General features: G+C 53.6%; 105 protein-coding genes (1 of these 105 running past the window's edge). 58 read left to right on the top strand and 47 right to left on the bottom strand.

Annotated elements, in window-relative coordinates:
• Both ccoN and ccoS read right to left on the bottom strand, forming a co-directional pair.
• A protein-coding gene (ccoN, locus tag F0P93_RS00520) for a cytochrome-c oxidase, cbb3-type subunit I (RefSeq protein ID WP_150874440.1) crosses the window boundary here: on the bottom strand, positions 1 to 1,170 show its 5' portion. The gene continues 1,029 nt to the left of window position 1, outside the view; 1,170 of the gene's 2,199 nt are visible here — the first part of the coding sequence; it begins with the start codon at positions 1,168 to 1,170; its stop codon lies beyond the left edge, outside the window.
• Between the two features lie 15 nt (positions 1,171 to 1,185).
• Positions 1,186 to 1,362 (bottom strand): cbb3-type cytochrome oxidase assembly protein CcoS, encoded by a 177-nt coding sequence (gene ccoS / locus F0P93_RS00515; protein ID WP_150874439.1) that lies wholly within the window; start codon positions 1,360 to 1,362, stop codon positions 1,186 to 1,188.
• A 196-nt stretch (positions 1,363 to 1,558) separates the two neighbouring features.
• Here ccoS and F0P93_RS00510 point away from each other — a divergent pair, with 196 nt between their 5' ends.
• Positions 1,559 to 2,308, top strand: coding sequence for an acyl-CoA desaturase (locus F0P93_RS00510; protein WP_150874438.1), 750 nt, complete (start codon positions 1,559 to 1,561; stop codon positions 2,306 to 2,308).
• Between the two features lie 69 nt (positions 2,309 to 2,377).
• On the opposite strand, the gene F0P93_RS00505 is transcribed toward F0P93_RS00510, so the two are convergent.
• The 3 genes from F0P93_RS00505 to F0P93_RS00495 all read right to left on the bottom strand — a co-directional run bounded on the left by F0P93_RS00505 (position 2,378) and on the right by F0P93_RS00495 (position 5,547).
• Positions 2,378 to 2,701: a type II toxin-antitoxin system PemK/MazF family toxin gene (locus F0P93_RS00505; protein WP_191908691.1), complete on the bottom strand. Its 324-nt coding sequence runs from the start codon at positions 2,699 to 2,701 to the stop codon at positions 2,378 to 2,380.
• On the bottom strand, positions 2,695 to 2,952 hold the full coding sequence (locus F0P93_RS00500) for an AbrB/MazE/SpoVT family DNA-binding domain-containing protein (protein ID WP_150874436.1): 258 nt from the start codon (positions 2,950 to 2,952) through the stop codon (positions 2,695 to 2,697). Before F0P93_RS00500 ends, F0P93_RS00505 begins: the two co-directional genes overlap by 7 nt.
• 129 nt (positions 2,953 to 3,081) lie before the next feature.
• On the bottom strand, positions 3,082 to 5,547 hold the full coding sequence (locus tag F0P93_RS00495; RefSeq protein WP_150874435.1) for a heavy metal translocating P-type ATPase: 2,466 nt from the start codon (positions 5,545 to 5,547) through the stop codon (positions 3,082 to 3,084).
• A 132-nt stretch (positions 5,548 to 5,679) separates the two neighbouring features.
• On the opposite strand from F0P93_RS00495, the gene hemN reads away from it, so the two are divergent.
• Complete coding sequence (gene hemN, locus F0P93_RS00490; protein WP_150874434.1) at positions 5,680 to 7,041, top strand: oxygen-independent coproporphyrinogen III oxidase; 1,362 nt, start codon at positions 5,680 to 5,682, stop codon at positions 7,039 to 7,041.
• A 464-nt stretch (positions 7,042 to 7,505) separates the two neighbouring features.
• On the opposite strand, the gene F0P93_RS00485 is transcribed toward hemN, so the two are convergent.
• From F0P93_RS00485 to F0P93_RS00470, 4 genes are all read right to left on the bottom strand, one after another.
• A complete protein-coding gene (locus tag F0P93_RS00485) occupies positions 7,506 to 8,036 on the bottom strand; it encodes a hypothetical protein (RefSeq protein ID WP_150874433.1) in 531 nt (176 codons plus the stop codon).
• A gap of 18 nt (positions 8,037 to 8,054) precedes the next feature.
• Entirely contained in the window at positions 8,055 to 8,747 is a 693-nt protein-coding gene (locus F0P93_RS00480; protein ID WP_150874432.1) for a hypothetical protein, read from the bottom strand.
• Between the two features lie 96 nt (positions 8,748 to 8,843).
• On the bottom strand, positions 8,844 to 9,293 hold the full coding sequence (locus F0P93_RS00475; RefSeq protein WP_150874431.1) for a pyridoxamine 5'-phosphate oxidase family protein: 450 nt from the start codon (positions 9,291 to 9,293) through the stop codon (positions 8,844 to 8,846).
• 5 nt (positions 9,294 to 9,298) lie between these two features.
• Positions 9,299 to 10,423: a L,D-transpeptidase family protein gene (locus F0P93_RS00470; protein ID WP_150874430.1), complete on the bottom strand. Its 1,125-nt coding sequence runs from the start codon at positions 10,421 to 10,423 to the stop codon at positions 9,299 to 9,301.
• A 211-nt stretch (positions 10,424 to 10,634) separates the two neighbouring features.
• Here F0P93_RS00470 and F0P93_RS00465 point away from each other — a divergent pair, with 211 nt between their 5' ends.
• From F0P93_RS00465 to F0P93_RS00455, 3 genes are all read left to right on the top strand, one after another.
• On the top strand, positions 10,635 to 10,880 hold the full coding sequence (locus F0P93_RS00465; protein WP_150874429.1) for a hypothetical protein: 246 nt from the start codon (positions 10,635 to 10,637) through the stop codon (positions 10,878 to 10,880).
• A gap of 51 nt (positions 10,881 to 10,931) precedes the next feature.
• Positions 10,932 to 11,750, top strand: a complete 819-nt coding sequence (locus F0P93_RS00460; RefSeq protein WP_150874428.1) for a universal stress protein — start codon at positions 10,932 to 10,934, stop codon at positions 11,748 to 11,750.
• A 99-nt stretch (positions 11,751 to 11,849) separates the two neighbouring features.
• The gene (locus tag F0P93_RS00455; RefSeq protein WP_150874427.1) at positions 11,850 to 12,722 is read left to right on the top strand and encodes a universal stress protein; all 873 of its coding nucleotides are present in this window, start codon (positions 11,850 to 11,852) and stop codon (positions 12,720 to 12,722) included.
• A 195-nt stretch (positions 12,723 to 12,917) separates the two neighbouring features.
• Here the strand turns inward: F0P93_RS00455 and ppsA are convergent, their stop codons facing one another.
• Complete coding sequence (gene ppsA / locus F0P93_RS00450) at positions 12,918 to 15,314, bottom strand: phosphoenolpyruvate synthase (RefSeq protein WP_150874426.1); 2,397 nt, start codon at positions 15,312 to 15,314, stop codon at positions 12,918 to 12,920.
• Positions 15,315 to 15,693: 379 nt separating this feature from the next.
• On the opposite strand from ppsA, the gene F0P93_RS00445 reads away from it, so the two are divergent.
• The 4 genes from F0P93_RS00445 to F0P93_RS00430 all read left to right on the top strand — a co-directional run bounded on the left by F0P93_RS00445 (position 15,694) and on the right by F0P93_RS00430 (position 19,541).
• Complete coding sequence (locus tag F0P93_RS00445) at positions 15,694 to 16,800, top strand: hybrid sensor histidine kinase/response regulator (protein WP_150874425.1); 1,107 nt, start codon at positions 15,694 to 15,696, stop codon at positions 16,798 to 16,800.
• Between the two features lie 96 nt (positions 16,801 to 16,896).
• Complete coding sequence (locus F0P93_RS00440; protein WP_150874424.1) at positions 16,897 to 17,724, top strand: universal stress protein; 828 nt, start codon at positions 16,897 to 16,899, stop codon at positions 17,722 to 17,724.
• 24 nt (positions 17,725 to 17,748) lie between these two features.
• Positions 17,749 to 18,504, top strand: a complete 756-nt coding sequence (locus tag F0P93_RS00435) for an SDR family NAD(P)-dependent oxidoreductase (RefSeq protein WP_150874423.1) — start codon at positions 17,749 to 17,751, stop codon at positions 18,502 to 18,504.
• A gap of 92 nt (positions 18,505 to 18,596) precedes the next feature.
• Entirely contained in the window at positions 18,597 to 19,541 is a 945-nt protein-coding gene (locus tag F0P93_RS00430; protein ID WP_150874422.1) for a 1-phosphofructokinase family hexose kinase, read from the top strand.
• On the opposite strand, the gene F0P93_RS00425 is transcribed toward F0P93_RS00430, so the two are convergent.
• A complete protein-coding gene (locus F0P93_RS00425; RefSeq protein ID WP_191908690.1) occupies positions 19,542 to 20,357 on the bottom strand; it encodes a CPBP family intramembrane glutamic endopeptidase in 816 nt (271 codons plus the stop codon).
• Between the two features lie 204 nt (positions 20,358 to 20,561).
• On the opposite strand from F0P93_RS00425, the gene F0P93_RS00420 reads away from it, so the two are divergent.
• From F0P93_RS00420 to F0P93_RS00410, 3 genes are read left to right on the top strand one after another with little or no spacing between them, the layout of a single operon-like run.
• A complete protein-coding gene (locus F0P93_RS00420; RefSeq protein WP_150874420.1) occupies positions 20,562 to 22,274 on the top strand; it encodes an Ig-like domain-containing protein in 1,713 nt (570 codons plus the stop codon).
• 15 nt (positions 22,275 to 22,289) lie between these two features.
• On the top strand, positions 22,290 to 23,426 hold the full coding sequence (locus F0P93_RS00415; protein WP_150874419.1) for a DUF6544 family protein: 1,137 nt from the start codon (positions 22,290 to 22,292) through the stop codon (positions 23,424 to 23,426).
• 39 nt (positions 23,427 to 23,465) lie between these two features.
• Positions 23,466 to 23,723, top strand: a complete 258-nt coding sequence (locus F0P93_RS00410; protein WP_150874418.1) for a hypothetical protein — start codon at positions 23,466 to 23,468, stop codon at positions 23,721 to 23,723.
• Between the two features lie 10 nt (positions 23,724 to 23,733).
• Here F0P93_RS00410 and F0P93_RS00405 read toward each other — a convergent pair whose 3' ends face one another.
• Complete coding sequence (locus F0P93_RS00405; RefSeq protein WP_150874417.1) at positions 23,734 to 24,075, bottom strand: thioredoxin family protein; 342 nt, start codon at positions 24,073 to 24,075, stop codon at positions 23,734 to 23,736.
• A 308-nt stretch (positions 24,076 to 24,383) separates the two neighbouring features.
• Here F0P93_RS00405 and F0P93_RS00400 point away from each other — a divergent pair, with 308 nt between their 5' ends.
• The 3 genes from F0P93_RS00400 (at position 24,384) to F0P93_RS00390 (ending at position 27,679) form a co-directional block, all read left to right on the top strand.
• Positions 24,384 to 26,000, top strand: a complete 1,617-nt coding sequence (locus F0P93_RS00400; protein ID WP_150874416.1) for a sensor histidine kinase — start codon at positions 24,384 to 24,386, stop codon at positions 25,998 to 26,000.
• On the top strand, positions 25,978 to 27,024 hold the full coding sequence (locus F0P93_RS00395; RefSeq protein ID WP_150874415.1) for a response regulator: 1,047 nt from the start codon (positions 25,978 to 25,980) through the stop codon (positions 27,022 to 27,024). Before F0P93_RS00400 ends, F0P93_RS00395 begins: the two co-directional genes overlap by 23 nt.
• Before the next feature lie 79 nt (positions 27,025 to 27,103).
• Positions 27,104 to 27,679, top strand: a complete 576-nt coding sequence (locus tag F0P93_RS00390; protein ID WP_150874414.1) for a Uma2 family endonuclease — start codon at positions 27,104 to 27,106, stop codon at positions 27,677 to 27,679.
• Between the two features lie 266 nt (positions 27,680 to 27,945).
• On the opposite strand, the gene F0P93_RS00385 is transcribed toward F0P93_RS00390, so the two are convergent.
• Positions 27,946 to 28,590 (bottom strand): DUF3267 domain-containing protein, encoded by a 645-nt coding sequence (locus F0P93_RS00385; RefSeq protein WP_150874413.1) that lies wholly within the window; start codon positions 28,588 to 28,590, stop codon positions 27,946 to 27,948.
• Between the two features lie 138 nt (positions 28,591 to 28,728).
• Here F0P93_RS00385 and F0P93_RS00380 point away from each other — a divergent pair, with 138 nt between their 5' ends.
• From F0P93_RS00380 to F0P93_RS00320, 13 genes are all read left to right on the top strand, one after another.
• Entirely contained in the window at positions 28,729 to 28,971 is a 243-nt protein-coding gene (locus tag F0P93_RS00380; RefSeq protein ID WP_150874412.1) for a hypothetical protein, read from the top strand.
• The gene (locus F0P93_RS00375) at positions 28,968 to 29,381 is read left to right on the top strand and encodes a type II toxin-antitoxin system VapC family toxin (RefSeq protein WP_150874411.1); all 414 of its coding nucleotides are present in this window, start codon (positions 28,968 to 28,970) and stop codon (positions 29,379 to 29,381) included. The genes F0P93_RS00380 and F0P93_RS00375 overlap by 4 nt, the downstream gene beginning before the upstream one ends.
• An 85-nt stretch (positions 29,382 to 29,466) precedes the next feature.
• Positions 29,467 to 31,149 (top strand): M1 family metallopeptidase, encoded by a 1,683-nt coding sequence (locus F0P93_RS00370; RefSeq protein ID WP_150874410.1) that lies wholly within the window; start codon positions 29,467 to 29,469, stop codon positions 31,147 to 31,149.
• A 4-nt stretch (positions 31,150 to 31,153) separates the two neighbouring features.
• Positions 31,154 to 31,918 (top strand): 5'-nucleotidase C-terminal domain-containing protein, encoded by a 765-nt coding sequence (locus F0P93_RS00365; RefSeq protein ID WP_150874409.1) that lies wholly within the window; start codon positions 31,154 to 31,156, stop codon positions 31,916 to 31,918.
• Positions 31,896 to 32,819: a bifunctional metallophosphatase/5'-nucleotidase gene (locus tag F0P93_RS00360; RefSeq protein WP_150874408.1), complete on the top strand. Its 924-nt coding sequence runs from the start codon at positions 31,896 to 31,898 to the stop codon at positions 32,817 to 32,819. Before F0P93_RS00365 ends, F0P93_RS00360 begins: the two co-directional genes overlap by 23 nt.
• Before the next feature lie 113 nt (positions 32,820 to 32,932).
• Positions 32,933 to 34,264 carry an NAD(P)/FAD-dependent oxidoreductase gene (locus tag F0P93_RS00355; RefSeq protein WP_150874407.1) on the top strand — a complete coding sequence of 444 codons (1,332 nt, stop codon included), beginning with the start codon at positions 32,933 to 32,935 and terminating at the stop codon, positions 34,262 to 34,264.
• 109 nt (positions 34,265 to 34,373) lie between these two features.
• The gene (locus tag F0P93_RS00350) at positions 34,374 to 34,994 is read left to right on the top strand and encodes a sterol desaturase family protein (RefSeq protein WP_150874406.1); all 621 of its coding nucleotides are present in this window, start codon (positions 34,374 to 34,376) and stop codon (positions 34,992 to 34,994) included.
• A 6-nt stretch (positions 34,995 to 35,000) separates the two neighbouring features.
• A complete protein-coding gene (locus F0P93_RS00345) occupies positions 35,001 to 35,483 on the top strand; it encodes an NADH-quinone oxidoreductase subunit A (protein ID WP_150874405.1) in 483 nt (160 codons plus the stop codon).
• Positions 35,484 to 35,544: 61 nt separating this feature from the next.
• The gene (gene nuoB, locus F0P93_RS00340) at positions 35,545 to 36,093 is read left to right on the top strand and encodes an NADH-quinone oxidoreductase subunit NuoB (RefSeq protein WP_150874404.1); all 549 of its coding nucleotides are present in this window, start codon (positions 35,545 to 35,547) and stop codon (positions 36,091 to 36,093) included.
• Positions 36,094 to 36,172: 79 nt separating this feature from the next.
• The gene (locus F0P93_RS00335; protein ID WP_150874403.1) at positions 36,173 to 36,517 is read left to right on the top strand and encodes a hypothetical protein; all 345 of its coding nucleotides are present in this window, start codon (positions 36,173 to 36,175) and stop codon (positions 36,515 to 36,517) included.
• Positions 36,518 to 36,525: 8 nt separating this feature from the next.
• Positions 36,526 to 37,023 carry an NADH-quinone oxidoreductase subunit C gene (locus tag F0P93_RS00330; RefSeq protein WP_150874402.1) on the top strand — a complete coding sequence of 166 codons (498 nt, stop codon included), beginning with the start codon at positions 36,526 to 36,528 and terminating at the stop codon, positions 37,021 to 37,023.
• Between the two features lie 83 nt (positions 37,024 to 37,106).
• Positions 37,107 to 38,780 carry a TlpA family protein disulfide reductase gene (locus tag F0P93_RS00325; protein ID WP_150874401.1) on the top strand — a complete coding sequence of 558 codons (1,674 nt, stop codon included), beginning with the start codon at positions 37,107 to 37,109 and terminating at the stop codon, positions 38,778 to 38,780.
• 33 nt (positions 38,781 to 38,813) lie between these two features.
• A complete protein-coding gene (locus tag F0P93_RS00320) occupies positions 38,814 to 39,638 on the top strand; it encodes a glycosyltransferase family 2 protein (protein ID WP_150874400.1) in 825 nt (274 codons plus the stop codon).
• Between the two features lie 6 nt (positions 39,639 to 39,644).
• Here the strand turns inward: F0P93_RS00320 and F0P93_RS00315 are convergent, their stop codons facing one another.
• Complete coding sequence (locus F0P93_RS00315) at positions 39,645 to 39,998, bottom strand: hypothetical protein (RefSeq protein WP_150874399.1); 354 nt, start codon at positions 39,996 to 39,998, stop codon at positions 39,645 to 39,647.
• Between the two features lie 235 nt (positions 39,999 to 40,233).
• On the opposite strand from F0P93_RS00315, the gene F0P93_RS00310 reads away from it, so the two are divergent.
• Together F0P93_RS00310 and F0P93_RS00305 are read left to right on the top strand one after the other, a co-directional pair.
• Positions 40,234 to 40,473, top strand: coding sequence for a hypothetical protein (locus tag F0P93_RS00310; RefSeq protein WP_150874398.1), 240 nt, complete (start codon positions 40,234 to 40,236; stop codon positions 40,471 to 40,473).
• Positions 40,473 to 40,676 carry a PIN domain-containing protein gene (locus tag F0P93_RS00305; RefSeq protein WP_150874397.1) on the top strand — a complete coding sequence of 68 codons (204 nt, stop codon included), beginning with the start codon at positions 40,473 to 40,475 and terminating at the stop codon, positions 40,674 to 40,676. Before F0P93_RS00310 ends, F0P93_RS00305 begins: the two co-directional genes overlap by 1 nt.
• A gap of 51 nt (positions 40,677 to 40,727) precedes the next feature.
• On the opposite strand, the gene F0P93_RS00300 is transcribed toward F0P93_RS00305, so the two are convergent.
• The 3 genes from F0P93_RS00300 to F0P93_RS00290 all read right to left on the bottom strand — a co-directional run bounded on the left by F0P93_RS00300 (position 40,728) and on the right by F0P93_RS00290 (position 43,663).
• Complete coding sequence (locus F0P93_RS00300; protein ID WP_150874396.1) at positions 40,728 to 41,255, bottom strand: hypothetical protein; 528 nt, start codon at positions 41,253 to 41,255, stop codon at positions 40,728 to 40,730.
• Between the two features lie 54 nt (positions 41,256 to 41,309).
• Positions 41,310 to 42,680, bottom strand: coding sequence for a DUF3748 domain-containing protein (locus F0P93_RS00295; protein ID WP_225309314.1), 1,371 nt, complete (start codon positions 42,678 to 42,680; stop codon positions 41,310 to 41,312).
• A 116-nt stretch (positions 42,681 to 42,796) separates the two neighbouring features.
• Entirely contained in the window at positions 42,797 to 43,663 is an 867-nt protein-coding gene (locus F0P93_RS00290) for an AraC family transcriptional regulator (protein WP_150874395.1), read from the bottom strand.
• A gap of 272 nt (positions 43,664 to 43,935) precedes the next feature.
• Between F0P93_RS00290 and F0P93_RS00285 the strand changes: the two genes are divergently transcribed.
• The 5 genes from F0P93_RS00285 to F0P93_RS00265 all read left to right on the top strand — a co-directional run bounded on the left by F0P93_RS00285 (position 43,936) and on the right by F0P93_RS00265 (position 51,017).
• Entirely contained in the window at positions 43,936 to 45,534 is a 1,599-nt protein-coding gene (locus F0P93_RS00285; RefSeq protein WP_150874394.1) for a sodium:solute symporter family protein, read from the top strand.
• Positions 45,535 to 45,665: 131 nt separating this feature from the next.
• Entirely contained in the window at positions 45,666 to 46,637 is a 972-nt protein-coding gene (locus tag F0P93_RS00280) for a dihydrodipicolinate synthase family protein (protein ID WP_150874393.1), read from the top strand.
• Between the two features lie 115 nt (positions 46,638 to 46,752).
• A complete protein-coding gene (locus tag F0P93_RS00275) occupies positions 46,753 to 48,774 on the top strand; it encodes an SUMF1/EgtB/PvdO family nonheme iron enzyme (RefSeq protein ID WP_150874392.1) in 2,022 nt (673 codons plus the stop codon).
• 559 nt (positions 48,775 to 49,333) lie between these two features.
• Positions 49,334 to 50,320, top strand: coding sequence for a nitrilase family protein (locus F0P93_RS00270; protein WP_150874391.1), 987 nt, complete (start codon positions 49,334 to 49,336; stop codon positions 50,318 to 50,320).
• Positions 50,321 to 50,399: 79 nt separating this feature from the next.
• On the top strand, positions 50,400 to 51,017 hold the full coding sequence (locus tag F0P93_RS00265; protein ID WP_150874390.1) for a trimeric intracellular cation channel family protein: 618 nt from the start codon (positions 50,400 to 50,402) through the stop codon (positions 51,015 to 51,017).
• Here F0P93_RS00265 and F0P93_RS00260 read toward each other — a convergent pair.
• The gene (locus F0P93_RS00260) at positions 51,011 to 51,475 is read right to left on the bottom strand and encodes an Lrp/AsnC family transcriptional regulator (RefSeq protein ID WP_114408801.1); all 465 of its coding nucleotides are present in this window, start codon (positions 51,473 to 51,475) and stop codon (positions 51,011 to 51,013) included. The two genes, F0P93_RS00265 and F0P93_RS00260, sit on opposite strands and share 7 nt — an antisense overlap.
• Before the next feature lie 195 nt (positions 51,476 to 51,670).
• Positions 51,671 to 52,459 carry an alpha/beta hydrolase gene (locus F0P93_RS00255; protein ID WP_150874389.1) on the bottom strand — a complete coding sequence of 263 codons (789 nt, stop codon included), beginning with the start codon at positions 52,457 to 52,459 and terminating at the stop codon, positions 51,671 to 51,673.
• A 242-nt stretch (positions 52,460 to 52,701) separates the two neighbouring features.
• Between F0P93_RS00255 and F0P93_RS00250 the strand changes: the two genes are divergently transcribed.
• Positions 52,702 to 52,938 (top strand): hypothetical protein, encoded by a 237-nt coding sequence (locus F0P93_RS00250; RefSeq protein WP_150874388.1) that lies wholly within the window; start codon positions 52,702 to 52,704, stop codon positions 52,936 to 52,938.
• 66 nt (positions 52,939 to 53,004) lie between these two features.
• Here F0P93_RS00250 and F0P93_RS00245 read toward each other — a convergent pair whose 3' ends face one another.
• Both F0P93_RS00245 and F0P93_RS00240 read right to left on the bottom strand, forming a co-directional pair.
• On the bottom strand, positions 53,005 to 53,592 hold the full coding sequence (locus F0P93_RS00245; RefSeq protein WP_150874387.1) for a Crp/Fnr family transcriptional regulator: 588 nt from the start codon (positions 53,590 to 53,592) through the stop codon (positions 53,005 to 53,007).
• Positions 53,593 to 53,598: 6 nt separating this feature from the next.
• On the bottom strand, positions 53,599 to 55,263 hold the full coding sequence (locus F0P93_RS00240) for an amidohydrolase (protein ID WP_150874386.1): 1,665 nt from the start codon (positions 55,261 to 55,263) through the stop codon (positions 53,599 to 53,601).
• Positions 55,264 to 55,432: 169 nt separating this feature from the next.
• On the opposite strand from F0P93_RS00240, the gene F0P93_RS00235 reads away from it, so the two are divergent.
• Positions 55,433 to 56,653 (top strand): NADP-dependent isocitrate dehydrogenase, encoded by a 1,221-nt coding sequence (locus F0P93_RS00235; RefSeq protein ID WP_114408808.1) that lies wholly within the window; start codon positions 55,433 to 55,435, stop codon positions 56,651 to 56,653.
• Between the two features lie 181 nt (positions 56,654 to 56,834).
• On the top strand, positions 56,835 to 58,085 hold the full coding sequence (locus tag F0P93_RS00230) for a DUF2264 domain-containing protein (RefSeq protein ID WP_150874385.1): 1,251 nt from the start codon (positions 56,835 to 56,837) through the stop codon (positions 58,083 to 58,085).
• A 308-nt stretch (positions 58,086 to 58,393) separates the two neighbouring features.
• On the opposite strand, the gene F0P93_RS00225 is transcribed toward F0P93_RS00230, so the two are convergent.
• The 3 genes from F0P93_RS00225 to F0P93_RS00215 form a co-directional block, all read right to left on the bottom strand.
• A complete protein-coding gene (locus F0P93_RS00225) occupies positions 58,394 to 60,283 on the bottom strand; it encodes a YgiQ family radical SAM protein (protein ID WP_150874384.1) in 1,890 nt (629 codons plus the stop codon).
• Positions 60,284 to 60,368: 85 nt separating this feature from the next.
• Positions 60,369 to 61,652, bottom strand: a complete 1,284-nt coding sequence (locus F0P93_RS00220; RefSeq protein ID WP_150874383.1) for an alpha/beta hydrolase family protein — start codon at positions 61,650 to 61,652, stop codon at positions 60,369 to 60,371.
• Positions 61,653 to 61,695: 43 nt separating this feature from the next.
• Positions 61,696 to 64,551 carry a family 78 glycoside hydrolase catalytic domain gene (locus F0P93_RS00215; RefSeq protein WP_150874382.1) on the bottom strand — a complete coding sequence of 952 codons (2,856 nt, stop codon included), beginning with the start codon at positions 64,549 to 64,551 and terminating at the stop codon, positions 61,696 to 61,698.
• A 149-nt stretch (positions 64,552 to 64,700) separates the two neighbouring features.
• Between F0P93_RS00215 and F0P93_RS00210 the strand changes: the two genes are divergently transcribed.
• The 3 genes from F0P93_RS00210 (at position 64,701) to F0P93_RS00200 (ending at position 66,286) form a co-directional block, all read left to right on the top strand.
• A complete protein-coding gene (locus F0P93_RS00210; protein ID WP_150874381.1) occupies positions 64,701 to 65,048 on the top strand; it encodes an ArsC family reductase in 348 nt (115 codons plus the stop codon).
• 22 nt (positions 65,049 to 65,070) lie between these two features.
• Entirely contained in the window at positions 65,071 to 65,472 is a 402-nt protein-coding gene (locus F0P93_RS00205; RefSeq protein WP_114408813.1) for a group III truncated hemoglobin, read from the top strand.
• Positions 65,473 to 65,641: 169 nt separating this feature from the next.
• Positions 65,642 to 66,286, top strand: coding sequence for a DUF2306 domain-containing protein (locus tag F0P93_RS00200; protein ID WP_150874380.1), 645 nt, complete (start codon positions 65,642 to 65,644; stop codon positions 66,284 to 66,286).
• A 12-nt stretch (positions 66,287 to 66,298) separates the two neighbouring features.
• Here F0P93_RS00200 and F0P93_RS00195 read toward each other — a convergent pair whose 3' ends face one another.
• Together F0P93_RS00195 and F0P93_RS00190 are read right to left on the bottom strand one after the other, a co-directional pair.
• Positions 66,299 to 66,439 carry a DUF2256 domain-containing protein gene (locus F0P93_RS00195; RefSeq protein WP_150874379.1) on the bottom strand — a complete coding sequence of 47 codons (141 nt, stop codon included), beginning with the start codon at positions 66,437 to 66,439 and terminating at the stop codon, positions 66,299 to 66,301.
• Positions 66,440 to 67,084 carry a flavin reductase family protein gene (locus F0P93_RS00190; protein WP_150874378.1) on the bottom strand — a complete coding sequence of 215 codons (645 nt, stop codon included), beginning with the start codon at positions 67,082 to 67,084 and terminating at the stop codon, positions 66,440 to 66,442.
• Between the two features lie 146 nt (positions 67,085 to 67,230).
• On the opposite strand from F0P93_RS00190, the gene F0P93_RS00185 reads away from it, so the two are divergent.
• Entirely contained in the window at positions 67,231 to 67,815 is a 585-nt protein-coding gene (locus F0P93_RS00185; protein ID WP_225309313.1) for a hypothetical protein, read from the top strand.
• Complete coding sequence (locus tag F0P93_RS00180) at positions 67,812 to 68,807, top strand: alpha/beta fold hydrolase (RefSeq protein WP_150874377.1); 996 nt, start codon at positions 67,812 to 67,814, stop codon at positions 68,805 to 68,807. Before F0P93_RS00185 ends, F0P93_RS00180 begins: the two co-directional genes overlap by 4 nt.
• Before the next feature lie 68 nt (positions 68,808 to 68,875).
• Here F0P93_RS00180 and F0P93_RS00175 read toward each other — a convergent pair whose 3' ends face one another.
• Positions 68,876 to 69,475, bottom strand: coding sequence for a hypothetical protein (locus tag F0P93_RS00175; protein ID WP_150874376.1), 600 nt, complete (start codon positions 69,473 to 69,475; stop codon positions 68,876 to 68,878).
• 240 nt (positions 69,476 to 69,715) lie between these two features.
• Between F0P93_RS00175 and F0P93_RS00170 the strand changes: the two genes are divergently transcribed.
• The 5 genes from F0P93_RS00170 to F0P93_RS00150 all read left to right on the top strand — a co-directional run bounded on the left by F0P93_RS00170 (position 69,716) and on the right by F0P93_RS00150 (position 73,829).
• A complete protein-coding gene (locus F0P93_RS00170; RefSeq protein WP_150874375.1) occupies positions 69,716 to 70,567 on the top strand; it encodes an aldo/keto reductase in 852 nt (283 codons plus the stop codon).
• 139 nt (positions 70,568 to 70,706) lie between these two features.
• On the top strand, positions 70,707 to 71,696 hold the full coding sequence (locus F0P93_RS00165) for a 2-hydroxyacid dehydrogenase (protein ID WP_150874374.1): 990 nt from the start codon (positions 70,707 to 70,709) through the stop codon (positions 71,694 to 71,696).
• Positions 71,697 to 71,797: 101 nt separating this feature from the next.
• Positions 71,798 to 72,505, top strand: a complete 708-nt coding sequence (pssA, locus tag F0P93_RS00160; RefSeq protein ID WP_310587966.1) for a CDP-diacylglycerol--serine O-phosphatidyltransferase — start codon at positions 71,798 to 71,800, stop codon at positions 72,503 to 72,505.
• A 49-nt stretch (positions 72,506 to 72,554) separates the two neighbouring features.
• On the top strand, positions 72,555 to 72,806 hold the full coding sequence (gene purS / locus F0P93_RS00155) for a phosphoribosylformylglycinamidine synthase subunit PurS (RefSeq protein ID WP_114408823.1): 252 nt from the start codon (positions 72,555 to 72,557) through the stop codon (positions 72,804 to 72,806).
• A 21-nt stretch (positions 72,807 to 72,827) separates the two neighbouring features.
• The gene (locus F0P93_RS00150) at positions 72,828 to 73,829 is read left to right on the top strand and encodes a 3-oxoacyl-ACP synthase III family protein (protein ID WP_150874373.1); all 1,002 of its coding nucleotides are present in this window, start codon (positions 72,828 to 72,830) and stop codon (positions 73,827 to 73,829) included.
• A gap of 68 nt (positions 73,830 to 73,897) precedes the next feature.
• Here the strand turns inward: F0P93_RS00150 and F0P93_RS00145 are convergent, their stop codons facing one another.
• Positions 73,898 to 74,260: a CoA-binding protein gene (locus tag F0P93_RS00145; protein WP_150875803.1), complete on the bottom strand. Its 363-nt coding sequence runs from the start codon at positions 74,258 to 74,260 to the stop codon at positions 73,898 to 73,900.
• 361 nt (positions 74,261 to 74,621) lie between these two features.
• Here F0P93_RS00145 and F0P93_RS00140 point away from each other — a divergent pair, with 361 nt between their 5' ends.
• The gene (locus F0P93_RS00140; protein ID WP_150874372.1) at positions 74,622 to 75,209 is read left to right on the top strand and encodes an HNH endonuclease; all 588 of its coding nucleotides are present in this window, start codon (positions 74,622 to 74,624) and stop codon (positions 75,207 to 75,209) included.
• Positions 75,210 to 75,239: 30 nt separating this feature from the next.
• On the opposite strand, the gene F0P93_RS00135 is transcribed toward F0P93_RS00140, so the two are convergent.
• Together F0P93_RS00135 and F0P93_RS00130 are read right to left on the bottom strand one after the other, a co-directional pair.
• Complete coding sequence (locus F0P93_RS00135) at positions 75,240 to 78,995, bottom strand: sensor histidine kinase (protein WP_225309312.1); 3,756 nt, start codon at positions 78,993 to 78,995, stop codon at positions 75,240 to 75,242.
• 82 nt (positions 78,996 to 79,077) lie between these two features.
• On the bottom strand, positions 79,078 to 79,404 hold the full coding sequence (locus tag F0P93_RS00130; protein WP_138991136.1) for a HesB/IscA family protein: 327 nt from the start codon (positions 79,402 to 79,404) through the stop codon (positions 79,078 to 79,080).
• A 174-nt stretch (positions 79,405 to 79,578) separates the two neighbouring features.
• Between F0P93_RS00130 and F0P93_RS00125 the strand changes: the two genes are divergently transcribed.
• Positions 79,579 to 80,103 carry a DUF7935 family protein gene (locus F0P93_RS00125; protein WP_150874370.1) on the top strand — a complete coding sequence of 175 codons (525 nt, stop codon included), beginning with the start codon at positions 79,579 to 79,581 and terminating at the stop codon, positions 80,101 to 80,103.
• Positions 80,104 to 80,115: 12 nt separating this feature from the next.
• On the opposite strand, the gene F0P93_RS00120 is transcribed toward F0P93_RS00125, so the two are convergent.
• Positions 80,116 to 80,997: a hydroxymethylglutaryl-CoA lyase gene (locus F0P93_RS00120; RefSeq protein ID WP_225309311.1), complete on the bottom strand. Its 882-nt coding sequence runs from the start codon at positions 80,995 to 80,997 to the stop codon at positions 80,116 to 80,118.
• A 179-nt stretch (positions 80,998 to 81,176) separates the two neighbouring features.
• Between F0P93_RS00120 and F0P93_RS00115 the strand changes: the two genes are divergently transcribed.
• A complete protein-coding gene (locus F0P93_RS00115; protein WP_150874369.1) occupies positions 81,177 to 83,600 on the top strand; it encodes an endonuclease MutS2 in 2,424 nt (807 codons plus the stop codon).
• 6 nt (positions 83,601 to 83,606) lie between these two features.
• On the opposite strand, the gene F0P93_RS00110 is transcribed toward F0P93_RS00115, so the two are convergent.
• Positions 83,607 to 84,167: a Uma2 family endonuclease gene (locus tag F0P93_RS00110; RefSeq protein ID WP_150874368.1), complete on the bottom strand. Its 561-nt coding sequence runs from the start codon at positions 84,165 to 84,167 to the stop codon at positions 83,607 to 83,609.
• 100 nt (positions 84,168 to 84,267) lie between these two features.
• On the opposite strand from F0P93_RS00110, the gene F0P93_RS00105 reads away from it, so the two are divergent.
• Together F0P93_RS00105 and F0P93_RS00100 are read left to right on the top strand one after the other, a co-directional pair.
• Positions 84,268 to 85,176: an LEA/WHy family protein gene (locus F0P93_RS00105; protein ID WP_150874367.1), complete on the top strand. Its 909-nt coding sequence runs from the start codon at positions 84,268 to 84,270 to the stop codon at positions 85,174 to 85,176.
• Between the two features lie 87 nt (positions 85,177 to 85,263).
• On the top strand, positions 85,264 to 87,798 hold the full coding sequence (locus tag F0P93_RS00100; protein ID WP_150874366.1) for a YfhO family protein: 2,535 nt from the start codon (positions 85,264 to 85,266) through the stop codon (positions 87,796 to 87,798).
• A 64-nt stretch (positions 87,799 to 87,862) separates the two neighbouring features.
• Here F0P93_RS00100 and F0P93_RS00095 read toward each other — a convergent pair whose 3' ends face one another.
• Positions 87,863 to 88,603 (bottom strand): DUF8737 domain-containing protein, encoded by a 741-nt coding sequence (locus F0P93_RS00095; protein ID WP_150874365.1) that lies wholly within the window; start codon positions 88,601 to 88,603, stop codon positions 87,863 to 87,865.
• A gap of 111 nt (positions 88,604 to 88,714) precedes the next feature.
• Positions 88,715 to 89,590 (bottom strand): LytR/AlgR family response regulator transcription factor, encoded by an 876-nt coding sequence (locus F0P93_RS00090; RefSeq protein ID WP_150874364.1) that lies wholly within the window; start codon positions 89,588 to 89,590, stop codon positions 88,715 to 88,717.
• Positions 89,591 to 89,655: 65 nt separating this feature from the next.
• Here F0P93_RS00090 and F0P93_RS00085 point away from each other — a divergent pair, with 65 nt between their 5' ends.
• Positions 89,656 to 90,366: a molybdopterin-dependent oxidoreductase gene (locus F0P93_RS00085; protein WP_150874363.1), complete on the top strand. Its 711-nt coding sequence runs from the start codon at positions 89,656 to 89,658 to the stop codon at positions 90,364 to 90,366.
• 113 nt (positions 90,367 to 90,479) lie between these two features.
• On the opposite strand, the gene F0P93_RS00080 is transcribed toward F0P93_RS00085, so the two are convergent.
• The 4 genes from F0P93_RS00080 to F0P93_RS00065 form a co-directional block, all read right to left on the bottom strand.
• Complete coding sequence (locus F0P93_RS00080) at positions 90,480 to 91,040, bottom strand: D-sedoheptulose-7-phosphate isomerase (protein WP_150874362.1); 561 nt, start codon at positions 91,038 to 91,040, stop codon at positions 90,480 to 90,482.
• Between the two features lie 57 nt (positions 91,041 to 91,097).
• Complete coding sequence (locus F0P93_RS00075) at positions 91,098 to 91,991, bottom strand: ROK family protein (protein ID WP_150874361.1); 894 nt, start codon at positions 91,989 to 91,991, stop codon at positions 91,098 to 91,100.
• Positions 91,992 to 92,086: 95 nt separating this feature from the next.
• Positions 92,087 to 92,836, bottom strand: a complete 750-nt coding sequence (locus F0P93_RS00070; RefSeq protein WP_150874360.1) for an OBAP family protein — start codon at positions 92,834 to 92,836, stop codon at positions 92,087 to 92,089.
• Between the two features lie 173 nt (positions 92,837 to 93,009).
• Complete coding sequence (locus F0P93_RS00065; RefSeq protein WP_150874359.1) at positions 93,010 to 93,693, bottom strand: MCP four helix bundle domain-containing protein; 684 nt, start codon at positions 93,691 to 93,693, stop codon at positions 93,010 to 93,012.
• 656 nt (positions 93,694 to 94,349) lie between these two features.
• On the opposite strand from F0P93_RS00065, the gene F0P93_RS00060 reads away from it, so the two are divergent.
• A complete protein-coding gene (locus F0P93_RS00060) occupies positions 94,350 to 97,217 on the top strand; it encodes a PVC-type heme-binding CxxCH protein (protein WP_150874358.1) in 2,868 nt (955 codons plus the stop codon).
• A gap of 225 nt (positions 97,218 to 97,442) precedes the next feature.
• The gene (locus F0P93_RS00055; RefSeq protein ID WP_150874357.1) at positions 97,443 to 97,847 is read left to right on the top strand and encodes a VanZ family protein; all 405 of its coding nucleotides are present in this window, start codon (positions 97,443 to 97,445) and stop codon (positions 97,845 to 97,847) included.
• 61 nt (positions 97,848 to 97,908) lie between these two features.
• On the opposite strand, the gene F0P93_RS00050 is transcribed toward F0P93_RS00055, so the two are convergent.
• On the bottom strand, positions 97,909 to 99,270 hold the full coding sequence (locus F0P93_RS00050) for a GAF domain-containing sensor histidine kinase (RefSeq protein ID WP_150874356.1): 1,362 nt from the start codon (positions 99,268 to 99,270) through the stop codon (positions 97,909 to 97,911).
• 163 nt (positions 99,271 to 99,433) lie between these two features.
• Here F0P93_RS00050 and F0P93_RS00045 point away from each other — a divergent pair, with 163 nt between their 5' ends.
• A complete protein-coding gene (locus F0P93_RS00045) occupies positions 99,434 to 99,982 on the top strand; it encodes a hypothetical protein (RefSeq protein WP_150874355.1) in 549 nt (182 codons plus the stop codon).
• Between the two features lie 87 nt (positions 99,983 to 100,069).
• Here the strand turns inward: F0P93_RS00045 and F0P93_RS00040 are convergent, their stop codons facing one another.
• The 5 genes from F0P93_RS00040 to F0P93_RS00020 form a co-directional block, all read right to left on the bottom strand.
• Positions 100,070 to 100,474 (bottom strand): T9SS type A sorting domain-containing protein, encoded by a 405-nt coding sequence (locus tag F0P93_RS00040; RefSeq protein WP_150874354.1) that lies wholly within the window; start codon positions 100,472 to 100,474, stop codon positions 100,070 to 100,072.
• 315 nt (positions 100,475 to 100,789) lie between these two features.
• Positions 100,790 to 101,581, bottom strand: a complete 792-nt coding sequence (locus F0P93_RS00035) for a glycoside hydrolase family 16 protein (RefSeq protein ID WP_191908689.1) — start codon at positions 101,579 to 101,581, stop codon at positions 100,790 to 100,792.
• 8 nt (positions 101,582 to 101,589) lie between these two features.
• The gene (locus F0P93_RS00030) at positions 101,590 to 103,377 is read right to left on the bottom strand and encodes a RagB/SusD family nutrient uptake outer membrane protein (protein ID WP_225309310.1); all 1,788 of its coding nucleotides are present in this window, start codon (positions 103,375 to 103,377) and stop codon (positions 101,590 to 101,592) included.
• A gap of 18 nt (positions 103,378 to 103,395) precedes the next feature.
• On the bottom strand, positions 103,396 to 106,758 hold the full coding sequence (locus F0P93_RS00025; RefSeq protein ID WP_150874352.1) for a SusC/RagA family TonB-linked outer membrane protein: 3,363 nt from the start codon (positions 106,756 to 106,758) through the stop codon (positions 103,396 to 103,398).
• Between the two features lie 481 nt (positions 106,759 to 107,239).
• Complete coding sequence (locus tag F0P93_RS00020; protein WP_225309309.1) at positions 107,240 to 107,794, bottom strand: response regulator; 555 nt, start codon at positions 107,792 to 107,794, stop codon at positions 107,240 to 107,242.
• A gap of 100 nt (positions 107,795 to 107,894) precedes the next feature.
• On the opposite strand from F0P93_RS00020, the gene F0P93_RS00015 reads away from it, so the two are divergent.
• Positions 107,895 to 108,317, top strand: a complete 423-nt coding sequence (locus F0P93_RS00015) for a response regulator (protein WP_150874351.1) — start codon at positions 107,895 to 107,897, stop codon at positions 108,315 to 108,317.
• Between the two features lie 15 nt (positions 108,318 to 108,332).
• Here the strand turns inward: F0P93_RS00015 and F0P93_RS00010 are convergent, their stop codons facing one another.
• From F0P93_RS00010 to F0P93_RS31400, 3 genes are all read right to left on the bottom strand, one after another.
• Complete coding sequence (locus F0P93_RS00010; protein ID WP_150874350.1) at positions 108,333 to 111,167, bottom strand: putative Ig domain-containing protein; 2,835 nt, start codon at positions 111,165 to 111,167, stop codon at positions 108,333 to 108,335.
• Between the two features lie 56 nt (positions 111,168 to 111,223).
• Positions 111,224 to 114,082, bottom strand: a complete 2,859-nt coding sequence (locus F0P93_RS00005; RefSeq protein ID WP_150874349.1) for a putative Ig domain-containing protein — start codon at positions 114,080 to 114,082, stop codon at positions 111,224 to 111,226.
• 86 nt (positions 114,083 to 114,168) lie between these two features.
• Positions 114,169 to 114,482, bottom strand: a 314-nt coding sequence (locus tag F0P93_RS31400; protein WP_191908688.1) for a T9SS type A sorting domain-containing protein, incomplete at its 5' end; no start/stop codon positions are given.

Genomic DNA, 114,482 nt, shown 5'->3' with positions numbered 1-114,482 from the left:
GCGCGGAATCAGCCAATACAGGATCGCAAAGGTCAGAAAACCGTTCCAGCCCAGGGCCCCGACGTGTACGTGGGCTACGATCCAGTCGGTAAAGTGGGCAATGGCGTTGACGTTCTTGAGCGACAGCATGGGCCCTTCGAAGGTGGCCATCCCGTAAGCGGTAATTCCGACGACCATGAATTTCAGGATGGTATCTTCCCGAACCTTGTCCCAGGCTCCGCGCAGCGTCAGCAGCCCGTTGATCATCCCACCCCAGGAGGGGGCAATGAGCATGATGGAGAAAACCACCCCCAGCGATTGCGCCCAGTCGGGCAGCGATGAATAGAGCAAGTGGTGAGGACCGGCCCAGATGTAGATGAAAATCAGCGCCCAGAAGTGCAGAATTGACAGTTTGTAAGAGTAAACCGGGCGGTTTGCCATCTTGGGCAGGAAGTAATACATCAGCCCCAGAAACGGCGTGGTCAGGAAAAATGCCACCGCATTGTGACCATACCACCACTGCACGAGCGCATCCTGCACCCCGGCGTAGACGTAATAACTTTTGAACAGACTCACCGGCATCTGGTACGAGTTGACGATGTGCAGCACGGCAACGGTTACGAACGTGGCGATGTAAAACCAGATGGCGACGTATAGGTGGCGCTCCCGGCGTTTGATGATCGTGCCGAACATGTTGATTCCGAAAACCACCCAGATCAGCGTAATGGCGATGTCGATCGGCCATTCGAGTTCGGCGTATTCGTGGGAGGTGGTCAGACCCAGCGGCAGCGTAATGGCTGCGGCTACGATGATGGCCTGCCAGCCCCAGAAGTGGATTTTACTGAGCAAATCGCTGAACATCCGGGCTTTGCAAAGCCGTTGCAGCGAGTAATACACACCCATAAAAATGGCATTGCCGACGAAGGCGAAAATAACCGCATTGGTGTGCAGCGGCCGAATCCGTCCGAAGGTCGTATACTGGTTGCCGAGGTTGGCCGCCGGAGCAAACAACTGGCTGGCAATCAGCACCCCGACCAACATGCCGACGACGCCCCAGATGATGGTAGCAACGGCGAAATCCCGGACAATGCGGTTGTCATACTCGAAGCGTTCCACGGCGGGAGCGGCTCCGTTCCCCGGTCGGGGGTGTTCAGGCGAAATCGTAACAGGCGGTTTTTGCGAGACATTCATAGTGGTAACGAGCTGTTATGCGGGGGTATCTATGGAGGAGGTAGTAGTAGGTTCGTTGTCGTCGAGCAGCATCCGCATCGAGGGGGTGTACAGGTCATCCTGCTGGCCGGTTTTCATCGACCATAGAAAAGCCCCGAAAAATCCCAGTGCCAGCAGCAGACTAATGCCAATCATGAAGAAGATAATGTTCATATTCGTGAGCGTTTGCCGGGTCAAAAGTGCGGCTTATCCGCTGGGCAACGTATGAGGTTCGTCAGGCAGGGGGGTGATAGAATTCAGGTAAACCGGGCGGGCTGACAAAACTCATCCGGTCGGCTGACCGGCGTTAGACTGGCGATAAAACACGGGGACTACTTTTGGGGCTATTACACCAGATTCTTCTTTCTTAATGATCATTCTCGTCTTTTTTCTCGCGCATTGGTACCTGTCGGTCCTGATGCAGACCCTCTTTCTCCACCGCTATGCCGCCCACCAGATGTTTACCATGAGCAAGGGCTGGGAGAAGGTTTTTTACGTTGTGACGTTCATTAGCCAGGGATCGTCGTTTTTGAGTCCACGCGCGTACGGTATTATGCACCGGCTTCACCACGCCTACGCCGATACCGAGGAAGACCCGCATTCACCGAAGTATTCCAAGAGTATGATGGATATGATGTGGAAGACCCGGCAGTTTTACAACGACATTCTCAACAACCGGGACACCATTCCGGCGAAGTTCAAAAAGGGGGTGCCTAACTGGCCGTGGATGGAATGGTTCGGGGATCGCTGGCCTGTTCGGGTGGCCTGGGGAACGTTCTATGTGCTGTTCTACATCCAGTTTGCCACCTCACCCTGGCTGTTTCTGCTGCTGCCGTTCCATTTTTTCATGGGACCGGTGCATGGTGCCATCATCAACTGGTGCGCGCACCGCTACGGCTACATCAACTTCAAAGTGGACGATACGGCCAAAAACCTGTTGCCGTTCGACTTTCTGATGATGGGCGAATCGTACCACAACAACCACCACCGCTACGGCGGTCGGGCCAACTTCGGCGGTTTTCGCTGGCACGAATTCGACCCGGCTTATCCGCTGATTTTATTGATGAATAAACTGGGCATCGTGAAGCTCCGGCGCGGGCGCGACGAAGCGTATATGTAAGGTGATTCAATGCGAGACGGCGTTGTTTTCAGTGGGATATCCTGTTGGAAAACAACGCCGTTTTTCCTTTTAATACGTAAAGAGGGCAACCAGTGTCTGGCACACCTGGTGGCATACCGCGTCGTCTAAGCGCCCGATGTGTTTTACCAATCGAACTTTGTCAACCGTGCGGATCTGATCTAAAGCGACCTGACCAGCCTGACCGGAGAATTGGCAGTTGACTCGGGTGGGATAACGCTTTTGCGTGCTGGTTAAAGGCGCAACCATCACGGTATTGAGCCGTTGGTTAATCGCATCCGGGGATACAATCAAACAAGGACGTGTTTTGGCAATCTCGCTGCCCTGGGTCGGATCTAATGAAACCAGCCAAACGTCAAACCGCTCAATTACCATGTCCACTCAGTTTGGTCAAACTGGTTTGGTGTGCCATCAAACAGATCGCCTTCGGGCTGATCTCCGGCTTTGATTGCTTCATCAAAAACCTGTTCCCAGCCGTCCCTTGGGTGTTTTTTGACAGCGCGCAGGATAAGCGCTCCTTCAGTTATTTCAATGTCAACCGCACCTTCAATGCCTGCCTGTTGCAGAACCGTTCGCGGCAGGAGAATACCTTGTGAGTTGCCAATTTTACGAATGATCTGTAGCATACATTTCGAGCTGATTTGTTATAACAAAGGTATAACAAATCAGCTCGAAACCGTCTTTTTTAAACACGGATTTTTTGCCGGTTAGTTGAAAATCTACTAACCGCTCAGACGTCATTCATCATTGTCATCTTACTTCCCAATCGCTTTCCACCGCATCCCCAGGGTCCCAATCAGCAACATCGTCGCGGAACTGACGGGCATCAGGATGGCGGCCACAACCGGCGAAAGATTCCCCGTTAACGCGTAGGAAAGACCTATGAAGTTATACAGCAGCGAAACCGCAAAACTAAACCGGATCAGCCGCATACCGAAGCGGCTGTACGCCAGCAGTTCGGGCAGTTTTCGTAGTGAGGATGCTTCCAGAATGGCGTCGCTGGCGGGTGTAAACTGAACGGTGTCTTCCGTGACGGCCATGCCGACATCGGCCTGTTTCAGCGCCCCGGCATCGTTCAGGCCGTCACCCACCATCAGCACGCGGTGGCCCCGGTTTTGCAGGTGCCGCACGATGTCGAGCTTTTGCTGCGGCTGGCAGTTGAACGTCATGTGATCCGGGGTAAACCAGCGTGCCAGTTCGGGCCGGGCCGTGTCGGTATCGCCCGAAAGCAGATACAGTTGGTGCGTAGATTTCAGCAAATCGAGCATCGCATCGAGACCGGGGCGGTACTGGTTCGGAAACCGGAAACAACCCCGGTATTGCTGCTCGATGGCCATATGGACACGCGCTCCGGCTGAATCGGTTGCGGTTTCTTTTGAGGATATTGACGACATTGACTGCGGATTTACAAACGAAGCAGAGCCGATTTTGACTTCCCAGCCATCCACGAATCCGTGTAACCCGCGACCCGGTATTTCCATAAAATCCTCCACCACCAGCGGTTGAACGCCGGCCAGATGAGCGGCCAGTTTCCGGCTGAGCGGGTGGGCCGACTGCCGCACCAGTGAGATCACCAGCGCCTGTTCAAAGTTCGTCAAAGCTACCGAAAACTCCTCCACAACGCTCCCGTGTTTGTCTTCACGCATTCGTTCCATCACTCTTTCACTCACGGTCTCCGTCAGCGTACCGGTTTTGTCAAAGACGATGGTGTCACAATCCGCCATGTGCTCGATGACGTCCGCGTTTTTGAGGTACAATTTCTGCTGGCTCAGCTTCCGAATTCCATTCCCCAGCGCGAACGGATACGACAGGGACAGCGCACATGGACAGGCAATGATCAGAACCGCCGTAAAGGCGTTGATGGCCCGCGCGGGGTCGTGCGTGTACCAGTATAAGCCCACGATCGTGGCTAGCGCAATGACGGTCAGGGTAAAATACTTCCCGACAGCATCGGCAAAGGTGCGCATTCGGGAGGTGTCGCCCTTGCGGAACGCGTCGTTGTTCCAGAGTTGGGTCAGGTAACTTTGCGACACCTCCCGCACCACTTCCAGTTCAATGGCTTCGCCAATCTGCTTGCCACCGGCATACAGCAACGCCCCCGGTTTCTGGGCTTCCGGCTCCGATTCACCCGTTACGAAACTGTAATCGATGGTAGCCTGGCCTTTATACAGCAATCCGTCGGCGGGAATCAGTTCGTAGTTACGAACCCGGATGCGGTCACCCTTGCGGAGTTCGGCTACGGGAATGGCGGTTTCGCCCTCCGGTTTTAAAACCGTTACGGCCAGCGGAAAATACGATTTGTAATCCCGTTCGAACGACAGAAATTCGTGGGTACGCTGCTGGAACCATTTGCCGCACAACAGAAAGAAAATCAGGCCCGTCAGCGAATCGAAATAACCGGCACCGTTGAGAAACAGAACCTCGTAGGTTCCCCGGAAAAACGCGACCAGAATCCCGAGCAGAATGGGAAAGTCGATGTTGATGATGCCTTTTTTCAGACTCGTCCAGACCGATTCGAAATAGCCCGATGCCGAGTAAAAGACGACCGGAATGGCCAGCACAATGTTGAGCAGACCGAAGAGGTGTTTGAACGATGGATCGTCGAGGCCGAGGTATTCGGGAAAGCTGAACAGCATGATGTTGCCCGAACAAAAACCCGCCAGGGCCAGCCGGTAGAGCAAGGGGCGGTACGACGGTTTTTGCTGTTCTTTAACGACATCGTTCAGGCTGATCAGCGGCTCGTAGCCAATCGACGCGAGCAGTTCGACCACCTGCCGGAGCGTGAGCTGATCGGGCTGGTAGGTCAGGTGAACCTGCTTTTTGAGAAAATCCACCCGCGACTGCTGAATGCCCGGATGGATGCGGTAGAGGTGTTCGAGCAACCATAGACAGGAACTGCAATGGATGGTCGGAACGTAAAAGGTAACCCGGGCGACCGACGCACTGGAAAAGGACAGCAGTTGGGCAACGATGGCGGGATGATTCAGAAAGTCGAGCCGGTTTTTTGGGGTATTTTCCGTTTTGAGGGGGTTGCCGGGCCGAACGCCGGTGCCTTCCTGTTCAATCGAATAATATTGACATAACTGGTTTTGATTCAGAATGCTGTAGACCGTTTGGCAGCCTTCGCAGCAGAACGGTTTTTCATCGTATTCAAGGTTGTGCTCTGCACAGTCGTTGCCGCAGTGGTAACAGGTAGTCGCTGAAATCGTTGCTGTACGCATACCATATTTTTCTTGGCAAATTGGGTCGGAACAGGTCGTTAAACCCTGACGAGCGTCAGCAAACCGAGTGATACCGGTCAGGGTATGGCGTGCGAATCTCCGCCAATTTTGGTGCGCAAATCTCCAATCCGTATGCAGTCTCTCATTCAGAAATACGACGTTCCCGGCCCGCGCTACACCAGCTACCCGACTGTGCCGTTCTGGGACGAAACCACGTTCAGCGAAACCGCCTGGGTGCAAAATCTCAGACAAGCGGTTTCAATCAGCAACAGCACGACCGGTTTGAGCCTGTATATTCACCTGCCGTATTGTGAAAGCCTGTGTACGTTTTGCGGCTGCAACAAGCGCATCACCCGCAACCACGGCGTCGAAGAACCGTACATCGATGCGGTTTTGGCGGAATGGAATCTCTACTGTGATTTGCTGCTGGAACGGCCGCGTCTGGCCGAACTGCACCTGGGGGGAGGAACGCCCAGTTTTTTTGCGCCTAAACAGCTTGAACGGCTGTTGACGGGTATTTTCGAACGCGCCACGCCCACCGAATTTCCGGATTACGGCTGGGAAGGTCACCCCAACAATACTACCCGCCAGCACCTGCGGGTACTCTATCAGTTTGGTTTCCGGCGGGTCAGCTTTGGCGTTCAGGACTACGACCCGGTGGTGCAAAAAGCCATTCACCGGCTTCAGCCGTTCGAAAACGTGCAGCAGGTGACGACCTGGGCCAGCCAGATGGGCTACCAATCGATTAGCCACGACATCGTGTTTGGACTGCCGTTTCAGACGCCGGATTCTATTACCGATACGTTCTACAAAACCCTGATGCTACGGCCCGACCGCATTGCGTTTTATTCCTACGCGCACGTTCCCTGGATCAAGGGCAACGGGCAACGCGGTTTTCGGGACGAAGACCTGCCGTCGGGTGAGCAGAAACGGATTCTTTACGAAACCGGGCGGGCGTTGCTGGAGCAGGCGGGGTACGTCGAAATCGGCATTGACCATTTTGCCCTGCCGCACGATGCCTTGTTCAAAGCGCTGCAAACCGGGACGCTGCACCGGAATTTCATGGGCTACACGACCACCCGAACCCGCGCCCTGATCGGTCTCGGAACCTCGTCCATCGGCGATGTGTGGTCGGCGTTTGCCCAGAACGAAAAAGACCTCGATGCGTATCTCGGCCGGGTCCGGGCGGGCGAATTGCCGCTGCTGCGCGGCCATGTGCTGAGCCAGCAAGACCAGTTTTTGCGTCGGCAGATTCTGAACATCATGTGTCAGGGCGAAACCCGGTGGACCCGGGATGGCTGGACGGAGGACGAGTGGGCGGTTTTGTGCGACCGGCTGGACTCGTTCCGGTTCGACGGGTTGATCGATTTCAACGCGGAAGGCTTGCGGGTACTGCCCGAAGGACGGCCCTTCCTGCGGAATATCTGCATGGCGTTCGATGCGCGGCTCAACCAGGCCCAGCCTCAGACCCGGTTGTTTTCGCAGACGGTTTAGAGCTATCGTTGCCCCGAAGCGTCGGTCCGGCCCCAGAAGGGGGCTTAGCTCTGTCATTTTTGAGCCCCTAATTGATTTAAGCATACTAAGCGCCGAATTAACTATTTTGGTTTATCAGCCCACTGCTTTAGAAGTTGTTTGAATGAAGGCCGGAGGCCTGTCCTGTCACTAGTCCACAGCCGATAGCAACGAGTGGTAGCTCCGGAGGAGCGGACTGAAGATGTTTTTAGACCGCTCCTCCGGAGCTACCACTCGTTGCTATCGGCTGTGGACTAGTGACAGACCGCCCTTCCAGGGCTCTCCCCGATTAACTCAAACAGCTAAAGCAGTGGGCTGATAAACATTCAGTTCGCTGGTCATTAAATTTAAATTAATTAGGGGGGGGCAGAACAAAGCAGGACAATTTATCATTCTTAGGAGCTTGAAAAGGATTGAGGATCTGACCTCAGTGCTTTACGAAGTTCTCAGGAGGCCGCATGCCGGGTTGAAAGGGATTTTCTGTTCGTCCTTCTCCCCGGTTTTTCGTTTTTGGTCTCCCACAAATACGTATCGTCATGGTTTTTTTGCAGCCGGTAAAAGGCAATCGCCATCAGAACCGTAGACGGAAAAGCCGCATACAATCCCAGTGGAGCAATGGCCAGTCCGAAAACCAGCCCATCCCAGCAACCCAGCTTAAAAAGCTCTCCTTTCAGAAGCATCGACCCGGCAATCAGGGCCTGACCGGCAGCAATCACCAGGATCATGGGTCGGATGATCGTTACAAACGGTCCCATGATAAACCAGCGATACAGCGGAATGGCGGTGTCGGCATAATCCTGATACACCGAAGGGGAAATCAAAGCCATCGACGCATTGAACCAGGCGGCCCAGCCAAACAGGAGCAGAAAAAACAGCCGGGTGGTCCGGGGCCATTTTTTGCTTCCCCAGATGGCGACGAGGAACAAGAGGTTGGCGACCGTGTAGGCCGTCCAGAAAAAAGTCAGGGAGAAAAACATGGCGGTTTTGGAGATCGGTTACAAAGCGTGAGGATAACGGAATCGGCCCCCGCCGATTGACAGGGTTACATACAGGCCGTTGAGGGCATAGGTCGGCTTGAACTGGTGTTGAACACCTTCCGGAATCTGCACCCAGTGGGCGGATTTGGTACTGGCCAGATACCCAACGCGCAACCCCAGCCAGAGGCCCCGGACTTCATCCGGATTGTCGGACGGGTTGCGTGCGATCAAGTGGTTGAAATGAACCGCCAGATCGGTGGAATGGCTGGGTAGCATCCACACCACCGGCTCAGAACCCGTTTGGTTGATGCTGATGACGGATGAGGAAAGCCCCTGACTAAAAGACGAATAGAGCAAACACCGCCGGTTGTCGAACAGCACGTAGCCCAGCTTGAGCTGCCCCAGACCGGCCACACGTTCGACGCGGGTTTGTTGAACGGAAACGCTGCGGGCTGTCAGGGCCGACGCGCTGAAACCGGCCATCCACCGGTTTCGGCGCAACCACCCTTCTCCTCCGCTGTAGATGAAATGGTTGTGGAGCGTGGGAAACCAGTCGGGAGCGAAGGTGTGGGCGACAGCACCGGATTGCGGGGCATTGAGGTAGCCCATCTGAAAAAAACCGATACTACCCCGGACGGTCTGGGCCGACGTCCCCGCGCAGCCGGTCAGCAACAGACCGAGCATGATTCCTGCTGAAATAATCCGTCTCATCGTCTTGGTAGGTGAAGGAGCGTGTAAACCGGTATAAAACTCCTTCGGAATCGGGAAAAAGAGAATGACGGATGAGAGATAACCGGCTGATCGTCGTCAGGTTAGCGCGTGGGTATAACACCGGCCGGTTTTGCTCTGAATCTGAATCCGGTACACCACCGGGTAGACGACCTTGTGGTCGACGGGTTCTTTTTCGCCGGGATAGCCCATTTTTTCACCCGCAAAAACCGGAATTTTTCGGTGTTCGAGCAGATATAGGGCATAATCCCGGTCATCACCCTGCAATTCTTCGAACAATCCTTCGATGACCACGCTGTGCCAAAGGCCGGGACTGATCATTTCGTCGATTTCGAAAGCGACGTGCGGATTCTTGCGTAGCAACTGAGTTTTGGTGCCTTCGCGGGTGAGGCCCAGAATGGCGTGTCCATCGTAGAAATACATAACGGGTTCGATCAGAATCCGGTCGTCGGCAGCACAGGCAATGCGGCCAAAATACTGGTTGACCAGCATGGAGTCCATTACTTCGTTGGTAAGTTCGGTTAACATCGGATTTAGTATTTTACGGTTTGCCAGCCGTACACATCCGGGTAAAAAACCAGCGTGCCGGCCGAGTTTACATCGACGGTTTGGTACTGAATAAGGACCGGAACCGGGCCGGGTAAGGGAACGGTTCGGGAGGGAAGATTGACCTGAGTGCTTTCCAGAAAAGCCGGCTTGAAATACGGTGACCCCAGCAGTAGATTCGCCAGTTCGACCGGTTTGGCCACGCGGATGCAGCCGTGGCTCAAAAACCGCCGACTGTTGCTGAACAACTCCCGGTGGTTGGTGTCGTGCAGGTAAATATCAAACGGACTGTTCACGTCGAACTTCATGACGCCCAGCGCGTTATCGCAGCCGGTGGACTGACGCAGCCGATAGGGGAAATTCTGGGCCGAAAGCGCCGTCCAGTTCACGGATTCGGGCGCAACGATCCGGCCCTTTGCATCGAGTACCTGTAGTTTCATTGCATCCAGAAACCCCGCCGGATTGCGTTTGATTTTGGGCAAAAATTCCTTGACGGCAATTGACCGGGGCACATTCCAGTACGGGTACGTAATGATCCGGGTGAGTTGCGCACCGAAAAGGGGCGTCGGGGTGCGGGGAGTGCCGACAATCACCCGCGACTGCAACACTTCGTTTCCCTGGCGATTCAAAACCCGGAGCGTTGCGGAAGGAATGTTGACCACCACCACGAGGTCGGAAGCCACCCGATTCAGCCAGCGGTAGTTGTTCAGGGCGGTTTTGATCTCGTGCCAGCGCGGAATCGAATCGCCACCGAAAAACATCAAAGAGTCTAACCCCGCCCGCAGCCTTTGGTAGGGCTCGAAAACCGGTTCCAGTGAGTGCCATTGGGCCACCCAGTCCGGGGCTTTCATCCGAATTTGCTCGACCACCTGATTGATGCGGGCCGAATCGATCTGTTCCGGCAGGTTCCAGTAACTCAGCCGGTTGGGGCGGTTTCCGTAGGCCAGTTCATACGCCAGCCGACTCAGGGTGGCGCTGTCCAGCCGAACACCCGTTGTGTCCAGCCCCGACCGATACAGCAGATTTTGCCATTCGGGAAGGGTTTGCCCCACCACGGTCGGAAGCCGGGTGGTCAGGAGAATCAGGATAACCCAAAGCGTTTTTAGATTCATCGGTTGCGGTATGAGTGGATGGGGTCGTCGCGGTAACCGGTACCAAAGTAAGGGGATCGCAGCCTGGAGAGTGCTAATGATTATAGGCAGACGAGGTGATTTATGTCAGCTTTTGGGCGGATGAATATCAGGGCGTTACCGGAATGGGCCCTTTAGTTTTGCGACAGATCGAACGAAAGTCCTAATCCAGCCCTAAACACGCCATACCGCCATGACTTTTGAACCCGCCCAACACCAACTGGCCTTTGTGCTGCCCGTCTCCTTCCGGAAAGCGGAGGTGATTTTTCAGAAACGATTTGATCACAGCGAAGAAGTTCATCTGGTGGTTCAGCCGAATCAACGGCCCCGGCAGGTGGTTTCAACGCAGCAACTGAGCAGCGGACTCTGGCACGTCATTCTGGACTGGTGGGATGGGAAACGGCATTACTGGGCCGAAAAAGATATTCTTATCCACTAAACGGGGCAAAGGCAGTTTCTGCGTGTCCCCACTTCAACCCTACTCTTACCGATGAAAACCATTGTTTTAGCGACTGATTTTTCCAAAAGTGCCAAGCCCGCGTCGGACTTTGCCCTCCAGCTTGCCACGCTTCTCAAGGCCCGGCTCGTTCTGCTGAACGTCTACCACCATCCGCTCCGTATCCCGGCTTTGCAGGCCGTGTTTACGCCCATGGAGGAAAAAAATAAAGTGAGCGCCCGGCGGAAACTCTACCGGTTGCGGGACAAACTGCAAATCGCTGCGGGCGGACGGCTGACGATCTCGGTCACGGCCCGGGAAGGCTCGACGCTGGAAACCATCAACGCGGTGGTAAAAGAGCAAAAAGCGGATTTGCTGGTGATGGGAACCGCCGGAGCCAACTCGCCCGGTGCGCGGTATTTCGGGAGCCAGGCCACGGAAATGATTCTGCACACGCTGGTGCCTTTGCTGCTGGTGCCGCCAGCGGCCCATTTTGTGCCGTTTAAAAACATTGTCGTGGCGATTGATTTCGGAAAACCGGTCGATGCCCTGGCGCTGGATGGCGTGCTGCGGTTTGCCACCCGGTTCGATGCGTTTCTGAACATCCTCGGCGTCAGCGACAAACCCGCCGATCCCGCCATTCAGCAGGCTGCGGAAGCCGTTCGGGATTTGCTCCGGCATCGTCCACACACGGTAACGGTTGTTGGCGGAGACGACCTGACGCGGACCATTCTGGAATTTACGCAGGCGAATCGCGCGGATCTGGTCATGATGTTGCCCAAATCCCACAACCGGTTTCTGTTTTCCATTCTGGAAAGCAACACCCAGCAGATGGCGCGGCAATCCGACGTGCCGGTTTTGGCGATTGTATAAAATTGGTAGTTTTAAGGCCCTGCTGCGCCGAAAACTCACCAAGGCGGTTTTTAGCGGCATTGAAATTGCAGGAGAAAAGAAAACCCTTATTCCCTGGTTATGAAAAAGATACTGTTGCTAACCGACTTCTCGGAAGCATCGAAAAAGGCGATTCACTTCGCTCAGGCCCTGTTTGACGACACAGCCGCCGAATTCTGTCTGCTGCACGCGTATCCGCTCGAATCCGATACCATGTACGGAACTACGTTTCTGATGGAAGAGGCCGAACAAAATGCCTACCGCAGCCTGCAGGAAATGCTGTCGGAACTGATGGCCAACTACCACCCGCCGTTTCATTCCTACCAGATTCGAACCGCCCCCGGAAGTCCCATCGGAGCCGTGGAAGCCGCGCTGGAGCAGGAAGCGTTTGATTATGTGGTGGTGGGGGCCAGTGGTTCCGGTTTTACGGCGGTTTTGGGAAGCGTGGCAACCGGGCTGGTTCGGCATGCCAAAACCAATGTGCTGGTGGTGCCCCATACCACCGCCATCCGACCCGTTCGGGAGGTGGTGCTGGCGACCGACTCCAGCACCCTGCAGCACGTGCCCTGTTTACAACCGCTCAACGAACTGGTAACGCGGAAAAGTGCACGTTTGACGGCTTTGTCCATCGTGAACAGCCATACGCCGAAGCTGGTCGGCGATGACTTTGAACACCACAACCAGCGACTTGCGCAGGTATTCGATTCGGTGGAAACCGGACCGTATTTTATTCTGGACGACGAAGTGGAACACGGGATCAACACCTACCTGACCACGCATTCCGTCGATCTGCTGGTGACCGTTCCGCACCGGAAAACGTTGCTGGACGCCGTCTGGAACCGCAGCCTGACGCGTCGGCTGGCCTTCCGGCCGCCAGTTCCGCTGCTGGCTCTGTATGACCCGGAGCCGGTTGGCCGGGAATCAGCCGAGAAACCCTTCTTTGATGAAGCGTAAAAGAAAGTAAGCTAGGATGGATTGATGGAAAAGCAGGGGTCGATGACTCCTGCTTTTTTGGTGCGTAGTGAAGAGAAGTCAATGTAAAATTTCAACTGGTGAATGCTAAATATAAAAGTAGTCCGCCAGCCCCACTTTTACATTTAGCATTCACCAGTTGAAATTTTACATTGACCTTTTTTTGCCCATTTGCCGTCACAACGCATCGAGTGCCAGCATGATTTCGGCTTCGTGAATGGTGGTGAGTCCGCGCAGAAAAGCGTCGGGCGTGAGCGAAATGCTGTCGATGCCTTCTTCGGTCAGGAAACGGGCAAAGGCCGGGTTGTCGCTGGGGCCTTGTCCGCAGATGCCCACGGGGCGGGCGGCATGGTGGGCCTTCCGGATGAGCATGGCAATCAACGTCTGCACCGTGGGGTTGTTTTCGTCAAAAAGCCCCTGCACCGTCGACGAATCGCGGTCGACACCCAGCGCCAGTTGGGTCAGGTCGTTGGACCCAATCGAAAAACCGTCGAAGAGTTCGGCAAAGGCTTCGGTCTGGATGATGTTGCTGGGAATTTCGGCCATCACATACACTTCCAGCCCGTTTTCGTGCCGCGCCAACCCGTATTCATCCATCACCTGAAGCACCCGCTTGCCTTCTTCCACCGTCCGGCAGAACGGAATCATCAGTTTGACATTGGTGAACCCCATCTGGTTGCGCACCCGGCGCATGGCGTCGCATTCCAGCCGAAACCCGTCGCGATACCGTGGATCGTAGTAGCGACTCGCCCCGCGCCAGCCCAGCATCGGATTTTCTTCTTTGGGCTCGAAATCACGGCCACCCAGCAGGTTGGCATACTCGTTGGTTTTGAAATCGCTCATGCGAACGATCACCGGCCGGGGGTAAAAACTGGCCGCCACCAGTGCCACGGCCTGGGCCAGTTTGTCCACAAAAAATTCTTTTTTGTCGGTATAGTGGTGGGTGAGCTGCGTAATTTCCTGCTTCACGGTTTCGTCCGTCAGTTGGTCGAAGCGTGCCAGCGCCATCGGGTGAATGCCAATCGCGTTGGTGATGATGAATTCCAGCCGCATGAGCCCCACGCCCTGGCTGGGCAGTTGCGACAGCCGCAGCGCCTGCGAAGGGTCGCCCAAAATCAGGTTGCACTGGGTGCGGGGTTTGGGCAGTTCTGTCAGATCGACGGTTTCCTGCGTAAAGGGCAGCGCGCCTTCATACACAAAACCGTCCTGGGCGTCGACGCAGGAAACCGTAATGGTAGCCCCGTCCGCAATGACTTGCGTGCCGTTGTTGGTGCCGACCACCGCCAGCGCGCCCACTTCGCGGGCCACAATGGCCGCGTGGCTCGTCCGGCCACCCCGGTTGGTGATGATAGCCGATACTTTTTTGAGAATCGGGTCCCAGTCGGGCGTGGTGATGTCGGTGACCAGAATGTCCGACGCGCCGATGGTGGCTGGCACGTCTTTGGGCGACGCCACCACCCGGGCGGTTCCCGTAACGATCCGGTGGCCGATGCCTTTGCCCTGCGTCAGGGTTTTGCCCGGTGCCTGCAGACGGTATTCAGTGAGTTGCAGCGTCGATGATCCGAAGGCGGTAATGGGCCGGGCCTGCACAATGTAGAGTTGCTGGTCGATGCCGTCTTTGGCCCACTCGATGTCCATCGGTTTGCGGTAATGTTCTTCGATGATCCGCGACCAGCTGGCGAGCTGGTTGACTTCAGCATCCGTCAGAACAAAGGCTTCCCGGCGTTCCGGGGGCGTATCGGTATTGATCGTCGGCTGGCTGGCTTCGGGCGTATCGGCATATATCATCGTGACCGATTTTTCGCCCACTTTCCGGCTGACGATGGCGTTGGGTCGTTTGGCAATCGACGGTTTAAAGACGTAGAACTCATCGGGATTAACATTGCCCAGCACCACGTTTTCACCCAGTCCCCAACTCCCCGTGATCAGCATCAGATTTTCGTGGCTGGTGTCGGGGTCTACCGTAAAACAGACGCCAGCCGACGCCTGATCGGAGCGCACCATTTTCTGAACGCCCACGGAAAGCGCCACTTTCAAGTGATCAAAACCGTTGTCGTGCCGGTATTTGATGGCCCGGTCCGTAAACAGGGACGTGTAACAGGCCTGGCAGGCGCGCAGCAATTGCTCTTCGGTCTGGATGTTGAGGAACGATTCATGCTGACCGGCAAAGCTGGCCGTAACCAGATCTTCGGCGGTGGCGCTGCTGCGAACCGCCACCTGAACCGGGTTCGGAAAATGGTGCTTCAGGTCGATGAACGCTTTTTTAATGGCTTCGGCAAGAACCGGCGGAAAATCGGCTTTCCGGATCAGGCACCGGATCTGGTGGCCGATGGCGTGAAGGTTGGAAAACGTCCGGGTGTCCAGTTCGTCGACCAACGCCTGAATAGGGATTCGCAGCTCATTGTGATGCAGGAATTCGTAGTAGGCATCGGTGGTGAGGGCAAAACCGTCGGGAATCCGGACGCCGTAAAACCGCAGTCCGTTAAACATTTCGCCGAGCGAGGCATTTTTACCGCCCACTTTGGCAATCATTCCGTTGTTGATCTGGCTGAAAGGAAGTACCCACGTGTTCATGTCCGTTCAAGGGTTTACGATACAGATGCAAACTAGTGGATGCCGCTCCTTTACGCTATGACGTTACTCAGACAGTGCACTGATGCTGCTTACCGGTTTGCTGCGGAAGGTCGGGCCCGATACCCGGGTGAAAACCGGCGAGCTTTCTGCCTGAAAACCGGCTGGATTTGTATGATTTACGAAAGGTATGTTACTGATTTTTGTCATATCGTTACATAGATCAGGTCATGTAAAAGGGCCGGAGCAAGAAGTAGTTTTGTTTGATAAATACATCTTTATACTTCGTTAAATTGCTGATTTATACCTTCTTCTTGCTCTCGAAATCAGACAAGGATTTCCCTTTTTCCGTAAAGAACCTTTCTCTATTTTACCAATTTTTATGTCGACACAAATACTGATTATTGAGGACGAAGAGCAAATTCGTGAAAACGTGGCCGAGTGGCTGCGGCTGAATGGGTTTGAGGTAGAAACCGCTCCGGACGGAAAACAGGGCGTTACGCAGGCCATTCTGGAACGTCCGGATCTGATCCTCTGCGATGTTGTGATGCCGCACATGGATGGGTATCAGGTGCTGGAAACCATCCGCAGCAATCGTTCCCTGACCAGTGTCCCCTTTATGTTTTTGACGGCCAAAACCGATCTGAAAGACGTGCGTCGGGGGATGGCTCTGGGAGCGGATGATTACCTGACCAAACCGTTTACGGGCGAAAGCCTGCTCCTGGCTGTCGAAAACCGCCTGCAGCGGGAAGCCCTGCGAAAAGCCAGCCTGCAGGCGCAACTGGCGGAACAGCACCTCAAGATGGCGCGGGCCGCCGGGCACGAATACAACACTACCCTCAACGGAATTATTGGCATGTCGACCCTGCTGGCAAATCACCTGGACGAGTTCGACGATGTCGATGCGGTGTCGATGCTGGAAACGATCCGGGTGTGCGGACTGCGGCTGAAACGGTCGCTGGATAATGTTCAACGAATCGGCATTCTTCAGCACATCGACCCTTCACACAGCGCCTATGCGTATTTTACGACGGGAAAGACCACCTTGCAGCCCGACCGGGTGAAAGCGCAAATCCGGCTGGTGGAAAACCGGCAGGAGCAACAAGTCACCTGGCGGGTCGATGTGGAGGAAGCGATACTGCAAATTTCGGAGGAAAACCTGACCCTTGTTTTAGACGAACTGATCGATAACGCCATCAAGTTTTCGGATCAGACCGGGATCGTTGTCACAGGATATTTGGAAGGGGACGAATACCGGCTTACGGTGGGAAACAAGGGACGGACGTTTAAACCGGAACACGTTACCCAAATTGCACCCTATACCCAGTTTGACCGAAATGAGTTCGAGCAGCAGGGCTTTGGGCTGGGGCTGGCGATTGTGAAGAAGCTGGTTGAACTGAACCACGGTTCGTTGTCGATTGGCTGTTATCCCGATGGCTGGACGAAAGCAATGGTGTGGTTGCCCGGCCAATCCGTCAATTCAAACTGAACCAGTGACTTTTCTCAACAAACCGGGTGCGTTCCGTCATGGGAAGAGAGTCGGCTTTCGACGTGTTTTGGGGCATCAAACTAACTGATGTTCACGATGAAAACGATATTGGTTCCCACGGATTTAAGCCCCATGACCGCCTATGCACTGGATGTAGCCGCAGGCCTGGCCCGAACCTACCGGGCCGAAATTATTCTCCTGCATACCGTCCTCTACCAACTGATTCCGCAGCCCGCCATGGACTACACCCCGGAACTGTCGATGATGGTCACGGAAAACTACGGCGACGCCCGGAAAGAAGCCGAAGAAGCCCTGGAGAAGCTGGCGGCCAATCCGAAATACGCGGACGTTACCATCAAAACGAAACTGGGCAGCAGCCTCGACGGGTTGATCCGGAACATCAATGAACAACCCGCTGATCTGATCGTTTTAGCTTCCAAAGGGGCCACCGGTTTGACGGAATGGCTGGAAGGCTCAAACGCCGAGTTGATTGTCCGGCACGCCAACTGCCCGGTGTTGGTAGTCAAACACTCCATCGAACACTTTCAGCCTCAGAACATTGTCTGTGCCATCGATGTGGATGACAAGCTGAAAGAACGCCATCCGTATCCGTTTCAGTTAACGGATCAGGGACTTCGTCAGTTCGTCTACGTGCTGACGCCCACCGACGGCCGGCAACCCGAAGGCATCCGGGAATGGATGGACGAATACGCATTGAGCAAAGGCATTGGTCATTTTAAATTTCAGATCTGGCCGTACCGGTCCATTCCGGAGGGCATTCTGGATTATGCCGGGGAAATAAAAGCCGATTTGATCGTGCTCTATACCCACGGCTACACCGGCATTCGCCACTGGATTCAGGGCAGCGTGGCCGAAGATGTGCTGAATCATGCCGACATACCGGTTTTGATCATGCGCGCTTAAGCATACTTTTTAATTGAATTTAGCATGGAAAAAGACTTAGCAGGAAAAGTGGCTCTGGTAACCGGAGCGGCTTCGGGCATTGGCCAGGCCATTGCGGTTTTGTATAGCCAGCACGGTGCTCGTGTGATGGTGTCGGATGTCAACGAAGCACGGGGGCAGCAAGTGGTTGACCAGATTACCGCCGAGGGGGGCGTTGCCCGGTTTTTCAAGGCCGATGTCGGCGATCCGGCGCAGTGTGAAGCACTCGTCTCGGAAACTGTCTCCGCATTTGGCGGGCTGGATATGGCCTGCAACAATGCGGGCATCGGCGGAGAACTGAACCTGACGGCGGATTACTCGCTGGAAGGCTGGCAGAAAATCATCAACGTCAACCTCAGCAGCGTTTTCTATTGCTTGAAATACGAACTGGAAGCGATGCTGAAACAGAACAAAACCGGGTCCATCGTCAACATGGCCTCCATTCTGGGTCAGGTCGGAACGGCGCAGTCGCCGGGCTACGTAGCCGCTAAACATGGGGTCGTGGGGCTGACCCAAACGGCTGCCATCGAGTATGCCGCCCGCGGAATCCGGATCAACGCCGTTGGCCCGGCCTACATCGATACGCCTTTGCTGGGCGTGTTGCCGCCGGAAGTCAAGACGATGCTGGTCGACCTGCACCCCATCGGGCGGCTGGGCCGGTCGGAGGAAGTGGCCGAACTGGTGATCTGGCTGTCTTCAGACAAAGCGTCGTTCGTAACGGGGTCGTATTATCCGGTCGACGGCGGTTATCTGGCGCGGTAATTCACCAATCCATCGTACCTTACGCAACCCGTTTCGGAGCGCACCGGATAGTCCGGTAGTCCCCGAAACGGGTTGCTTTTCCATATAAGAGGATGATTCTCACCCTGACGCTGAATCCCGCCGTGGATGCCAGCACTACCATCGACCGCTTGGTACCCGAACACAAACTGCGCTGTGAAACCGCCCGCTATGATCCCGGTGGCGGAGGCATCAACGTCTCTAAAGCCCTGCTTCGGCTGGGCGCAAAATCCCGGGCGGTTTTTCCGGTGGGTGGCGCCACTGGTCAATGGCTCGAACAACTGGTGGCCGAACAAGGGATCGATTACCGGGCGATTCCGGTGGCGGGCTGGACCCGCCAGAGCTTTGTCGTTCTGGAGACGTCGACCCGGCAACAGTTCCGCTTCGGATTACCGGGACCCACCTGGTCGGCTGCCGAAGGCGAAGAGGTGCTGAATAGTTTGCGCGCTTTTTCCGAACCGATCGACTATCTGGTGGTCAGTGGCAGTTTGCCGCCTGGTTTGCCACCAGACTACTATGCCGCCATTGCTCAACTGGCGAAGGAACGCCACATCCGGCTGGTTCTCGATACGTCCGGCGAACCCTTGAAACGGGCGGTTCAGGAAGGGACTTTTTTGCTGAAACCCAATCTGGGCGAACTGGCCTCCCTCGTCGGCGTTGAGAAACTGGAACTGGAGGAAGTGGAAGAAGCCGCCCGGTCGGTGATAGAACAGGGTGGGTGCGAGCTCATGGCCGTTTCACTGGGACCGGCGGGGGCTTTGCTGGTGACGAAAGAAAACCACCGGGAACACCGGCGCGGGAGCTTTCGGGTTCCGGCCCCAACGGTTAAAAAACAAACCACCGTCGGCGCAGGGGATAGCATGGTCGGCGGAATGGTTTTCGCGTTGTCGCAAGGTCATTCCTACGAAGAAATGCTGCGGCTTGGTGTAGCCTGCGGAACGGCGGCTACGATGAATCCCGGCACCGAACTGTTTCACAAAGACGATGTAGAACGGCTGCTGAAATGGATCAGCCGCTAACTACTGTTCAAGGGTTTTTACGCGGGGCTGACGGGATAAGTTGGTGGGTTTCAATACCAGCAGGATCCCAGCGCCCCAGAGCGTTACGGCCATTCCGACGTACGTCATCACGTCGGGACGCCCTAAATCGGCCATGAAAGCGATGTCCATGGTGGCATGAAATAAGGCACAGGCCAATAGGCTTCCCCGACTGCTGTTGAAGAGCCAGGTGAAAAGTAGGGAGCCTGTCAACAGACTGATCAGCCAGCCGACAATGCCGGCGCCATCCATCGAATGATAGCCGGAGCGGACGTAAAAAAACAGCGGCCAGTGCCACAGCGCCCATCCTGCCGTGATGAGAAGCGATGACGTTAGGGCAGAAAACCGTTGTTGCAGGCGCGGCAGGGCATAGCCGCGCCACCCGGTTTCTTCACCAAAACCCACCACGAAGAGGTTTAAGGCCACAAACGGAATGGGTGACATGGTGGCCAGCTCGTGCGAATGCCAGAGCCCCCGCCAGTCGACGGTTTGAATTGCTCCCTGGGTGCTGATGCCCACGGCAGCGAAAAGAATCAAAAACGGTAGCAGGGCGCTGAGTAAGCCATAAAAAACCGGTTCGCGCGGAACAAGCAGGCTCGTGAAAAGGGCGCGGAGACCCCGGCTGGAATTTTCCGTTTTGGTCCAGATCACGGCGGAAAGCAAGGGACCCAGCAACCCCAGGTAATGAAGGAACGCGGATGTTTTCCAGGCTTTCGGAAAAAATGACAGCCAGTAGGGTGACCAGCACAGCCACGAGATCGCGCAGGTGGTGAGAAAATAAGCCAGTAGTCGTTTCATGGAATCAATCAGATCAGGAGGTATTCCGGGATTCAGAAAGTCCAAAACTAGGGCAAACGGTTTTAACAGGGATTGACTGCTGACAGGATCAGGAGTAACTGTCATCATCCTGCGGTATGAGCTAAGTCATCGGAAGACAGGTAGTTATGGCGTTATTTTGTGAGAACGTACTTCGGTTATACGCAAGCCTGTTTCGCCCTAACCATGAACCTTTCCCTCCGCTTATTCATTCTCATCTGCCTGATCGGGCAGGTGGTTCTTTTTTCCTGCAAAGAACACGTCGATCCGGCCCCGGTTTTCTCGGTGCGGGTGGTGGCTCCGGGTACTACTGTGACCGTGGGACAGCCCCTTTCCCTGACGGGCATCCTCAACGACGCGGCTGGCAACCTGCTGACGGGCCGCGTCATCACCTGGACCATCGACAACCCGGCGCTGGCGACCGTCGATCAAACCGGGCTGGTCAAAACGATTGCCCCCGGAACCGTCCGGATTACGGCCACCAGCGAAGGGAAAAGCAACTTTCTGGTGCTCACCATCAGTAAAATCCCGGTCGCTTCCGTCAGTCTGCCATCGGATTCGCTCGTCTTGAACGTGGGTTCGGAAACGCAACTGAAACCCTCGGTAAAAGACGCCAACGGCGTGGTCGTAACGGATCGGGTTGTGACCTGGACCAGTTCGGATTCGACCAACGTGCGGGTTTCATCAACCGGACTATTGACTGCCCTCGCTGGCGTTTCGGCCTACGTAACCATCACGGCTTCCTGCGAAGGAAAAACCGCCACCGTCGTTGTCATCGTCAACACCCCCGAAGCGATCGTCAGCACCCTGCCCGCCAAACCGCTGGTGTTGCCGCAGGCCACCACCGCGACGATCCTGCTGGAATTGCGATCCGTCTACGGATTCAGTGGCCCCACCACCCTGGTTTTTAAAAATGTGCCAACCGGCATTGTCGTCGAACCGTTTGCCAATCCGGTGGTGGTTCCGAAAGACGGCGTGGCGAAAGTCATGGTGTCGGTTAGCGCGTCTACCGCCAGCCTGGGCGAAACGTCCTTAACCATCACGACCCAAACCGGCAGCCAGGAACACGCTTTTACGCAGAACCTGAACATTGTAACCTACAAACACCGCGTCCGGCTGGTTTACCTGGTTCCTGCCGACCGGGTGGTGAACCCAACGGCGGTGAAAGGCATGGAACGCGCCATCCGGCACCTGCAAATCTGGTATCAGCAGCAACTGAGCGGTTTTCAGACGTTTAGCATCAGCTACCCGGTGGTCGAAGTAATCAAAACCGCCCATCCGGCGAGCTGGTATGCCACCACCCCCATCGGCGACAGCCAGCAGTGGTGGTTCTGGTACAATGCTGCCAACGAGGGCATGGCGTTAACCGGCGGGCGTTACGACGACCCGGAAACGGTTTGGGTCTATTACATCGACGCCGATCCGGCGGAGGGGCAGGGGGGAGGTGCCGCGGCCGGGAGTGTCGTGGTGCTGTCGGGATACGACGTTCGGGGCGTTTCGGGCGGGCGGGGCTATTACGAAAACGAAAGCATTGGCCGGTATGTCGGTGGGCTGGGGCATGAGATTGGTCATGCGTTTGGGCTGCTACACCCCGCAGGCTGTGAAACACCGGGTGTTCCGTGTGATCATACGGCCCTGATGTGGACCGGGTACATCACTTACCCCGATACGCATTTGACTTTCTGGGACGTCCGAAACGTTTCCCGAAGCCCCTATTTCTACCTTTTGACCCGCACCGTATCGCCCGAAAACTTCGACTGTACGGATTTGAACGCATCCAGCCCCAAAGGCCGTCTGGCTGCGAAAGGCGCACCGAATCGTTCCGTTTCTCCGGTTTCTAAGGCAGGCTCTTTCACCCCCTGTCTGCCAGCCCCTGTCAACTACCTGATCAAAAACTAACCGGTTTCCAATCCCATGAGTCCACTATTCAGGTTCGTTTTTGCGGGTATTCTGGGCCTTCATGGTCTCATTCACGGGATTGGATTCGTAAAAGAGTGGCACCTGATAACCGTCAACGCCTTTCGTGCGACAACCGTCCTGCCGTTGTCTGAAAAAGCCGCCAAAGTGGCGGGTGCGCTCTGGCTTTTAACGGGTTTGGTGTTGCTGACGGCAGCCGTCAGTTTGTTAACCAGCCAGAGCCGTTGGTGGCTGGTTGCGTTGCTGGGGATTGGGCTGTCTCAACTTCTCATTGTTCTCTACTGGCCGGATGCCAAAGCCGGAACCGGGCTCAATGTGCTTATTCTGGCCGTTAGTCTGGGGGCCTATGCGGATTGGGATTTCAATGCGAATGGAATGGCGGAGGTCCGGGGTTTGATTGCCGAATCCGGATCTGCGAAGACGCCGGTGATCACTGCCGAATCACTGACTCCGCTACCACCTGTTGTTCAGAAGTGGTTAAAACGGGCTGGTGTCGTTGGAAAAAAAAGGATTCAAACCGTTCACCTGAAGCAGATCGGCCGGATGCGGACCAAGCCGGGCGGGAGCTGGATGCCCGTCGAAGCCGAGCAGGTTTTTACGGTTTCTCAACCCGGTTTTATCTGGCTGGCCCGCATTGAGGCTGCACCTTTGTTCTTTCTGGTGGGCCGGGATCAGTACCGGCACGGGCGGGGAAACATGCGGATCAAGGCACTGGCTTTGGTTCCGGTTGCGGATGCGAAGGGAGTGGAAATCGATCAGGGAACGATGCTGCGGTATCTGGCCGAAACGGTCTGGTTCCCAACGGCTGCCTTGAGCGACTATATCCAGTGGGAGGGACTGAGCGATACATCGGCCCGGGCGACGATGCACCAGGGCGGAGTGACCGCATCCGGAGTGTTCACCTTCAACCTGGCGGGCGATGCCATCCAGTTCGAAGCCCGGCGCTTTGGGGAATTTGATGGAGCTTACCGGCTCGAAACCTGGTCGATTGCCCTGCGGGATCATCAGGAACGGGCGGGCGGGATCCGGATTCCTGTGCAGTCGGACGTAACCTGGAAACTCAAAACCGGTGATTTTACCTGGTATACCCTGACGCTTACGGAAATCGACTACACCCCTCTGTCGGGCGACTGAAACTACGCATTCCCTCTACCAGACCAACGTGTTACGACCATGAAGACAATTAAAATAGTGCTGCGGTATGCCGGGTTTCTGACGCTGGCTGCTTTTCCGTATTCGTGTACGGATGCCATAGATGATCACCGGATTGTGGTCTATTCTGCTCCCGTGTTTGAACGCTACGACGGCGTTGGCGGATGGGATTACGTCTGCGGCTGTTCGGGTGTCGCCTTCCATTGTCCAACTCGGGGAGCCTATTGTGAAGAAGTCGATGGGCAGTGCATTCCACACTGTGGACCCTTGCCAAAATGAGTGGTTACGGTTAGGCCTTGAAGGTCTGGGCACTTGCCGCAAACAGGCGTTCCGACAGCAACGCCAACAAGTCTTCCTGCGGCATTCCCACCTGCCGCCACAGTTCAACGCCCCGTTGCACCAGCACGAACGAGGGCGTCTGGGTAATATCGAAACTTCGGAAAACATCCTGGTGGGCGAGTTCATCCATTCGCAGGACCTGAACCTGGCGGGATAATTGGTGTTGCAGCAAATCGGCCAGGGTTCGTAGTTGTGCCTGTTGCACACGGTCGGTCCGCTCCGAGGGCATGAAGAGGAGTAAAACCGCCAGGCGGGCGGGCGTCTGCACCGGGTATGGATCTTTAAAGTTCATTTGTTTGCCTTGTCACATTCGTTCGTCAACCGGGGTCGTTGCCCTCATGGGTACAAATGTGGCGATTTGGTTGGGCAAAAAGACTGATGTTGGTTAGGACCAGCCATGATTATTGGCGGGGTGACCCGATGAAGTGAAGGTCGCCGTCTTTCCATTAAATTGATGATCATTCTTTGAAATGTGTTACGTATAGAGGGTATTGTAGGCCGAATAGAGTAACTTAGAAAATCTATTTAGTAACTTCGCACGTGCATTCGTTCAGCCCGGCCGGTGCCGATGGAGACTTTACCGCAGTATAGCCGCATCCTATGTTAGTCAACCTATACTCAGAGGCCTTAATCAATCTACTTTTTGAAAAAAGCGACGACTTTTTCGGCATCTATGACCTGAGCGAAGAGCAATTTGTCCATGTTAATCCGGCGGGTGTTCAGATGCTGGGCTTTGCCTCGGAGCAGGCTTTGCTGGCCGATCCGGTTCGTTCGCGTTCCATCCGGACACAGCCTTTGCCGGACGAAGACCGCAATCGCCTGATCGAGCAACTCCTGCGCGATGGACATTACGAAGAACGAACACCGGTGGGGCGGCAAAACGGACAGATGTTCTGGGGGCATCTCCTCATCAGCACCTTTACGGTATATGACCGGCCCTACGCGCTCGTTCAGCTCATCGACCAGGAGCCGTTGCACCAGGCCGAGCGCGAATTGGAAAACAGCGTCCGGCGGTATCAGGGAATCTTTTCCAATGCGACCATTGGCATCATCGTTTGCAACCAGCAGGGCCGGGTGGTGTCGGCCAACCAACTGGCGGAACAGTTGTTCGGGTATGCTCCGGGTGAACTGATGGCTTTGACCATCGAGCAACTGGTGCCCCGGAAAGTGAGCAGCTACCACGAAAAACTCCGGCAATCCTTCAATGAAAACCCGCAGGTGCGGGCGATGGGCCATAACCGCGATCTGCACGCCCAGCGAAAAGACGGCTCGGTGTTTCCGGTTGAAATTAGCCTGAGCTACTTCCGGCTGGAAGACGAATTGCACGCCGTTGCCTATATTATTGACATTACGTTTAAGAAAGAAGCCGAGCGGCAATTGCTGGCCCACCGCGACCACATCGAGCGGCTCAATGCCGATCTGGAACACAAAGTGGCCGACCGCACCCAGGCGCTCATGACCACCCTGGAACAGTTGGAACATTCGAAGGATGAACTGGCGAAGGCCCTGGCGGTGGAGCGGGAACTGGGTGAGTTAAAATCGCGCTTCGTGTCGATGGCTTCCCACGAATTCCGGACTCCGCTGACGGTGGTGCTGACTTCAGCCGCGCTGATCGAACGCTACGCCAGCAGTGAACACCAAAGCAACCGGCAGAAACACCTTGACCGCATCCGGGCGTCGGTCAATCACCTGAACGACATCCTCGAAGAGTTTTTGTCCGTCGATAAACTGGAGGAGGGAAAAGTCGTTGCTCACCCCGTTGAAGTGGCGGTTCCCCAACTGGTTGGCGAAACCGTGGCCGATATGCAGAGCCTGCTGAAACCCGGACAAACGATCCAAACCGAGCTGTCGTGCCCAATTGCGGTTTGGCTCGATCCGTCTCTGTTGCGTAAAATTATGGTGAATCTCCTTTCCAATGCCGTCAAGTATTCCGGGCCGGGATCGACGGTAACCCTACAGGTTGCCTGTGCAAACGGGCAGATGAGGCTGGTCGTGGAGGATCAGGGCGTGGGAATTTCCAAAGAAGACCAGGAACACCTCTTCGAACGGTTTTTTCGGGCCAAAAACGTGACGGATATCTCCGGAACCGGGCTCGGTCTACACATCGTGGGGCGGTATGTGGAGTTGATGGGTGGTCAGGTATCATTAGTAAGCGAGTTGGATCAGGGCACATCCGTAACGTTATTTATTCCGTATGAAAACCATTCTCTTGATTGAAGACAACGACGCCATTCGCGAAAATACCGCCGAGATTCTGGAATTGGCCGGTTATGCCGTTCACACGGCCGAAAACGGGAAGGTGGGGGTAGAAAGAGCCCTGGCCGACAAGCCGGATCTGGTCATCTGCGACATCATGATGCCCGTATTGGACGGATATGGCGTTTTGCATATTTTCAACAAAAACCCCCAGTTGGCCGGTGTTCCGTTCATTTTCCTGACCGCCAAAACCGAGCGGACGGAGTTCCGCAAAGGCATGGAACTGGGTGCCGATGATTACCTGACCAAACCCTTCGAGGAATCGGAACTGCTCAGCGCGATTGAAGGGCGATTGAACCGCTTCCGCAACGTCGGGCCAGCCTACAACCTGCAGCAGGACGGTTTCGACCAGTTTCTGAACGATGCCCGGCACGCGGGAAATCTGGAGAGCCTGTCGGTAGATCGAAAAGCCCATCCGATGCGCAAAAAGCAGTTTGTCTATACGGAAGGCGATACGCCAACGCGCCTGTATTTTCTGAAATCCGGGAAGGTCAAAACCGTTCGAACCAATACCGACGGGAAAGAATTTATCACCGGACTCTACCAGTCGGGCGACTTTTTCGGGTATCTCGCCCTGCTCGAAAACCGGGATTACGGCGACTCTGCCGTAACGCTGGAGGATTCCGAATTGGTTTACATTCCGAAAGAAGATTTTCAGCAATTGCTTTTGGCGAACTCCGCGGTGAGCGGGCAGTTCATTAAAATGCTGGCAGGACACGTTGGCGAGCGCGAGGAGCAGTTGCTGCACATGGCCTACAATTCCATCCGGCGCCGGGTGGCGGATGCGCTCCTGCACCTTTACCGGCAAGATCCGGAAGGCGTTATTCAGCTTTCGCGGGACAACCTGGCGGCCATTGTCGGCACGGCCACCGAAACCCTGATTCGCACCCTGAGCGAGTTCCGGCAGGACGGTTTGCTCGAAATCGCTTCAACGGGCACCATCCGGATCGTGCAGCCCGAAAAACTGCGCCAGGCGAACTGGTGAAACAGGGAATCAAAACCGGTCTTTTTCATGTTTCTTCGTTACTTTTAATCCGGTTGAACGTCTATCTCTAAAACGTCTTATGCGCTTACCTATCAAACTACCCGCCTACGACGGTTGCTTTACCGACGATGAATTCTTTGAATTCTGTCGCCAGAACCCCGAATTGCGGGTCGAGCGGGACGAAGACGGTCAAATCTATTTCCAGATGCCAACCGGAACGAAAACGAGTATACGAAATGCGGATCTTGTCGTTGAGATCGGTATCTGGAACCGGCTGGCAAAACGGGGCAAGGTTACCGACTCGAATGGCGGTTTTACGTTGCCCGACACGTCCGTTCGCGCTCCGGATGTGGCCTGGATCAGCAACGAACGCTGGGATTCTGTGCCGGAAGAAGACAAAGATAAGTTCTCCCGAATTTGCCCGGATTTTGTGATTGAGCTGATGTCGGATCGGGACGAAAAGTACTGGTTGCCGGTCAAAATGGAGAAGTACCTTAAAAACGGTGTTCGGCTGGCGTGGCTAATCGATCCGTTTCAACAGCAAACCACCATCTACCGCCCGGATGAAGAGCCGGAAATCCGATCCTTCACCGAAACCCTTTCGGGCGAGTCGGTTTTGCCGGGTCTGGAAGTGAACCTTTCGACCTTGTTGTAGTGCCTACGGACTTATTGGTTTAAACAAAATAAACGCCGGCTTCATATTTGGCTTATCAGCCCACTGCTTTAGCTGTGGGTATAGCGAAAAGTTCCACCTACTACAGAACCGTTTCAACGGTTTTATCGGCCAGAAAACCGTTGAAACGGTTCTGGAATGATTTGGTTTTGTTTCAATTTCCTACAGCTAAAGCTGTGGGCTGATAAACATTCACTTCGGCGTTTATTTTGTTTAAATCAATTAGTCCGTGTTCACTGTAACACGGACTAAAGTTCGTCGGTTCGTTCGTAAAAATACGATCTTCGCTCGTCCAGGTCATCGTAGGTAAACATCGTACGGTGGCGGTTTTTAAGGGAATACCGCACCAGCACGTAGTCGCCGATGCAGGCCAGCGTGTGCATCAGGAGGACAATTCCCCAGATCACACCCCACGACGGCCAGACGATCCAGGCCAGCACCAAAGCCGTGGTAATGACCACAAACGGCATGACGGCCACCAGCGCATTTTCCCGGAGTGTCATCACAAACCGTTGCGCGTAAGCATACACAATCAGGCTTTTGAGGGAATATCCAAATCCTACCTCGGGGGCGCCCAGCACCTTGAAAACCAGGGCGTGAATGCCTTCGTGAATGGGCAGGAGCACCAGCAATCCGGCGAATGCTGCGGGAATGTGCCACCATGGAACCGTCCCGGCGGTTTTCGCCAGCAGAAAGCCAAAAATTCCGCCAAATCCCGCCATACTCAGAAAGAAAATGGCTGACTTGACAGTTAGCTGAGCCGGTTTCTTTTCCGCGACCGGGTTCAGGCCCAGTTCGCGCAGCAGAAACACTTTCATGTCGTCGACGGAGAACGATTCAACGAGGTGAAACCGACTGGCGTCCTGAAAATCGGCAATGCGGGGTTTGGTCATAACGCTGAAAACATGAAGGGCTTTTTGCTTTCTTAAAGATAAGACGGAACGGGTCGGAATTCATAGCGAATAGTGCACACAGGGAACAGGTTACATCGAAAATTAGTTAAATTAGCAGGGATATTAACCAGAAATACCATGATGCACACCATCACGATTGAAACCCAAAACGACGCTGATTTTGAGTTGTTCAAAGGCCTGGCACAGCGTTTGGGACTTCGTATCAGAGAAACGCACACGGAAGGTGAACGAAGCGAAGCCGAAGAATTGCGTTTACTGAATCGCGTGGCTGGTGGCTGGAAAAGTGATGAATCTGGCGACGAACTAGCGGCCATGCTCCAAAATGCGCGTTCTTTCCATGACCGCAATATACACCTATGAGCCGTTATCTGCTCGATACCAACATTTGTGTACATCTGATTAAAGACGAATTCGGTATCAAACGAAAAATTGCCGACGTCGGGACAAAATCGTGTTTCGTGTCGGAAATTACCATTGCCGAATTATTATTTGGTGTAGAAAACAGCGCACCTGATCGACGGCAGAGGAATCGAGAAAATGTAGATGATCTCCAGGCTTTTTTTCAGGGACGTATTCTCCGCATCGGTGAAGGTCTATACGAGTATGCCCGCCAAAAAGCTTCCCTCAGACGGATGGGCCGAACCGTCGATGACTTCGATTTGCTGATCGGATCAACGGCTATTGTATACGGATTGACGTTGGTTACCCGCAATACGCGACATTTCGCGGATTTGGCCGGGGCGAAGCTTGAGAACTGGATAGATTTGTAAACCGTAGGAGACTAACGCGTGGTGGACAATACGGGTTGTCGCTGGATTATTCCGTATCATTGTATACAATTTGCAGCTTCTTTACATGAAACAATGGGTAGTGGGCCTGCTGGCCTTTTGGTACGTATTTCCTCTTTTTGCTCAACAACCGAAGCAACCTTCTGAACCCGAACGGCTTACACCTGACACCTTTACCCGGCAGGATTCGCTGCGGGGCTCGCTCCGTCCGGAACGTACGTGTTACAATGTCCTTTTTTACGACCTCAATTTATCCGTCGATCCGGCTACGAAAAGCATTGCGGGGAGCAACACCATCCGGTATCGGGTGCGAACGCCCTTCAAACGGATGCAGATTGACTTGTTCGAAAACCTGACCATCGATGCGATCACGCAGGGCGGCCAATCCCTGCGGTACACCCGCGAAGGCAACGCCATTTTTGTGACCATGAAGGCGGCCCAGGAAAAGGATAACGTTGAAGAAATAAAAGTAGCCTACCACGGAAAACCCCGCGAAGCCGTGAACCCGCCCTGGGATGGCGGTTTTTCCTGGAGCAAAGACAGCACCGGGAACGATTGGGTGGGCGTTTCCTGCGAAGGACTGGGCGCCAGTTCGTGGTGGCCCTGCAAGGATCACCTGTCCGACGAACCCGAGTCGATGCAGATGACTTTCCGCGTACCCCGGGGCCTGAAAGCCGTCTCGAACGGCCGGCTTCAGGAAGAGCGCGAGGTGGGCGACAACCAGACGGAGTTCGTGTGGGCGGTTTCCTATTCCATCAACACCTACAACGTCACCTTCAATCTGGGCGATTACGTCACGATTCAGGAGCAATACCGGAGCCGGGATTATCAGTATCTCGACTTGAACTACCACGTTCTGCGCTATAACGAAGAAAAAGCCAAAAAACACTTCGAGCAGGTGATCGGTATGCTCGATTGTTACGAATGGTATTTCGGGCATTATCCCTACTGGCGCGACGGTTACTCGGTGGTCGAAACACCGTATTGGGGCATGGAACACCAGAGTGCCATTGGCTACGGAAACAACTACCGGAACAATCCTTTCGGCTTCGATTTCATCCTGATTCACGAAAGTGCGCACGAGTATTTTGGCAACAGCCTGAGTGTCTCCGACCCCGCCGAAATGTGGATTCACGAATCGTTTGCTACGTACATGGAATCGATTTATGTGGAAAACACCCACGGCCCCCCGCAGGCAATCAAGTATTTGATGACACAGAAACCGCTGATCAAAAACAAATTCCCGCTGATGGGGCCGAGGGGCGTCAACTTCCAGCACAAGGATACGGATATTTATTACAAGGGAGCGTGGTTGCTGCACTCCCTGCGGTGCGTGGTGAATGACGACAACGTCTGGTTTATGGCGCTGCGGAAAGTGGCGCTGGAGCGGAAACACTCGCTGGTGACCACCAAACAGATCATCGATATTTTGTGCCGGGAAACCGAAATCGACCTGCGCCCCATCTTCGATCAGTTTCTGAACTATGCCGCTCCGCCCGTTCTGGAATACAAAGTGACGGAAAAGGGTGATTTCATCGAAGTGCAGCACCGCTGGATTGCCGATGCGCCCGGCTTCAACATGCCGTTGAAATACCGGTTTGCCTACGGCCCCTGGCACACCCTGTTTACCACGCGGGAATGGCAGACGATGCTCATCCGCCGGTCGCAGGGGTGGTTGAATTTTGCCTATGAATTGCAATACTTCGGCGCCCGGCCCCTGGTCGAAACCGCTCAGAAAACCCAGGAATAATTTTATGACGCGCTTCTCAAAACTACGGTTTCTTCCGCTGCTGGTCGTGCTGACCACGGCTTGCCAGACGGGCTACCACCTGACCGATCAGGGTTATAAACGCGTCGTGATCGACTCGCTGACGGCTCCGGCCGATAGCGGCATGGCCCGTTTTCTGCAACCCTACAAGCAGCAGATGGATCAAACCATGAACGAAGTGCTGGTGCAGTCGGCGGTGCCTTTGAACCGCTCCAAACCCGAATGCGCCCTCAACAATATGCTCACTGATGCCATGTTGCAGTATGCGCAGCAGAAGCTGGGACAACCCGCCGATTGCTCGCACCTGAATTACGGCGGGATTCGGACGGGATTGCCCCAGGGCCCAATCCGGATTGGCAGCATTTATGAAGTGATGCCGTTTGACAACCAGTTGGTGATGCTGACGCTGAAAGGCTCCATGCTGCGGGAATTTTTCGAGTTTTTTGTAGGCAGTGAAATCGATGAAAAATCGCTGGTGGTGGGTGGCGTTCGGGTGGTGATCAAGAATAATATCCTGACCGACATCGCCTTTACAAACGGGAAGAAGTTCGATCCCAACCAGAACTACACGGTTTTGATGAGCGATTACGTGGCCGATCGGGGTGGAGGAACGGCGTTTCTGAAGGATGCCGTGGCCCGGAAGAATTTCACGGTTCCCATCCGGGACGTTTTCATTGATTATTTTCGACAGCTTGGCAAACCCGGTCAACCCCTAAACCCGACAACCGATGGACGCATTACAATCCAATAGACGCCAGTTTCTGAAGCTGTTCGGTACGGCTGCCGTGGTGGGCGGTTTTGCTCCGGAAACCCTGGCCAAACCGAAGCTCACCCAACTGACGATTCTGCACACCAACGACGTACACAGCCGCCTGGAACCGTTTCCGATGGATGGGGGCCGCAATGCCGGGCGGGGCGGTATTGTCCGCCGGGCTACGCTGATCAACCAGATTCGGAGCGAACAAGCCAATGTGCTGCTGTTCGACGCGGGGGATCTGTTTCAGGGAACGCCCTATTTCAATCTGTACAAGGGCGAACCCGAAGTGCAGGCTATGAACCAGATGCGCTACGACGCCAGCACCATCGGCAACCACGACTTCGACGGTGGCATGGACAACATGGTGACGCAGTTCGGAAAAGCGAAATTTCCGTTTCTGATTGCCAATTATGACTTTAAAAACACGGCGATGGACGGCCGCACGGAACCGTACCGGGTTTTCAAGAAAGATGGGTTGAAGATCGGTGTCTTTGGCTTGGGTATTAAACCGGAAGGGTTGATTCCGAAGGAGTTATTCCGGGAAACCCGGTATTTGGACCCCATCGAAACCGGCAACGACATGGCCGCGAAGCTGCGGAACGACCTGAACTGCGATTACGTCATCTGTCTGTCGCATCTGGGCTACCAATACAACGACAAAGCCGTGTCGGACCGGGTTTTTGCCTCCAAAAGCAGGAACATTGATTTGATCATCGGCGGGCATACACACACGTTTCTGGAAGCACCCGTCAACGTGCTGAGCCAGGACGGACTCCCGGTTTTGATCAATCAGGTGGGGTTTGCCGGGATTTACCTGGGCCGGATCGACCTGACGTTTGAGCGCGGAAAAGCGAAACCGGTTATGGAAAGCAAAGCGGTGGAAGTGAAATCGTAGGGCCAGAACCGTTCAGAAGCGGATTCGGCGAAAATCGACCGTTTCGCTTAAGCGGTTGAAACCTTACGGAAACGATTGCAGTTATCCTTTCAACAGGTCTAATTCCACGACGTATGAACCCAAATATTCCACGTACCGACCGCAAACGCGTAGTGATTGTGGGAGCGGGGTTCGGCGGCTTGCAACTGGCGCGTAAACTTTCCAGCCGCAAAGAATTTCAGGTCGTTCTGATCAACAAACATAATTTCCACGAATTTCAGCCGCTTTATTACCAGGTGGCGACCTCGGGACTGGAAGCCAGTTCCATCCTCTTTCCCTTGCGGGCGGTTTTTCAAAATTGTAAGAACGTTCACATCCGCGTTACCACCGTGACGGCGGTTCATCCCGACACCAAAACCGTCGATACCGACTTAGGACCCATCGACTACGATTACCTGGTGGTGGCTACCGGAGCCGATACCAATTTTTTCGGGATGAAGAACATCATCGAGCGTGCCTTGCCGATGAAGTCGGTCTCTGAGGCTATTGCGCTCCGAAACCGGGTGCTGCAAAATTTTGAAGATGCCCTTTCCGTCGATACCTTAGATGAAAAAGAAGGTTTTTTAAATGTGGTCGTAGTGGGCGGAGGGCCTACGGGTGTCGAATTATGCGGAACCTTTGCGGAGATGCGGAAAACCGTTCTGCCGAGCGATTACCCGGAACTGGATTTCAAGATGATGCAGATTTACCTGATCGAGTCCGGGGCGGAACTGCTGGGGCCGATGTCGGTCGAGTCGCAGGTGAAATCACAACAGTACCTCGAAAAGTTGGGGGTCATCGTTAAACTCAATACCCGCGTTCAGGATTTCGACGGTCGGCTGGTTCACATGGCCGACGGGTCCACAATTCGGACGAACAACCTCGTTTGGGCGGCTGGCGTAAAAGCCAATCCGCTGAACGGACTGCCAGCCGAAGCGACGGGCCGTGGGGGGCGTTTGCTCGTCAACCGGTTCAGTCAGGTGCAGGGATTCACGGATATTTTTGCGCTGGGCGATATTGCGTTGATGACGGAGGAAAAATACCCGAATGGGCACCCGCAAATTGCGCAACCGGCGATTCAGCAGGGCAAACACCTGGCAAAAAACCTGGTGCGAATGGGGAAGGATCAGCCGATGGAACCGTTTACGTATAAAGATTTGGGAACGATGGCCACGATTGGTCGCGGAAAAGCGGTCGTTGATCTGCCTTTTTGGAGCTTTCAGGGTGTTTTTGCGTGGATGGTCTGGCTTTTTGTGCACCTTATGGCCATTGTTGGCGTCAAAAACCGGTTGCTCATTCTGGTCAACTGGGCCTGGAATTACCTCAGCGACGACCAATCGCTGCGGCTGATTATCAAACCCAAACTCCCGAAAGGCAGCATGGAAGCCATTCAGAAGAAAGTAGAAGACCAGTTAATCACAAAATAATAAATGGTCAACTTGTTTGACCATCTGTTGAAAAGTAGTTTAAATTTGCAGTTTACACACCCGCGCCCCGGCGTTCCCCACGTTTTGGCGGCATTTAATTCTTTATAGTATGGAACAAACGATAACCAAAACCAGACCTAAAAATAGTGGCACCAAGCCGTTGTTTGAGAACCCGATTCTCGAACGGTTGTCACGTACCCACATTGCGGTTCCGATTAGCATTTACCTGGTAACGTCTACACTTTTTGGCTGGTACGCCTTTGCGTATACGGAAATGTCGGCTCTCTGGATTACTTTTCTCTTTTTTGCGGGGATAACCGTCTTTACGTTGGTCGAATACGCCGTTCACCGGGGTGTTTTTCACATGGAAACCGACACGCCGACGAAGGCTAAAATTCAGTATACCTTCCACGGTATTCACCACGAGTATCCGAAAGACAAAACCCGGCTGGCCATGCCCCCGGCTGCGGCTGTCTTTGTGGCGTCTGCGTTGTTTGGCGTTCTTTTTCTGTTGCTGGGCGAAGCTTCCTACGCCTTTTTTCCCGGTTTTCTGGTCGGCTATTCGGGTTATCTGTTCGTGCATTTCATCGTTCATGCCTACGCTCCGCCCAAGAATTTCTTTAAGTGGTTGTGGATCAATCACTCGGTTCACCACTACAAGAGCCACGAAAAGAATTACGGCGTTTCGTCGCCCTTGTGGGACCACATTTTTGGAACGTACATGAAATAACACCGCATGCTCTCCGACTTCGGAATCATTCTATTGTTCATCATTACCGGCCTGGCGTTCGTTGGGCTGGTTTTGTTTGTTGGGAGTTTGTTGCGCCCCAACCGCCCCAACATCGAGAAGCAAACCACCTACGAATCCGGCGAAGAACCGGTGGGCAACGCCAATGTGCAGTTCAACGTGCGGTTTTACGTGGTCGCCCTTATTTTTGTTTTGTTCGACGTTGAACTGGTCTTCCTGTTTCCGTGGGCTACGGTTTTTGGGCAAAAGGCGTTGATCGAAGAAACGAACGGCTTGTGGGGCTGGCTTTCCCTAGCGGAAATGGTCATCTTTGTGGCTCTTCTGGCACTAGGGCTGGCGTATGTCTGGGCCAAAGGCTTTCTGGATTGGGTGAAACCGGAACCGAAAGTACCGGAAATGAAAACCGCCGTACCGGTTTCTCTGTACGAAAAAGTGAATCAGAAATATAAAAAATCGCCCCCAACCCCCTAAAGGGGGCTTTTCGCATCTGGCGGCAAAAGCCCCCTTTAGGGGGTTGGGGGCAAAATCAACCATGAGCGGTTTACTCGATCAACGATTCAAATCCGGCGAAGGTGGGGTGTTGCTGACCACGGCTGAAGACCTCCTGAACTGGGCGCGGCTTTCGTCGCTGTGGCCGATGGGCTTCGGGCTGGCCTGCTGTGCCATCGAAATGATGCAAACCTTCGCATCAGGCTATGATCTGGAGCGGTTCGGGATTTTTCCCCGGCCTTCGCCCCGGCAGTCGGATGTCATGATCGTGTCCGGAACCGTAACGTTCAAGATGGCCGACCGCATCCGGCGGCTCTACGAACAGATGCCCGAACCGCGTTATGTGATTTCGATGGGGTCGTGTTCCAACTGCGGAGGACCCTACTGGCAGCACGGTTACCACGTCGTGAAGGGCGTGGACCGGATTATTCCCGTCGATGTGTATGTGCCGGGTTGTCCACCGCGCCCCGAAGCCCTGATTGGCGGTTTTCTGAAATTGCAGGAAAAAATCCGCAACAGCAGCCTGCGGGACGAACCGGCACCGACGGCTTTGCTGGCGATGGAAGCCGACGAAAGGGAAGCCGTGCAGTAACTTTTGTTGAAAAGAGTCGAATGTACTCCAACCAATTAAAGGATAAAAGGGTCATACGGTTTAACAAATACGAACTGGTATGAAAACGATCCTGATCACCCTGATGGTGTTGTGCTTCACAGCCTGCACCGAAGACGATTCCACCTCCGGCCCCGAACTCCGGTCGGAAGTGATGCTGTATCCCAACGGGCTGGCGTATGACGGTTGTCAGGCGCACGTGGCCCTGAACTGGAACGATCCGCAAAAAATAATCCGGTATGCGCCCGATGCCGAATCCGTCGCCCTGGTGGAGAACTTCGTGGGCAAGGAACAACAGAAGCAGGGCACCATCGTCTATAAATTTACGGACCGGAAGAAAACCGTCGAGTGCGGCTGGGGCTCGAAATTTGAGGCCGATGAGATAACGATCGTCTCAATTCGCTAACTTGCAGAATGAATTTTTCCGAATTATCTGAACTGCTGCTGGCTCAATTCGGCACCGACGGAATTCTGCAAAGCAATACCGCCAATCCGCAGCCTTTCCTCGTGGTGGAGTCAACGCAGATCGCCGAAATTTGCCGGTTTTTGCGCGACGATGACCGGCTTTTTTTTGACTTTCTGGCCTGCATGACCGGGATCGATAACGGTCTGCAGGTCAACACGATGGAGGTCGTTTACAACCTGACTTCAATCCCCTACGAACATAACCTGACGCTGAAAGTCGTGTTGCCGCGCACTGCCGAAGGCGAACCGCTACCGGTGGTTCCGACGGTCAGCAGCGTCTGGCGAACGGCCGACTGGCACGAGCGCGAAATCTTCGATCTGGTTGGGATTCACTTCGACGGCCATCCCGATTTGCGCCGGATTCTGCTTCCCACCGACTGGGTGGGCCATCCGTTGCGGAAAGATTACCGGGAGATGGAGACCTACCACGGTATCAAAGTGAAATAACTCCGGAGACCCGGAACGTTTGGTAGTGTGCAATTGGCAGTTTAACTTGTATCTTTTCTGGATTGACTTGAGCCATTGCCTTCATGCCAACACGACGTTATAGAGTATTCCCGGCGTTCTGCCTCCTTTTGACCTTCTTTTTCGGCCAATTCCCAACCGTTTACGCCCAGTTCAAATCCGATTCCGTAACGGTGAAGGGCCGAATCAAAAACCTGACGCTTCAACTATACCGCCAAAGTCCCAACGTGACGGTTTCGCGGAATAACATCCTGCAGGCGAACCGCGAAATGGCACGCCCGGCTCCGCTCGCGGCCGATGGGTCGTTTCAGGTGACATTACCGCTGGTGTATCCCTACGAAGAGCTGTATTTCAATTTCGGCCAGATTTCAACCGCGTTTCTGGGTTCGGCCGGCACCATCGAAATTGCGCTCGATGCCGACTCCCTGTTCTTGTCCGAAGCGCCTTTCCGGTTTAGCGGCACCAACGCCCAGGTGAACAACCAACTGACCCGGTATAAGGCCTTCGAGTTTAAAAATAAGCCCAAAGTCGATAACCGCCAGTTGGCAAAACGGGTCGAGGGACGGTCGGCAGACGACAGCCGGAAGATTCTGACGAATGAATTCATCTCCACCTACGAAAAATACCGCCAGACCCACGAGGTGTTGCCGCTGCTGGATCAGTACATCCGGTCGGGCATCAAATACGAAGTGTCTACCTATCTGTATGACCGGGCGCTGGCTGAGCAGGACACGCGTCTGGAAACGGGTTTGCCCTCCGGCAGTAGCTTACGACCTGCCGACGACCTTTTCCTGACGGTTCAGCGGACAACGGCCATGGAGCGGTTTGCGGCTTATGCCAATTCACGAATCGCTGACCAGACCGGTCGCGGGGTGCCGGTAGGTACGTTTGCCCGGCTGGTGGATCAGTATATCCGGGATCTGTCGGCTACGGAACGCACACGGGTGGACGAGCTGAAGGCCGGGAAAACCGCCGTGAGCCGCGATATGCCGATGCTGCAGCGGATATTACAACGCCACCAGGACACGCTGGCGAAGCTGCTGGTGTATGAAACGGAAATGTCGCAGTACCGGAAAATGGTGGACAGCACCGGACTGGATTACCTGAAAGCCAATTTCCTGGAGTCCATCCTGCCCGATATTGAGTTGAAAAACCAACTGCTGTTGTACCGGCACATCATGCCCCAGGTGACCGATCCGCACTACCGGCTTTCGCTGGAAGAATTGTACCGGCTGGAGGTCAAAGACAGCGCGACGGTGCGGGACGTGGCAGAAAAGTTTACCAATCAGGTCGATGAACCGGTCGAGGTGTTGTCGGGGGTGACCCTGATGCGCTCCAGCCACTACGGGAAAGAACTGCTCGAGCAACTTCAGAAACAGGCACTGGGGCGGTTGGTTTACGTGCTGGCGTGGTCGACTGACGTGGAGCCTTCGCGGCAGGAGGCCCTGGCGGCCCGCGCCATTCAGGAGCAGCTCGGTAGCCGCGATGTGTTGGTGGCCTATGTGTGCAGCAGCCAGACCTCGATGGAACTCTGGCGGGAGTGGGTGGCTAAAAACAAGCCCAAGGGACTCCACATTTTTGTGGACGAAGACCAGCTTGGCAACCTGTTGGCAACGCTCCGGGCCGAATACATTCCGGCGGCCGGGCTGCTGGGCCGCGATGGGAAAGTTCTCAAGCGCGATGCTCCGCTGCCGTCTAAATCGGACGAAGTATTGAAACTCATCCGGGAAAAATTGTAGAACCGTTTCCAGCGTACCTATACCGTAACTTTTGTGCTTGTTTCCCTCATTATTCCGACCTACAACCGGGAAGCGTTGCTGGTGCAATGCCTGCAATGCGCGTTCCGGCAGGATTTCGCCGATTTCGAAATTCTGGTCGTGGACCAGACCCGTCAGCATGAGCCGGAAACGCGTCGGTTTTTGGACGAGAATAAAGCCCGGTTTCAATTAATCCGGAGCGAACAACCGTCGCTGACAGCCGCCCGAAATCGGGGCCTCCGGCACGCGCGGGGCGAAGTCATTATCTTCATCGACGACGACACGGAATTTGACCCGACCTTCGTTCAGGCGCATTTTGAGGCTCACCAGAGCGGGCTGGAGGTGGTGCAGGGACGGATTATCGAAACGCACGTGCCGCCCCAGTCGAGCCCGTCGTGGCTGACGTGGTATCTGAAGTTTACGGGGGGCGACGATTGCCCGACCGATGGGCCGGTGAATGTGGTGACGGGTGCTAATTTTTCGGTATCACGCCCGGTTTTTGACAAGATTGGCCCGTTCGATGAGCGGTTTACGGGGGTTGCCGTTCACGAGGATGCCGATTTTGGACTGCGGGCTTTCCGGGCCGGTTGCCGCATGGGCTACGTGGCCAAGGCCGCGCTCATCCACCACGCCAGCCACCAGGGCGGGGTCGATTCGGGCGTTGAGGAGAAGTTTTTCAACGGCAGTTATCATCATTGCAGCCTGTTGTTTGCGCGGAAGCATTTTTCCAAACCCATTGTCCTGTATTTCCGCATTCGGCTGATGCTTCGGGCCTTACGGAGCGTTAAAAAGCTGATTCGTCAGGCCGACCAGCGTGCCATTGCCCAACTTCATGCCTAGCCGGTTTCAGGGCGCCGTCCGCAGTTTGGTGAGTTTAACGGGAACACCGGCCAGCCGGACGTTCGGCGGGGGCGCAAACTCATCGGCGTTGAAAACGACTTTCGTACCGGTTTTCTGTACGGACGTCGGCAGGTTGCAGGCGAAATAGCGTGTGCTGTCGCTGGTGAGGATGTAGAGCCACGTACTGGTCTGTGAACTCTCCGCTTCGTTGACCACCGTTCCCGGCACTTCGCGCAGGTCGGCGGCTTTTTTCCATTCGGCATAGGCCGGGCAGTCGGAACTGACGGCCACTTCCTGGTCCCAGGGGCTGGGATGGCAGGCCACCATCAGCAGGCCAACAATCAAAGGTAGCGTCTTCATGGGTTTACTGGTTTTGGTAGTAAGACGCATTTGGTGGGGAAAAGGTTGGGGGAGGGGATTACTTTCGAAAAGTTTTCATCGAGTCTTTCCTTATTTTTGCGAAATGCCTTATTTGCACTGTTGCAATCCGGGGGCTAGAAAGGCTACCAGCGGAGATTTTGTTAAATCAAACAAAAATTGATACATTAATCACTAATTAGCGAGCGATTGTTTTGCAAATCCAATGGAGATTAAGATGAACGACACGGACCGCCATATTGTCGAAGCCTATTCGGAATTACTGGAAGGGCTTAGCTCTGATAGTAAAATGGTGCTAATCGAGAGTCTTTCAAAATCGTTAAAAACCAAAGAGAGACTCGTAGAAGACCACTTCTATGGATCGTTTGGTGCCTTCGCATCCGATAAATCCGCAGAAGAGATTATCGCTGATCTAAAAGCAAGTCGGCAATTCAGGAAGAAAGAAATCAAATTCTAATGCCCTATCTCCTCGATACGAACATTTGCGTATTTTTTCTCCGTGGCAAACTCAAGTTAGACGAACTGATCAAGGAAAAAGGCCGGGAGAATTGCTATATTTCTGAAATTACGGTTGTTGAGCTTCGCTACGGTGCTGAAAATAGCGATAACCCCATCAAATCCCACAAAGCTGTAGATTTTAAATACGAATCCGCATTTTAACCAGAACCTGACTTGTAACAAAAAAGTAAGCATCCCCAAAACCGTCCGTCTCTAATCGCCATACCAGTACAAAGAAGTGTACAAATGATCGCTGCAGTCGCGTTCAAGCGATTTAAAACGGTCCCCGTATTTCAGGGTGAGTAATTCTTTCATTTCAGAAAAACGAGCCTGGTTTCCATAATACGAACGCTCCCGCCAGATCGGCTCACCGGTCGACAATCGAATGATAATCCAAACGGACTCCTGCCGCCCTTCTTCCGGTATGTTGACACATTCCCAGACCAATTCAAGTTCGGATCGATCTGCCAACTCGGGAAACTGATCAAGGGATTTCAATTGGGACTGCTCGATGCGAGAGCGGTAACTGATCGCCTGTTGAAGCCAGGCATTTCCCGCATCCGCTTGTTGCTGAGCTTCTTCCGCGGTCACATAGTTGCGGACCGTCTGGAGGACGGTGCTGCATTTTGGACATGTTTTCTCGGTATACTCGCCAAACAGGGAATAGTCACAGTCTAGCTCATTTTCCGTGCCGCGCCAGGCACAGGTCGGACAAACAAAGGGGTGATCTTCGGTAGTCATAACAACGCATGATCTTTCGATTTAAAAAAACACGGTATTTTTTGAATACCCAAGCTATTTCAACAAAAACATCTGCAAAAACCGCCCTTTCTCCGTCGTTACATAACGGTTATACGCAATCTGATCCCCTTGGTTCGACCACACGACGCCGTTCCAGGGTTTGGCGTCGTCCGATGAGCGGGGCGTCAATCGCTTGAAGTCGCCGGTTTGCAGATCCGTGATGAATACGCTGTTGTCGGCGGCATAGGCCAGCCAGCGGCCGTCGGGGCTGAAATTGAAAGTGGTTTGGATGGAAAACGGCTGGCGGGTCAGTTGCCGGATTGCCCCGCCGTTGGGCGACACCCCAAAAATCTGAATCGTTCCGCTGGGGTCTTTCGCCAGAAAACCGATCACCGAACCGTCGGGCGGAGTCCTCAGCCAGTGGCGGGGACCTTCCGCGCCGTGTTCCGTGAACGTGATCCGGCGTTGCTGAACGCCCTTCGGTGGATTCGGTCGGCTGGTTTCAGTGCCTTCCAGCGGTTGACCCTCAGCGGCTTGGGTCAGGTCGTCGGGGAGGTCTACCACAAAAATTTCCGTGATCGTTTTCCCTTCCTTGTTCCGCACATTGCCCTGAAATGCAATCGCCCGCTTCTGCCGGGTTCCGTCCGGTTTCAGATAGCCGTTGCTGCCAATCCAGCCTTCGTCAAACGCCTTGTCGATCTCGTCACTGCCCGGTTTGGGGTTTTCGGTGGCCTTTGTCACCACCACTGAAAACAGCTCGCCCGGATTGTTTTCCAGCGAACCGTCGTCGGGCACGCTCACCTTCCCGAGCGGAGCCATCACGCCCACCACGCGCAAATCCTTCACCGCCGGATTGGTTTTACTCAGCACATTCATGTGGTGATCGTTGTAGGTAAAGCTGATCCACTGACCGTCGGCGCTCCAGTAGTGTGCGTGCGTACCGCCCCGCAAGGCCCCCGGCGTAAAGGGCGGTTTGACGTTGCGGGCGTCCAGAAAAATCGGTTTGCCGGGCTGGTCGATGTCGATGGCCACGCCCGTCCGGCGATCGAAATCATACGGTTTCTGTTGGTTGGCATTCCGAACGCCGTGGATAAACAGCACCCGGTTTTGCGTCGGTGAGAAGGTGGCCGCGCCCACGCCGGGACCAAATTCGGTTTGATTCGTTGTCTGGTAAAGCAGCCGGATCTCGCCGGTTTTGACGTTCACCATTTCAATGGCTGCTGTGCCGCCGATGCCGCCGTCCTGGTTCCGGGTGTCATACACCAGCCACTCATCGGTGGGCGAAAAAGCCTGGTTGTTGTGAATGGTATGGCCTTTGGTGTCAAACGTCAATTGGTGTTCGCTAAAATTCATTGTCAAGTGCGGTTTAGGAGCGCAGGCCTGAATGCCTATGCCAAAAAGAAGCCAGCCGATCCGGAAGTTCATGGAAAAGGATTTACGGTTTACAGGTCAAGGTTTTCGGTGGCTGACGGGTTCCTGTCGCGTGTATCAGCTACCGGGAATCGTACACTATATACCCAAAACACTAACCTGTGTACCACTCACTGAAGGTAATTTCGTTTGTATTCGAGGGGGGTGATGCCTTTGACGCGCTTGAAGTGCCGGTAAAAATTCGACAGGTTGTTAAAACCGCTTTCAAAACAGATGGCCTCCGCACTCAGTTTGTTTTCGACCAGCGCCCGACACGCATGACTGACCCGAATCTCGGTCAGAAATTCATGGTAGGTCTTGTGCGTCATCAGTTTAAAATACCGGCAGAAGGACGTCACACTCAGGCTGGCCACCGACGCGATTTCATCGAGACCGATGTCTTTGGCGTAATTCGACAAGGTATAACTGTAGACCTTATTGAGCCGAACGGTTTCCAGTTCGTTCGACTGGTAGAATGCCCGTTCCGACGTAATGGTCTCCAGATCAGCAGAATGTGACAGCACGTCCAGAATCGACAGCAGCACGATCAGCCGTTGCAGGGGCTGGGCTTCCACCGCGCTGTGCAGCAAAGCCGCCACTTTTTCGCTGGTTCCGCCTTTGATCAGCAAGCCCCGCAGCGCCTTTTCGTAGAGCCGCCGGATGGGCTGGGTTTCGGTCAGATTCAGAAAGTCGCGACCCAGACAATCGGGCCGGAACTGCATCACAATCGCTTCGACCGGCAGAGCCGGGTCTTCCCGAAAATACGCTTCGTTACACCGCCAGGTATGCGGCAGGTTTTCGCCCACCAGCAGCATTTCGCCCGCCGAAAAGTTGCTGACATTATCCCCAATAAACCGAACTCCCTCGCCCCGGATCACGTAGTGCAATTCCAGTTCGGGGTGGTAATGCCAGATGTTCCCGAAACTGGCTTTGACTTCGTGCCGGATGCTGAACGAATCCTGGGCATTCAGGGGTACTTTATGAAATTGCGGTTTCATTCAGAAATTACTCGAAAATGATAAATTCGTACATTAATTGGAAAAATCCCCATACCGGTGTTACTACTTTATCGCGTACTTTTGCTAGTAAAATGAAATAAAATACCTGTGCAGTCATAAAAGTGCCTCCGCAAGCTAATCAAGAAGCACTTATTTTCGGTGAAGAATAAAAAATAATTCTTATAATTTATCCAATTGCCCCCACCCCCCTGAAGGGGGCTTCTGCATCACGTAAAGCCCCCTTCAGGGGGGTGGGGTACGCTCGAAATCTTATGAAAACCCTTCCCGTTGTCGATTTGCTGGTCATCATAGCGTATCTGGTCGGGATGATTGCCGTTGGGGTTTATTTTTCCCGCAACAACAAGAGTGCCGATCAGTTCACCAAAGCCTCGGGGAAGATTCCGGGCTGGGCCATTGGCATGTCAATTTACGCAACCTTTCTCAGCAGCAATACCTTTCTGGGCGTACCGGGCAAAGCCTTCGGCAGCAACTGGAATTCGTTCGTTTTTAGTCTGGCCATGCCACTGTCGGCCTGGGTAGCTGCCCGGTATTTTGTTCCGTTTTACCGCAATACCGGCGAGGTGTCGGCCTATACCCACCTCGAACACCGGTTTGGGGCCTGGGCCCGGACCTACGCCGTTGTCTGCTTTCTGCTGACCCAGCTCGCCCGCATGGGGTCCATTTTCTTCGGCATCGCCCTCAGTTTGCAGGCGTTGACGGGGTATCCGATGGCGACGATCATGATCGTGGTCGGCATCTGCATCATTCTCTACACGGTGATGGGCGGCATGGAAGCGGTGATCTGGACGGAAGTGGTGCAGGGCGTCATCAAAACCGCGGGAGCATTGATCATTCTGTACCTGGTCGTCGACGGCATGCCCGGAGGAGTCGATAAGATAATCGAGATCGGGAAAGCCGACGATAAATTCAGTCTGGGTAGTTTTGCGCCAAATTTCTCGCAGTCAACCTTCTGGGTGATTTTCCTGTACGGTTTTTTTATGAACCTGAACAACTTCGGGATGGATCAGAACTACGTTCAGCGGTATCATACCACGACGTCCATTAAGGAAGCCGCGCGGTCTATCTGGCTGTGCGTCTACCTGTATGTGCCGGTTTCGCTGATGTTTTTTGTGCTTGGTTCGTGTCTCTACGCCTATTATCAAACCAACCCCGAACTGCTCGACGCCATTCGGATGCAGGTTGCGGGCGAACGCCTGCCCAACGGCAGCCCCGAAGCCATTCGGCAACTGGCGGCCACTCTGAGTCCGGCGGAATATGGCGATAAAGTGATGCCGCATTTCATGGTGAACAAGGTGCCGGCCGGGCTGGTGGGCCTGATCGTTGCCGCCATTTTGTCGGCGGCCATGAGCACCATCAGTTCGAGCATGAACGCGTCGGCCACGGTTTTTTCCGTCGATATTTACCAGCGGTATCTGAAACCCAACCTGTCGGGGGCGCAGTCGCTGCGGCTTTTATACGTAGCCACGACGGTTTTTGGGGTGTTGGGCATGATGGCTGGCATTGCCATGATTGGCGTCAAAAGCGTGCTGGACATCTGGTGGCAACTATCCGGTATTTTTGCCGGTGGCATGCTGGGTCTGTTTTTACTGGGCATGATTTCCCGGCAAACCCAGAATGCCGAAGCGCTGGCGGCCACCCTGATCGGAGTCCTGGTAATTGTCTGGATGACGTTTTCGCCCCAGATTCCCGACGAATATGCGGCTCTCCGCAGCACCTTTCACCTGAATATGGTCATGGTGGTTGGAACGCTAACGATATTCCTGGTTGGCTTGCTGCTCACCCGACTTCGGGGCAAAAAGCTCGAACCGGTTTCTGAATTAAAGCCCAACAACAGCGTCATTAACCAGTAGCGTGTACCCCTTGACTAACCCAATTAAAAAGTCTGTTTCTAAACCCTAACCCTTAGTCTGCCCGTCCTCCACCGTCCCTCAAGGGGACGGTGGGCAGGGTAACGATCTTTTTTACCTTCTTTCCTCCAACCATGCCATCCTCCACTCCTTCAGTCGGGTCGTTGCCCCGTGGGTTCATCCCCGTCATGCTTACGCCTTTTCAGGAAACCGGTGCCGTCGATACGGCGACGCTGGCCCAATTGACCGAATTTTACATCGAAGCGGGTGCTGCGGGCCTGTTTGCCAACTGTTTGTCCAGCGAGATGTACGAACTGACGGAAGCCGAACGGCTGGCTGTCACCAAACTGGTTGTGGACCAAACCGCCGGGCGGGTTCCGGTGGTCGCCACAGGCACATTCGGTGGACCCATCGCCCAGCAGGCCGACTTCGTTAAGCAGATTTACGATACCGGTGTTCAGGCCGTGATCGTGATCACCAGCCTGATTGCCGATGCCGACGAATCGGATGCGGTTTTTCTGGAACGGATGCACGAGCTGATTGCCCTGACCGAAAACATTCCACTGGGTTTCTACGAATGCCCGGTTCCGTATAAGCGGTTGATCAGCAGCGAGATATTAAAAGACTTGATGCCCACCGGACGGCTTATTTACCACAAAGATACCTGCCTGGATGATGCCGAAGTAGCCCGCCGGATTGCCGTTGGTGCCGGATATCGGTTCGGTTTATACGATGCCTACATGGTCAATGCGGTTTCGTCGTTGCAGGCCGGAGCGGCTGGCTTGTCGTGCATTCAGGGCAATGAATTTCCGGAACTGGTCGTGTGGCTGGCCAACAACTACAATAACTCGGCGCGTCAGGACGATGTCAAGCGGGTGCAGCAGTTTTTCGTAGATTGTATGGATCTGGTTCATACAGCCTATCCGACCATTGCTAAATATACCCTGCAAAAACGCGGATTGCCCATTTCGCTGTACACCCGCCGGGACGTCGATCCCCTGACACCGGCCCTGCAACGCGACATGGATGCCCTGGTCGAAACCGCCAATCAACTCCAACTGGAATTGGGAATCGAGCCGGTTTTCGTCGGGAAATTGATCGGATAGGAACACGGATTGAACGGATCAAAACGGATTTACACCGATTGTAATTCGTTTTGATCCGTTCAATCCGTGTTCCTATCGAGCAATGAAGCCTTATTTCCCAAATTCTTAAGTCCGTATGAAACCAAGCCGTCTCATTCTCCTCTGCCTTCTGTTTTCAAAAACCGCCTTCGCCCAGGAGACCAATACCGTCGGCATGAAGCTGGTGACTATTCCCGCCGGGCGGTATTATAGGGGGTCGGAGGGCGAAGGCGAAAACGCCGACGAAGCACCGGTACACCGCGTGACGATCAGCAAACCGTTCCGGATGGCGGCCACCGAGGTGACCAATGCGCAATACGAAGCGTTCGACCCTGAACATAAAAAGCTGCGCGGCAAAGCCGGTTTTTCCAAGGAAGATGACGAAGCGGTGGTGTTTGTGAACTACGCCGAAGCGGTGGCTTTCTGCGACTGGCTGAGCAAAAAAGAAGGCAAACCGTATCGGTTACCCACCGAAGCCGAGTGGGAATACGCCTGTCATGCCGGAACCGTTACCGACTTTTCGACGGGCCGGTTTTTACCCAATAGCTACCAGAAAAGCCAGAAAACCGACCGGACGCCGGTGGTGGTATCATTGAAAGTGGGGCAAAATCCCGCGAATCCGTGGGGCTTGCAGGATCTGCACGGCAACGTCGAAGAGTGGTGCTCGGACTGGTATGGCCCCTACGAAGCCGCCGAACAGCGCGACCCCGTCGGCCGGGCTGCCGGTTTGTTCCGAGTGACGCGCGGAGGCAGCCACGGCACCCCGATGAACTATTTGCGGGCGACCAACCGCCTGGGCATGATTCCCGACGACAAACACTGGCTGGTGGGCTTTCGGGTCGTGCAGGCCGAAAAACCGGTCAGTCAGCCGCTTCCGGCCCTGCCGGCCAAAGCCCACGCGCAGAACGTTGCCCAAAAACCGTTTTCGTGGAAAACCGTGTCGCCTTTGCAGCCGGTTTTTCTGGAACCGATTCGCTACGCCAACAAACCGGCTTGTGATGCCGGGGTGACGTATTATTCGCACAACCACCAACCCGCCCTGAGCTGGTGTCCCAACGGGGATTTGCTGGCGATCTGGTTTTCGACCGAGCGGGAATCCGGGCGTGAAATGACGGTGGTGGCCAGTCGGTTGCGCGCCGGTCAGACGCGCTGGGATGCGCCCTCCGAATTTTTCAAAGTGCCGGATCGAAACATGACCGGCAGCTCGCTTTTTCACGACGGCAAGGGAACGATGTACCACATGAACGGCGTCGAAGCCAGCGGAGACTGGCAGAATCTGGCGATGGTGTTGCGCATCAGCCGCGACAACGGCGCGACCTGGTCGGCCCCGCAACTGGTGGCCCCGGAACACGAAAAACGGCATCAGGTGATTGCCGGGCTGTTTCAGACGAAAGAAGGCTGGCTGGTGCAGGCCTGTGATGCTGATCCCAGTTCGTCAGGCGGAACGGCGGTGCACGTCAGCAAGGATGGCGGCAAAACCTGGGTGGCTCCCTATACCGATCCGCAAAAACCGGAGTACAAAACCGGCGCATCGGGCGGACTGATTGCCGGGATTCACGCGGGGGTGACGCAGTTGAAAGACGGCAGTTTGATGGCGTTTGGCCGCAACGATAACGTTTCCGGGGCAGACGGAATCGCAAAAATGCCGATGAGTTTATCGAAGGACATGGGCAAAACCTGGACCTATTCGCCCTCGGAGTTTCCGCCGATTGCGGGTGGGCAACGGCTGATTTTCTACCGGCTGAACGAAGGCCCACTGATGCTGATTGCGTTTACGCACCACCCCGAAGAACCCGACGAAACCAAGAAAGGCATGGTATTTACCGATGCCAGCGGAAAACCGTTCAAAGGCTACGGCATGTATGCCGCTCTTTCCTACGACGAAGGCAAAACCTGGCCGGTGAAGAAGCTGTTAACCGACGGGAAATACCGCTACCTCAACGGCGGAGCCTGGACAGGGGCCTTCGAAATGAACGCAACAAATGCCGAACCGCGCGGGTATCTGGCCCTTACGCAAACGCCTGACAATCTGATTCATCTGATTAGTAGCAGCATTCACTACCGGTTCAACCTGGCGTGGTTGCAGCAGAAGATGGTGCAGGAAGCGGCCAAGCCGTAATATACCAGATCGGTTATCCCGTGATTCGGCGGTTAATTGATTTAAACAAAATAAACGCCGGATTGAATGTTTATCAGCCCACAGCTTTAGCTGTGGGAAGTTGAAACGAAACCGAATCGTCCCGGAACCGTTTTAACGGTTTGCTGGCCGGTAAAACCGTTGAAACGGTTTTGGTAATAGTTAGAATTTTCGCTATACCCACAGCTAAAGCTGTGGGCTGATAAGCCAAATATGAATTCGGCGTTTATTTTGTTTAGATTAATAAACCCACAGCTACAACAGGATTAAATCCAAAAATCCCGGAGGGATTGAACAGCGCAGCGTCGGTAGATAAGGTGATTTTTCCCCTTCCCGCGTGCCGTCAGGTACGCAACTATTTAAGCAAGACGGTGGTCGCGTACCGTGAGGTACGCGGAAACGTAACAAAACCGTGTTGACTACCGACGCTACGCTGTGGAGCCCCTAACGGGGCAACAAACCGAACGGGTATTTCTTGAATTCTGATAAATGGGGGCGGTATTCATTAGCCGAAACTGGATTCTCGTTTTACTTTTGCGGGATGGAACCGCTTCGCATTGCCACCGCCCAGTTTGAACACCGCAACGGTGATAAGGACTATAACCTTTCGATTATCCGCCAGTTAGCCGCGCAGGCAGCCCAACAGGGTGCCGATGTGATCGCTTTTCACGAATGCTCGATTACCGGCTACACCCACGCCCGGCACCTGTCGCGGGAACAGATGCTGGAACTGGCCGAACCCGTACCGGACGGCGACAGCGTTCGGGCGCTGACCGAAATTGCCCGCGAACACCAGATTGTGGTTCTGGCCGGTTTGTTTGAAAAAGACGACCAAAACCGCCTGTATAAGCCGTACGTGTGCGTCGATGAAAACGGGCTGGTTGCCAAATACCGCAAACTCCATCCCTTTATCAATCCGCACCTGCTGCCGGGTGATCAATACGTCGTGTTTGAGATCAAGGGCTGGAAATGTGGCATTTTGATCTGTTACGATAACAACATCATCGAGAATGTCCGGGCCACCACGTTGCTGGGCGCCGACATCATTTTCATGCCGCACGTCACGATGGGCACGCCCTCGACCCGCCCCGGCGCCGGGTTTGTCGATCCGGTGCTCTGGGAAAACCGGGAGCAGGATCCAACCTCGCTGCGGCTCGAATTTGACGGCATGAAAGGCCGCGCCTGGTTGATGAAGTGGCTCCCGGCCCGGGCCTACGACAACGGCATTTACGTGGTTTTTTCCAACCCGATTGGCATGGACGACGATCAGCTCAAGAACGGCTGTTCGATGATTATCGACCCATTTGGCGATGTGCTGGCCGAATGCCGGACGCTCGGCAATGACCTGGCGATGGCGGTTTGCACCCCGGAAAAGCTGACGCTGGCGGGCGGTTATCGCTACAAACTGGCCCGCCGACCCGAACTCTACCGGGACATTATCGGGCAGGAACACCAGTCGGAACAAAAAGTCGTCTGGCTCAATACCTCATTGGAAAACCCATCCGGCGGTTTTTTGCCGGAGAAATAATCGTTGAGACACACGTTTGATCGACACTGAAACCGGATAAATTTCGCAGGATATGCCAGAAAAGTGTTTCCTTTGAAACATGACAACCGGGTATTTCATTGACCTCGTCGGGACGAGTGTTTTCGCCATTTCGGGCGCCCTGTCGGCCTTGAGCAAAAAAATGTACCATGATTTATTCGGTATCTTTTTTATTGGCTTCCTGACGGCTACCGGTGGCGGTACCCTGCGTGATGTGGTGATGGGAGCTTACCCCATCGCCTGGATCAGGGACCCGAATTACCTGATCGTGATCATGGGCAGCGTCGGTGTTGCGGTTTTAGGCCGACGGTGGTGGCTGGGAAAACTTCGCAACGCACTGCTGTTCTTCGATACGCTGGGCATCGGCATTTACACCATTTTCGGCATGCAAAAAGCCCTGAGTCTGGACGTCAACCACTGGGCCGCCATTCTGCTGGGAATGATTTCGGCACTTTTCGGGGGCGTTTTGCGGGATACGCTGGTGAATGATTTGCCCCTGATTTTCGACCGGCAGATTTACGCTACCGCCTGCCTGGCCGGAGCCATCATTTACCTGATCGGCCATACGCTGGAACTCGACCCAACCCTTAATTTCCTGCTTTCCGCCGGATCCATTACCCTGATTCGTCTGCTGGCCATCCGGAAAGGCTGGTCATTGCCCCGCATCGACAATCAGTGAATCGGATAGCCCAGATTGCGTTTGATTTCTTTCAGCACAAACGTGCTGTTCAGGGTGCCAATGTTCTCAATTTCAGACAGTTTGTATTTTACGAAATTGTGGTATTCGTCTAAACTGCCGACGTGGATTTTCAGCAGGAAGTCGACTTGTCCGGCCATGTGGTAACACTCCTGGACTTCAACCAGCTTCTTGATTTCTTCTTCAAACTTGTTGATGAAAGCCTTGTCGTGATACCGCATCGATACCTGGCAAAACGTAGTAATTGGCTGGCCCAGCAGGTTTTTATCCAAAACCGCCACATACTGTTTGATAAAACCGAGACCTTCCAGCCGTTTGATCCGTTCGTAAACCGGTGAGAGGGTCAAGCCCAGTTGGGAGGCTAGTTCTTTGGTGGTTAGTTTCGCGTCTTCCTGCAAAAGCCGCAGCAGTTTTTTGTCAATTTCATCCAGTTGTTCCATGCCGAAAATTTTTCTTTTTTCAATTCCTAAACGGGTTCCATTCAGCAATACTATCTTATCATCTATCGTATCGCAATAGAATTAACTGATTTATTTGACAAATTCCTAAAAAAAGTCTGTCGAACTATCGTTCAACAACAATGTAGACGGCTTCGGTACTTGATGAGAATAGGCAGCGGGCATCAGACAATCTGATCAGACGTGTTTGGTGAGCCAGTCCAGAATATAATCGGCGTCTTCCTTCCAGGTCGGTTGACCCAGCACGTAGTGGTTACGCCCTGGAAATTCCTTGTAATCCAGTACTGAACCGTTAGGCTTATACGCTTTGAAATTCCGGTAGTTCAAATGGGCCGGGATGATGTTGTCGATTTCGCCGGAGGTGAGCAGGAGGGGAACGTGCGGTTTGGCAAAATCCACTTTGGCGGCACTGGTTAGCCCCCCGCGGGCAACGGTTTTCGATTCCGGAATCGTGTTTTCGTCGTATGCCTTTTGTTGCTCGGCCAGCGGCATGTTATTCACGAAAGCATACTGCCAGTCTTTGAAAGACATCAGGTAGGTTTTCTTGAGCGAGGTAAACAACCCGAGTGCTTTCCAGCCGGCTTTCAGAAACGAAAATTCGTAGGGAAAAACGCCTTGTGGCGGCACGGAGTGGATGGCGACGGCGGCTGCCGCCAGATCGCGGCTCACCAGAATCTGCGTGATCAGACCGCCCAGCGAGTGTCCGATGATGATCGGTTTTTCGGGCAGGCTTTTGGCGATAGCCGCGTAGTGGTCAACGAGTTCGCCCAGGGTCAGGGCGGCCAGGTCGGTGTCGTTTGGCTGGCGGTTTCTCAGCTCGGCTGCCGTGCCGTTTTTGTAGGGCCAGGCCGGGGCGAGGGTTTGATAGCCTTTGCTTTCGAAATAGGCTTTCCATTCATCCCAGCCACTGTTGGCGACGAAGGCTCCGGTAACAAACAGGACGGTTTTGGTTTTACTGGCTTTCATGATCGTATCGTTTAGAAGGTATGTTTTCGTTTGTCGTTCAGCGATTTGAACAGGACAAAATTCGGCAGGATCGCGATTACTATTTTTAACCCAGGTTAAGAAAGCGAAAGCGGGCGAAAAAACTTTCCGGAGCAAACAACCCAAATTTTTTACCGGAACACGTGACTTGTTCCAACTTTCTTCGTCCAATCTTATAGAAAACCGAATGACGGGCATTCACACCACCAACCCTGCTTATTGCCATGAGAAAACCAACCCTTGCTCTGGCCGCCCTGGCCCTCTTCTTCGTTCTGGCTTCCATCGCCGGTAGTGGTATCTTGAGTCTGCTTGGTGGCCTGATTGCAGCAGGGCTGGGTATAACGGCCGGCATTGTGCAATCGGCGGAATGGGTCGACGAACACGAGTACTTTATTCCAGACCCGGATGCGTCCCATGTGTCTCGCATAAAAGCCCGGGCCTTGATTTCCAATACGCACTGAATCGATTCCTAATCAGTGATTGATACGCACTTTATTTAAAAAGTTGATTGGGGAATTACCTCGTTGTCAACGCCCGACCATTCTTTTTCGGATGCGGCTCAGCGACGGCCCCTGAATCCCGAGGTACGAAGAAATGTGGTAGAGCGGGATCGCGTTGTAGAGATCGGGGTGTTGTTCAATCAATTCCAGGTACCGTTGTTCCGGTGTTTTAAACAGGAAATCCTCGGCACGGTCCATGGCCAAGTTAAACGCCCGCTCGGCCACCAGCCTTCCGAAATGCTCCCACGGTTGGGATTGCGCGTAGAGCTGGTTGATGTGGTTGATGTGAATGTACAGAATGGTGGAATCGACCATCGACTCTGTGTAATAATTACAGGGCGTCTGGTTGACAAAACTCTTGTAGGAAACGACGATCTGGTTCTGCGTAAAGAAGAAAACGTTTTTTTCTTCAGCGGTTTCTTCATTCACATAATACGTCCTGAAAACCCCGTCCAGAATAAAACCGAGGTGTTTGCAGACATTCTTGTACTCATTGTAAAACTCGCCTTTCCGGTAGTGTTTCTTTTGCCAATAGGGGATGGACAAGGCAAAGGCTTCCTCGTCCATTCCCGCAAACTGGTTCAGGGCATACCCCAGTAAATCGATTTCCGTCATGGCCGGTTACTTTCCTTTCGATTCTTTTTCCTTCATCAATTCCGCTCGCTGGTCGTCGCGCAGGGTGGGGTACTTGATGCCCAACTGCTCCAGATAGGTTTTGTATTTGGTCGGATCGTAGTAATATTTCTTCAATTCCGGCTTGAATTTTGTCATGATTTCCTTGTTCAGATACACGGCCGGGTATTCTTTCGTCGAAATGAGGGGCGTGTATTTGATCTCCTTGGTCTGCTCCTTGGTATAATAGTCCCAGGCATTTTTGATGATTTCGGGCTTTAGCAACATGTCCAGCAGCGTCATGGCCTCGGCTTTGGCACCGGCTACCACGCCCTTGTGGGCAATCGGCGTTGCCATTGAAATGGCATTCGACCAGTGGTGACCCGGCAAGCCCGGAATGTTGGACGGATACCGCAGTACGACCGTCGGCAACGACCACGAAATGTCAGCAATGTCGTCGGAGCCGCCCCCCATGGATGTCATCACCTGACCACCCATCATGGCGGTTGGTGCCGAGGGTGATTTCATGCTGTCCAGTTTCATCGCCAGCCCTTCCACTTTTGGGGCCTGCAATTCTTTCTGCGACGCTTTGGCCAGCATCTGGTCTTCTTCGGACCAAACCGGCAGTCCTACTTTCCGGATGTTGGCGTCCATGGCTTCGGCAATCGGTTTGTTGAAGTGTCCCGGCCAAGCTGATCCCAGGATTTCGTAGGTAAACTTCGTATCCGTCATCAAAGCCGCACCTTCCGCAATTTTGACACCGGTTTCGTAAAGTTTCTTGATTTTGGGGTACGACCGCTCACGGAAATAATACCAGACGGCGGCTTTCGAGGGCACCACGTTGGGCTGGTCACCACCGTCGGAAATGACGTAATGTGACCGTTGCGTCAGTTCGAGGTGTTCGCGCCGGAAATTCCAGCCGATGTTCATCAGTTCGACGGCATCCAGCGCACTTTTGCCCCGCCAGGGTGCGCCAGCTGCGTGGGCCGCCTGTCCTTCAAACGTAAATTTCACCGACACCAGTCCGTTGTTTCCCGCATCGCCGTGCGAAACGCCGAGGTTGTTGCCGACGTGCGTAAAAATACAGGCATCCACATCCTTGAAATAACCGTCGCGGACGTAGAAGGCTTTGGCGCCGACCAATTCTTCGGCTACTCCCGGCCAGAGCATCAGCGTACCCGGTATTTTCTCGCGCTCCATCAATTGCTTCACGGCCAGAGCCGCTACGATATTCAGGGCCTGACCGGAGTTGTGGCCTTCACCGTGGCCCGGTGCGCCTTCGACCAGCGGATCGTGGTAGGCCACCCCCGGTTTCTGGCTGGCTTTCGGAATGCAGTCGACGTCGGAACCAATGGCGATGACGGGTTTGCCGCTTCCCCAGGTTGCAATCCAGGCCGTTGGCATGTTGGCAATGCCTTTCTGTACCTTAAATCCTTCTTTTTCGAGCAAGGTCGTCAGGTATTTGAAGGTTTCTTCTTCCTGAAAACCCAGTTCCGAAAAGCTGAACAGCATGTCATTGATCTGCTGCGCCTGGTCTTTCCGCTTGTCGATGTCGGCGACGGCTTCCTGTTTCAGGCGCTCGAGTTTGTCGGGAGCCTTGGCTTTTTTCGATTGTGCTAAAAGTAACGTTGGCGTCACCAGAAGCAAAAAAATGATTTTTGTAAAGTTTTTCATGGAATAGCCAAATTTTATTTGAAGATTAGTCGGTAAAGCGTTTAAATATACGGCATAAACGCGTAAGTGCATTCTATTTTGTTCGTTAACTTTCATTTCCCGGTATTGGCAGAATTGTTACCTTTGCGGCTGATTTCCTGTATCGTTTCACTTGATTGATAGAAAACAAATGGAGAAAATTAAAGTGGCAAATCCGGTTGTCGAACTGGATGGTGACGAAATGACCCGAATTATCTGGAAGTTTATCAAAGACAAACTCATCCTACCCTACATCGATGTTGACATTAAATACTACGATCTGGGCGTAGAATACCGCGATGAGACCAACGACCAGGTAACGATCGATGCCGCCAATGCCATCAAAGAATACGGTGTCGGTATCAAATGCGCCACCATCACGCCCGACGAAGACCGTGTCAAAGAATTCAATCTGAAACAAATGTGGAAATCGCCGAACGGCACCATCCGGAACATTCTGGACGGTACGGTTTTCCGCGAACCCATCGTGATCAAAAACGTGCCGCGTCTGGTCACCAACTGGACGGCCCCGATCATCGTCGGTCGTCATGCCTTCGGTGACCAATACCGGGCGACGGATTTTCTGGTGCCGGGCAAAGGCAAGCTGACGATGAAGTTCGAAGGCGAAGACGGCACCGTGCAGGAATACGAAGTGTACCAGTTCCAGGGGCCGGGTGTGGCCATGGGCATGTACAACGTGGACGAATCCATCCGGGGTTTTGCCCATGCGTGTTTCAACATGGCGTTGCAGAAAAACTGGCCGCTGTACCTGTCGACCAAAAACACGATCCTGAAAAAATACGACGGTCGTTTCAAGGATATTTTCCAGGAAATTTACGAAGCCGAATTCAAGGCGAAAGGCGTTCACTACGAACACCGCCTGATCGACGACATGGTGGCATCGGCCCTGAAGTGGGAAGGGAACTTTGTCTGGGCCTGTAAAAACTACGACGGTGACGTTCAGTCGGATACTGTAGCCCAAGGTTTCGGATCACTCGGTTTGATGACGTCTGTACTGGTGACGCCCGACGGCAAAACGATGGAAGCGGAAGCGGCTCACGGGACGGTTACGCGCCACTACCGCGAACACCAGAAAGGCAACCCGACTTCGACCAACCCGATTGCCTCGATTTTTGCCTGGACGCGTGGTCTGGCTTTCCGGGGTAAACTGGACGGCAACCAGGCGCTGATCGACTTCAGCCTGGCGCTGGAAGAAGTGTGTGTTGAAACCGTTGAAAGCGGGAAAATGACGAAGGATCTGGCGTTGTCGGCGTTCCCGAGCGGCACCAAACTCGTCGCTGGTGAACACTACCTCAATACCGAAGATTTCCTGGAAGCACTGGATCAGAATCTGAAAGTGAAACTGGGTTAATCGGTAGGGTACCAACAAAATAGAAATAAAAAAATAGACCTGTCAGGTTTCAAAAACCTGACAGGTCTATTTTTTTATTTCTATTTTGTTTATTTCGCTTTGTGCTTACAACGCCCGGATTTGTAACTTTCCAGCCTACTGGCCTGCACAATCCCGGTATTCTTCCTTTAGCACCCTCTCTATGAAAAGAAACACCGCTACCTGTTTCGTCCTGCTGCTGCTGGCGACGCTGGCCAATCCCGGTTTTGCGCAAAAAAAAAACGCTGTCAAAAAAGCTCCGTTGATCACCGACCGGCAGCTTTGGCTGGCCGAAATGGACAAAATGGTTCGCCCGGTTTTGCGGAGTCTGGCGCACGACAGCCTCCGCATCGTGATGCCCCAGATCACTTCCCAACGGGTCGACAACAAGGCGCAGCGGATTCAGGTGCAGTATCTGGAAGTGCTGGGTCGGGTCTTGAGTGGCATGGCGCCCTGGCTGCAACTGGAAGGCGGAACACCGGAAGAGGTGGCCCTTCGAAATCAATACCGGCAGTGGACGCTGCAAGGGCTTTCGAACGCGCTGGATTCGACGAAGAACGATTACATGCGGTTCGATGTGGCCGCCCAGCAACTGGTCGATGCCTCTTTTCTGGCTTTTGCGTTCGTAAGGGCACCCTGGCTTTGGGAAAACCTGGATGCGACTACCCGAAACCGCCTGGTCAACGGATTTAAAACGACCCGCCGGTACCGCCCCGGTTTCTCGAACTGGCTGCTGTTTTCGGCGATGACCGAAGCCTTTTTTTGTAAATACGGCTACGAATGGGACCCCATGCGGGTGGATTATGCCCTGCAACAACTGGAGCAGTGGTATGTAGGGGATGGGATGTATTCCGACGGCACGCACTTTGCGTTCGACTACTACAACAGTTACGTCATGCAGCCCTATCTGGCTGCGATTTCCGGGATTATTAACGGGAAAAACGGGTCATACAAAGACATGACGCTGAAAATAAAGAAGCGCAATGAACGCTATGCCGTGATTCAGGAGCGATTAATTAACGCGGATGGCACCTTTCCCGCGACGGGTCGTTCGATCATTTACCGGGGAGCGGCTTTTCATCACCTGGCAGACATGGCCTGGCGCAAAGCCCTGCCGGAACAACTGAAACCGGCGCAGGTTCGCGGTGCCCTGACGGCGGTTTTGACAAAAACACTGGAGAGTCCTTCGACTTATCGCAACGGCTGGTTAACCCTCGGGCTGTATGGGTCACAGCCGGACATTGCCGACGTGTACAACAACCAGGGCAGTCCCTACCTTTGCACCGCTCTTTTCCTGCCCCTCGGCTTGCCCGATTCCGACCCGTTCTGGGCCGACGCGCCGGCCAAATGGAGTTCACAGCGCATCTGGAGTGGCGAAGATTTTCCGAATGACCATAGCGTCGATTTGAGGTGACTCATTTAAGACAAGATCTTTAGCAGAAAAGTCAATGGACAGGCTTACCCCGGAGGGGTTTTCTGTCAATAGAGACCATCTTATTCTTCGTCATTTCAGCCCCAGGCGGGGCGTTCTAATGGCTATTTCGGTGTTTGAGGCCGCCCCTGTCGGGGCTTATACCACTGACTGGGCCTGCGTAGCTATTGACAGAAAACCCCTTCGGGGTAAAATGGTGATCGAATTCATAAAACTGCTGCAAAAATGGCCTTTAGGCTAGGTCGGTTTTTCGGGATTACCTGACGAATAGGCTGCAGCAGGCAACCGCTTTACTTCCGCTTCCGGCCGTTGTAATTCCCGGTATACTTGTTGGTGCTTTCTTTTTTAGCGCTTCCCAAAAGTCGTTCGAGCAAATCCGGGCGGTTGAGCTTGGTCAGCCGGTCGCGAATCCAGTTTTTGTATTCCGGTTTGTACCAGAAGAAATAGTTATTCTGGTTCTTTTTTTCTTCACGGGTTTTCGCGGTTTTCACCGGTTTCAGCGTGTACGGATGAACCCCGGAATAATAGATCACTTCGGCCACCGTCATTGGTGTGGGCGTAAAGTCCTGAACCTGTTCGAGTTGGAAGCCGAGGTCTTTGGTTTCGGCGGCCAGGTTAGCCATATCCTGTTCTTCACAGCCGGGGTGCGACGAAATGAAGTACGGAATCAGCGGTTGCTTGAGGTTGAATTTTTCCTGAATCTTGTCGTATTTCTCCTTGAAGAGCCTGAAGTACTTGAACGACGGTTTTCGCATCACCCGCAGCGTATCGTCGGACGTATGCTCGGGCGCGACCTTCAACCGGCCCGAAACGTGGCGCGTAACCAGTTGCTCCATGTATTCGTCGTGGTTGCCATCCTGATTGTTTTTATTGAAATCATCGACCAGCAAATCGTAGCGTACGCCCGAACCTACAAATGCCTTTTTGATGGCGGGGTGGGCGTCCACTTTGCGATACAATTCCGTCATCGGCTTGTGTGATGTGTCGAGGTTCGAACAAATCACCGGGTGAATGCAACTCGGGCTCTGGCACCGGGCGCAGATCGACTCGTCTTTGCCCTTCATCTTGTACATGTTGGCCGACGGCCCGCCCAAATCCGAGATGTAGCCTTTGAACTCGGGATGCTTCGTAATTTCCTCGACTTCTTTCAGGACCGACTTTTCACTGCGGGAAGCAACGAACTTGCCCTGGTGCGCCGAAATGGTGCAGAAACTACAGCCGCCAAAACAACCCCGGTGCATGTTGACCGAGAACTTGATCATCTCGTAGGACGGAATCGGCCCCCGTTTTTTGTATTTCGGGTGCGGTAGGCGGGTGTAGGGTAAATCGAACGACTGGTCGATTTCGGCTTCCTCCATCGTCTTGAACGGCGGGTTGATCACCAGAACCTGGTCGCCCACTTTCTGGAGAATCCGGTTGGCCTGCCACTTGTTCGACTCCACCTCCACAATTTTGAAGTTGGCTGCGTACTTGATTTTATCTTCCAGACAGACCTCGTGGCTCGCCAGTTCAACCGAACTCCACTCATTGTACTCTTGCAGTTCGGTGCTGGCATCGTGCAGAAAAGCCACCTGATTGATGTTCCGCATCGACGAAAACGGCACGCCCTGCCGCGCCAGTTTCAGGATTTCACGGAGGGGTTGTTCGCCCATACCATACACCAGCATGTCGGCCCCGGCATCCACCAGAATCGACGGCATCAGCTTGTCCTGCCAGTAGTCGTAATGGGTTACCCGACGCAAAGAGGCCTCGATGCCGCCGAGCAAAACCGGCACATCGGGGTAGATTTCTTTCAGAATTTTGGTATACACAATGGTGGCATAGTCGGGCCGGAAACCCGCTTCACCGCCGGGCGTGTAGGAGTCGTTGGAGCGCAGGCGTTTGTTGGCCGTATAGTGGTTGACCATCGAATCCATACAACCCGCCGTCACGCCAAAGAAGTATTTGGGCTTGCCAAACTTCCGGAAATCGCGCAGGTCGTCTTTCCAGTTGGGCTGGGCAATAATGGCGACCCGAAAGCCTTCACTTTCCATGATGCGGCCAATCACGGCGGTTCCAAACGCCGGATGGTCTACGTAAGCATCCCCTGAAACAAGCACAATATCAACTTCATCCCAGCCTCTTTTTTCGACTTCTTTCATCGTCAGAGGCAACCAGTCTGTCAGGGGTCTTTCAATCATGAGCACGTGAATTAGCTATCTCAGAACCATCGAAAGTACGAAATAATTCATTCAAAGCCCTAATCTATCGTGGATTGCAACTGCTCTACGGCTTGGCATGCCGCATTTCCAGCCCCACCGACGTCCGGGGTTTAAAACCCGCCCACGGTTCGGTCGTGGCGGTTTCCGGCAGATCGAGGTACTTGGCGTAGTCGAGTTTCTTGAGGTGAATGCCCAGAAAGGCGGTGACAAAATGCTGGTTGATGTTGTTGATCCGGCGTTCGTTCCAGGCCGGTTCCGAAAAATGCTGGTAATCGTCGAGTGGCTGGCCGGGTTTCAGCGTGGCGGCCGGGGGTGGGTTAGGAGCCACGTTGTGCCGGGCGTTGACGTAGGTCAGCAAATACCGGTCGGCGTTGACGGCTCCGTCGTAAATGGCCTTAATGCCTTTTTCGTACCCCGAAACGTCGTCTTTGCTGCCAGCCACAAACAACGTCGGCCCGGTCAGACCCGCCAGCCCTTCGGCATCCCAAACGCCCCGCTCCATGCCCCAGGGCGCAAACGCCACCGTAGCTTTGATACGCGGGTCAATCGAGGCTTTGTAGCCAGGATCGCTCAGGGTGCGGGTTTGCAGGGCCGTGCTGCCCCCCGCCAACTGACCGAAGAACTTAACCGCCTGCGCGCTATACCCGGCGCCCATCACATTGAGCGCGCCGTAGCCCCCCATCGAATAGCCGATTAGGGCGGTATTGTCGGTATTGACCAAACCGCTCAGAAAACTGTTGGAATTTTTGGCACCCAGCCGCGCCATTTCGTTCAGCACAAACAGGTCGTCGAGCGAGCGGTTGAGCAGGGTACTCTGAAAACCGGCCAGATCCTGATAGGTCGATTCGGTGTGGCCAATGGCGACCACGACGTAGCCTTTTGACGCCAGATTTTCCGTCAGATACGTCAGCAACAGCCGCGAACCCGGATACCCGTGCGACACAATAACCAGCGGATAGGCACCCCCGGCCGGATCGGGATCGGCTTCACGCAAGGACCGGCCGCCAAACGTAAACGGCACCAGCGGGCGTTTGGGATCGTTGGCGCGGCCCAGCGCGTCTTCGTAGGTGACGAGTTGCGATTTTCCCGCCGGTATTTTGGCGGGATACCAGACTTCCACCGTCAAGGGCCGGTCATACAGCGGACTTTTGCCTTCTTTGGTATGCAGCACATCGACCTGCGCCGTGTGAATGAGTTTCAAGGTTCGAACACCAACGGCGTGGGGGCCGCGCGGGGCCAGCTCGGGGGCGTCGGGCAGAAGGTCACCGGGCAGAAAGGCATCGGTGGTTGGCTGAGCGTGGGTCAGAAGGCTGACGCCCAGAAACAGAACGAGGAGCAGGTTTTTCAAGGTGGGAGTTGGTTTAGAGAGATTGGGTTGTTCATTGGAGCACTTAATTTTGGGACTTGAAATGATACGGGCCGGAGCCGATTTCAAGTTGTAAATACCCGTCTTTAAATTCCTTCACGGTGATCGCCGGATTCGTTTTCAGCGATTTCGACGATTCTAAAACCGTGGCGGGATTGGTAGTCGGGATAAAAACCGTTGCCGTGGTGTTCACGGGAATCGTCATTTGCAGGGTAAGGGTTGAACCGGTTTTTCTCCAGGCGCTTTCGATGAGGCCGCTGATGGAATGGTACGTCGCTTTCACGGAACGGATGCCCTCGCTGGCAATTTCCGGCCGAATCATAATCGTTTTATACCCGGCTTCGCCCACTTTGATACCGGCCGCATGGCCAAATAACCATTCGTTGACGGAGCCAAAAGCATAGTGATTAAATGAATTCATTCCGGAATTATTTTCAAATCCTTTGCCTTTGATGTAGCTGTTCCAGCGTTCCCAGATCGTATTGGCCCCGTTGACCACTTCAAAACCCCAGGACGGATATTCGGTACTCAATAGCAATCGGTAAGCTTCCTGTGAGTTTCCCGTACTGGAAAGTGCGGGCAGCAAAGGTTTTAACCCTAAAAAACCGGTTGCGAGTTTATTGTCATTTGCTTTGATCAGTTCCATCAGCCAGTCCCCGGCTTTCTGATCGTGTTCCGGCGTCAGCATGTGCATGTAAATGGCGTTGGCATACGCCGTTTGCGTATGACCGTCAAAACCCATCGTACCATCTACGTAGCCTTCACCATCGCCATACGCGGCACTGTTCGTTTTAAACTTGCCGGTTGAATCCGTATAATGTTTCAAAAAAGCTTGTTTGATTTTCGTAAAAATACCTTCAAAATGAGCGGCTTCGTCGGATTTGCCAATCGCTTTGGCCATTTCGGCCATCAACGAAGCCACATAGCCATAATACAGCGAGGCCAGCAAATCGGGCGGTGTTTTTTTGCCGACGGAAAGCCAGTCACCGTATCCGCCTTTAGGGGCAATGTCTTCAAAACTACGCTCTTTATAAACGTATTCGCCGTTGCTCTTTGCTTCCATAAACTGGAGGTAAGCGACCATATTGGGCCAGAACTTGCGGATCACGCGGGTATCGCCGTAGGTCTTATAAATGATATAGGGGCAAACAATACCTGCTTCGGACCAGCCGGGCGAATACGTATCGGTTTTCCGAACACTGGGCGCGGGGGCATACAAGGGATACGCCTGATTGGCCCGCTGGGCGTCGTTTAAATCCACCAGCCACTTGGTGAAAAAGGCCGCAATATCGTTGTTGAAGGTGGCAGATTTGATGTAGGCCTGCGCATCGCCCGTCCAGGCCAGTCGTTCATCGCGCTGCGGGCAATCCGTCGGAATATCAAAATAATTCGAACGCTGCGTCCAGACGATGTTTTGGTAGAGCTTGTTGATCAATGGGCTATCCGTTTCAAACGAACCGGCCTGCGGAGTGGCCGAACTCAGCACGATTCCCGTGATGGCATCCAGGCTGGGAGCGGTTTTAAAACCGGTCGCTTCAACGTATTGAAAACCGTGGTACGTGAATTTAGGCGTCCACGTTTCACCGTCTTTTCGGCCCTTTAAAATGTACGTATCGGTTGCGCGTGCTTTCCGTAAATTTTCCGTCATGATTTCCCCATTCGGAAATAACATTTCGCCAAATTTTAAGCGAATCGTATCGCCTTTGTTTCCTTTGACGTGCAGCCGCACCACGCCGGCAAAATTTTGCCCCAGGTCAAAAAGGTAGCGTCCCCCTGATTTTGGAGTGACGGTTTTTGATTTTAATTCCTGAAAAACCTGAATTGGATTGCCGGGATAGGTCTCTAGTTTCCGCTCCGGTTTGTCTGGATAAACGGTGCTGTTCTTCCAGTTCGCATCGGCAAAACCGCTTTGGCTCCAGTTCTCAAATTCCAGATTGGCGTTGTAGGTTTCTCCATTTAAAATGTCTGCTTCCAGGATCGGGCCGTGGTTCGTTTTCCAGGTTTGATCCGTTGCAATCGTTTCTTTTTGTCCATTGGTATATTCCACTTCGAGCTGTGCTTTCAGCAGGGGCACATCGCCGTAGAAATTTTTCACGACGGGGTTGCCAATCAGCAACGCGTAGCCCAGATACCCGGCATACCAACCTTCTGAAACAATAGCGCCGAGTGCATTTTTGCCCGCTTTTAAATTGGCTGTGACGTCATACGTCTGGTAATAAACCCGCTTGTTGTAATCCGTCCAGCCTGGTATAAAGTAATCGTTCCCAACCCGTTTTCCGTTGATCTGGAATTCGTATAAACCCAATGAGGTGACGTATAAGCGGGCCCGTTTAACAGGCGCTTTCAGGGTCGTTTCTTTCCGGAAAAACGGGGCTGGTGGTAAATGATACACCTTCCCTTTGCCCAGAGCTGTCAGATCATTCCCGATCCATTCCGCTTTCCAGTCGGAAGGATCGAGCAAACCCATTTCCCAGCGGGCGGGGGCACTCCACGGACCCGGCTGGCCGTTTTTGTCCCAACTCCGAACTTTCCAGTAACAAACCGTCCGGGCGGAGAGCGGTTTTCCGGCATACTCGATCTGGTTGGTGGCGCGGCCCGGTTGTTTGGCGGAGTTCCAGAGGTCGGCTTTGTCGGCGGCTAAGAACACCGGCGACGAAGCCACCATAATCTGGTAGGCGGTTTGGAGCTGACCCCGGATTGCCGACGTCAGCTCCCAGCTTAAACGGGGAGTCGTTGCATCCACAACCGGATTCAGTTTGTATTCCGTCCGAAGATGAACGGGCTTTACATCGGTTGGAACCGCAAAGGATATCTGGCAAAAGAAGATACTAAAAAAAAATATCACCGCCGAATGGTGATAAGAAACCGGAATACATTTCATGGCAAAGGGTTCGTTTCTGTGCGGGAAAGTCCCGTCGCGGTGGTTCGATGAGCTTTTACTGAAAGGGGAACGCCCCGCCAAACTACTCTCCAAAACCGCTGATTCCAACCCGCAAATTCGCTACTTTTGCGGCTCAATAAACGCCATTCATGTACACCCTCTACGCCATTCCGAATTGCGATACCGTGAAAAAAGCCCGTGTCTGGCTGGCTGAACACGGCATTGCGTACCAGTTTCACGACTACAAAAAACAGGGCATCGACCGGAAAACGATTGAACAGTGGCTGACGCAGAAGCCCTGGGAAGAACTGGTGAACCGCGCCGGAACAACCTGGAAAAAGCTGCCCGAGGCCGAAAAACCAACCCGGATGGAAGACGCCATCACGCTGATGATCGACAAGCCGTCGGTGATTCGCCGACCGCTGATCGAAGCAGAAAATCAGATTATTGCACTCGGGTTTAAACCGGAAGTCTACGAAAATGTGTTCTCAACGTAGTAACGTATAAAACCGGGAGTTGATGAGCAAACGCACGCTGGATTCACCGGAAGCCATCCGGTTTTTGGTGGATTCATTTTATGAAAAAGTACAGGCCGACGACTTCATCGGCCCCATTTTTACCGATGTCGCCCACGTCGACTGGGCGAAGCATTTACCCAAAATGTACGCGTTCTGGGAAAACATCATTCTGGGCAACGACGCCTACCACGGTCATCCGTTTCGGCCCCATCTGCTCATCAATCAGCAACATACGCTGACGCTCGACCATTTTGAGCGGTGGCTGAAGCTATTTTCAGAAACGCTTACGGAACATTTTGAGGGAACCAATGCCGAGCTAACCCGCCAGCGCGCTACGCAGATTGCGTTGGTCTGGAACCATAAATTCGAGTACATCAACAACGATTCGCACATGGGGGGGTGATCGCTGGTCGAGATTTGCAATCTCGACCCACTCTGTCGCGGATTTGCAATCCGCAGCATCCATACTTACTGCGGATTGCAAATCCGCGACAGAGTGGGTTCAGATTGCAAATCTGAACCAGCACAACCCGACAAATTTGAACCTGCCACCCGTAATTTAAGAAAACACAATGCTTCTGAAAACGCTCTTCAGCAAGGTTGCCACCGGGTTAGGGTATTTCCTGATTTTCGGGGTGGCACTCTATGCCCTGGCCTATTTTCTGCCGGGCTACCAACCCGGTTTTCTCACCAACAAGCCGTTGGGCAACCTGTTCTGGCGAACGGTCTTCTTCACCCACGTTGGTCTGGGTGCTGTTGCGCTGAGTCTGGGGCCGTTTCAATTCTCCCGCCAACTCCGCCAGCGCCGGGTCGGGTTACACCGGCGACTGGGGAAACTCTACGTGTTCAGCATCCTGGTAGCGAGCGTGGCCGCATTCTGCGCAGCCTGGTTTGCCAGCACGGGCTGGGTGGCGGCTGTGGGTTTTGCCGGTCTGGCTACGGCCTGGTTTTACACGACGTTCCGGGCCTACCGGGCCATCCGCCAGGGCCAGATTCGCAGCCACCAGGAGTGGATGTTCCGCAGTTACGCGGCCACCCTGTCGGCGGTGACACTCCGAATCATTTTACCCGTCGAGCTGGCGGTTTTTCACCTGCCGTTTTCAATGGCGTATCCGATTGTCGCCTGGCTGTGCTGGATCCCGAATCTGGTTTTTGTGGAGTGGTGGCTATCGCGAAGAAACCGGGCCAATACCGCCGGTGTAGTTTGGAACGGCTGAAGGAGCAGCGTCTTACAAACCGGTATTTTTGTTTCGCCGACATCGTTCACTGCAATATTTCACCTCGCTCCAGACGGTTTCCCATTTTTTTCGCCAGCTAAACGGTTTTCCACAAACCGGGCAGAGTTTTGTGGGTAAATCCTGCTTTTTCATCTAATCATTTTCTCCGGAAAAATTGGGTAAGTTCTGCGGGCGGGCATACGGAAACTGGGCGAACTTGGCCAGTTTGTAATAGCTGTTTAGCCCCGAAATGCCCACATCGTCTACGTGGCTCAGGTCAATATGTCCCTGCACATCGACGGCTTCGTCCGGCACGATCAACTGTTCGATTTCGCCGATGATGAGCATCGTGTTGTTGGCTTCAATCGGAATGCCCTGCAAAAACTTCAGGCCCAGTTTCAACTTGCTTTCTTTTACAAAAGGCGCTTTAAAACCGGAAAGGTATTCTTCCGTGAAGCGGCATTTGTCAAATTCCGACTCGTCCCGTTTGAACTTTGCGGAGGTGTAATGAGCCTGTTCCGCAAACGATTCATGAACGTGGTTGATGGTATAAAAACCGGTTTCCAGAATGTTTTCGTAGGTATGCTGCCCCGCTTCCCGGTCGGGCCGCAGGATGAACCCCAGCAGGGCGGGATTGCTCCCCAAATGAATCACCGAACTAAAAATGGCCAGATTGGATTGCCCTTCGTTCGAAACCGATCCGATGAGGTTGGCCGGTTTGATGCCGGTGACGGAGTTGATGATATTCAGACGTTTGATTCGCTCAGTGGTTTCAAGGTCTGCTTTGGTCAGGTGCATAATCGGTCTGGTTTTTAAAATAGCCCGTCAAAGGTAGGGCTCGTTTGGCGTTTTCTGTCGCCTTCTGATCGTTTTTTCGCATCTTCTGACACCTTCCATCTGCCTCCGATCAACGACCTTTATGGCTTGATAAACAACACCATACCATGAACATGAAACGTTACTCCAGGATCGGGCTCCTGCTTCTGGCGGTTTTCGTCGCCCTGGCCGATCCGGAAGCCAGCGCCCAGCAACTGCGGGTGGCTTATTTCGGCGAAACCGTCACTCATTACGGGCTGAAAGTGGCCTACGAATACCCGCTCATTTCCCGCACCAAAGCCCGCAATTCGGCGCGGAAAGAATTTCTGTTGACACCCGGACTGGCGGTGTACAATCACCCCGACAACCACATGGGCGTCATTCTCTCGCCTGAACTGGCCTACCAGCGGACGGGTCGGCGGGGTGGCACCTTTGAAGTCGGGCTTTCCAACGCGTATTTACGGTATTTTCTGGCGGGAAAAACCTTCGAAGTCGATGAAAACGGCGGCTTTCGGCGGGTCAAAATGGCTGGTCGCGGGGCTTATCTGCCGACGGTTTCGGTGGGTTTCGGGCGTGATCTGTCGATCCGGAAAAACCGCTCCCTCGCCTGGTATGCTAAGTTAAACCTGATGCAGCAACGGCCCTACAACGCGTCAAGCCTGATGCGCTTTGGAATCGAATGTGGTATTCGCAAACCGCTGAAAAACAAATGAAAACGATCTATACATACCTGATTCTATGGCTGGCGGTTTTGCTCGTTGCCTGCGAAAAAGACGACGCAACGACGACCGACCGGATACTTTATTTACGGCACAAAGGCGCGGATATGCCCATCTGGGTGCGGGGCAACCTGGCGTCGAACAAACTGGTGCTGTTTCTGCACGGCGGTCCCGGCGACTGCGCCATGTGTTACCGGCATTACCTCAAAGGGCTGGAAAACGACGTGGCCGTGGCGTATTGGGACCAGCGGATTGCCGGGTCGTCGTCGGGAAAAGTGGATGTGAAAACGTTGACGTATGAGCAGTTCGGCGAAGATGCGTATTACGTCGTGAAGCTTTTGAAAGAGCAATATCCCAACACCCAAATTTATCTGGTGGCGCATAGTTTCGGCGTTGAACTGGCGTGGCAATTTCTGACGACCAATGACAACCAGAAGCTGGTCAGCGGGTTGATCGCCGTCAATGGCACGTTTTCGACCTACCGCTGGCTGGTACAGATGCGGGAGTGGGTGTTGCGTGCAGCCCGCCAGCAGAACAATACCGCCATCGAGCAGTACGTTCAGGCACGGCCCGTAACCGCCGAGAATCTGGGAACCTACGAGTGGCCCGAACTCTACAAACGAATGCTCGACCTGGACGGTAATCCGGTTTCGATTTACGACGATAAGAAGTTTGTCATCAATTATTTATTTGCCTCACCCAACACCGCTCTGGCCCAGTTTTCGCATCCGAAAGCGTATGCAGAATACGGTGAAACCACCATTCGGGGATATGACCGGAGCGCGTTTCTGAAAAATATCCAGATTCCGGTGGCCCTGTTCTGGGGCAAAAAAGATGGTGTGGTTCCCATCGAAATTGGCTACGAAACCCGGGATTTGCTGACGAAAACCGCACCGACGTTTGTCACCTTCGACCAATCCTACCACGAGCCGTTTATATCGGAAACCGACCGGTTTGTGGCCGAAGTGCTGAAATTTGTAAGGTAAAAAGTCAGCCTCCTGATCGAGAGCGTATTTTTCGATCAGGAGGCTGACTTTAACCACAAAACTGCCTTTCAATCCATTTTGTAGCGAATGGTGGAAATGTAGCTGATCTTACCGTCTTTGAAATGTACCTGAACTTCGTCCATCAGGCCAGCGCCGGGATTATAGGTGAAATACCACTGTGGCGATTGGCGCATGGCTGGATCATAAGCCGCAGCGAGATTTTTTGTTAGAAGTGAGATGCGCTCAAATTTATTGGCATACGCACGCACCGCTCTGATTTTGACAAGTTTGGTATACAGCGAGCCCGTGGCGTCTCCGAGCCGGATGGAAGAGGCCGCTTGTAAGTTCGCAGGCCACTGCGAGAGCTGTCGGCCACTGTTCAGATAAATGCTTTTAACCTGATCGGCTTCGATGGTGATCTGAACACCGGAGTCGGTTCCCTGGTTCTGGTCCAGCAAAATGTAATGGTAGAGAGGAAGGCGTTCACGCAACTGCGCAAGGTCCGACGTGTTATTGCTGACGACGTTTAAAAAGGTGACGCCCGCGGTTTGCCGGAGGGTTTGAAGCCCGGCATACGCTTTCTCAGCCTCATCGTTGATCGTCAGACCGAGGTAACTTCCACTCGCAATGCTGTCACGGCTAAGGATCACGGCCGGTGGTGGGCACACGGTGACTGGATCGGGTTTAACCGAAGGGTCTGTTAGGCAACCGGTGAGGAATGCAAAGAGAAACGGGGTTAAGAGTAGGGTATTTTTCATCGGATCGGGGAAAATGGAGGTCATATCAGATAGACGGACTCCCGGTTTTGTCGTTTGGTTGGAAAGGTCACAGACTAATTTTTCGCCCTGAATTGGAACGAGAACCGGATTGATCTTGTGTTGTGGTGGAATGAATCAACAAACCATACCATGAGCAATACAACAGAACAAGCAGCATTAACTTTCAAACTGGGGGGCGATCTGGAAATCAACCGCTTGGGCTACGGCGGCATGCAACTGACCGGTTTTGGGGTGTGGGGTGATGCGCCGAACCGGGAAACGGCAAAGGCGGTTTTGCAAAAAGCCGTGGAGTCGGGCGTGAATTTTATCGATACGGCGGATTCGTACGGCCCGCATACCAATGAAAAACTGATTGCCGATGCCCTGCATCCGTATCGACAAGGACTGATCATTGCCACCAAAGGCGGTTTTGACCGAACCGGCCCCAATCAGTGGGTGACCAACGGCGACCCGGATCACATCCGGCAGGCGATTGACGGCAGCCTGCAGCGGCTGAAACTGGAGCGCATCGACCTCTGGCAACTTCACCGGTTTGACCCCGACATCCCGGTTGAAGAAACCCTCGGGCCGGTCGTGGAAGCCGTTCAGGCGGGGAAAATTCGCCATGTCGGTTTGTCGGAAGTCGGCATTAAGGAGATCGAACGCGCCGAAAAAGTGCTGCCGATCGTATCGGTCCAAAACCTGTATAACCTCGGAAACCGGAAGTGGGAAGCCGTTCTGGATTACACCATTCAACGCGGCATGGCGTTTATTCCCTGGTATCCGCTGGCATCCGGGCCGAAGAAACTGGCCGCCAAAATTCGGGAAATCGCGGAAAAACACGAGGCCACAACGGCGCAAATCGCCCTGGCGTGGTTACTGAAACGCTCGTCCAACATCCTTCTGATTCCCGGGACCAGCTCACTCGATCACCTGAACGAGAATCTGGCCGCCGACCGGATTGTGTTGTCGGACGAGGATTTTGCGGCTTTGTCGGAATAAATCGTGGCCCGTTCGGTAGTTGGACTAAGCAAACGACTTTCTTAACCGGAATTGTGGCAATCAGGGTCATTCGTCGAAGTGAGGAAAGTCATGGAGGAACGGCTCTGATTGCCGTACTTTTGCGTAAAATCCACGAGCTATGAAAATTGCCTTTTTCAGTACAGCCGCTTACGAACGGGACTGGTTTATCCGGTACCAGGCGCACCATACCATCACGTTTATCGACGAAATTCTGACCGAACAAACCAGTCACCTGGCCAGCGGTTACGAAGCGGTTTGTGCCTTCGTGGAAGATGATTTGAGCAAACCGGTTCTGGAATCGCTCCGATCGCTGGGTATTCAGTTGGTTGCCATGCGTTGCGTGGGGCTGGACAACGTCGATCTGGAAGCCGCTGACGAACTGGGCATCACGGTTTTACACGTGCCGGGCTATTCGCCCTATTCCGTTGCCGAACACGCCGTTGCGCTGCTGATGGGCCTGGTTCGGCACATTCCGCAGGCGCACGAACGGGTTCAGCAAGGCAATTTTTCGATCAATGGGCTAACGGGCCAGGATTTACACGGAAAAACCGTTGGGGTAATCGGCACGGGGCATATTGGCCAGGCTTTTTGCCAGATCATGCTGGGGTTTGGCTGTCGGGTGCTCGCGTTCGATATCAAACCTCATCAGCCTCTTCTCAACGCGGGCGTCCGTTACGTTGCGTTGCCAATGCTCCTGGCCGAATCCGATGTGATCTCGCTGCATTGCCCCCTGAACGCCCAAACCCGGCAGCTTCTGAACGCACCGGCCCTGTCGCAACTGAAACCGACGGCCATGGTGGTCAACTCCAGCCGGGGTGGACTGGTCGATACCGCAGCGATTCTGGATGCATTGGATGCCAATGCGTTGGCCGGGTATGCGGCTGATGTGTATGTGAATGAGAAGAAGTGGTTTCACCGGGATTTTTCCGCCCAGCCCATCACCGACGACCTGCTCAACCGCTTGCGGACGCACCCGCGGGTGTTGCTGACGGCCCACCAGGGATTTCTCACCGAAGAGGCCCTGCAGCAGATTGCCCACCGGCTGATCCTCCAGATTTCGTTTTACCAGAACAGCCGACAGGAAGGCATCAGCAAGATGTCGATGTGACCGGTTTCTGAAAACCGCACACACCGATTCGTTTTTCTTTCGGCCAAAATTTGAGTTGACAACTCTCTCGTGTAGCTTTACACCATCGTTTTCGGACGAGCGTGTTTCACTTAGCCATCACATCCATTACGAAATTGCTCCGCCACCTGCCCAATGCCATGACCTGCGGCAACCTGCTGTGCGGTTGCATCGGTTTGGTGATGACCCTGCGTGGCCATTCCGACACGGCGGCCTGGCTCATTCTGCTGGCCGGTGTGCTCGATTTTGGCGACGGTTTTGTGGCCCGGCTGGTTCATGCGTCGGGGCCGTTTGGGAAAGAACTGGATTCGCTGGCCGACGTCGTGACCTTCGGTGTTTTGCCGGCCACGCTGGTTTATCAGGCCCTGTGGTCGCTGGGACTGGGAAACTGGTCGTATCTGGCCTTCACCATTGCGGTTTTAGCTGCCTTGCGACTCGCCAATTTCAACATCGACACCCGCCAGTCTGACCAGTTTATTGGCCTGCCGGTTCCGGCCAACACCATCTTCATTGCGGCTTTTCCGCTCATGGCCCACTACCAGCCGCAGTTTGCTTTTCTGTGGCAAAACCCCATCACGCTGTTTTTGCTAATTGTTTTCTCGTTCATGATGGTGGCCGAATTGCCCTTGCTGGCGTTCAAATTCAAATCCTTCGGCTGGCGTGAAAACCGCATAAAATTCAGTTTTCTGATCGGATCAGCGTTTCTGTTGTTATTTTTGCACTTCGCAGCCGTACCGCTGGTGATCGCTTTATACATTTTGATCTCATACTTTGCTAAAAACAAGCCGTGACGGATTGAATTTTACCCCTAAATTCCCGCACTGCTTATCTGCTTCAAACATGAAATACGTTGCTGAAATTGACATAATGCCCCAGAAGGAAATTCTGGATCCACAGGGCAAAGCCGTAAAACTGGGACTGCACAACCTCCACATCGATTCGGTGGGAGACGTCCGGATTGGCAAACACATCCGCCTGGAAGTCGAAGCGGAGTCGGAGGAAAAAGCGAAGGAAACCGTCGATACGGCCTGCCGCCAACTGCTCGCCAACCTGATTATGGAAGAATACACGTTTTCGATTCAGGGCGTGTAGTCAGCCTCTCTTACCCTTCTCATGACTTATTCCACCATCACCGGTCTGGGGTTTTACGTCCCCGAAAACCTTGTCACGAACCAGGATCTGACGCAGTACATGGATACGTCGGACGAATGGATTCGGGAGCGCACCGGGATTGAGCAACGGCGGTATTTCACCTACGGAAAAGACACCAACGCCAGCATGGCTGCGGCTGCTTCCCGCATGGCCATCGACCGGGCGGGCCTGCAAACGGCTGACATTGAGTTGATTGTTTTTGCGACGATTACGCCTGATTATTTCTTCCCCGGCTCGGGTTTCCTGATGCAGCGTGAATTGGGGTTGGAGGGCATCGGCGTCATCGACATCCGCAACCAGTGTTCGGGTTTTGTGTATGCCCTGTCCATTGCCGATCAGTTCATCAAAACCGGCATGTACAAAAAGGTGCTGGTGGTGGGTTCCGAAATTCAATCGACCTGGATCAACAAAAGCAACCAGGGCCGGGGTGTGGCCGTCATCTTCGGGGATGGCGCCGGAGCTGCCGTTTTGCAGGCCACCGAAGACCCGGAACACCGGGTTCTGTCGACCCACCTGCACGCGGATGGGCGTTATGCCGAAGACCTCTACGTTCGCGATCCGGGCAGCAGCCGTCCGTCGCGCTCGGCCACCAAAGAGATGGTCGACGAAGGCGGTTTTGATGTCGTCATGAACGGCAACGCGGTTTTCAAACACGCCACGGTGCGGTTTGCGGAAGTGATTAATGAAGCACTGAAAGCGAACGGTTACAGCGCTGAAGACATTGCGTTGCTGGTGCCCCACCAAGCCAATATCCGCATTTCGGATTACGTTCGCCAGCAACTGAAGTTGCCCGCCGAGAAAGTGTACAACAACATTCAGCGGTATGGAAACACCACAGCCGCATCCATCCCCATTGCCCTGACCGAAGCCTGGGAACAGGGCCGCATTCAACCCGGCGACGTGGTTTGTCTGGCGGCTTTCGGCAGCGGTTTCACCTGGGCCTCCGCGCTGATAAAGTGGTGACAAGGAATTAAGAGTTAAGAGTTAAGAGTGAGTGCGTCAGCCAACTTTTAACTCTTAACTCTTAACTCTTAATATTGCCCTGTGGCCAGCATCACCAGCGTACAGGCTTCGATGGGTTCGATGCCCTGCTGTTGCAGGTCTTTCTCAAAAGACGGGTTCTCCGTTCCCGGATTAAAAATCACCCGCCGGGGGTTCAACTTTTTGATGTATTCGTAGAGGCCCGTTTGGTTTCTGGCTGAAACGTAAAGGGTAACGGTATCAATATCGTTCAATTCCGGCTGCCCGGTTTGAATGGGATTGCCCCGAACCGTTCCCGACCGCAGCCCAAGTAATTCGACGGCATAGCCCTGCTGCACCAGCCGATTGGCGGCCTTGTTGGCATAGCGTTCCGGGTTTTCGGAAGCCCCAACGACTAACGTTTTGCTTTTCATCATCCCATTTTTTTATTCAACTCTTCCCTGAAAACTATCCGAAGGGCGGTTTAGTTTCTATTTCAAATCCTAATCCGGGTCTATTGCGTATATACCATTCCGGCGTCTCCATCTCTATTTTTACTTTTATGATCGGCTTGCTTTGGAAAAAAATACACTTATCTTTGTTTAACAAAAAATGAAATAAGTTAAACAAAATAGGATTTGTGGGAACAATTAAGTTTGCCTAAATTGTTTGCATATTATCCATTTCAATGAATCATTGGCACTTTTAACGATATTTCATAGCTTACTTTCACGTTTATTTTGTTAATTGTTCATTCAACAAACATACCTGATGACTAACCGAATTAGCCTAAACATGCCTGAGAAAAGGACCAGCAACTACTGGAACGAGAAATGGGTGGCAATCAACTTTGAAGGTGTTGAAAACCCGCCCCGCTATGAAGTTTCGAATTATGGCCGACTGAAGAGTTTTCAAAACGATACGAAGGAGGGTACGCTCATCAATGGATCAATCATTCAGGGGTATCGTTCACTCAACATCCGTACCGGCGGCAAAACGATCAACCGGTATTTTCACAAGCTGATTGCCGAACTGTTTCTGAACCGCGAAAGCCCGGAGCAGAAGTACGTTATTCACCTCGATCACGACAAGAAAAACAATCACTTTCAGAACCTGAAGTGGGTAACGAAAGAGGAAATGATTGAGCATAACCGCACCAGCCCGAACATCCTGAACCGCGAAATCCCGCGCCGGACCCGGAATTACAAACTGACCGAGTCGAAGGTGAAGATGATCAAAAAGTTATTGAAGAATGAGAAGAACCGCCTGAAAATGATCGCCAAGCAGTTTGGTATCACCCATACCCAACTGAACCGGATCCGTTCGGGTGAGAACTGGAAGCATGTTACGATTGACGACGACGTTCCGAGTGAGAAAAACTAAAGGCGGTTTTTCGCTTTGCCTTCAGCGTTGCTAATTGAGTCCGATGCTTTCGCCTTTCAGCCCACTCCCCGTGCCGATGGGCGGAATGTGGGGTAAACTGATAAAAAAGGTAGTTCCTTCCCCGGTTGCGGTTTCAAACCAGATGCTGCCGCCGGCGTGTTCGATCCCGCGTTTGGCAATGGCCAGCCCCAGGCCGGAGCCGCCCTCTTTGGTGCTGAAGTTGGGCAGGAAAATTTTACTGCGAATGGCTTCGGGAACCCCTGCCCCGTTGTCACTGATTTCAATGTTGATGTGATCGTCGGTAACCGTTAGCCGTAGTTTGATAACCGGCTTCCGGTCGGCTGAAACGGATTGCACACTGTTGATAATCAAATTGGTAAGAATTCTGCCAATCAATTGCCGATCACCCATAACCATCACCGGATACGGGGAGATGTCCCGAATCAGCGTGATTTTGCCATCGTCGGCATACAGGTCGGCGGCTTTATTGATCACGGAGGTGATTTCAAACAACTCATTTTTGGGCAACGGCATTTTGGCAAAGTCGGAGAACGACGTGGCAATGTCACTCAGGTTGTCGATCTGATCGAGCAGCGTCTCCAGCGTCCGTTGCAACACCCGCCGGGCCGTCGGACTGTCGGATTGCAGCGTGCGTTGCAGGTGCTGCAGCGTTAGCTTCATCGGCGTCAGCGGATTCTTGATTTCATGGGCAACCTGCTTGGCCATTTCCCGCCAGGCCGACTGTTTTTCGCTTTGCGACAGCGCCTGCTTTTTCTCTTCCAGTTTCACCAGCATCCGGTTGTATTCGCCAATCAGCAGACCAATTTCGTCGTCCGATTTCCAGTCCAGCGGCTCGTTGAACCGGTCGAGGTTGGTTTTGCGGATTTTCTGCGTAATGATTTTGAGCGGTTTGGTCAAGACGTTGGAAGCCCAGTAAGAAACGAGCAGGAAGATCATGAACAGACCCGTAAACACGCTCAGTGCCGTGGAAACGACATCGATCATCTGGTGTTCGAGTTCGGGTTCGGAATTGAAATGCGATACGCCTAGCATGCCCAGCAACTCGCCGTCGTAGGATTTGATGCTGGCATACGCCGTGCGGTATTGCTTCGTTCCCAGCGACTCGGTCAGTAAAACCTGATTTTCTTTCCCCTCAGCCAAATGGGTGTAGGCTTCCGGGTTAATCCGTTTCGACAAATGACCGCTTTCGTAGACCAGTGGTTGCGTCGAACAGAAGAGGGTTCCACTTTTGTCGAAAATGCTGATGTCGATATCGTCATCCTGCGTGATTTTCTTCAGTTCTTCTTCGAGATACGCCTTGCTGGTCGTTCCCTGCAAAAAACTGGTCCAGTCGCCCCGGAAATTGGAGCTGATGTTCTTGGCATTGGTCAGGTACGTGGTTTGCTGATACGCATCATAATTGGAACTGATGACGCCAAACGTAATGGCAACAACGAGCACCAGCGGCAGAAAGAAAGCTGCGTTGAGGTAGAGCTGCGTTTTAGTTGAGTAATTAATGTAAAACCGGGAGAAGCCAAACCGGATGGAATAGATCAGGATCAGAATCAGGATATACAGAATCAGAACCAGATACAGAAAGGAAAAATTGGAAAAGAGGTTGCGAATCGGGTAGTCTCGGGATGAGATGACCACAATCCGGCCACTTTCGTCCCGCAATCCGACGTGTTTATAGTTTTCGTGTGATACGCCCTGGTCGAACAAAACAGCGTCACTCAGCAGGGATGCCGGCAGCTTCCGGTCGTAGTTGTATTCCCCGGAATTGTAGAGCATTCGCTTTCCGGGGCTGTAAATGGCATAATTGTAAATTTGTGTTTCGGGCGCCTGAATGAATTTTTTGTCAGTCAACAGGCTGGGATCCAGTCGTCCGGGCTGATTTCGGGTTAATTTCAGATCGAGTACGACATGCCCCACCCGGTTTTCACCCAGTTTGAAGTCAAAAAACTGGACGTATTGCTTGATAAAGTTATTGCTGACGTCGTTGATGAAATAGATACCGGGGTATTGGGTTCGGTAGTGATCCTGCCGGAAACGCTCGGCATAATTCCGGTAATTGGTTTCTGCCTGCGGATTACCCGGGAATGGATTGCCCGAGTTGAATACCAGAACATCGATCGAATACCGTTCAAAATACTTATCCAGGTGAACATTCTTGACCCGCTGCTGGATGCGTTCGCGCAGCAGCAGGGTGTCGCTGGTCATCACCCGCCGAATCTCAGCGTCCTGCGTAATGGCGGTTCGTGATTTGTTGAGCAGAAACTCACCAAACGCATCATTTTCGACCAGCAACTGTTTGCCAAATTCCCGTTTTTTAATGAGATCTTTTTTAAGGCCCTGGTTGTAAACGACATACGTTGCTAAGGCTGCACAGACAAAAGCCGTAAAAAACAGATAAAGGGTGGTTTTATACCGGAATGAATACAGCGCGCGCGGAAAACGACTTACATACAACACCATAAAGTAAACCCCCTGAATCGCTAAAATCCAGGGCATCGGCGTAGAGCCTTGCCAGAAAAGCAAGACCGACAGAATGGTGCCCATCAGAAACCAGAGCAGACCCCGCCAAAGGGTCAAATTCAGGCGGATGAACAGGCTGGAAAAAACGTGCTGAAGCAGGAAGAAAACCGTTGATATGCCGACAAAAACCAGCAGACAAGCCATCTTCAGGCTGGTAAAAGAGAGGCTGAGGGTAATATCGAGCGTGAAACCGGACTTCTCGTAGATGGTATTCAGTTCGTGGAAACAACCGTAAAATACGCTATAGCTGAGAACGACGGAGACGATAGAAACCACTGCTTTTAACCCATCCGACTGGCGCAGAAGCCAGTAGTAGGAGCGGGTGCGGTAAAATGTGCTGGCCAGATACAGGGCCAGAATCACCATCACGATGCAGTTCAGCAATTGATCGCCCAGGGAAGGGGCCACGACCGACGAACTGAAATAGCCGGGATTGAACAGATCAGTTTCGAAGAACAAAAAAGGAACGCCGAAATACAGCATAACCGCCCGAAGAACGACCAGATAGAGGGCCAGAATCACGAAACCCGCCCCGTAATGCCGGCTTCGACGCAAATTCAAGGTTCGGCGAACAAGGTAGATACCCATGAAAAAAACCGACAGGATAGCCAGAATAACCGTGTTGACTGGGGAGGTCTGGTTCTGATAGCCCTCCATTTGCGGAGGAATGACCGAAAACAGAAACACCGGCGTCTGGTCATACATGCTTTCGTAAATGCTGCTCTTCTCTACCGAAATTTCCCGGGGTACGAGCGAAAACAGGTCCGGATTATAGCCCGAACGCAGGTAACTATTATCTGTCTGGTAATGCCGGTAGACATTGACGAGCGAAAACACCTCCAGCGAATCCGTACCCTGCCTGATAAACTGCCGGTTGACGAGGTATTTGCCCTGCGGAAATGACATCAACCTGGGGTATAGGATACTCTTTAGCTGTTGATAATCAGGGATAAAGCGGTGGTCTGACCAATAAAGGAGTTGCTTGTTGCGGAAGATGTAATACGGGTATTTCGTTTCCCGACTCAAACCGGCAAAGGTGGGGGTGGGTTTCTCCCGGAGCAGTTCGCCGACGGCCTGGAGTTCTTCCGAACTGGTGCTGAGTTCAGTTTTGATTCGTTGCTGGGTCGTCTGTAAATACTGTTCGTGGGCCGCACTGATTGCGCCCCTTTCCAGCACTGAATAGAAGAAAACTGACAACCCGAGTGCCAGAATCGATAGAATCAGGAAGATATGCTTGTTGAGTATACTCACAACAAAAATGGATGAAAAGGCTTTCCCTGCCTGATATAACCCCAAAATCATGCCAAAATTTCTGGCCTGTTCCCGACATCAATTACTGTGGCTCGGCTACCGTCGGTTCTGGTTTCTGAATGGTGAAACCGCGTTCGTCTTCCGTGTTCTCGTACCCGACTTCAACTCCGAGCACGTAAAGCAGGTGTTTTTTGTCGATAATCACCCGAATGGTATCAATGTCGAATACCTCATCCGCCTGACCGGGCTGGTCGAAACCCAGCACCCACGATGACCCACAGCCTCCGCCCCGAATGCCAACCCGCAAACCATAGGTGTCCGGGATTTTGTTGGCCCGGAACGTCTCCTGAATCTGATCAATGGCCTGTGGCGTCAAACGAACCGGATTTTTGATACTTTCAATAAACATACTAAGTAAAAATTCCGTTTGCTGACTGAAATTTACAAACTTTACCCCACAATATAGCCACCCATTGCCAGTTTTCAGTGTGAGGCTTAGGCTACTGGCCTGGCACCGCTCCCGGCGGAACAGGCTTCGGTGGTGAATAACAGAAAGTCGATCAACGACGCTTGAAAATTACGTATGGATTTTATCCCTGATTTAGTAAAATTACTGGTTCCGGCCGGTCTGGTTTTGTACGGAATGTATGTAACCGTCAAACTGATGCTCGAACGCGAAGCCGAAAAGCAACGCGTTGAGCAAAAAAACCGGTATGCCAGCGAGGTTACGCCCCTGCGGTTGCAGGCTTACGAACGGATGGCCCTGTTTCTGGAACGCATCACCCCCGCCAACCTGCTGTTGCGGCTGAGCGCTGAGGCCCCGGTGGCGCTGGATCTGCAACAATTGCTGCTGCGCGAAATCCGGGAAGAATACAATCACAACGTCTCCCAACAAATCTACATGAGCCAGGCCGTTTGGGAAGAGGTGCAGAACGCCATGAATGAGGTGATTATGCTCATCAACGAAGCCGCCGGGCAGGTTTCGCCCGAATCGCCCGCCCTGGATCTGTCCAAAAAGATTTTCGACAACATGATTCAGAAAGACGTTCAGCCTACGGCGGCCGGTCTCAAAGCCGTCAAGGACGAGGTGCAGGCGGTTTTTCTTTAACGTATCTACGGACTAAACGGGGCCGCCCGGCGGTTCGTGGGTATTGAGAATTTCGGAGGATAAAACCAGGGCTTCAGCCAGGCGGTTTTGATCTATTTCGGTTGCAATCCCTTCTTTTTCAAGCAAATAGACAATGTGTTCCGTCGGTACGTTGCCGGTCAGGTCATCCGCAGCCATCGGGCAGCCGCCCAGTCCGTGCAAGGCCCCGTCGATGCGCCGAACCCCCGCCCGCAAAGCCGCCTTCACTTTTTCGGTGACCTGCTCCGGCCGGGCGTGCAGGTGGGCGCCGAACTCAATGGCCGGAAACGTGGCCAGCAAATACCGGAACAAGGTCTCGATGCTTTCGGGTGTCGACGAACCGACGGTATCGGAAGGTGCAATGATTTCGATGCCGATCTGAATCAGCCGTTCTGTAAATTGTCCAATCAGCTCGGGATTGTACGGGTCGCCGTACGGATTGCCAAAACCCATCGACAGATAAACGACCAACTGCTTTTGGTGGGCAACGCACAGGTGCTGAATGGCGTCAACCTCCGCAAACGCCTGTTCGATGGTTTTGTTGGTGTTGCGGAGTTGAAACGTTTCGGAGACCGACAGCGGAAAACCGAGGTACTGAATGTCGGGAAACGAAACCGCCTGCTCCGCCCCGCGTACGTTGGCGATGATGGCGAGTAACTTCGTTTTGGTTTCACTCAGGTCCAGACCAGCCAGCACCTCCGCCGTGTCGCGTAGCTGCGGAATGGCTTTGGGGGACACAAAACTGCCAAAATCGAGCGTGTCGAATCCCACCCGCAGCAGTGCGTTCAGATACCGGATTTTGTCGGTTGTCGGAATAAAACCGGGAAGGCCCTGCATGGCATCGCGGGGACATTCGATCAATTTAAACGGATTCATGGTTGTCAAGATGCGGTAATTGAACGAAAGGTAGCCGGTTCTGAACCGGTAATTCCCATTCAATGTGTAGTTTTGCGGTTTTTACGAAAAAAAGAATCGAACTGCTTTTCCGTCGCCGGTGTTATTTCACGTACCCCGACGCTCCGGCTGCAGGTACATACCAATCAGAAGAACAACAAATGCTCTATCCCGATTCATTTGAACAAAAATTAGGTTTCGATAAAATCCGCGACTTGCTGCGGCAGGCTTGTATTAGCCCACTGGGGCAGTCGTATGTTGATAAAATCCGGTTTTCCGACAATTTCCAACTAATCGACAAGATGCTCCGGCAGGTGGCCGAGTTCAAGACCATCGTGCAGTATGAGCCGGAATTTCCGTCGTCCAACTACCTCGACATTCGCCCGCAACTCGCCAAAGTCCGGATCGAGGGCATGATGCTCACCGAAGAGGAGTTTTTTGACCTGAAACTGACACTTCGGACCATTCAACTTTGCCTGCGGTTTCTGGCCGGAAAAGAAAAAGAAGTCTACCCGTATCTGAACGAACTCGCCGACGCCATTACGGTGGACAAAAAACTGACCGAAGCCATTGAGCGCGTCATCGACGACCGGGGCCACGTCCGCGATAATGCCTCACCGGAACTCGCCACCATTCGCCGTCGGATCATCAGCGAACAGGCAGGCTTGCGCAAAAAGCTGGATGGAATTATGCGAAGCGCCCGCCAGCAGGGCTGGATGCCGGATGATATTTCGATGACGATCCGAAACGGCCGCGTCGTGATTCCGATTTCGGCCGAACACAAACGGCGGTTGAAGGGCTTCATCCATGATGAATCGGCCACCGGGCAGACGGTTTTTATCGAACCGGCGGAGGTCTTCGATGCCAACAACGAAATCCGCGAGATGGAGTACGAAGAACGGCGCGAAGTGGCCCGCATCCTGCGCGAGCTGACCGCCCTGCTTCGTCCCTACCTGCCTGAATTACAGCGGGCTACTACCTTTCTGGGATTGATCGACTTCATCCGGGCCAAAGCCAAATTTGCCCTGCAAATCGACGCTGGTATGCCGAAACTCGTCAACCAGCCGCTGGTCGACTGGCTTCAGGCGCGGCACCCGCTGCTGCATCTGTCGTTTCAGAAGCAGGGTAAAAAAGTGGTTCCGTTGAACCTACTGCTCGATTCGGGCCAGCGGATTCTGATTATTTCGGGACCCAACGCGGGGGGGAAGTCGGTGGCACTCAAGACGATTGGCTTGCTGCAATACATGATTCAGAGCGGTTTGCTCATTCCGGTGATCGAAGGCTCCACGGCGGGTATTTTCCAGAACCTGTTCATCGACATTGGCGACGAGCAATCGCTGGAAAATGACCTCAGTACCTACAGCTCGCACCTGACCAGCATGAAGGCGTTTGTGACCTTTGCGAACCGCAAAACGCTGTTTCTCATCGATGAGTTTGGCACCGGAACCGAACCCGGGCTAGGCGGGGCCATTGCCGAAGCCATTCTGGAAGAACTGACTAAATCGGGCGCGTATGGCGTTGTGAACACGCACTACACCAACCTGAAACTCTTTGCCGACAAAACGACGGGGCTGGTCAACGGCGCGATGCGGTTTGACGGCGAACACCTCGAACCGCTGTATGAACTTGAAATTGGCCGACCGGGCAGTTCGTTTGCGTTTGAAATTGCCTCGAAAATCGGACTGCCCAAACCGCTGATCGACCGGGCCAAGGAAAAGCTGGGCTCGCAACAGGTGAACCTCGAAAAACTGCTGAAAGAGCTGGACATCGAGAAGCGGGTGTTTGCCGAAAAAAACATGGAAGTCGGGATCAATCAGCGCAAACTGGCCCAGCAACTGGCCGAAACCAACGCGCTGAAAACCCGGCTCGACAACGACCAGAAACGGCTGCTGAACGAAGCCAAGCAAAAAGCCAAAGCACTGGTGGCCGAGGCCAATCAGCGGATTGAAAATACCATTCGGGAAATCAAGGAAAACAAGGCCGAGCGGGACATGACGCGGCTGGTTCGGCAGGAACTGGAGCAGTTTGACAAAAAAGAACTGAAGCCGGAAACGCTGGTGGAGGACGTTCGTAAGAAACCGGAAAAGGTCGAACCGGAGGAGTTTTTGCCCGAATCGGGGGCCATCGCCGTGGGCAGTTTCGTGCAGATCAAAGGGCAGTCGACGATTGGCGAGGTGCTGGCGTTGCGCGGAAAAGACGTCGAAATCCGGATCGGCGACCTAAAATCAACCATCAAACTCAACCGGCTGGAGAAAGTCAGCCGCAAAGTCTACCGCGAAGCCGTTGGGGAAACCGCCCGGCCCAAAATGCAGGGGATCGACCTGAACGAGAAGATGATGAACTTCAGTTTCAACCTTGACATCCGGGGGCAGCGGGGCGAGGAAGCGATGGTGGAACTGGATAATTTTATCAACAACGGCCTGATGCTGGGCTACGCCGAACTCCGGATCGTGCACGGCAAAGGCGACGGTATTTTGCGGACGCTGGTGCGGAATCACCTGCGAACCTTCCCGCAGGTGACGTCCATGCAGGACGAACACGCCGACCGGGGCGGGGCCGGGGTGACGGTGGTGAAGATGAAATGATGCAAGTCAGATACCTTCGTAGATCTCCGCCAGCGACATTGTAACCCCCAATTTCTCCAACTCGATTTTGGCATCCAGACCGTCATAAATCGTGTATTTCCAGAAATCGGCGGAGCGTTCATACAGTTCAACGCCGTAGTGCTTTTGAGACACCAGCAAATAATACTGGAGTGACGGTATTTTGAAATACTCAAGTCGTTTATCCTGGATGTCAAACCGGTGTGAAGACTCGGAAAATACTTCGATCAACAAACTGGGCGACTGCACAACGGTTTCTGAGTCATCGGCCAGATCGGCCGGTTCGCAGGTGTAGATCACGTCCGGATAAACGTATTTTTCGCCGGTTTTTAGTTTTAGCTTGATACTATTGATAAATACTGCGCAGCCGTTTTTTCGGGCAACAGGATGCAGAAGACTCGAAAACGATAGCACAATTGTATTCTGCCGTTTGGTCGTTTCTGTTAGCTTGAATATCTCGCCATCCCTGTATTCATAGCGAGCATCGACTTCTTTTTCAAACTCCTCGTATTCTTTGAATGTATACCGTCTTTGTTGTAAAACCGTCATCAAGGCTGTTTTCTAAATTTCTGCTTCCCTAAAAATAGTGAATACTTGGTAAACAGTCTCATAGTAAGACGGTTTAGTACCCGACAAGTAACTCAACACGATGAAAAAAGGAGGATTGATTGCGCTGGGCCTGCTGCTGATCGGCTTCATCGGCGCTTATATCTGGTACCAGCGTCAGCAGAAACGGGCCGCCGATGAACCCCACGGAACCGTGTTGACCCCCCGGCTGGAACTGGCCTCTTTTCTGATTACCGACATTGACGACGACCAGCTTACGATGAACATGAAGCTCCTGATCGACAATCCGTTGCCGGTCGGTTTCAAGGCAAAGCGCGTCGATTATGAAGTGTATATCGACACAGCCTTGGTCATGAAAGACAGCTACCGCAAAACCGTTGAACTGGAGGCTGGCGACAGTACCCTGGTTACGCTGCCGGTCAAGCTGCTTTACAAGCGGTTTATGAACGTTCTGAAGCAATTGGACCAGCAAAACGCCGATAGTACGGTTTACACCATTCGGTCAACCTTCGATCTGGACGTGCCGGTTTTGGGACAGCGGACGTTTTCGGTCAAAACCGAGAAAAAGCTACCGACGCTTTACCTTCCAACCATCAAGGTAACGGCTATCGATTTTGGTAAAATTAGCCTGAAGCAGACCGATCTGGCTGCAAAGGTGGCGATTGGAAACCGGAACAAATTCCCTCTGAATTTTAAAGATACCCACTACATTGTCAGCATCGACGGCGATGTGGTTGCGGAAGGAAGCCAGCCGGAACCCATCCTCATCAAAGAGCAGGCCGTTACGCCCGTGGTGTTTCCGGTGACACTCAAACCCGGAAAGTTCGACAACGTCGCCCTGAAAGCGTTGTTCGACAAGAAGAATACGAATTATCTGATTGAATTCCGGAGCAAGATGATCAGCCCGGATGGCAACAGTGCGTTGGACGACAGCCGAATCGTAAACCGCATCAAAGGCACCCTGGCGGACCTCAAAGAACTGAAAAAGTGACGGACGGAGTTTCCGCCGTGTTGGAAAAAAGCGTTTCTTTACTCGTTATTTCATCGCTGCGCTGCGCTTCGTATTCCTAACGATTGTATGAATTTTAAACGCTTTCTTCCTCATTTAGTTGCCGTCATTGGGTTTGCAGTTCTGGCTGTGCTGTATTGCTCGCCCGTTTTGAAGGGCAAACGATTGAATCAACACGATATCATTCAGTCCGTTGCGGCTGGTCGCGAAGTGGTCGAGTACCACAAACAAACCGGCGAATGGGCGTGGTGGACCAACAGCATGTTCGGCGGAATGCCCGCCTACATGATTTCCGGGGACTATCCCACCAGCCTTACCCACAAACTCGGTCAATACATCAATTTGCTGCTTCCCGACCCGGCCAACTACATCTGGCTGATGATGGTGGGCGGTTTTGTGCTCATGTTGGCGTTGGGCGTCAACGTCTGGCTGTCGGCCCTGGGAGCCATTGCGTATAGTTTTGCCTCCTACACCTTATTGAGTCTGGAAGCAGGTCACGTTTCAAAAATTCTGGCTCTGGCCTACGCGCCGGGTATTCTGGGGGGCGTTATCCTGGCCTTGCGGGGTCGATACCTCGCCGGAGCCGCGCTGGCGGCTTTGTTTCTGGGTCTTGAACTCTACGCCAACCACGTACAGATCACGTATTATCTCGCCTTTGGCATCATCATCTATGTCCTGATCGAGAGCGTGGTCGCCATCCGGGAAGGGCGTGTCCGCCAACTCCTGCTGGCGTTGTCGGCACTGGGTGTTGCGGCTGTTCTCGCCGTTGGGACGCATACCACCCGGCTCTGGAATGCCGCTGATTACGTGACCGTTACGACGCGTGGAAAATCCGAACTGACCATAACACCCAAAGCAGAACCCGGTGCGCCAGCCGCTGCGGCTACGACCCCCGAAGACGGTTTGGGGAAAGACTACGCGTTTCAGTACAGCTACGGCATTGGCGAAACCTTTACGCTGCTCATTCCCAATTACGCCGGTGGCCCTTCCGTCAGTTCGCTCACGACGGACTCGGAGACCTACAAAAAAATGACCGGCATCGGCGTCGATCCGGGCAATGCCCAACAGTTTGTGCAGCAATTGCCGATGTATCACGGAAATCTGTATAGCCAGAGCGGTCCGGCCTATGCGGGAGCCATTGTCATTTTCCTGTTCGTACTCGGTTTGCTGATCGTTCCCGGTCGGCTGAAATGGTGGGCGCTCGGCATCGCTTTTCTGTACATTGCCTGGGCCTGGGGCAAAAACTTTCCGGCGTTCAATTACGCCTTTTTCGACTATTTCCCGGCTTTCAACAAGTTTCGTGCGGTCACGATGACGCTCACGCTGGCGCAGTTGCCGCTGGTGCTGCTCGGCATTCTGGCCCTGAAAGAGATTGTCGATAAAAAATATTCACCGGCTCAACTCAACCGCCCGTTGCTGATCAGTTTGGGCGCAACCGCCGGTTTCTCGCTGCTGATGGCCCTGGCACCCACGGTTTTTCAAAGCTTCCGGGGCAGCAACGACGAGATGATGCTGAACAATCTGGAGCAGGGTCTGCAAAGTAAACCGCTGGCCGAACAGGTTATTGCCGCGATGATCGACGACCGCATCGGCATGTTGCGTTCCGACGCGTTCCGGTCGGCCATTCTGATTTTGCTGGTCGGCGGGCTGATCTGGCTGTTCGTTCGGGATCGCATCAAACCGCTGGTTTTCTACCCGGTTTTGCTGGCGCTGATGATTTTTGATTTGTTCAACGTCGACAAGCGGTATTTCAACAACGATGATTTTGTGAGCAAACAGGCGATTCAGGAGACGATTTCGCCAACGGCCGCCGACGAGCAGATTCTGGCCGACAAAGCCCTCGACTTCCGGGTGCTCGACCTGACCGCCAGCTTCATGAGCGACGCCAAAGCGTCGTATTTCCACAAGTCGCTGGGAGGGTATCACGCGGCCAAACTGCGCCGGTACCAGGAGTTAGCGGAGTTTCAGCTTTACCGGAATTTGCGGGAACCCCAAACGGCGCCCAATGCGATGAACGTCATCAACATGCTGAATACGAAGTATTTCATTACGCAGCTTCAAACCGCGAACCCCCAGCAGGCGCCGGGGCCACCGGTGGCGCAACGGAATCCGGGGGCGCTGGGTAATGCCTGGTTTGTGGAGACTTATCGGCTGGTGCCGAATGCCAATGAGGAAATGAAAGCGCTCGACAGCCTGAATACCGCGAAAGCCGCCGTGGTCGATCAGCGGTTTGCCGAACAGTTGACGGGCTTAAAAATCCAGCCCGATTCGGCGGCCAATTCGATTCGCCTGACCAGTTACAAACCGAATGAACTGATCTATGAAAGCAACGCGACCAGCGAGCAATTGGCGGTTTTCTCCGAAATCTATTACAACGTTCGCGACGAGTGGAAAGCCACCATCGACGGCAAGGAAGTGCCGCACCTGCGGGCGAATTACGTGTTGCGGGCGATGCGCGTTCCGGCCGGAAAACACACGATCGTTTTCAAATTCGATCCGGTTTCGATCCGTGTCGGCAAGGTGGTCGATCTGGTGTGTTCGTTGTTGATCATCGCGTTTATCGGAACGGCGGTTTTTATCGAAAATCGGAAAAAACCGGTATAAATTCGGAGAAAGGCCGGTTTCTTCCGATCAAAAATGGTCCTACCTACCGGCATCTTTGGTTGGTTCAAACGGCAATGCTAGCTGGAGCGTTCTTCAATTTTCGGATCAATTGCCGGATTGAAACCAGATGACCGAGCAAAACCACCGGAACCACCAGACCGGGCAATCCGACAAACGGAACTTTCAGTACACCAACGTTGGGTTGATTGAAGGCCAGTTGCTGAAAGGGAAGGGGTGCCGAGACGATGGCATGAAACACAATAGTGATCAGCAATACCAGCGCCAGAATATTCCAGAGCAGCAGCTTCCGGTGGTTGGCTGGTCGGTTCTTCGAAGCCCAGTAACCGGCCAATGGCGCGGTGATGCCTGCCAGAATATCGAAATTCCGGCCCTCGAACGTCATGACTTCCGGAATTTGCTGATAAACGAATAAACCGTACAACGTCAGTTCCACCGGAATCCGGATTGTGTTCAGGAGCGTCAGCGTTGGAAGCGGTAACTGATCCAGAAAAGCGCGTCCGGGTTTTGTGAGAAACAATCCCAGGATGAGCAGCAGCGGTGGGCCAATTGTCAGCAGGAACCGGGGCGGCACGGCGTCGATGTTCAGGAAAAACTGACGTTGGGCCAGCACCAGCAAAACCGTCAGCCAGAGTATCATTCCCGTTAGAATGAAACCCGCTTTGGTTGGGGCGGCTTTGCGAAGGGCGGTATAAAAAATCGCTAAGGTGATAATCAGAATTCCGCCGAAACAGAGGCTCAGCCAGAGGGGCGGGTTTTCGGAGAGGTGTGAAAGATTGCGTACCATCGTTGTTTACAGCTTTTTGGTTTGATGCTGTAAAGCAAGGCCGCAAAAACGGTTTTTGGAACGGTTTTCGGGCCCGATTCAACGAATGGTACGGAAAACGGTGATGAAGGGTCAGCCAACGGCCACCTGTTGCAGCCACTTCTTAAACTCCGCGTTCCGGTACCGGCTGACCGTCACGGTTTCTTCGGGCTGGTTCCGGTGCAAAGCCGGGGTCAGCGTCACCCGGAGCTTGCGGTTGCTGTCGTCCTGCACCGTTCGAATGGCCGCCAGCGAGACGATGAACTGGCGGTTTAACTGGAAAAAATAGCCTTCAGGGAGCAAACTTTCCAGCCGGGAAAAGGAGTTGTAATTCGTGGTCAGTTGCTGCCCGTCGGTTTTAACCAGCAGAACCACGCCCTGGGTCGAGAAGAAATAGGCGATTTCGTCGGGGCGCAACCGGAACTGGCGGGAACCGGCGTCGATCAAAAGGGCTGCATCCAAAACCGGTCGAACCGGCGGTTGCAGGTGGTTTACTTTGCGGTTGATGGCTTCCGTCGCCGACTGTTTTTCGAGCCGAAAGGCCTGGAGCAGATACAAGCCGACGTAGCCGCCGTTGATCAGCGTGGCGATGGTGATGCAGACAAAAATACCGGACGTGAGTTGAACCGAATTGGGCCAGAAACCGGAATACAGCCGGATGGCGCAGGGGAAAACAACCGAAAACGTCAGCAACGTAGCTAAACCGCCCACCGCAAATTGCCGCCCGATGCGTTGCGTAGGGTTGTAGGAAAACGGCAAACGGCGGTCGAAATGCCGGAAAATGACTACATTGACCGACCAGCACGAGAGCATGACCGTGGCAACCGTCAGAAAGTAAGCCGTCGGAAAACGATACGCCGGCTGCCACGGAAAATGCCGGTAAAAAACGACGTGCGACGCGATCGTTGCCAGAAGCGGGACCAGAATCAGCAGCAAAAAACCGTGTTGTCGGCGGCTTAACGGTTCCATGATGGGTTTTGCTTTTTTGTATTATCAATAGGCTTACGGGCCGTTATTCATCAAACTAAAAACGCATGGAGCCGAACGAAACTGCCCCGAATGCTGATAAACTCGACCGCATCATCGACGCCCGCATGAAGCTAAAACGCCGGTTTGAGGAAGCCATTCAGAACACCCCGTCAATGACCGACGAAAAACCCCTGGGCTCTGGTCCGCCGAACCGCCACGGAATGCCGAAGATACCAAAAAGCCAAACGGTTACGAAAAAATGGCCGGTTCTTGACCTGGGCCACCACCCTAACATTCCGCTGGACAAGTGGCAGTTGGCCATCGACGGGGAGGTCGAACAGCCGGTTCGGCTGAAATGGGCGGATTTCATGGCACTGCCCCAAACGGAGGATGTGAGTGATTTTCACTGCGTAACGACCTGGTCGAAGCTGGATGTGCCGTGGGTGGGCGTCCGGTTTGCGGATCTGGCTGCGCTGGTGATGCCGAAAGAAACCGCCACGCACGTCATGTGCTACGGTTTCGATGGATACTCAACCAATATGGCATTGGAAGAAGCCCTCAAATCCGACGTCCTGCTGGTTCATACCGTTGAGGGTGAGCCGCTTCCCCTTGAACACGGCGGGCCGGTTCGCATGATTACGCCCCAGCTTTACGCCTGGAAAGGCTCCAAATGGATCAAACGCATCGAGTTTCTGGCCGGGAACCGCCTGGGTTTCTGGGAAGAACGCGGATACTCCAACACGGCTTACCCGTGGCGGAATGATCGGTATAGTTAAAAAGAATTGTTTCGCGGAGTTGAGCGGAGTAAAAGGGAGTTTAGCAGAGTTTAATAAAATATCTCCGCTTACCTCTCTTTTTCTCCGCTCAACTCCGCGAAATAACGTCAAACTTAAATGCTATTCTCCATAAAGGCGTAACACAGCATGTGGCAGATTGTCATGTGGGCGTCTTCCACGCGACCGTAATGAACCGAGTCAATGGCGATCACTTCGTGGGCGAGGTCGGCGAGGGTGCCGCGTTTGCCGCCGACGAGGGCCACCGTTGTGAGTTCGTGTTCATTGGCCCACTGAACGGCTTTCACCAGATTGGGCGAACTGCCGCTGACACTCATCGTCAGCACCAGATCGCCGGGCCGGGCGTAGTTTTGCAACTGCCCCACAAACACGTCATCGTAGGAATAATCGTTGCCGAGGGCCGTGATCCAGGCGGTATTGTCGTTCAGCGACAGGCAGCGAAACCGCTTGCCAAGCCGGTCGGAAGCGCCTTTTCCCAGATCCGTAATGAAATGGGAAGCATTGGCCGCGCTGCCGCCGTTGCCAAAAACGAAAAACTGGCGGTCTTCCTCCCAGCAGGTTTTCAGCAGTTTAACAATGCGTTCCACTCGCTCGACCGGAATGGAGTCGATAGCCGCCTGATGGTGAACAAGATACTGTTCAAAATACGTTTGCATACCAAGTATAAGATTGAAGTAGTAGAGGGTTGTTGAACCGAACGTCCGGTTGTTCATTTATAAACTCAATGCGCCAATTGGCACGGTATTTTCGCCCAGTTCTGCCAGCCGGATCGCCGGGCCGGGTTGAAAAGCGCCCATCAGGTAGGCTGGCAATCGTCTTTCAACCGCCGAACGCAGGGGTTCGCCGGTCAGCGACAGGCCGCCCCCCAGCACGATGACGTCCGGATGCAAGAGATGCACGGCGTGTGAGAGCCCAAACGCCAGATCGTCGGCCAGTCGTCCGACGATTCGCTGGGCCGTCGGGTCGCCCCGGTCGAATGCTTCCCGTAAAAACCGGGCTTCACCGGTTTGGGCCGCGCCAACCACCTGCTTTAGAATCGAGTCCGGGGGCAGGTTGGTCTGCGCTTCGCGGATTTCGCGGTCGACGGCCCAGCCGGAACAGACCGACTCCAGCGTAGTCCCGGCTTTATCGAGCCGAAGGTGGCCGATTTCGGTTTCGCCGGGCGGCATTCCGTGGTAAATTTGCCCGTCGATCACCAGGCCACCTCCAACGCCACTGCCGAGTGTCACGTAAAAAACCTGTCGGAAGGTGCGTCCGGCGCCGTGTAGGGCCTCGCCCAGAGCCGCCACATTGGCGTCGTTTTCCACCCGAATCCGCTGGGCCGACGTCCGTTGCCGCAGCCACTCGCCCAGGCCAAAACCGGCCCAGCCTTCAATCTGGTGGGAAGTCGCGATCCGGCCGGTTTGGGTATCGACCGGTCCGCCGAACCCGACGCCAATGGTTTGAATGGGTTCGGGAAGTTGCCGGAGGGTGTCGTCGATGTGGGCTAAAATGCCGGCGGCCCCGCGGGACTTATCGACCGTAAACCGGAAATGGTGCCGAAGGATGGCTGCTTCACCCGCTACGAGTTGCAGTTTGGTACCGCCAATTTCAATGCCAAGATTCATTCTGTGGAGCGGAACTCAATCCGCCATGCGTAGGAATAGATGATCAGGCGATGTGCCCGAAGCACAGTCACGCGGCAAAGTAAAGAAGAAAAAAATTACCGGAGGGTATCTTTTTGAAGATGGGGATAATTTCGGCGGGTGAGCGCCGGAAGCTGGATGCGGGGGCCATTTTGCCAGGCGTCGGCTCCGGAAACGGGTGGGCGGCCCAGGATGTCAGACCGCAATTGCCGCTTTTCGGCCGACGAAACATTCAACCGTCTGTCGCGGGTTTGCAACAGGCTGGGGTCGATCTGGCCATCTCTCGTAAAGTCCATCACCAGCGCCGGGCCACCGAAGGGGAGTGTCGGGTCCTGATCGGTGTGCCAGAGTTGCCAGGTTTTCCCATACTGCGTAACCAGCGCACTCATCAGATTGTGTTCGGCCTTCGGACTTAAACCGGGGGCCACCAGCATCCCGCTTTTCACGTCGTAACGGTAGCTGTGCCAGAGTTTTTTTTCATCGTCCGGCAGGGTTTTAAACAGGCGCTCCGAAATGACGTATTCCACCCCCATCAATTTGGCATTCGTTCCGGCACCGTCAAAAATGACGCATTGGGTCAGGTCTTCACTGAGCGTACTGCAATAGTGATGAGCCTCGAACTGGCTCGCCCGCTGGCCATTGTAAAATTGGAGTTTGTTGAGATAAAGCGCCAATTGTCGCGCTGGATTCGTCGGGTTTTGGGCGGTTTTGGTCTTGGCGAGAGGTGTTTCGGAAGAAGCAGTTGACGGTGTACCGGATGACGTATGATCTCCTCCGCAAGCCAGTAACAGTACGGCTCCCAAAACATAAAACCCCAATTTGATCATTGTGACAGAAAAAAATGCGTTCCTCTACATTGATCACAACTTTCGTTCGCAGGATTTGTTCGAGGTGATTTTGTCAGGTAAGTTACTTTTTTTGAAAAGATATGTGGTCTTCAGGGCCAGGTTAATTTTTTTATACACAGGTGTTGTTGTTTGTATATAAAATCGATTAGGGGCTAGTTTAAATGAAACGGTTGTCGGTCCTGGTGAATGATTTTAGAATTATGAATCAGGCCCAGTATCAGCAAGCCGATGACAATAGCGATGGCAATCTGGAGGGATGAGATCAGGTTGAATTGTGAGGATTCTGTTTTTGATTCGTTCATCAGGCTCTGACCCTCGGTGTATTGAATGTTGGTTAATTCATTGAGACACAAAATGGCCTGTTGAAATGTTCGGGAACCTTTGCCGTTGAATACCACACTTCCCGCTTCTTTATTTCCGGATTGACTCAGGCGAAGGATGCGGTTTTCGAGCAGCGCATATTCAGCAACCCGGTTTTTAAACGCGTGTAGACTTTTAGCTTCTTCCGTAATCAGAAAGGTCTTTTCATAATTCCGGATGAGTGAATCGATCGACTGGTTTTTGGTTTTAAGAAAGGCTTTGATTTCGGCCGGGGTGGAGGTTGTTGTTGACGTGAGGTGCTTTTCTACCAAAAGTCGTTTGGTATACAGATTTTCGATTAAATAAACCATATCGACTGCCGGAATCAGCCGATCCTGGTAGATGGAAGAGAAGGATTTATCGATGTCGTTGATGTTGCTGCGGGAAAGAAACGTGCTCAACACAATCAATACCATAATGCCGGTCAGAAGAAAAGCTGCCTTTATTTTTTGCTGAATAACAAATGACCATTTCATATCCCGTACAGATTATATTGTGAAGAAAATGCCGTTGCCATACCTTTTACTGATGAACGAAAGTAAGCTTATTTCTATATGTTTTTTCATCCTTGCTGTAGTGTCTTCACCATACATAATCAGGACGTTCGCTTTTAATCCCTTAATTGATTCACATAAACGCGAACGATGAGATGATGCCCCTGCCTAACCGTAGTTTGAGTGCCAGCGGCACGTAATTATACGAGCAAATGCGTATTCTGAGCACTCCGGGGTCAATAATCTCATAGTTCACGTTAAATAAAACAACCGCCGAAGTAAATGTTCATCAGCCCACAGCTAAAGCTGTGGTTAAAGCGAAAAGTAATCCCTGCTACCAGAACCGTTTTAACGGTTTCGTGGTATGGCAAAACCGTTAAAACGGTTTCGTAATGATTTGGTTTCACTTCAATTTACGCACAGCTAAAGCCGTGGGCTGATAAGCCACAACCTAAATCCAGCGGTTATTTTGTTTAAATCAATAAGGGAATTGAGGGGCAAACAAGCGAAAGCTCTGACAAAGTTGAGTGCTAATGCTGTTTCAACGGGCCTAAATTTGGGATAGCCGGAACGTTGGAGACATTGAATTTTCTCCTAATTTTAACGTATAGATTCCTAGACCTTTATGAATTGTTCCCATGTACAAACTCCTTTTGCTCATTCCGTTTGTTTTCGCCATCCTTGCCACCACCCAAACGGATCCTCTGGCAAAAATCTCTCCCACCCGATCCAATCAGGACACCACGAAGATTGACCGCGATTATGCGCTGGAAGCGAATATGACCGGTTTTTTCAGTAAGAACGGCGCGCGAAATCCCACCTTACGGGCCAACAAAGGCGACCGGGTGCGCATTACGATCACCAACGGGGAGACCATGACGCACGACATTGCGCTGGAAAAACTCAAATTGAAAAGCAAGACGATCCTCGAAAAAGGATCCAGCACCAGCATCGTATTTACGGCTGGTCAGAATGATACGTATTATTGTTCCGTTCCGGGCCACCGGGCCGCCGGGATGGTGGGGGCCATCGAGGTGGTGGAGGGCGTGATTTCGGACGCCACCATTGCCGGGCAGGTGCCGATGAAAGACGGCCAGCCGCTCAACCTGAACTTCGAAACCGGAACGCTGAAAGACTGGACGGCCACCGGCGACGCCTTTGCCAACCCGCTCGTGAACGCCGATCCGTCGCCGGTGCATGAAAAGGAAATGAACATCGGTTTTGAAGGGAAATATTTCCTGAGCAGCGGGGGAACGGCGAACTACAAACAAACCGGGACGCTGACTTCCGTACCGTTTAAAGTAACCCAGCCGTTTGCGGCTTTCCGGGTGTCGGGCGGGGCGTTGCAGGATACGCGCGTCGAACTCGTTCAGGCGGGAACCAATAAGATTATTTACCACATTACCGGACAGGGTCGGGCCACACTCCAACCCGCCGTCGTGGATCTGCAACCGTATCTGAACCAGGATATTTTCATTCGGATCATCGACAACGAAACCGGTATTTCCCAGATTCCGTACATTCCGAACGACAAGTGGGCGCACATCAATTTTGATTCGTTTCTGTTTTATCCCACCCGCCCCACCTTTCCGAACGAGCTGGATCAGAAGGACATCATCATTCTGCCGCCCCTCGATCCTGTCCTTCACGCCGGCCTTTCCGGTACGGAAGCCGCTAAGGTGATGACCCTGCCGAAAGGATTCAAGATTACGCTGGCAGCCGCCGAACCCGACATCATCAAACCAATCTGTTTCACCATCGACTGGCGGGGTCGGCTTTGGGTGGTCGAATCACACACGTATCCGGTTCCGGCACCCGAAGGCCAGGGTCGGGACCGCATTCTGATTTTTGAAGACACCAACGGCGATGGAACGCTGGATAAGAAAAAAGTTTTTGCCGAGGGGCTGAACCTCGTCAGCGGGATGGAAGTGGGCATGGGGGGCGTGTGGCTGGGGGCAGCTCCCTATCTGCTGTTCATTCCGGCGGATTTCAAAACCGATAAACCAACCGGCCCGGCCCAGAAGCTGCTCGACGGCTGGGGCACGCAGGATACCCACGAAACCCTCAACAGCCTGCGCTGGGGACCCGATGGCTGGCTGTATGGCAACCACGGCGTCTTTACGCATTCGAACGTTGGAAAACCGGGCGCACCGGATTCGGAGCGGACCAAACTGAACGCCGGGGTGTGGCGGTATCATCCGACCAACCACCAGTTTGAACTGTTTGCCGAAGGCACCAGCAACCCCTGGGGCATCGACTTCAACGACTACGGACATGCCTTCATCACCGCCTGCGTCATTCCGCACATGTATCACATGATTCAGGGCGGGCGGTATTTCCGGCAGGCCGGCAAACATTTCAACCCGTATACCTACGACGACATCAAAACCCACGCCGATCACGTCCACTGGCTGGGCAAACGGGGTCCTCATGCCGGCAATTTCCGGTCGGCGGCAGCGGGAGGGGGACACGCCCACGCCGGGGCCATGATCTACCTCGGCCATAGCTGGCCGCAGGAATACCGCAACGATATTTTTATGAACAACATCAACGGAGCCCGGCTAAACCAGGATCATCCGACCCGGTCGGGATCGGGCTATTCGGTGAAACACAAACCGGATTTTCTGGCCATGAACGATTCGTGGTCGCAGTGGCTCAATATGAAATACGACCCCAGCGGATCGGTTTTTGCCATCGACTGGTACGATAAAAACCAGTGCCACAGTTCAAACCCGGATGTGCACAACAAAACGATGGGCCGGATTTTCAAGATTACCCACGAAAATGACAAGTGGGTGCAGGTCGATCTGTCGAAAGCGTCGGATCTGGAGCTGGTGAATCAGCAGCTTAATCCGAACGAGTGGTATGTCAGACAGGCCCGTACGATTTTGCAGGAGCGCGGCCCCAACAAGAAGGTTCACAAAGCCCTGAAGGAAATACTGGTTAAAAATCCCGATGCCACCCGGAAACTCCGGGCGCTGTGGGCGTTGCACGTGACGAAGGGGCTGACCGAAAAAGAGCTGGCAGACCTGCTTGCCAACGAGAGCGAATACGTCCGAAGCTGGGCGATTCAACTGCTGGCGGAGGACAAAACCGTTGCGCCGGAAACCCTGAAACGCTTTGCGGCCCTGGCCCAGAATGACAATTCGGCTCTGGTACGGCTTTACCTGACCTCGGCGATGCTGCGTCTGGAACCGGCTCAGCGGTGGGACGTGCTGGAAGCGCTGGTTCAGAAAACCGAAGACAAAGACGACCCTAACCTGCCGCTGATGGTGTGGTATGCCGCCGAACCGCTGGCCGTTGTGGATGCCAAACGGCTGTTGCAGATGGCCGAGAAAGCCAAACTTCCGAAAATCATGCCGTATGCGGTTCAACGCATTGGGGCCATTGGATCGAATGACTCGAAAAAAGTGCTGAAAGAACTGAATGAGCGGTTGGGGAAAATGGAACACTCGCACGAGAATCACGAAATTCAGCAGGTGCTGGCGAAGGCGCTGGAAGAGTAAGCTCACTGATTTTGGATGGGAACGCGGATTGGACGGCTGAAACGGATCAAAAAACGGATTTATAGTTTAATCGGTGTAAATCCGCTCGATCCGTTCAATCCGCGTTCCCATCCAAAACCGATGGTACTTTACCAGCCTTTTCTTTGACTGGATCAATTCGCGATTTACCGGGAATGGAAAAGTAAAATATACCGCCTACATTCAGCGTAAATTTCATTTGAACGTATGCGGCTTGTCTTTCTATTGGTTGCGCTTGGCATTGCCCTGGTGTTTTACTTGAGTTGGGTTCCGAATCCGGATATGGCGCTGGTCTGGTTTGTGCCGGACTGGATCGCGAACTGGACCGACGCCCGGGCCAATGGCGATTTACGCACGGCGGTTCCTTTCGTCTTTTTAGGGCTGATCACGGGTGTCTGGCTCTTTCGTCTACGGAAGTCATCGGTTTGGTGGTTGGCAACCCTGGTGGGCCTCACCGGTATTGCGGCCATTGCGGAAGCGGGACAGATCGCGATGCCACACCGGCACTTTAGCTGGGCCGACATTGGTTGGGGGGGTGTTGGGTCATTCCTTGGTCTGCTGGTGGCCTACGGGGGGATGCAAACCTTGAAATGGCTGAAAGTGAGTCTGTAATGGGGTCGGATGAAGCCTGGTGACGATTCGGCCGGTCGCAGCATGCCCCTTGGTGGGAAACTCAAACGGGCAGAAAAACGCTGAACGTGGCTCCCTGACCCACCTGACTGGTGGCCACAATGGCTCCGCCGTGGTTTTTGATCACCTTATCACAAATAGCCAGGCCGATTCCGGTACCGGCATACTCTTTCCGGCCATGAAGGCGCTGGAAAACCTGAAAAATTCGCTCCGCATACTGGACATCAAAACCAATGCCATTGTCGATGACATCGATACAATGGTACGCGATTGCTTTTCCGCGCGTCTGAACGCCATCCGGCAGATTTTCCCCGGCAATCCAGTGGGCTTTGATCTGGATTTGCGGGGAGGCTGAAGGCTTGTGAAATTTGAGCGCATTGCTGAGCAGGTTCTGGAAGAGCTGCCGGAGTTGACGGGAATCGCCGAGCACCACCGGAAGCGGGTCAAGTTCGATTTGCGCGCCCAGTTCCGAGATAACGCCATCCAGGTCCGTCACCACCAGATTTACCAGCGCCGTGAGCGAAACGGGAATATCGACCTCCCGCTGGGTTGACAGGCGGGAGAGGTTGAGCAGATCCGTAATCAGCGTAGACATCCGTTCGCCCGCCATTTTCATGCGGTTCAATATGTCCAGACCCGAAGGTTCCAGCACCGAACCGTATTGATCCGATAGCATGCTGCTGAACGACTGGATTTTGCGCAGCGGTTCTTTCAGGTCATGAGACGCCACATACGCAAACTCCTGCAAACTATTGTTCGATTGGAGCAATCGCTCGTTGGATTTCAGCAGCTCCTTATTGGAAGCCGCCAGTTCTTTGTTGACCTCTTCCAGTTCCCGGGTGCGTTCGTAGACCTGTTCCTCCAGCTTGCTGACCATCAATTGAAAACGCTCTTCGTTTCTCCTCAGTTCATGGTTTGCTTTTCTCAACTCCAGCAGGTTCACCACCTGTTTCGCCAGAATTTTCAACGCGCTCAGTTGGTGTTCATCCAGCACTTTCGGTTCGTGATCGATGACGCACAGCGAACCGAGGGCAAAACCGTTTGATTCCACAAGGGGGACTCCCGCGTAAAAAATGACGTGCGGTTCACCGGTAACCAGAGGATTGCCCGCGAAGCGGTCGTCTTTTCTGGAATCGGTTACGATGAAGGTTTCCAGAGGATTTTGCAGGGCGTGGGTACAAAACGCCAGTTCGCGCGGAGTTTCCCGTACATCGAGTCCGTGGTTGGATTTAAACCACTGCCTTTTGTCATCGATCAGGCTAATCAGTGAAATGGGTGTTTGACAGATTTGGGAAGCCAGGTCGGTAATGGCATCGTAATCACTATCGGGCAGTGAATCAAGGATATGATACGCTTTTAACGCATTTATTCGGTTGATTTCTTCAGGCGAAAAAGTCGGTTGCATCAGTAATTAACAGTCTGGTAGCGGTTGGGCAGGACGAATACGGTTTTCGGATGAATGAATTGATCAATGAAGGAGTTTAGGATGTATCTTTTGCACCTAACCAGCCTGACCCCCGATTTGTTTTAAAAAGGAAGATCGTCGGAATGCTTCACCTGCTAACACTATGTATGTTCTTCTTCGTATCGCCTTGCTGTTCAGTTTACTACGTGTAGGATTTCCGGCCTTGGCTCAGTCTACTTCGTGGAAGCCAACATTTAATCCAATGGATGTGCGACAAGCACTGTTCTATGTGCAACAGCCCCATTTGATGAATTTGTCGAATTATCTGGGCCATACGGTTCGCGATAAAATGGATGATTGCAAAGCCGAATCAGCGCTCTTTCATTTCCGGGTCAATAGCCAGGGAAAAATAGACAGCATCCGGGTGGAGGGAAATCTGCGGGAAGCGTATGAAACGATCATTGTTACTAACATAAAAAGTACCGCAGGCAAATGGCAATTGCCTGAAAATACGAGGCCCGGAGATCATTGCTGGTTTATTTATCCCCATTTTGTTTTCGGATACACCTATTCCTGTCCTCCCGAGTCGGTGGAGTTGTATAAAATTCAGCAAGCCCACTATGAAGTGTATAACCGGCTGAAACCTCAAACGGAAACCCGGTATGGAATTTTGCTTTCTCCGCGTCAGCTCCCTTCGATGCCTCGTAGATAAGTGAACGTGAAATGAGGTCAAGTGCATTATAAAAAAGCCGACCCAATCGGAGCCGGCTTTTCACGTCTATGGAGGTAGGGTTCATTTTTAGTTGATAGCGACGAGTCGGGGAGCCACCTGGGGCTGCGGGGTTGTGGCCAGCGTTAATTCCTGCGTGGTGGTTTCGACCCCGTTGCTGATGGCGACCTGATAGACACCGTCGGGCAATGCACTGACATCCAGACGCACCCGGGCCGCTTCCTGGCGTTTGCCAAACTGTTTCACAAAGAACTCCTTGCCCGCGCTGTTGGTCAATCGAACAAACACCGTTCCGCCGGTTTCTTTTTGCAGGGCAATCTGGATTTTGCCTTCTATTGTCTTATACATACTGCTTTTGAAGGCGGCTGCGGTTTTGGGTTTTCCAGCGGGCTTGTTGGTGTCAGCCACGGAAGCCGAGACGGTTACGGCGGTCAGGGTAAAGGCAACGAGCAGGGATTTGATGAGCGTTTTCATGGCGTATGATGTTTGATTTTTGTTTCTGTTTGAATGAATCAAAGGTCGGCATCAACGGCAGAAAAGGCTGTCACAAATGAGTCGATAACTGCTACTTTTGGGAAAGAGGTGATGAACCTGTTTATGATGTTATTTTCCTTCAAAATAAAAAGAAAGGAAATAATGAATGTAAAATGATGAATGTAAAATGTAAAAATGCTGGATTGAGAACAATTTTTACATTTAGCATTCATCATTTTACATTCATTATTCTTTTCCTATGTCATCCTAATCAACTTCAATAAGGGGCCGGATTGCAACACCGAACCCCCCCGGTTATTTTTTCTGGTAAACCCGTACGTAATCGTAGGCCACATCGTCGGGGAGCGTGGCCAGCGCGGGGTCACCACCCCAGCCGGTGAGTTCCAGGCTCAGGAGCAGGTATTCGTCCGTTTGGGAAACGGCGGTGGCGGTGCGCCAAGTTTCCCGGTTATCCACGTAAAAAACGTATTCTTTCTCCGTCCAGAGGAGACCGAAGGTATGGAAGCCGGTCTCGATCGCGGGCACGGTTATTTTTTTGCCCGCCGTTTTGTGATCGCTGCCGTAACCGTCCCAGTGCAGGTTGTGGTGGATCGTTGCAGGTTCTTTGCGGTGGTATTCAAAAATATCGATTTCGACGCCGGAGTTCACCGGATCGCCAATGACTTTGCCCATCGTCGGGGTTTGCAGCCAGAAAGCCACGTGCGGTCCCGGCTCGTGGTTCATCCGGGCGCGGCATTCAAAATAACCGTACTTCGTTTTGTAGAATTTCTCCGTACCCAACTGGCCGATTCTGTACTCATTCCCAACTTTCTGCAACTCGATTAGCAGGTTGCCCTTGCCATCGAGCCGGACGGTTTCTTTCGCCACCCGCCCCAGGTTGCGCACCACGCCCAACTGACGGTATTCCCATTTGGTGAGGTCCAGTGACGTACCGTCGAATTCGTCCCGCCAAACCGCCTGGTAGCCGTCGTTCAGAAACGTTTTGGCCAGTGGGCTGTCTTCAATGGCCGTACCGGAAACCAGTGGTCTTGTGCCAGGATTCGCACAAGACCACCCGAGGAAAGCGAAAAGGATGATTTTTTTCACGGTATCGTTTACCAGCCGGGATTCTGGATCAGTTTGGGATTCATTTCAATTTCCGTTTGCGGAATCGGCCAGACGGTGATGTTGTCTTTCCAGGTATAGGGAATGGTGATGCTGCCCCAGATCTGGTTCACCCCGCTGCCCGGCGTAAACACCTTGTCTTTCAGCGATCCCCAGCGGAGTTCGTCAAAGTAGTTGACGCCTTCGTTGACAAACTCAACCCGGCGTTCGTTGCGGATCCGTTCGCGCAGATCGGCTTGTCCGGCTACCGTCGTGGCTGCCGAGGAATTCAGCAAACCAACCCCGGCGCGGGCGCGTACTTCGTTCACCAGTGCCACGGCTTCCGCCGGTTTGTTCTGCTCGTTGAGCGCTTCGGCCCACATCAGCAGCACATCGGCGTAGCGGATGAGCGGAAAGTCGATCGGACCAAACTGGCGGTTGAGCAATTCGGTCGAGCCTTCGTACACGAATTTGCGGTGCAGGTAAAAGAACTGGCTCCGCGAATCAGTGAATAAGTCGAGCACCGGTGGGGTTTCGCTCCGCGACGGCCAGCGGTTGGTATACACCTGATCGGCACCGTTCTGCGGGCGGCCCAGATACGTCGCGTAAGGCACAATCACGTTGCTGAGCAGGCGGGGGTCGCGGTTCTGGTAGGCTTTCGCAATCCGCTCCTCGTTGCCATTCGGCAGATACAGGGCCATGTTGAGGCCCTTATTGGTGCCGGTGGTGATTTCGGCTGCGGTCAGGCCATTCCGGTAAAAGAACACTTCGCGTTTATCGGCGGGCATGCTGCTGAAACCCGGAATGATGGCGTCCCAGTTGAATTTGGAACCGTCCTTGTTTTCGTACAGGTCCACCACGGAAGTCGAAACGTAGTAGTTGTTCCAGCACGAACCGAACGACGAACGCGTTCCGCAATACCACTGGGTGGTGGAACCGTAGGTGTCGACGCCTGTATTCTGGATCGAGAAAATCATTTCGTCGGACTGCTCGTTGACTTCCTTGAACAATTTGCTGTAGTCGGCAAAGAGTTTGTACCCGGCGTCTTTCACTTTGGCAAAATCAGCCGCGGCTTCGGCGTATTTTTTCTGGTAGAGGTACGCTTTTCCCCGTAGCGCATAGGCCGCGCCCTTCGTCACGTGTCCGTAATTAGCCGCCTTGGCCGCGTATTTGGCTGGCAGGTTCGGTTCGTTGATGGCATCAGTCAAATCCTGAATCACTACTTCCCAGACCTTCTCTTCCGTTTCGCGGGGGCGGTTCATCTCGGGAACGGTAACGGGTTCAAGGTACACCGGAACGCCCTTATAGAGCTGGTTCAGGCGGAGGTAGAAATAAGCCCGCAGGAATTTACACTCCGCAATCAGCCGCGCCTTCTTGTCGGCCGCCGAGGGCGACTTGGCCGCAATGTTGGTAATGGCGTCGTTGGCCCGGTGGACACCTTCGTAGAGTTCTTTCCAGGTGTTCAAAAACCGCCCGCTCGACGTGGTCGAGGTGGCGTTGATCATGTCGTTGCCCCCGCGGCTCGAGGAGGTAAATCCCATGCCGTCCATCTGGTACAACTCCCGGTCGGAAGCCCCACCGGTCTGAATACCCAGCCGCAGGGCATTATACACCCCGGTGACGCCGAGGTCGGTCAGGTTATCGCTCACCCACATGTTGGCCGAGCTGATCGAGCCGTAGGGAGTCGTGTCCAGCAGGTCGTTTTCGCAACTGCCGAGGCTGAGCACCACCATCAGGCCCAGGCCTGCTTTGTTGATACCCGTTTTGCCAATAGTTTTTATCAATCGAAGGAAGTTCATAGTCTTGGAGGGTGTCGATTAAAACGTTACGTTCAGGCCCACGGCATACTGTTTCATGGTCGGGTAGGAGACGTTGGCTCCCACTTCCGGATCGAGACCCGGATATTTGGTGATCATGAAGACATTCTCGCCCGACAAAAACACCCGGGCGCGGCTCATCCCGATTTTAGCACCCCAGGCCGTCGGAATCGTGTAGCCGATCTGCAGGTTTTTCAGCTTGATGTAAGAGGCATCATACAACCAGTAGCTGCTGGGAATATTCGTCTGACTATCCGAGTTGTATTTCAGGCGCGGAAATTTGCCACCAATGTTGTTGGCCGGGTCGCTCGGGTTGGCGTCGTTGTAGTAATAGTGGTCGTCGGCAATCCGGGTGCCGATCGAATTGGTTAGCGTCGTACGCGTTCCATTGACCCCCGTCTGGTTATACAGGTATTTCATGCCCGCACTTCCGGCCCAAAGCATCGAAAAATCAAACCCACGCCAGGACGCACTGAGCGAAAGACCCATGATAAATTTGGGAGTGCTGCTTACGCCCGAAAACCGCTTGTCGAAATTGTTTCCGTAGGTGCCGTCGCCGTTGACATCGGCATAAATCAGGTCTCCGTAGTACAATTGCCCTTTCCCGATCGTGCCGACCGGCTGGAACTTATACCCCTTGGCCATCATCGCCTGCACCCACGCCAGGTCTTCCGGTGTCCGGATCATGCCGTCGGTCGGGCCGCCGTTGATGTTGACCGTTCCGTCGGAATTGGACCGGCTGCCGTCACCTTTGTACACGTCTAGGAGGTAATACTCATTGATCGGGTGGCCTTCCAGAATGCGGGTATCTCCCCCGCTCGACACCTGGCCGATGTTGGAGCTATAGACTTTATTACCGGCCGCATCGGTCGTATAGCCTTCGGCCAGGGCACCCCGGTAATTCGTCACCCGGTTGATGTTATACGCCACGTTGCCGCTCACCGAAAAATCGACTTCCCCAATTTTGTCGCGCCAGCCCAGCGTCAACTCCAGCCCTTTGTTGAGCACACCCGCCGTGTTCTGGGTGGGAGCCCCTTTCGTTCCGGCGGTGAGGAAAATGGGCGGGGTCGTCAAAATACCGTCGGTCAGTTTGTGGTACCAGTCCAGTTCGAAATTCATCCGGCCTTTGAACAAGGCACCTTCCAGACCGATGTCGGTTACGCTCGTCGACTCCCAGAGCAGCAGCGGATTGGCATATTTGGCCTGCACCAGCCCCGTGGTTGCCACATTATTGAACGAATAAGGAACTTTGCCATAAACCGCCTGGTAGTCGTAATCACCCGATGCGCCAGCGGCATAGATGACGTTATTGTTTGCGCCGTTGTTCCCGAGTTTTCCCCAGGATGCCCGCAGTTTCAGGCCCTGAATTTTTTCGTTCAGCCCGCGCAGGAACGGTTCTTCCGAGAGCCGCCAGCCGGCCGAGAACGAGGGGAAGACACCCCAGCGGCTTTCCGGCGCAAAACGCGACGAACCGTCGTACCGCAAATTGGCTTCAAACAGGTATTTCGACTGGTACGCGTAGTTGACCCGTCCGAAATATGAACGCATCGCGCGGTTATATTCCTGGCCACCCGCCGTGTTCGAGGTTTCACCCGCCGAGCCCAGCGTGGTCGTAGAGTAGTCGATCAAACCGCGTTTCGAGGCATTGAAATCATAATACCGGAAGTTGAACTGGTTGTAACCCACCAAAGCACCAAAATCATGGTCGCTCCCGAACGTCGTGCTGTAGCGCAGCACGTTGTCCAGCGTCAGCAGGTAATCCCGGTTGAAGGAATAGCCGGTTGTCAACTGGTCGGCGGGGGTCAATTGCACTTTCAGCGTGTTGGTCGAAAAATCCCAGCGTTCGGCGGGTCCGGCCAGCGCATAGGAATTGCCTTCGTTGAATCGCGTCTGGTAGTTGACTTTCGGCTCCAGCGTAAGCCCTTTGGCCAGAGTTATGATGCCATACAGGGTGGTATTGAACCGCGTGGTGCGGTCGAGCCCGCCGGTGCCGTCCAGGTAGGAGAAGATGTTATTAACCGTGGTCGGTTCCTCCACGGCCACCGGAAAACCGTATTTGCCGTTGTAGTAGGGATAAATACCGGGATTGGTTTGCCACAAATACTGAAAAGCCAGATCGGTATTGGCTTTTCCGGCCGATTGCGTCGAGGCAAATGTTTGCGCCCCCAGGGTGAGGAATTTCGCTACTTTCGATTCGATGTTGGCCCGAAGCTGGAAGCGTTTGATGCCCGTATTCTGCATCACGCCCCGGTTGTCGAGGTAGCCGAGCGACATGTTGTACAACGATTTTTCACCCCCGCCACTGACGGCAATGTTGTGGTTCTGGACAATCTCATTCCGAAACACCCAACTGGCCCAGTCGGTGTTGGGATAGGCCACATAGTTGGGAACGCCCCCCGCACTGATGCCGTTGGGGTCCAGGTTGGCTTTTTCCCAGGTCTGGATCGTGTTGGCTGAATAGACTTCTGCCACGCCCACGTTCCGGTTGCTTTCGTTGAATAACCGCATGTAGCGAACGTAGTCCGAAATGAATTCGGGGACATTGCTCGGGCGGGCCGACGAAAGGATACCGGTATACGTAACGGTCGTTTTCTTGGCCGATCCTTTTTTCGTCGTAATCAGAATAACGCCGTTGGCGGCCAAAGATCCGTAGATGGAAGCAGAGGCCGCATCTTTCAGGATCGACATGGATTCGATGTCATTCGGGTTAACGGCGTCCATCGAGCCCTGCACTCCGTCGATGATGACGAGCGCGTCGCTGTTGTTGAGCGTACCGGTTCCCCGAATCCGGATGGTGGCGCCGTCGGCACCCGGTTTTCCGGACGACTGCCGCACAAAGACCCCGGGCGCCAGACCCGCGAGGGACGACGAAACGTTGGTAACCGGTCGGCTTTCGATGCTTTTGGCCGACACTGTGGCCACCGAACCCGTCAGGTTGACTTTTTTCTGGGTGCCATACCCCACCACGACGACTTCGCTGAGGGCCTGCATGTCGGGGGCCATGGTCACGTTAACGGTGGATTGGGTGCCCACCACGATTTCCTGCAGGGTATAGCCGATAAACGAAAAAACGAGTGTGGCTCCTTTGTCGACGGCAACCCGGTATTTTCCGTCGGCGTCGGTTGTGGTGCCGCGCGTGGTGCCTTTCACCTGAATGCTGACACCGGGGAGTCCTTTGCCGGTTTCGTCGGTTACAGCGCCGGTGATGGTTTCTTCCGCGGCTGACGACCGGAGGATCATCGGGCCATTCCCCGCCGGAGCGGCCACAACCGACCCGGTTGCCAGGCAAAGGCCGAGAAGGGGGCACAGCCAACCGATCGGTCGGCCATACTGCAAAATCAGAGAACGTATAGATCGCTTCATACTGGATGGGTTGATTGGTTTAAGGTATTAGGTCAACTAGGTAATGGGTTCACTACAAATCGGCGGGGTCAGACCGGCGGGGCACCGCAGCAAGGCTCAAACGGGGTAAGTCGGCTGGAATTCTCGTCGAAGCGCGCAGGCTCAGACGGCGAAACGGATGGCGGTTCATACGGACAGGGTTGAAGGGTGCGTAGTCGGTGCAGCATCTGAAAATGCATTCAGATTACGCATTCTAGCAGCAAAATACGATCATTATCAAGCATTTTTTTGACAAAAAATTTGCAGAATTTGTCGTTTGATTTGCAACTTTCTATTTCAACCGTTCCTGATTGGCAAATCGCTCTGTAAAAAAATACCGGTCCGGTCGCGCCATTCACAGGCGGACCGGACCGGTATTTGACCCTCGATGGGCGATGGTGCGGGTTTATCGACCCGAAAAACCGCTAATACACGTGATCACTGAATTCGTATTCAACCCGGTTCAAAGGTCCTGGGAGGCAAACCGGTTGGGGTGCAGACAGTTTGACCAGTAGTCGATGATGGCTTGCAGTTGCGTTGTGATGTCGGTCATGTTACTCTTTTTTTCAAAAAAGCCCTGAATAGTCAGATCGTAAGCCTCTTCGACGAGGTGCTTGTAGACCGGGTGGGTGAAAAAGATAAAGGGGATAGCCCGCTTGCGCAGCCCATTGTCCTGCTCGATCTGCCGCCGAAGCTCCAGGCCGGTCATGGTGTTCATGCTTACTTCCGAGATGATCAGAAAAGGGCGTTGGTCCGTGGTGCGCAGAAAATCAATGGCGTCTTGTCCCCGGGTAAAAACCACGACCGGATTATGAGGGGCGATTTGCTGAAGGATTGGTACTAAAATTTCGTGATCATCTTCGTCATCATCGATTAATACAATTGGCCCCTTTGTTTCCATGCTTTCCTTTTCGTATGTTTTTATCAGAACATAACTGAGGGGCTGCCCAACTGTTTGATAAAACCCGCGGTTCGAGTATACGGTCTTTTCGGAACGATTATTGAGGGAACATTCCATTGGAATTCTGGTTATACCCTGAACGATTTCTGGCCCTGGCCGGGAATTTTTTGCCCCCTGAAAGGGGTTATGTAGCTGCTCAAGACTTAACCGATAGACATTGAAATATCCTGTTTGTGAAAACCCCTGTATTTTTGTGGTCGATGATGATGAAGACGACCAGTTTTTGATTCAGCACGTCTTTGTCCACCATAGCCCGGAGTGCCGGATTAACGTAGTAACCAACGGGGTTGAACTACTGGAAGCGCTGGAAACGGCCGAAGTGCTGCCCGCTTTAGTATTATTAGATCTGAATATGCCCGTTATGGGCGGTCTGGAAGCCCTGGCGTTGATTCGGAAGGAGCCAAAGTATGACAGCCTGCCGGTTGTCATCCTGACGACTTCCAACCAAACCGTTGACCAGCAGCGGGCTATGGAGCTAGGCGCAAACGGGTTTGTGACCAAACCTTTATTGCTGAAAGAGTATAACCAACTTATCCTGACCCTGCGAAAACAATGGCTGATCGGTCGTTGCATCGGGTGATGGTTCGTTTCGCTGCTAGTGCTTAACCACTTTGATCGCCACGCTTTTTAATCCGCTGGTTACGCGTAACAGCAGGAGCCCTGCCGGTTGCTGACGAACCGGTAAGTGCTGCCGCTCAACCACCCGGGCCGCGTCAATGTGCCGCTGGCCAACCAGCCGCCCGCTGGCATCCGTCAGTTGCAATTGGAGCGGCTGGCCCTCTGCCCCCCGGATTTCGACTGCCACCTGTTCCGAAACCGGATTGCCCAACACCGTTACCTGAAGCTGCGAAGCGGTTTCGGCCGACATCCGGACCGGCGAGGGGCAATGCAGCGGTTTGCCCGAATCCTTCAGCACATAGGTGCTGCCCTGCACCCGACCATAGATCAGCCGCGACGTGTTGTCTTTCAACTCGGCCGGAACCGTGAAACTGTAGGCATGTGCGCCGTTGCCCTTGCCCGCGTTTTTCAGATCATCGCGGTAGATATTGGCCACTGTGCTGCCCAAAACTGTATTACCCGTGTAGAATTCCACGGTCAGTGGTGTATTGGGTTTGTTCCGATCCCAGACCCAGCCCCGGATGGTGCCGCACTCGACCTTGTCCAGATAGCCATCGAAACTCCCCGTTACTGCGCTCGTCGATGCCGGAAGAACCGTAAGTGGAAAACTAACACTATTCCGCTCGATGAAATCCGAAGCTTCGTAAGCCAGTACAAACGTTCCGGCGACTTTTGGAGTCCCATAGATGATCCGGTCGAAGGGATCGAACTCCAGTCCGGCCGGCAAATCATACAAGTCGTAAATGAGGTCTTCGCCTTCCGGATCCGTAAAGGCCACCAGCGTAGCCGAGAAGGGGACATTTACCTGCGCAGTTACGGGCGTAATCAGGATGGTTGGCGTGGGCGCGACCGGTGGCTTATTTCGATTTTCAGAATCCCGGCCCTGCCGACAAACCAATGCTTTGGGAGAACCCTTCAGAATGAAGCTACTATTCCGAACGCGGGCCGACAAATTGTGCAGATTATTATCGATGAGACTTTCCGGAATCGAAAAAGAGAACGCATGGTTACCATTTCCTTTGCCCGCCGTTTTCAGATCCTGCCGAAATTCGCCGGCTGTCAGTGTCCCGATTACATTGGGGCCATCCAGAATCTCGACGGAAACGGGCGTGTTAGGCTTGGTACCGTCCCAGGCCCAGCCCCGGAACGTACTGCAATCGGCCCCATAGACATAGCCGTCGAACGAGCCCGTAACCGATGATTTGACGATCTCCAAAGCCGGGGTAATGGTAGCCGGGCAACTACCTTTGGTACAGGTAATGGAATACGTTCTCAGCATGACTTCCGCGGTCGACACGGGAATAAATGGGCCTGTTCCCTGAGTGCCGTCTGGACCCGTCCAGGCGATTTGCCCCGATTCACAACCATTCACCGTAATCATGACACCCGGCGTATTTTGTAAAATGGGAGAACTACTTGCATTGGAAGTATACGTCACGGTGGGAGTCGTACAGGGCGTCTCCTTTAAAGCGACCAACCAGAAATCGGTAAGTCCTTTCGAATTTTCCATTTTATCCCCACTGGCGTTGGAATAGGATTGTCCCAACAGATAAAAATCGCCACCGGTGCTTTGGCAAGCGCCAAACAGGAATTCTTCATCGGATCCACCCAGGGTTTTATCCCAGATCCAGGTGCCGTCCGATCCTAATTTAACCACCCAATAATCCCAGTCTCCCCGGCTATTTTCCGACTTGATCGCATTTCGGTTCGACTGAGACGTTCCACCTGCCAGAAAACCGCCATCGGCTGTTTTTAGTAGACTGAAACAATTTTCCTGCCTCGCCCCGCCCATCGTTTTATCCCATCTTTTGTTCCCATCCGCATCTAAACTGACCACCCAAACGTCGGATGAACCGAACGAGTTCTCCGATTTTTCAAAACCCTGATTGGAAAAGGAAAGCCCGGTAATCACCACCCCGCCATCTGCCGTAGCCACCCCGGAAGCTGGCGTATCCTCCTTATCACCACCAATGGTTTTATCCCAGATCTTCGTCCCGTCTTCGTCTATTTTGACCAGCCAGTAATCACTAAAATCATCACCTGATCCGCGTACGTTTTCGGATTTGTCGCCCCCCGCGTTGGACCACGAATAGCCCACCAGCACGAATTTGCCATCCGTTGTTGGAACGATTCCTGACACATTCTGAAAGGCAGAACCGCCATAGCTTTTATCCCAGAGTTTATTCCCATCTGGATCAATCCGGACCACCCAATAGTCTCCTTCTCCTTTTAAAGGTGCCGTTCGATCCGGATTGGGTGATGAAGCAGAGCCCCCGGCCAACAGATACCCTTTATTTTCCGGAAGAACCGCTATCGCTGCTACCTGCTCTTCCCGTTCCCCACCGAAGGTTTTATCCCAGCTTTTATTCCCATTCTTGTCGATCTTCAGGACCCAGAAATCGCCGTAACCCCGGCCATCTTCCGATTTATCATTCCCTTTGCTGGACTCGGATCCTCCTCCCAGCAGAAAACCGCCATCGGGCGTCGCAACGATGGTATTTACATAATCATAACCGCTTCCGCCGTACGTTTTATCCCAGAGCTTGTTCCCGTTGGCATCGACTTTTACAATCCAGATATCAGATGCTCCCAGATTGTCTCCTGATTTATCACCACCGATACCCGAGAAGGAATTTCCGCCAAGCAAAAATCCGCCCTCGGTTGGAAGAATGAATCGTGCATCCTCATAATCGTTTCCGCCGATGGTTTTGTCGAAAACTTTGGTAACCTGCGCACTCAGATAGGTACTCACGAAGAGGAACAACACCGGCAGCCACCGGCCGAAAAATGGCGTCCGTAAAGGCGGTTTCATGATTCGATAGTTGATTAGATAAATGGAAACTGGTAGCTCTGATGGTTTACCCTTTTTTACTGCTTCAAAACTTTCAAACTGACCGTTTTTAGTCCACTACTGACCTGTAAAAACAGCAAGCCTGCCGGTTGTCCCTGCACCGAAAAGCGTTGCTGCTCGACCGGTTTTGCCGCTTCAATGTGCCGCTGACTGACCAACCGCCCGCTGGCATCCGTTAACTGCAAGCGGAGCGGCTGGCCTGCCGCCCCCCGGATTTCGACCGCCACCTGCTCTGCAACCGGGTTGCCCAACACCGTCACCTGCAAATCCGATGGGGTTTCGGCCGACAACCGGGCCGGGGCACACTGGTAGGCCTTCGGTGAGCCTTTCAGGTCATAGGTGCTGCCCAGCACCCGCGCCCGGATCAGCGTCCCGTTGGTCACACTGCCCGGCGGGCTGAAGTTGTAGGCATGGGCCCCGTTGCCCTTGCCCGCGTCTTTCAGATCCTGGCGGTAGATGTTGGCCAGCGCACTGCCTAAAACCGTTCCCGATCCTTCCAGATAGAATTCCACCGTCAGCGGGGTGTTGGGTTTGTTGCGGTCCCAGACCCAGCCGCGGATGCCGCCACAGTCGAGCTTGTCGAGATAGCCCTCGAAGCTGCCCGTCACGGTCGTGGTGGAAGCGGGGTTAACGGTCAGCGGAAAGCTCACCGAATTGGTCAGCACGCCATCGCTGGCCGAATAGGTCAGCACAAACGTGCCTGCTTGGGTCGGTGTACCCGAGATCACCCGGCTGGTCATGCTGATGGCCAACCCATCGGGTAAACCGGCCAGCGCGTAGGTGAGGGGTTGTGCTTCGGGATCGGTGAAGGCAACGAGCGTTCCGGCGAAGGGCACACCGACCTGGGCGACCAGGGGCGCGATGAGGATGGTGGGCGAGGGCGAGACGGGGGCCTTGTTGGCGGGCGATCCGGTTCCCTGACAGATCAGCGCTTTCGGCGAATCTTTCAGAATGAAGCTGCTGCCGGAAACGCGGGCCGAGAGGTTGTGGGGCAAGCCATCTTTCAGATTGTCAGGGATGGTGAAGAAGAAGGCGTGTCGTCCGTTGCCCTTTCCGGCGGATTGCAGGTCTTGTCGGAAGACATCGGCGGAGAGGGAGGCAATGACGTTGGGCCCGTCGAGGATGTCGACGGAGACGGCGGTATTGGGTTTGTTGCGGTCCCAGGCCCATCCGCGGAAGGTGGCGCAGTCAGCACCGTAGACAAAACCGTCGAAGGAGCCGGTAATGAGTGGGGGTGCAACGGTTATCGTGGTGGACGCGGGGGAACTGGTGCAACTGCCGGCGGTACAGGTGGCCGAGTAGACGAGCGTACCGGTGGCGGAGGTGGGCACGGAGATGGTGGTGCCGGTTCCGGTGGTGCCGTTGGGGCCGTTCCAGCTGAGGGTGCCAGTAGTGCAACCGGTGATGGAAAGGGCGACGCCCGGGGTGTTCTGAAAAACCGGTTGGGTAGAAACGTTGGAAGTGATGGAAATCGTCGGAGGAACACAGGGGTCTTCGAGCAGAATCAGCCAAAGGTCTCTACTTCCCAAATTGGGCGCGGTTTTGTCGACGCCGATTTCCGAATTGGAATACCCGGCCAGCAGGTAGTTCCCCGCCGTCGGTTCCAGCAACGCCTGGATCATATCGTCGCTATTACTACCCCCTCCCAGCTTTTTTTCCCATTGAGTGTTCCCGTCGGCGTTGAGTTTAACAACCCAGTAATCATACCGGGTCGGCGTTTCAACGGTATAGTAAAATTCCCAGGTGCCCCCGAGCAGAAAGCCTCCGTCGCTGGTGGCCAGCAGTGCGTAGCAATAGTCATCATCCGGTCCTCCCACGGTTCGCTGCCAGTCGATCTCATTGGTGGGATCAATTTTAAGAACCCAGAAATCAGTTCTCCCCTCTGAATCCTCGGATTTATCGCCACTTGTATTTGAATTGGAGTAACCCGCCAGAACATACCCCCCGTCAGCGGTTGTCACCAGACCATACAGGTCATCGCTATTATCTCCGCCGAAGGTTTTATCCCATTGCTTAACCCCATCTGCATTGATTTTGACAACCCAGTAATCACTATTTCCCTGGCCATTTTCGGTTTTGCCCGTCAAGTCTTCCGGGGGAGAAGCATCGGATGACGAAGTGCCGGCCAACAGAAAGTTTCCATCAGCCGTGGCCACGATCTTTCTCAGGCGGTCGCTATACTCACCGCCATAGGTTTGATCCCATAGCTGGTTCCCATCGGCGTCTATCTTGACGACCCAGAAATCGGGGGCAAAGGCGTCATCATCTCCCTTCTTTTCAGCGGTTTTAGTGCCATTATCGCCCGAATTGGAGTATCCGGCGAGCAGAAACTTTCCATCGGAGGTGGTCACGATGGACCAGAGGTTGTCAGCCTCATCTCCCCCAAAGGATTTATCCCATTGTTTTTCGCCGGCAAAGTCGATTTTTACGACCCAGAAATCATCACTACCAAACGATTCGCTTTCCTTGTTGCCGTCATTGGGTGAACTGGATTCCCCGCCCAGCAGGTAACCGTCCGGGGTGGCCACAATCGTCCGCAAGTAATCGCCTTCACTGCCCCCATAGGTTTTTTCCCACTGTTTGTTGTGGCTGGCATCGAACTTGATCAACCAGTAGTCTCTGTCTCCCCAGAGTGGTGCTTCTTTGGGCGAGTCCGCAGTAGCTTCTGAATCAGAATATCCTCCCACCAGATAGCCTCCGTCGGCGGTTTTTAGCATCACCTGTCCATCATCCCGGTCCGCCCCTCCAAACGTTTTGTCAAATACCTTGATCGGTTGCGCCTGGAGCATCTCTCCAAAACCGGTAGTAAGCAGGAGTAAGAATAGACTGAAAAGCCGAATCCGGTATTCTGTTTTTGCTAGGGTAAAAGTTGTCATAAGAGAAAAATTGAGGTTGAACGTGGATAGAGGCCCGGTTGGCGGGCATGTTGATTTTACAAGTCGGAATGAACAGGAGCGACGCTTTAGGGTCGGATTAGTTTGAGAAATGTAGACTGGGTGGAATTGGTGACCCGCAGAAACAGCAATCCGGGGGCTTGCTGGCTGACATCGAACTGGTGTCGCTCGACCAAACCGGCTTTGGGAACGTGCCGTTGACTGATCAGCCGCCCGCTGGCATCCGTTAACTGCAACCGGAGCGGCTGGCCTTCCGCCCCCCGGATTTCGACCGCCACCTGCTCTGCAACCGGGTTGCCCAACACCGTCACCTGCAAATCCGATGGGGTTTCGGCCGACAACCGGGCCGGGGCACACTGGTAGGCCTTCGGTGAGCCTTTCA

It is taken from the genome of Larkinella humicola (assembly GCF_008727875.1).
GTDB classification, from domain to species: domain Bacteria; phylum Bacteroidota; class Bacteroidia; order Cytophagales; family Spirosomataceae; genus Larkinella; species Larkinella humicola.
Note: the sequence above shows the minus strand (reverse complement) of the source record. Positions and strands in the feature narration are given on the sequence as shown.

What these genes read in the sequence shown, in the direction of transcription:
- ccoS (WP_150874439.1), bottom strand. Translation starts at nt 1,362, where the DNA reads ATGAACATTATCTTCTTCATGATTGGCATTAGTCTGCTGCTGGCACTG.
- F0P93_RS00510 (WP_150874438.1), top strand. Translation starts at nt 1,559, where the DNA reads ATGATCATTCTCGTCTTTTTTCTCGCGCATTGGTACCTGTCGGTCCTG.
- F0P93_RS00505 (WP_191908691.1), bottom strand. Translation starts at nt 2,701, where the DNA reads ATGGTAATTGAGCGGTTTGACGTTTGGCTGGTTTCATTAGATCCGACC.
- F0P93_RS00500 (WP_150874436.1), bottom strand. Translation starts at nt 2,952, where the DNA reads ATGCTACAGATCATTCGTAAAATTGGCAACTCACAAGGTATTCTCCTG.
- F0P93_RS00495 (WP_150874435.1), bottom strand. Translation starts at nt 5,547, where the DNA reads ATGCGTACAGCAACGATTTCAGCGACTACCTGTTACCACTGCGGCAAC.
- hemN (WP_150874434.1), top strand. Translation starts at nt 5,680, where the DNA reads ATGCAGTCTCTCATTCAGAAATACGACGTTCCCGGCCCGCGCTACACC.
- F0P93_RS00485 (WP_150874433.1), bottom strand. Translation starts at nt 8,036, where the DNA reads ATGTTTTTCTCCCTGACTTTTTTCTGGACGGCCTACACGGTCGCCAAC.
- F0P93_RS00480 (WP_150874432.1), bottom strand. Translation starts at nt 8,747, where the DNA reads ATGAGACGGATTATTTCAGCAGGAATCATGCTCGGTCTGTTGCTGACC.
- F0P93_RS00475 (WP_150874431.1), bottom strand. Translation starts at nt 9,293, where the DNA reads ATGTTAACCGAACTTACCAACGAAGTAATGGACTCCATGCTGGTCAAC.
- F0P93_RS00470 (WP_150874430.1), bottom strand. Translation starts at nt 10,423, where the DNA reads ATGAATCTAAAAACGCTTTGGGTTATCCTGATTCTCCTGACCACCCGG.
- F0P93_RS00465 (WP_150874429.1), top strand. Translation starts at nt 10,635, where the DNA reads ATGACTTTTGAACCCGCCCAACACCAACTGGCCTTTGTGCTGCCCGTC.
- F0P93_RS00460 (WP_150874428.1), top strand. Translation starts at nt 10,932, where the DNA reads ATGAAAACCATTGTTTTAGCGACTGATTTTTCCAAAAGTGCCAAGCCC.
- F0P93_RS00455 (WP_150874427.1), top strand. Translation starts at nt 11,850, where the DNA reads ATGAAAAAGATACTGTTGCTAACCGACTTCTCGGAAGCATCGAAAAAG.
- ppsA (WP_150874426.1), bottom strand. Translation starts at nt 15,314, where the DNA reads ATGAACACGTGGGTACTTCCTTTCAGCCAGATCAACAACGGAATGATT.
- F0P93_RS00445 (WP_150874425.1), top strand. Translation starts at nt 15,694, where the DNA reads ATGTCGACACAAATACTGATTATTGAGGACGAAGAGCAAATTCGTGAA.
- F0P93_RS00440 (WP_150874424.1), top strand. Translation starts at nt 16,897, where the DNA reads ATGAAAACGATATTGGTTCCCACGGATTTAAGCCCCATGACCGCCTAT.
- F0P93_RS00435 (WP_150874423.1), top strand. Translation starts at nt 17,749, where the DNA reads ATGGAAAAAGACTTAGCAGGAAAAGTGGCTCTGGTAACCGGAGCGGCT.
- F0P93_RS00430 (WP_150874422.1), top strand. Translation starts at nt 18,597, where the DNA reads ATGATTCTCACCCTGACGCTGAATCCCGCCGTGGATGCCAGCACTACC.
- F0P93_RS00425 (WP_191908690.1), bottom strand. Translation starts at nt 20,357, where the DNA reads ATGAAACGACTACTGGCTTATTTTCTCACCACCTGCGCGATCTCGTGG.
- F0P93_RS00420 (WP_150874420.1), top strand. Translation starts at nt 20,562, where the DNA reads ATGAACCTTTCCCTCCGCTTATTCATTCTCATCTGCCTGATCGGGCAG.
- F0P93_RS00415 (WP_150874419.1), top strand. Translation starts at nt 22,290, where the DNA reads ATGAGTCCACTATTCAGGTTCGTTTTTGCGGGTATTCTGGGCCTTCAT.
- F0P93_RS00410 (WP_150874418.1), top strand. Translation starts at nt 23,466, where the DNA reads ATGAAGACAATTAAAATAGTGCTGCGGTATGCCGGGTTTCTGACGCTG.
- F0P93_RS00405 (WP_150874417.1), bottom strand. Translation starts at nt 24,075, where the DNA reads ATGAACTTTAAAGATCCATACCCGGTGCAGACGCCCGCCCGCCTGGCG.
- F0P93_RS00400 (WP_150874416.1), top strand. Translation starts at nt 24,384, where the DNA reads ATGTTAGTCAACCTATACTCAGAGGCCTTAATCAATCTACTTTTTGAA.
- F0P93_RS00395 (WP_150874415.1), top strand. Translation starts at nt 25,978, where the DNA reads ATGAAAACCATTCTCTTGATTGAAGACAACGACGCCATTCGCGAAAAT.
- F0P93_RS00390 (WP_150874414.1), top strand. Translation starts at nt 27,104, where the DNA reads ATGCGCTTACCTATCAAACTACCCGCCTACGACGGTTGCTTTACCGAC.
- F0P93_RS00385 (WP_150874413.1), bottom strand. Translation starts at nt 28,590, where the DNA reads ATGACCAAACCCCGCATTGCCGATTTTCAGGACGCCAGTCGGTTTCAC.
- F0P93_RS00380 (WP_150874412.1), top strand. Translation starts at nt 28,729, where the DNA reads ATGATGCACACCATCACGATTGAAACCCAAAACGACGCTGATTTTGAG.
- F0P93_RS00375 (WP_150874411.1), top strand. Translation starts at nt 28,968, where the DNA reads ATGAGCCGTTATCTGCTCGATACCAACATTTGTGTACATCTGATTAAA.
- F0P93_RS00370 (WP_150874410.1), top strand. Translation starts at nt 29,467, where the DNA reads ATGAAACAATGGGTAGTGGGCCTGCTGGCCTTTTGGTACGTATTTCCT.
- F0P93_RS00365 (WP_150874409.1), top strand. Translation starts at nt 31,154, where the DNA reads ATGACGCGCTTCTCAAAACTACGGTTTCTTCCGCTGCTGGTCGTGCTG.
- F0P93_RS00360 (WP_150874408.1), top strand. Translation starts at nt 31,896, where the DNA reads ATGGACGCATTACAATCCAATAGACGCCAGTTTCTGAAGCTGTTCGGT.
- F0P93_RS00355 (WP_150874407.1), top strand. Translation starts at nt 32,933, where the DNA reads ATGAACCCAAATATTCCACGTACCGACCGCAAACGCGTAGTGATTGTG.
- F0P93_RS00350 (WP_150874406.1), top strand. Translation starts at nt 34,374, where the DNA reads ATGGAACAAACGATAACCAAAACCAGACCTAAAAATAGTGGCACCAAG.
- F0P93_RS00345 (WP_150874405.1), top strand. Translation starts at nt 35,001, where the DNA reads ATGCTCTCCGACTTCGGAATCATTCTATTGTTCATCATTACCGGCCTG.
- nuoB (WP_150874404.1), top strand. Translation starts at nt 35,545, where the DNA reads ATGAGCGGTTTACTCGATCAACGATTCAAATCCGGCGAAGGTGGGGTG.
- F0P93_RS00335 (WP_150874403.1), top strand. Translation starts at nt 36,173, where the DNA reads ATGAAAACGATCCTGATCACCCTGATGGTGTTGTGCTTCACAGCCTGC.
- F0P93_RS00330 (WP_150874402.1), top strand. Translation starts at nt 36,526, where the DNA reads ATGAATTTTTCCGAATTATCTGAACTGCTGCTGGCTCAATTCGGCACC.
- F0P93_RS00325 (WP_150874401.1), top strand. Translation starts at nt 37,107, where the DNA reads ATGCCAACACGACGTTATAGAGTATTCCCGGCGTTCTGCCTCCTTTTG.
- F0P93_RS00315 (WP_150874399.1), bottom strand. Translation starts at nt 39,998, where the DNA reads ATGAAGACGCTACCTTTGATTGTTGGCCTGCTGATGGTGGCCTGCCAT.
- F0P93_RS00310 (WP_150874398.1), top strand. Translation starts at nt 40,234, where the DNA reads ATGAACGACACGGACCGCCATATTGTCGAAGCCTATTCGGAATTACTG.
- F0P93_RS00305 (WP_150874397.1), top strand. Translation starts at nt 40,473, where the DNA reads ATGCCCTATCTCCTCGATACGAACATTTGCGTATTTTTTCTCCGTGGC.
- F0P93_RS00300 (WP_150874396.1), bottom strand. Translation starts at nt 41,255, where the DNA reads ATGACTACCGAAGATCACCCCTTTGTTTGTCCGACCTGTGCCTGGCGC.
- F0P93_RS00295 (WP_225309314.1), bottom strand. Translation starts at nt 42,680, where the DNA reads ATGAACTTCCGGATCGGCTGGCTTCTTTTTGGCATAGGCATTCAGGCC.
- F0P93_RS00290 (WP_150874395.1), bottom strand. Translation starts at nt 43,663, where the DNA reads ATGAAACCGCAATTTCATAAAGTACCCCTGAATGCCCAGGATTCGTTC.
- F0P93_RS00285 (WP_150874394.1), top strand. Translation starts at nt 43,936, where the DNA reads ATGAAAACCCTTCCCGTTGTCGATTTGCTGGTCATCATAGCGTATCTG.
- F0P93_RS00280 (WP_150874393.1), top strand. Translation starts at nt 45,666, where the DNA reads ATGCCATCCTCCACTCCTTCAGTCGGGTCGTTGCCCCGTGGGTTCATC.
- F0P93_RS00275 (WP_150874392.1), top strand. Translation starts at nt 46,753, where the DNA reads ATGAAACCAAGCCGTCTCATTCTCCTCTGCCTTCTGTTTTCAAAAACC.
- F0P93_RS00270 (WP_150874391.1), top strand. Translation starts at nt 49,334, where the DNA reads ATGGAACCGCTTCGCATTGCCACCGCCCAGTTTGAACACCGCAACGGT.
- F0P93_RS00265 (WP_150874390.1), top strand. Translation starts at nt 50,400, where the DNA reads ATGACAACCGGGTATTTCATTGACCTCGTCGGGACGAGTGTTTTCGCC.
- F0P93_RS00260 (WP_114408801.1), bottom strand. Translation starts at nt 51,475, where the DNA reads ATGGAACAACTGGATGAAATTGACAAAAAACTGCTGCGGCTTTTGCAG.
- F0P93_RS00255 (WP_150874389.1), bottom strand. Translation starts at nt 52,459, where the DNA reads ATGAAAGCCAGTAAAACCAAAACCGTCCTGTTTGTTACCGGAGCCTTC.
- F0P93_RS00250 (WP_150874388.1), top strand. Translation starts at nt 52,702, where the DNA reads ATGAGAAAACCAACCCTTGCTCTGGCCGCCCTGGCCCTCTTCTTCGTT.
- F0P93_RS00245 (WP_150874387.1), bottom strand. Translation starts at nt 53,592, where the DNA reads ATGACGGAAATCGATTTACTGGGGTATGCCCTGAACCAGTTTGCGGGA.
- F0P93_RS00240 (WP_150874386.1), bottom strand. Translation starts at nt 55,263, where the DNA reads ATGAAAAACTTTACAAAAATCATTTTTTTGCTTCTGGTGACGCCAACG.
- F0P93_RS00235 (WP_114408808.1), top strand. Translation starts at nt 55,433, where the DNA reads ATGGAGAAAATTAAAGTGGCAAATCCGGTTGTCGAACTGGATGGTGAC.
- F0P93_RS00230 (WP_150874385.1), top strand. Translation starts at nt 56,835, where the DNA reads ATGAAAAGAAACACCGCTACCTGTTTCGTCCTGCTGCTGCTGGCGACG.
- F0P93_RS00225 (WP_150874384.1), bottom strand. Translation starts at nt 60,283, where the DNA reads ATGATTGAAAGACCCCTGACAGACTGGTTGCCTCTGACGATGAAAGAA.
- F0P93_RS00215 (WP_150874382.1), bottom strand. Translation starts at nt 64,551, where the DNA reads ATGAAATGTATTCCGGTTTCTTATCACCATTCGGCGGTGATATTTTTT.
- F0P93_RS00210 (WP_150874381.1), top strand. Translation starts at nt 64,701, where the DNA reads ATGTACACCCTCTACGCCATTCCGAATTGCGATACCGTGAAAAAAGCC.
- F0P93_RS00205 (WP_114408813.1), top strand. Translation starts at nt 65,071, where the DNA reads ATGAGCAAACGCACGCTGGATTCACCGGAAGCCATCCGGTTTTTGGTG.
- F0P93_RS00200 (WP_150874380.1), top strand. Translation starts at nt 65,642, where the DNA reads ATGCTTCTGAAAACGCTCTTCAGCAAGGTTGCCACCGGGTTAGGGTAT.
- F0P93_RS00195 (WP_150874379.1), bottom strand. Translation starts at nt 66,439, where the DNA reads ATGAAAAAGCAGGATTTACCCACAAAACTCTGCCCGGTTTGTGGAAAA.
- F0P93_RS00190 (WP_150874378.1), bottom strand. Translation starts at nt 67,084, where the DNA reads ATGCACCTGACCAAAGCAGACCTTGAAACCACTGAGCGAATCAAACGT.
- F0P93_RS00185 (WP_225309313.1), top strand. Translation starts at nt 67,231, where the DNA reads ATGAACATGAAACGTTACTCCAGGATCGGGCTCCTGCTTCTGGCGGTT.
- F0P93_RS00180 (WP_150874377.1), top strand. Translation starts at nt 67,812, where the DNA reads ATGAAAACGATCTATACATACCTGATTCTATGGCTGGCGGTTTTGCTC.
- F0P93_RS00170 (WP_150874375.1), top strand. Translation starts at nt 69,716, where the DNA reads ATGAGCAATACAACAGAACAAGCAGCATTAACTTTCAAACTGGGGGGC.
- F0P93_RS00165 (WP_150874374.1), top strand. Translation starts at nt 70,707, where the DNA reads ATGAAAATTGCCTTTTTCAGTACAGCCGCTTACGAACGGGACTGGTTT.
- purS (WP_114408823.1), top strand. Translation starts at nt 72,555, where the DNA reads ATGAAATACGTTGCTGAAATTGACATAATGCCCCAGAAGGAAATTCTG.
- F0P93_RS00150 (WP_150874373.1), top strand. Translation starts at nt 72,828, where the DNA reads ATGACTTATTCCACCATCACCGGTCTGGGGTTTTACGTCCCCGAAAAC.
- F0P93_RS00145 (WP_150875803.1), bottom strand. Translation starts at nt 74,260, where the DNA reads ATGAAAAGCAAAACGTTAGTCGTTGGGGCTTCCGAAAACCCGGAACGC.
- F0P93_RS00140 (WP_150874372.1), top strand. Translation starts at nt 74,622, where the DNA reads ATGCCTGAGAAAAGGACCAGCAACTACTGGAACGAGAAATGGGTGGCA.
- F0P93_RS00130 (WP_138991136.1), bottom strand. Translation starts at nt 79,404, where the DNA reads ATGTTTATTGAAAGTATCAAAAATCCGGTTCGTTTGACGCCACAGGCC.
- F0P93_RS00125 (WP_150874370.1), top strand. Translation starts at nt 79,579, where the DNA reads ATGGATTTTATCCCTGATTTAGTAAAATTACTGGTTCCGGCCGGTCTG.
- F0P93_RS00120 (WP_225309311.1), bottom strand. Translation starts at nt 80,997, where the DNA reads ATGAATCCGTTTAAATTGATCGAATGTCCCCGCGATGCCATGCAGGGC.
- F0P93_RS00115 (WP_150874369.1), top strand. Translation starts at nt 81,177, where the DNA reads ATGCTCTATCCCGATTCATTTGAACAAAAATTAGGTTTCGATAAAATC.
- F0P93_RS00110 (WP_150874368.1), bottom strand. Translation starts at nt 84,167, where the DNA reads ATGACGGTTTTACAACAAAGACGGTATACATTCAAAGAATACGAGGAG.
- F0P93_RS00105 (WP_150874367.1), top strand. Translation starts at nt 84,268, where the DNA reads ATGAAAAAAGGAGGATTGATTGCGCTGGGCCTGCTGCTGATCGGCTTC.
- F0P93_RS00100 (WP_150874366.1), top strand. Translation starts at nt 85,264, where the DNA reads ATGAATTTTAAACGCTTTCTTCCTCATTTAGTTGCCGTCATTGGGTTT.
- F0P93_RS00095 (WP_150874365.1), bottom strand. Translation starts at nt 88,603, where the DNA reads ATGGTACGCAATCTTTCACACCTCTCCGAAAACCCGCCCCTCTGGCTG.
- F0P93_RS00090 (WP_150874364.1), bottom strand. Translation starts at nt 89,590, where the DNA reads ATGGAACCGTTAAGCCGCCGACAACACGGTTTTTTGCTGCTGATTCTG.
- F0P93_RS00085 (WP_150874363.1), top strand. Translation starts at nt 89,656, where the DNA reads ATGGAGCCGAACGAAACTGCCCCGAATGCTGATAAACTCGACCGCATC.
- F0P93_RS00080 (WP_150874362.1), bottom strand. Translation starts at nt 91,040, where the DNA reads ATGCAAACGTATTTTGAACAGTATCTTGTTCACCATCAGGCGGCTATC.
- F0P93_RS00075 (WP_150874361.1), bottom strand. Translation starts at nt 91,991, where the DNA reads ATGAATCTTGGCATTGAAATTGGCGGTACCAAACTGCAACTCGTAGCG.
- F0P93_RS00070 (WP_150874360.1), bottom strand. Translation starts at nt 92,836, where the DNA reads ATGATCAAATTGGGGTTTTATGTTTTGGGAGCCGTACTGTTACTGGCT.
- F0P93_RS00065 (WP_150874359.1), bottom strand. Translation starts at nt 93,693, where the DNA reads ATGAAATGGTCATTTGTTATTCAGCAAAAAATAAAGGCAGCTTTTCTT.
- F0P93_RS00060 (WP_150874358.1), top strand. Translation starts at nt 94,350, where the DNA reads ATGTACAAACTCCTTTTGCTCATTCCGTTTGTTTTCGCCATCCTTGCC.
- F0P93_RS00055 (WP_150874357.1), top strand. Translation starts at nt 97,443, where the DNA reads ATGCGGCTTGTCTTTCTATTGGTTGCGCTTGGCATTGCCCTGGTGTTT.
- F0P93_RS00050 (WP_150874356.1), bottom strand. Translation starts at nt 99,270, where the DNA reads ATGCAACCGACTTTTTCGCCTGAAGAAATCAACCGAATAAATGCGTTA.
- F0P93_RS00045 (WP_150874355.1), top strand. Translation starts at nt 99,434, where the DNA reads ATGTATGTTCTTCTTCGTATCGCCTTGCTGTTCAGTTTACTACGTGTA.
- F0P93_RS00040 (WP_150874354.1), bottom strand. Translation starts at nt 100,474, where the DNA reads ATGAAAACGCTCATCAAATCCCTGCTCGTTGCCTTTACCCTGACCGCC.
- F0P93_RS00030 (WP_225309310.1), bottom strand. Translation starts at nt 103,377, where the DNA reads ATGAACTTCCTTCGATTGATAAAAACTATTGGCAAAACGGGTATCAAC.
- F0P93_RS00025 (WP_150874352.1), bottom strand. Translation starts at nt 106,758, where the DNA reads ATGAAGCGATCTATACGTTCTCTGATTTTGCAGTATGGCCGACCGATC.
- F0P93_RS00020 (WP_225309309.1), bottom strand. Translation starts at nt 107,794, where the DNA reads ATGGAATGTTCCCTCAATAATCGTTCCGAAAAGACCGTATACTCGAAC.
- F0P93_RS00010 (WP_150874350.1), bottom strand. Translation starts at nt 111,167, where the DNA reads ATGAAACCGCCTTTACGGACGCCATTTTTCGGCCGGTGGCTGCCGGTG.
- F0P93_RS00005 (WP_150874349.1), bottom strand. Translation starts at nt 114,082, where the DNA reads ATGACAACTTTTACCCTAGCAAAAACAGAATACCGGATTCGGCTTTTC.